The organism is Stenotrophomonas sp. 704A1, from assembly GCF_030549525.1.
GTDB lineage: Bacteria > Pseudomonadota > Gammaproteobacteria > Xanthomonadales > Xanthomonadaceae > Stenotrophomonas > Stenotrophomonas tuberculopleuritidis.
In genome coordinates this window covers 2,696,601-2,808,389 of the sequence record NZ_CP130831.1, presented here as the reverse complement: position 1 = coordinate 2,808,389, position 111,789 = coordinate 2,696,601, and the positions used below count along the sequence as shown (strand labels likewise).

The following is a 111,789-nucleotide window of genomic DNA, read 5'->3' as shown; positions in this document are numbered from 1 at the left end:
AGTGCCAGCCGTTCCTGCGCGTGCCATTGCTGGATCTTCGCCACGATGTCGCGGCCCAGTTCGGTGCGCGCGCCGGCAAAGCCATCGTCCATGGCCTTCGGCGTCTTCGGCCGCTTCTTGCCGGGATCGTGGGCGTACAGTTCGGCGAAATCCTGCAGGGACAGCACCGCGCCGAACTCACGGACCAGTTTGGCGTAGTCGGCACGGATCAGGGCGGAGTAGCACATCGATGGGCAACCGGTGCGTGGGTCGCAGCAACTGCGGCGTAGATGCGGCAGGATAGCCCGACCTTCAGGGAGATGCTGCATGAGTGATCCGGCGACGATCCAGTTCCGCGAGGCGGTACCCACGGTGGAAGACTACTGCCAGCTGCGCGCGCTGGCAGGCCTCAGCGCCAAGACCCATGAGGCTGCGACGCGCGCGTTGCCCAATACCGTGTTCGGTGTCTGCGCCTACCAGGGCAGCGAGCTGGTGGCGATGGGCCGGATCATCGGCGATGGTGGCTGCCATCTGCAGGTCTGCGATATCGCCGTGCTGCCGCGGTTGCAGGGGCAGGGCCTGGGCAAGCAGGTGATGCAGCGGCTGAGCGTCTGGATGCAGGGCAATCTGCCGCCCTCGGCGTACGTGAGTCTGCTGGCCGACGGCGAGGCACATCGGCTGTACGCGCAGTTCGGCTTCGCGCCGACCGCTCCGGCGTCGATCGGGATGTATCGGCGGTTCTGAACACCCGCGCGCGTGCAGGCAAAGAAAAACCCCGGCCGAAGCCGGGGTTTCAAGAATTGGCGTCCCCACGGGGATTCGAACCCCGGTCGCCACCGTGAAAGGGTGATGTCCTAGGCCTCTAGACGATGGGGACGCACGAAAACTTCAAGTTGTAGATCCTTCGACGGCCTAATGTCGAAGTGGTGGAGCCAAGCGGGATCGAACCGCTGACCTCCTGCATGCCATGCAGGCGCTCTCCCAGCTGAGCTATGGCCCCATGAAACATCGGATATCTGCCGGGAGCAGAGTCCGTTTGAAACTGGCGTCCCCACGGGGATTCGAACCCCGGTCGCCACCGTGAAAGGGTGATGTCCTAGGCCTCTAGACGATGGGGACGCACGAAAACTTCAAGTTGTAGAACTTTCGACGGCCTAATGTCGAAAGTGGTGGAGCCAAGCGGGATCGAACCGCTGACCTCCTGCATGCCATGCAGGCGCTCTCCCAGCTGAGCTATGGCCCCGTGTTACCGAGCCGCCTATCATACCTGCCTGTTCACATTTGTGGAAGCTTTTTTTTCAGCTTTTTTCGTTGTCGTCCTGCCCGGCCATGAAGGCGGGGAGAACCGCAACGCCACACCTGGAACGCAGGTGGCGGTGAACAAAAAAGACCCGGTTATCGGCCGGGTCCTCGTTGTTCATGATGAGTGGCGTCCCCACGGGGATTCGAACCCCGGTCGCCACCGTGAAAGGGTGATGTCCTAGGCCTCTAGACGATGGGGACGCAGATCTCATCAATGTTCTTTGCGACCTTTCGACGGCCTAATGCCGAAAGTATGGTGGAGCCAAGCGGGATCGAACCGCTGACCTCCTGCATGCCATGCAGGCGCTCTCCCAGCTGAGCTATGGCCCCACGTCGCTGAGGAGCGAAATAATAGCTGTGCCCCCAGGGGTTGGCAAGCGCTTTGTTGCACTTTTCTGCACGCCGATCGCGCAGCCGCAGCGTCGCTCAGGGCGCGTCAGCCGTGAGTGCGGCCAGGATCGGGCACTGCTCGAGGGCGCCGTGCCCGGGGCAGGCATCCACCAGCTGCGAGAGCGCGGCCTGCATGCGCTGCAGTTCCGACATCCGCAGTTCGATGTCCTGCAGGCGGAGGCGTGCCGTCTCGCGCACGCTGCCCATGTCCTGTGGCGGGTGGTCGCTGAGCGCGAGCAGTTCGCTGATCTCATCGAGACTGAAACCCAGGCTCTTGGCGCGGCGGATGAAGCGCAGGCGGCGCAGGTCTTGTTCACCGAAGATGCGGTAGCCACCCGCCGAGCGCGCGGCCCTTGGCAGCAGGCGCTGGCGCTCGTAGTAGCGGACGGTGTCGATGGGCACGCCTGCCTGGCGGGCCAACTGTCCAATGTTCACGACGGACTCCTGGGGGCCTGGACCGCATTGTGATCCCTGGAGTCTGGTCAAGAGTCAAGACTGGGGCACGTCTGCGTATTCAGCACACTTTGCAACTTTCTTCATAGCCCCGGCGGCGAAGCAGTTCCTACCCTGCGCCTGAACCGGCCGCGCGACGGCCTGAACCGAATGAGGAGGTGGGACTGTGGAGGGAATCAGCAACGAAGGATTCGTCGAGGTCGCGGTGGTCGAATATCCCGGGGGCGACCCGTCGGCGGCATCGGTCCTGGCCGAGATGGCTCACGTGGCCAACCGGCTGGCCCAGCAGCAGCGGCGCCCCTTCAAGCGGGTGCTGGTCACGCGCTGGATCCTGCCGGCCAGCAACACCGGTGTACATCGTATCGCCGGCGCCGAAATGCTCGATGCCGCCATTCCCGCGGTGATCGCGCTGCCGGGACAGGTCAGTCCCGGTGCATCGCTGCGCACCGAGGAGGTACTGCTGGACTGGCTGCGGGCGCATTACGACGGCGGCAGTCTGCTCGCGGCCGCAGGCGACGGGGTCAGTGTGCTGGCACGTGCCGGCCTGTTGGCCGGTCGCACCGTGTCGGGTCCCGAGCTCAGCCGTCACCCTGGCCTGCAGGTGCAGGCCGGCAGCTGGACGCCGAGCGAGCGGGCCCTGGTCGATGATGGCGATCTGCTTACCGTCGGCGGCGTGCAGGCCTGGCGCTTCCTCGGTCTGCGCCTGCTGTACCGGCTGCATGGCCAGGGTGTGGCCAGCACGGTGGCACAGCAACTGGGTATCGTGGTCCCGGTCACCATCCAGCAGGATCTGGAACGTTTCAGTGCCAATTTCGCCCACGGCGATCGCGATGTGCTGAAAGCCCAGCGCTGGCTGCACACCACGGCAGCGCGCGGGGCCACGCTCGGCGGGATCTGTGAAATCTCCGGTCTGGAGCCGAGGACGCTGCAGCGGCGCTTCCTGAAGGCCACCGGGCTGCGGCCCATCGAATACTGCCAGCGGCTGCGGGTGGCCAAGGCGCAGACCCTGCTGCAGCAGGGTGCCAGCATCGATGAGGTTGCCTGGGGCGTAGGGTACGCGGACCAGAGCGCGTTCCGCCGCCTGTTCCTGCGGATTGTCGGCATGACGCCGGCCAATTACCGCCGTCACGTCAGCAGCAAGCGCCGTGAACGTCCCTTGATGCCTGCCGTGGCGGGCAGCCTGCGTGGCCTGCATGCCGCGCCGGCCACGCAGCTGGGTCGAAACGCCGCTTGATGAACGCGGCCGGGACGCCGTGCTTGCATTGCGGGCACGGCGCTTCGACGATGCAACCCTGACGGGAAGAAGTGGGTGAGTGGATGTCGAGTGTGGGTCCGGTACCGATGCCGGTTGTGTTGATCCTGATCTGCCTGTTGCTGGCGATGGCTGCGGCGCGTATCGGGGGACGTGGGAAAGCGGAGCCGGGCCGTCCGTCCGCGTCTTCCCTGGTGCTGGACATGCTGCTGATCGGCCTGCTGTGTGGCCGGCTGTCTTTCATTGCGACCCATTTCGCGCTTTACCGCGATGCGCCGTGGGGTGTGCTGCAGATTGCCGATGGCGGCTATCACGTTGTGGTCGTGGTGATTGCTGCACTCGCGTGGGGTCTGTGGCGGCTGCGCGGCCACCGCCCGCTGCGGTTGCCGGTACTGGGCAGCGCGTTGGCCGGGGTGCTGCTGTGGGGACTGGGCAGCTACGGCCTGGCCAGCTGGCAGGCCCGGCAGATGCCGTTGCCGACGCTGCAGGTGGCCGACCTGCAGGGCCAGGCGGTCGATCTCCAGCGTTTCCGTGGCAAACCGCTGGTGTTGAATCTGTGGGCCAGCTGGTGCGGACCGTGCCGGAGGGAAATGCCGGTGCTGGCAACCGCACAGCAGGCGCATGCGGACGTCCAGTTCGTTTTCCTCAACCAGGGCGAGACCCTGGAAGAGGTCCAGACCTTTCTTGCAAATGAACGCCTGGTGCTGGGCAACGTGCTGCTGGATGAACCGGCAAGCGCGTCGACCACACTGGGTGTCCAGGCCTTCCCGTCCACGCTGTTCTTCGATCCACAGGGGCGGCTGCAGGAACTGCACCTGGGCGAGCTGACCCAGGCTGGCCTTGAACACAAACTGCGCCGGCTGCGGTAGCCTGCGCTGGCATCTCACTACGGAGTTTCCATGTTGTCGATTTCCCCGCGCACCGCGCACATGCTGCTGCTGCCGGCGCTGATGGCCCTGGCCGCCTGCAGCCAGGCACAGACCCCGCCGGGCAAGGCTGCGCCTGCAGCCGCCGCAACCCCCGCGGCAGCCAACAAGGGCGATCAGCCGGCCGTCCTGAAGGGCATCGAGAAGCATGGCTTCGAGGCCGTTGCCGAGTTCGACGCACCGGGCGGCCTGCGTGGCTTTGCCGGCATGGTCGGCGGCCAGCAACCGGCGGCAGCCTACGTCACCGCGGATGGCAAGCACGTGCTGGTGGGCAGCCTGTTCGATGCCGAGGGCAACGAGGTGGCGGCGGAAACGCTGGAGAAGCTGGTGGCCGCACCGATGTCGGCCAGGATGTGGAGCAAGCTGGAGGCCAGTGCATGGGTCCGTGACGGCAAGGCCGACGCACCGCGCGTGGTTTACACCTTCAGTGATGCCAACTGCCCTTACTGCCACAAGTTCTGGGAAGCGGCACGGCCCTGGGTCGATGCCGGGAAGGTGCAGCTGCGCCATGTGGTGGTCGGTGTCATCCGTGAAGACAGCCCGGCCAAGGCGGCCGCGATCCTGGCTGCACGCGATCCGAGCGCGGCGCTGCTGGAGAACGAACACCAGTTCGAGCGCGGCGGCATCAAGCCGTTGCCGAACATCAGCCGCGAGCTGGCGGCGAAGCTGGATGCCAACCAGGTGCTGATGGTCGAAATGGGCTTCCAGGGAACGCCGGGCATCCTGTTCCAGGATGCGCAGGGCAAGGTGCAGCGCCGCGCCGGGATGCCGCAGGGCAATGACCTGCAGACGGTGCTCGGACCGCGCTGAGCCGCTCCGCCCTGGCGGTGACTTCAGATTCCAGCGGGCCCGCATGGCGACATGCGGGCCCGCTGCGTTCTGCCCCGCAGAGGCCTCGCTGTGCTGCGCACCTCTGGGTCGCTGTCACGTCTGAATCGTGACTGACATCAAGCAATGCGCCTTGATCCCAATCAAGGTCAAAAACGACAGTCGAACTAGCCTTGACGCATGGAATACAGCGTCACTGCGCCAAGGACATCGCATCGGCCACGCCCGCAACCGGGCAGGGATGCAATGCCATTCACGACACTCTCACCCCGCGATTGTTACCCAGAGCGCTGCGGTCGCCACCCCTTCGGCAGCGCTGCTTCGGTGGGTATGACCCTGAGTCGTAGGGAATGGCGCCGTGGTCCGGTTGCCTGCCATGTGCAGGTGGGTGATCGCCATCACTGCAGTACCCGCATGTCCAGCAACGGCACCATGAGGCTGGGACGGCGCACGCGCGCGGCCAGGCCGTGTGGTGCCCATGTCAGTCCAGGGAGGATGCAATGCGCTTGGCGGTACTGAGTCTGGCCTGTGTGACCGCGATGGCCGCGGCGCCGGCACATGCGCAGGACGATGCGCAGGCCTTGCGCCGCGAGATCGACGCGATGCGGCAGACGCTGCAGCACCTTCAGCAGCGTCTTGACCAGCTGGAGGCGCGCGGGGAACGTGCCGCCGCACCGGCCGCCGCCGCCGCGTCGACGACCGCGATGGGGTCGTCCAGCAGTCTGCACCCCACCCAGGTGCCGGGCGTGGCGCCGCCGGTGCTGCCGCAGCGTGACTCGGTGGCCGATCCGTCGACGGCGGCCTCGCGACCGGACAGCGCCGCCGGGCCGACCGATCCCGACCTGAAGGGATTCTTCGCCATTCCCGGCACCGATACCGTCATCCGCATCGGCGGCTACGCCAAGCTGGATGCCATCGCCGATTCGCGCGGCGCCGGCGACGAGGACCAGTTCATTCCCTCATCCATCCCGGTGGGCGGCGAGCACCGGGATGTCTCCAATTTCAATCTGCACGCCAAACAGACCCGTTTCAGTTTCGAGGCGCGGCGCCCGACCACGCATGGCAACCTGCGCTTCTATCTGGAGAATGACTTCTTCGGCAGCAGCGACGGCTATCAGTTCCGCCTGCGCCACGCGTATGGCCAGCTCGGCAACACCTACGCCGGCTATGGGTATTCCAGCTTCATGGACGCGGACAGCCTGCCGGACACGCTGGACTTCGCCGGCCCCGGCGGTGCCGGCTATCTGCTGGTGGCCGGCATCCACCACAGCTTCGCGCTGGGCAAGGGCAACACGCTGACCCTGGCGGCCGAAGACCCCGATACCGAACTGGCCGGTGCCAGCGACGCCCTGGCGGCGGTCAACCGGGTGCCGGACGTGAGCGTGACCGCACGCATGGAACGCGATTGGGGGCACCTGCAGCTGGGCCTGGTGGCGCGCAATCTGGCCTACGACGGTGATGCCCAGCGCGACCGCGTTTTCGCCGGCGGCGCGCAGCTCAGTGGCTCGGCCTCGATCGGCGAGCGTGACCTGCTGCTGTTCGGCGTGCTCGGTGGCCGTGGCCTGAGCCGCTACACCGCCGACCTGACCGGTTCAGGCCTGGACGCCGTGGTGGCGGCCGATGGCCGCCTGGATGCCCTCGATCTGCAGGGTGGCTTTGTTGGCTACACCCACTACTGGTCCGATCTGTGGCGTTCGAACCTGATCTACGGCCAGCTGACCCTGGAGCGCAATGCGGCGCTTCCCGCCGATGCCTTCCGCAACAGCCGCTACGGCGTGTTCAACCTGATCTGGAGCCCGGCGCCCTCGTGGACGATGGGCATGGAGCTGCTGTACGGCCGCCTGCAGCAACAGGGCGGTGCGCGCGGCGACACGGTCCGGGTGCAGGGCAGCCTGCAATACAACTTCATCAAATAGGCGCCAGCGGCTGCACGCCAGCGCAACCCGTCCCCACGCCCGGCCTGCCGGGCTCATGCCAGTCCAGGAGAGTGTCATGGCAGAAGCAAAGAAAATCGGGGTGGTCGGAGCCACCTTCCTTGTCGCGGGCAACATGATGGGCTCGGGGGTGTTCCTGTTGCCGTCCAGCCTGGCCAAGATCGGCACCGCCTCGATCTGGGGCTGGCTGATCACCACCGCCGGCGCGCTGCTGCTGGCCTTCGTGTTCGCCAAGCTCGGCAAGCTGGCGCCCAAGGCTGGCGGCCCCTATGCCTATGCCCGCGACTGGTTCGGCCCGTACATGGGCTTTCAGACCAACACCATCTACTGGTTCGCCAACTGGATCGGCAATGTCGCCATCCCGATTGCCGCAGTCGGCTATTTCAGCTACTTCTTCCCGATCCTGTCCGAGCCGCTGGTGCGCTGCATCGCGGTGCTGGTCCTGGTGTGGGCACTGAGTTTTGCCAACATGATCGGCCCGGCCTTCGTCAGCCGGGTGCAGACGGTCACCACCAGTTTCGCACTGGTGCCGATCCTGGGGATCGCCATCTTCGGCTGGTTCTTCTTCGATGCCGACATCTTCAAGGGCGCCTACAACGTGTCCGGCGAGTCGAACTTCGGTGCGATCTCCAGTGCTGCGGCACTGACCCTGTGGGCCTTCATCGGCGTCGAGTCGGCCTCGGTGACGGCCGGCGTCGTCGAGAACCCGGAAAAGAACGTGGCCCGTGCCACCCTGGCTGGCGTATTCCTGGCGGCCATCGCCTACATCGCCAGTTCGTCGGTGATCATGGGCATGGTGCCCAATGGCGAGCTGCAGGTGTCCGATGCGCCGTTCGCGCTGGCTGCGGCCAAGGCCGTCGGCGGCTGGGGCGGGGCGCTGGTCAGCCTGTGTGCCTTCATCGGTGCCGCCGGTTCGCTGGGCGGCTGGATCCTGCTGACCGCGCAGAGTGCCAAGGCAGCGTCCGATGACGGCCTGTTCCCGAGCATCTTCAGCAAGACCAACAAGGACGACGTGCCGGTGAAGGGCGTGCTGATCGTCGCGGTGCTGATGACGCTGGCGGTGCTGGTCACCTCCACCTCGGAGACCGCGTCGGCACAGTTCGACGTGATCACTTCGGCGGCGGTGGTGCTGACCCTGCTGCCCTACATCTATTCCTGCGTGGCCTGCTACTTCGTGGTGGAGCGCTCGCACACGCTGGTGCATACCGGGGCGTTCTGGACCCTGACCAGCCTGACGGTCGTGTACTGCCTGTGGGCGATCTACGGGTCGTCCGGATCGATCGTGCAGTACGCGTTCCTGTTCGTGCTGTTCATCACCGTGTTCTATCCCTTCTTCAGCGAGGAACGGCGCCAGCAGCGCCAGCGTTCCCGCGAGGCGGCGGCGATCTCGTCCGGCGCCCGGCGTTCCTGAGTTTCGAAAAGGAGAATCAACGTGTATTTCAAGTCACTGGATTACCCGGTCATCGTCATCGATGGCGACTACGATTCGCCGCGCATCGGCGGCATCCTGATCCGTGCCCTGGTGGAGGAGCTGCGCGGCAGCAACCAGCGAGTGCTGTGCGGCCTGAACCTGGATGACGCCCGCGCCGGCGCGCGGACCTATGTGGCGGCGTCGGCCGTGCTGATCTCCATCGACGGCAGCGAGGAAGTGGATGGCGAGTTCCAGCGCCTGACCGCCTTCCTGCGCGAGCAGAGCGCGCGCCGCGCCAACCTGCCGGTGTTCCTGTACGGCGAGCGCCGCACCATCGAGAAGGTGCCGAGCAAGCTGCTCAAGTACATCCACGGCTTCATCTTCCTGTTCGAGGACACCAAGAACTTCATCGCACGGCAGGTGATGCGCGCGGCCGAAGACTACATGCAGAACCTGCTGCCGCCGTTCTTCAAGGCGCTGATCCATCATGCGGCCGAGTCGAACTACTCCTGGCATACACCGGGCCATGCCGGTGGCGTGGCCTTCACCAAGTCGCCGGTGGGGCGGGCATTCCACCAGTTCTACGGCGAGAACACCCTGCGCAGCGATCTGTCGATCTCGGTGCCGGAGCTGGGTTCGTTGCTGGACCACACCGGGCCGATCAAGGAGGCCGAGAACGAGGCCGCGCGCAATTTCGGCGCCGACCACACCTTCTTCGTCACCAACGGTACCTCCACTGCCAACAAGATCGTCTGGCATGGCACCGTGGCACGCGGCGATGTGGTGTTCGTCGACCGCAACTGCCACAAGTCGCTGCTGCACGCGCTGATCATGACCGGCGCGGTGCCGGTGTATTTCACCCCCAGCCGCAACGCGCACGGCATCATCGGCCCGATCAGCCTGGACCAGTTCACGCCGGAGTCGCTGCAGCAGCGCATCGCCGCCAATCCGCTGGCCAGCCAGGCCTACCAGGCCGGTTCCAAGCCGCGCATCGCGGTGGTCACCAACTCGACGTATGACGGGCTGTGCTACAACGCCGAGAAGATCGCCGACGAGATCGGCAGCGCGGTTGACTTCCTGCACTTCGACGAAGCCTGGTACGCCTACGCTGCGTTCCATCCGTTCTACGAGAACCACTACGGCATGGCCAAGGGCAAGCCGCGCGAGCAGGACGCGATCATCTTCACCACCCATTCCACCCACAAGCTGCTGGCCGCGTTCTCGCAGGCATCGATGATCCATGTGCGCAATTCGGCACAGCGCAACCTGGATGCCGAGCGCTTCAACGAGTCGTTCATGATGCATACCTCGACCAGTCCGCATTACGGGGTGATCGCGGCCTGCGATGTGGCCTCGAAGATGATGGAAGGCGAGGCGGGGCGCTCGCTGGTACAGGAAATGCACGACGAGGCGATCGCCTTCCGCCGCGCGATGCTGCATGTGCGCGACGACCTGGGCCGCGACGACTGGTGGTTCAGTGTGTGGCAGCCGACCAAGCTCGAGCGCAGCCTGGACAAGGGCGATACGCCGGCGCCGCTGGTGGCCAAGCGCGAGGAGTGGTACCTGCAGCCGGATGCGCATTGGCACGGCTTCGAGAACCTGGTCGACGACTACGTGCTGATCGATCCGATCAAGGTGACCCTGCTGACCCCGGGCCTGTCGATGGACGGCAGCATGGGCAGGCTGGGCATCCCGGCGGCGGTGCTGAGCAAGTTCCTGTGGGGCCGCGGCATCACCGTGGAGAAGACCAACCTGTACTCGGTGCTGTTCCTGTTCTCGATGGGCATCACCAAGGGCAAGTGGAGCACCCTGGTGACCGAGCTGATGGCGTTCAAGGACCTGTATGACCGCAATGCGCCGCTGAGCCAGGCGCTGCCGACGTTGGCCGCCGATTACCCGATCGCCTACGCGGGCTGGGGCCTGCGTGACCTGTGCGACGCATTGCATGCGTTCAACCAGGACTTCGCGGTGGCCAAGGTGATGCGCGAGATGTACGTGGACCTGCCGACACCGGTGATGACGCCGGCCGATGCCTACAACCATCTGGTGAAAGGCGAGATCGAACGGGTCGACATCGAACAGCTCAGTGGCCGTGTGGCGGCGACGATGCTGGTGCCATACCCACCGGGCATTCCGACCATCATGCCCGGCGAGCGCTTCGGTGCCAGTGACGAGCCGATCATCCAGTCGCTGCGCATCGCCCGTGAGCAGAACGCTCGCTTCCCGGGCTTCGAGTCGGACGTGCATGGCCTGATCATCGAGCACGAAGGTGACGTGACCTCGTACAAGGTGGAGGTGCTGAAGGCCTGACCGGCAACGGTCGGCTGCTCGGCGGTCGATGGATACCACGCGCGAACAACGCCTGCTGAGGTTCTCGATCGGGGTCACCGTCGCGGTGAGCGCGGTCGGCTTCATCGGTGGCCTGCTGGTGGGATCGCAGGCGATCCTGTTCGATGGCGTGTACAGCCTGGTCGACGTTGCACTGACCCTGGTGTCGCTGTCGGTGCTGCGGCTGGTGGCGCGGGAGTACAGCCCGCGCTTCCAGTATGGCTACTGGCATCTGGAACCGATGGTCGAGGCACTCGGCGGGGTGATCCTGTCGCTGGCCTGCGTGTACGCGTTGGCCAATGCGGTGATCGGGCTGACCACGGGCGGGCATGAAGTGAAGTTCGGCCCGGCGCTGTGGTGGGCCGGGGTGCTCAGTGCCAGCAACCTGGGCATGGCCGCGTTCGTGGCCCGGCGCGCGCGCCGGCTGCGGTCGGCGCTGTTGTGGCTGGATGTGCGTGGGTGGCTGCTGGGCGGCCTGATGAGCCTGGCGGTGGTGCTGGCCTTCGTGCTCGCGCTGGCCCTGCATGGGGGGCGCTGGCATCACTGGGTGCCCTATCTGGATTCGATCGTACTGGCGTTGATCAGCCTGGCCGTGCTGCCGGTGCCGGCACGCAGTGCATGGAAGGCCATGCGTGAAGTGCTGCAGGTGGCACCCGATGACCTGGACGGGCGCGTGCAGCAGGTGATGCAGGCGTTCGTGGCCGAGCGCGGCTATGCCGGTTTCACCAGCCATGTGGCGAAGATGGGACGGATGCGCTTCATCGAGATCCATGTCCTGACCACGCCCTCGACGCCGCTGGGGACGGTGGGCGAGGTGGATGCGATGCGGGACGACATCGCGATGCGGCTGGATGCCCGTGCCAGCACGTTCTGGCTGACCATCGATTTCACCGCCGATCCGGCCTGGACCTGAGGCAGGAGTGTCACGCCCTGCCGGCGCTGGCAGCGGGGCCCGCGGCATCGTTGCGCGTCGCGGGCCAGTCTGTTGCATCCGGTGGATTTGACCTCAACGCGGGTTGAGGTTGCAGACTGCGCGCTGTTCCCCAGAGAGTTGCGGCATGAACCTGTTGCACACCGCGGACTTCAGCCATGGCCTGCTGGAGCTGTTCGACCCGCCCGGCCTGCATGATCCGAGCGCGAACGGCTATTCGCACGTGGCCGTGGTGCGGCTGCCGGCCCGGGTGATCCACATCGCCGGGCAAGGGGGCGAGGACGACGACGGCAACCTGTCGCCGGGCTTCGAGGAGCAGGTTTCGCAGGCCCTGGACAATCTGCAGACCGCACTGCGGTCCGCGCATGCCGGACTGGGTGACGTGGCCCGGCTGCGGATACTGGTGGTGGACCATGATGAGGACCGCCTGGGCATCATCGCGCGGCAAGTGCGGCGGCGCTGGGCCAATCGGCCCGCGCCGACCTGCACGCTCATCCCGGTGCCACGCCTGGCACTGGACGGCATGCTGTTCGAGATCGAGGCCGAAGCCTACGCGGCGCAAGGCTGAAACGCCCCGGTCGTGGCATCGGGTGGCTTCCTCGTGGTCGCTGGCGGCGCCGACCTGGAAGCGCGTGGTGGCATGCCCGGGGCGCGCGGTGCGGCCGTGATCGATGCTGTTGCGGGACGGGCATCGGTCGCGGCCGCAGGGGCCGCTCAACCGGCCCGGCTGGCGCGTCGCATTTCCAGCAGCAGGCGGTGCGCGGGAAACGTGCGCAGCGTGGGATGCGCGTGCCGGTGATAGGCATTCCAGTAACTCGCGGCGCGCTGCATGCAGCGTTCGAAGAAGACCGGGTTCGCGCGGATCAGCGGCGCATAGGCGGCCAGTCCGATCTGCCGCGCCTGCCGGCTGACGGCCAGGGCGATTTCCTCGACATACTCGCCGAGCAGCGCCAGATGGAATGCCAGAACCCAGGGGGGCGATGCCGTTGCCAATGCCTCGATGGCGCGCTGGCGCAGATGGCCGTCCGGGTGTCGGGTGGCCAGGCACAGGCAGAGCAGGCGCGCCTCGCCCTGCAGCGAAGCGGCGAGCCGGTCCAGGCGCGTGGCATCGACGTAGATGCGGTAGGGGAAGCACAGGGTTTCACCGTCCAGCAGCAACCGGTAGTGGCTTTCGCTGGGCTGGCCTTCGCCGATGCGGTGCAGGCGTTGCTGCAGGTCCAGGGCGATGTCACGCAGGTTGGCGGGTACGTCGAGCATCGCGTGACTATCACTTGCGTGACGGCGCCAGTCCAGCATGCTGCGCGCAGGTGCAGCCAGTGCCGGCCCCCGCGCCGTCGTTGTCAGAGCGCGCCATACTGGATCTGCGCGGCCAGTACCCGCAGGCCATCGCTGCCGCTGGACAGGATGCGTTGTTCACCGATTCCCTTCTGCCGTTGCACGAGAAACCCTTCTTCGGCGGGCAGGCGTGCGGCGATCGCTTCCAGGTGCTGCAGTGCGTTGGGACCGTCGCAGTCGAAGTGTCCCCAATGGATGCCGTGGCGCTGGACGGTCAGGCGGTAATGCATGGGCGGGTCTCCGGTAGATCATGCAGCCAGTGATGGAACATCGCCGTTGCCGCTGCCGCCAGCGGTGCGCCGTAGCGCCGTGCCTGCGCACGCAGATCCGCTGGATCGATGCCGGCCTGGGCCAGTTCCAGCGTGTGGCCGATCAGCCAGCGCTCGAACTGGCGCGCATCCAGCTCCGGATGGCATTGCAGTGCGAGCGCATGGTTGCCGATGGCGAAGGCCTGGTGGCGGCAGGCCGGGGTGCTGGCCAGACGGCGGGCGCCTGCGGGCAGTTCGAAGCCCTCGCCGTGCCAGTGCAGCACCGGGATTCCCTGCAACGCCTGCAGCGGAGAACGCTGGCCTTCATCGGTGAGCAGCAGCGGCGCGAAGCCGATCTCCCTGCCACCGGTCGGGGTGACCTGCGCGCCAAGTGCGCGCGCCATCAGCTGCGCGCCCAGGCAGATGCCCAGCGTTGGGCGCTGTTGCTGCAGGCGGCGCTGCAGCAGGGCGATGCTGTCGGCCAGGAACGGGTAGGCCGCGCCATCGTTGACGCTGATCGGCCCGCCGAGCACCACCAGCAGGTCTGCCTGCTCTGCGCTGTCCAGCGTATCGACGCCGGCCTGCAGCGTCTGCAGCTGCCAGCCCTGGCCGAGCAGCAGCGGCTGCAGGGTGCCCAGGTCTTCGAAGCTGACATGCTGCAGGAGGACCGCGCGCTTCATGCCGGTGCTCCGTCGGTGGGCCAGTAGAGGCTGTCCGGCGTGGCGCGCGCGCCGAAGATCGCCTGGCCGACACGGACCACGGTGGCGCCTTCCTCGATGGCCACTTCGAAGTCGCCGGACATGCCCATCGACAGCTGCGACAGGTCGATGCCGTCCGGCGCCGTCTGCTGCAGCTGGTCGCGCAGCACTCGCAGGCGCACGAAGCAGGCGCGCACGCGCTCCACGTCCGGGGTGAACACCGCCAGGGTCATCAGGCCACGCACGCGCAGGCGGTCGAACGCCGGAAGCTGCTGCACGAATGCCGCCACCGCCTCCGGTTGCAGGCCGTACTTGCTGGGTTCGGCGGAGGTATTGACCTGCACGAACACGTCGAGCCTGCGGTCTTCCAGCTGCAGGCGCTGCTGCAGCGCCTCGGCCACACGCAGGCTGTCCAGCGCCTGGAATTCGCTGGCGAAGCGGGCCACGTCGCGGGCCTTGTTGGTCTGCAGGTGGCCGATCACCGACCAGTGCACGGCAAGGTCGGCCATGGCCAGCGCCTTGCGCTGCGCTTCCTGCACCTTGTTCTCGCCGAGTACGTTGCAGCCGGCCGCCACGGCCATGCGGATGCGGGCTTCATCGACGGTCTTGCTGACCGGCAGCAGGCGCACGCTGGCCGGATCCCGGCCGGCGCGGCTGCAGGCGCGGGCGATGCGCTGGCGCACCGTGGCCAGGTTGGTGGCGATCTGTTCGATGGACTGGGCGACGGGCCAGTCGGCAGGGGCAAGCGGCATGGTGGGGCACCTCCGATGCGGGCGGCCAGGGTGGGATACACTGGCACAGGACAAGAAATAGTTTGGCATAGGACAAAATGAAAATCACGGGGCGCAGTGCCGAAGCGATCTTCGACAGCATCCGCAGCGGCATCGGTGATGGCCGCTTGGCGGCGGGCAGTGCGTTGCCGCCGGTGCGCGATCTGGCCGAGCGGCTGGGGGTCAACCGCAATACCGTAGCGGCCGCCTACAAGCGGCTGGATGCGGCGGGCCTGGCCAGTACCGCCGGGCGCCGTGGCACGGTGGTGCGCGGGCTGCCGCCGGCGATGGCGCGGGAGGGCAGCCGGCCAGGGCTGGCCCTGCATGATCTGGCCGGCGGCAACCCCGATCCGCGGTGCCTGCCGACCCTGCGTGTGGCAGCGTCGGCGCCGCGGTTGTACGGCGCCGATACGGTGGACCGGCGCATGCAGCGGCTGGCACGGTTGTCGCTGGACGCGGACTGCCCGCCGGACTACGCGCTGGAGCTGGCCCATGGTGCGGTGGATGGCATCGAGCGCGTGCTGACGGCGTGGCTGCTGCCGGGCGACCTGATCGCCGTGGAGGATCCCTGCTTCCTGGGGAGTCTCAACGTGCTTGGTGCGGCCGGGCATGCGCCCTTGCCGGTCGCGGTGGACGCCCACGGCATGCAGGTGGAATCGCTGCGCCAGGCATTGCTGGCCGGTGCGCGTGCGGTACTGCTGACGCCGCGCGCGCACAATCCCACCGGTGCCAGCCTGGACGCGGCGCGTGCGCGTGCGCTGCGGCAGCTGCTGGCCGAGCATCCGCAGGTGGCGGTGCTGGTGGATGACCACTATGCGCTGCTGTCACAGCAGCCTTATCACTCGGTATTGCCGCAGGACGGGCGGCGCTGGGCGCTGCTGCGTTCGTTGTCCAAGTCGTTGGGCCCGGACCTGCGGCTGGCCTGGCTGGCCTGCGACGGGCACACGGCAGCGCGGCTGCGCCTGCGGCTGGCGGCAGGCACCGGCTGGGTGAGCCATCTGCTGCAGGATGCGGCCAGCAGCGTGCTGGAATCCGCTGCGCAGCGGGAGCGCATCGCTGCGGCTGGCGCGCGCTACCAGCAGCGGTTGCAGGGCTTGCAGGCCCTGCTGCAGGCGCGCGGGCTGCCGACACCGACGCCGATGGAAGGTTTGAACCTGTGGTTGCCGCTGACCGCAGACAGCACGCCACAGGTGCTGGCGCTGGCCGCACGCGGCTGGCACGTGCGCAGCGGTGAAGTCTTCGCCGTGGCGGCGGCCGCGCATGGCCTGCGCATCACCTGCGCGGCATTGGGTGCACGGCAGCAGCGGCAGCTGGCCGATGACCTGGCGGCGGTGTGCGGTTTGTAGCGTCGAGCCATGCTCGACTGCCGCGCAGATGGAACAGTCGAGCAGGGCCCGACGCTGCAGAAGCAGATCAGGGGGCGGCGTTGGCGCCCGGGCGCACGTAGTAGGACTGGCCGCTGTCATCGAGGAACACCAGTTCCGGCTTGCCCTGCCAGGAGGTCAGCATGGCCCCGGTGTTGTTCTGGTGCTTGACCATCAGGCTGGCACCGCGGTCCGGGTTGGCGACAACCTTGAACACTTCGGTGGTACCGGTGGCATCGTCCAGGGTCAGCAGCGCTTCGCCACCGCGGTCGCTGGTACCGTAGCCGCCGCGTTCGGAGCCATCCGGACCGAGCAGGATCAGGCCGGACAGGGCGGTGGCGCGCGGCCCCTGGCTGCGGCCCTGGCTGAGCGGGTCGGGAACCGGAGCGCCGAGGATCACCCGCGGTTGGCCGTTGCCATCGTGGATGACCAGGCCGCGTGCCTCGATGATGCGCTGTGGTGATTGGCTGCGATGCAGGTTCCAGGCGGTCCAGCCGGAAACAAGCAGGGCAAGGGTCGAGACCACCAGCGTGGTCAGCAGCAGCGCACGGGGCATTGGATCGTCCTTCCTTGGATGTGCCGACGATAGCGGAAGCAGGCGGACAATAGCCAGTGCGCTGTGTGACGTTGTGTATCGTCAGTGGAAATCACGGCTGTGGCTGCGCAGTCCCTGCAGCAGTTCATCCAGGCAGAGCATGCGCTGCACGATGACATGCTGCACGCCATCGACGCGTTCCAGGCGGCCATCGATCTGCATCAGCCGGGTATCGACCAGCACGCGGTGCTGGCGGTCGGCCAGGTGCCGCCAGACCACCGCGTTGACCATGCCGGTTTCATCTTCCAGGGTGAGGAAGGTGACACCACTGGCGGTCTGCGGGCGCTGGCGCATGCGTACCAGACCGGCGATGCGTACGCGGCGGCCATGCTGCTGGCGGGCCAGTTGTGCGGCATCCAGGCAGCCGCGGCTGCGCAGCTGGCTGCGCAGGAACGACATCGGGTGGCGGCCGAGGGTGGTGCCGGTGCTGCGGTAATCGGCCTGCATGTCGTCCCAGGCGCTGGGCAGCGGCAATGCCACGCGGGCTTCGGCCGTGGCACGGGCCGGGTCGAACAACGGCAGGCGGTTCTCCACGCCGGAAATGTCCCAGCGCGCACGGTGGCGGTGGCCGCTGAGCCCACGCAATGCGCCGGCATCGGCCAGCAGGCCCTGCTGGCGGCGATCCAGCGCAGTGCGCTGGCACAGGTCGCCGACATCGTCGAAGGGACGCCGCGCGCGTTCGCGCAGGATGACCTGCACGGCCGCTTCGCTGCAGCCATCGATCAGGCGCAGGCCGAGCCGGATCGCGGCCGCGCCCTTGCTGAAATCCAGCGTGCAGTCCCAGTCGCTATGGCGCACGTCCACCGGCAGCACGGTGATGCCATGCCGGCGCGCGTCCTGCAGCAGCTGGTCGGGGCTGTAGAAGCCCAGCGGCTGGCTGTTGATCAGGCTGGCGGTGAATGCGGCCGGATGATGGCACTTCAGCCAGCAGCTGGCATAGGTGAGCAGGGCGAAGCTGGCGGCATGGCTTTCCGGGAAACCGTAATCGCCGAACCCCTTGATCTGCTCGAACAGGTGCTCGCCGTACTCGCGGCTGAAGCCGTTCTTCAACATGCCCGACAGCAGCTTCTCGCGATGCGGCTCCAGCCCGCCACGACGCTTCCACGCCGCCATCGAGCGGCGCAGCGCGTCGGCTTCGCCGGGGGTGTAGCCGGCCGCATCCACCGCCAGCTGCATCACCTGCTCCTGGAACAGCGGTACGCCCAGCGTCCGCGCGAACACGCGTTCAAGCTGCGGTGGGTAGAGCGGATTGTCCGGGTCGGTCAGTGCTTCAGGGCCTTGTTCGCGCAGGATCCGCCGTCGCTCCAGGTAGGGATGCACCATGTCGCCCTGGATCGGGCCGGGGCGCACGATCGCCACTTCGATCACCAGGTCATAGAACTCGCGCGGCTGCATGCGGGGCAGCATCGCCATCTGCGCGCGCGACTCGATCTGGAACACGCCGATGGTGTCGGCGGCGCTGATCATGTCGTAGGTCGGGGTGTCGTCGTCGGGGATCGCATCCATGCGACCACCGTGCAGGCCGTGCTGCTGCAGCATCGCCAGGCATTTGCGGATGGCGGTGAGCATGCCCAGCGCCAGGCAGTCGACCTTCATCAGGCCGGTGGCATCCAGGTCGTCCTTGTCCCACTGGATGACGGTACGGTCGGCCATCGCCGCGTTCTCCACCGGTACCAGGGTCGACAGTGGGTGCTCGGAAATCACGAAACCGCCGGGATGCTGCGACAGGTGGCGCGGGAAATCGATCAGTTCGGCGGTCAGCGCCAGCAGCCGCCGCATCAGCGGGGTCTCCGGATCGAAGCCGCGCTCGCGCAGGGTTTCCGGCAGCGGGATGTTGCCACCCCAGTGGTCCATCGCCGCGCCCAGTTCGTTGACCTGGTCCATCGGCAGGCCCAGCGCACGGGCCACGTCGCGGATCGCGCTGCGGCCGCGGTAGCTGATCGCTACTGCAGTCAACGCGGCACGTTCGCGGCCGTAGCGGTTGAACACATACTGCAGCACTTCCTCGCGGCGCTCGTGCTCGAAGTCGATGTCGATGTCCGGAGGTTCGTCGCGCTCGGCGGAGATGAAGCGCTCGAACAGCAGGTTGCTGCGTGCCGGATCGATCTCGGTCACGCCCAGCACGAAGCACACCGCCGAGTTGGCCGCCGAGCCGCGCCCCTGGCAGAGGATGCCCTGGCTGCGGGCGAAGCGCACGATGTCCTGCACGGTGAGGAAGTAGGAGGCGTAGTTCTTCTGCTTGATCAGTGCCAGTTCGTGCTCGATCTGCCTGCGTTGCGCCGGCTCGATGCCGTTCTCCCACCGCCACGGGACGCCACGCTCGACCAGCACGCGCAACCAGCTGTCCGGGTCATGCCCTTCCGGCACCAGCTCGCGCGGATAGGTGTACTGCAGCTGGTCCAGGGTGAAGCGGCAGCGCTCGGCGATGCGCAGGGTCTCGGCCAGCAGTTCGGGCGGGTACAGCCGGGCCAGCGCGGTGCGCCGGCGCAGGTGGCGTTCGCCGTTGGGGAACAGGCGCCAGCCGGCTTCGGCCACGCTGCAGCGGTGGCGGATCGCGGTCAGGGTGTCCTGCAGGGCGCGGCGGCGGCGCACATGCATGTGCACATCACCACTGGCCACCAGCGGCAGCCGGTGGCGCTCGCCGAAGGCCTGCAGCTGCTGCAGGCGGCGCGCGTCGTCGTGCTCGTGGTGCAGCTCCACCGCCAGCCACAGGCGATCGTTGAATCCGTCGCGCAGCAGCTGCAGGTCGGTGGCCGCCGGTTGCCGGTCCAGCCACAGGCACAACAGGCCGTCGGGAAGACCATGCAGATCCTCGCGCAGGCAACGGTAGCTGCCCTTGGCCGCGCGCCGCCGGCAGGTGGTGATCAGCTGGCACAGCCCGGCATAGGCGGCCTGGTCGGTGCACAGCAGGGCCAGTTTCGGCCCAGCCTCGACCTGGAATTCGGCGCCGACAATCAGCGCTACGCCATGCGTCTTCGCCGCCTGCCAGGCACGCACGATGCCGGCCAGCGAGCACTCATCGGTGATCGCCAGGGCGCGATAGCCCTGGCTGGCGGCGCGCGCGAACAGCTCCTCGGCGATGGACGCGCCGCGCTGGAAACTGAAGGCCGACAGGCAGTGCAGTTCGGCATAGCCGGGCAGTTCGCTGGGCATGGCGGTTCAACCGAACCAGCCGTGCAGCATCCACGGCGCATGCGGGTCGTTGCGGGCACGGAACGCCCAGCCGCGCTGGCCATGCGCGGTTTCCACCACGTAATAGTCGCGGCGTGCGTCGGCCTGGTCCCACCAGCCGGATTCGATCCGTTCCGGCCCGGCGACGATGCGCAGGCGCGGGTCGCGCAGCGGTTGTGGCGTGTCCAGCAGCCAGCCCGGGCGCAGTGGCCAGTATGCCGGTGGCTTGGCCGGTGGCTGGCTGCCACTGGCGCGCTCGGGGCGATGGTCGGCCTGTACCGCCAGCGGTTGCACGGCGTCATCGCCGAGCCGTGCGCGCAGGCGTTCGCGCAGCTGCGGCCACGGCATCGCCTGCGCCGGGCGGGTATCGAACAGGTCGCGTGCCGCTGGCACGAACGGCGGCAACTGTTCGGCCTGCAGGCGCAGCGCACGGCTGCCGGCGGGCAGGGCGAAGGCTTCCATGCGGTTGCGGGCGATCTCGAACAGCAGCGCGGCATCGCGCTCGGGTGCCAGCAGGCCGATGGTCAGGACGCTGGCCGGCAGCAGGTCGTGTTCGAAATGCAGGTCGAAACCCTGCACGCCACCATCGCGTGAGCACAGGAACGCGGCCAGATCCTGCAGCAGGCGCCGCAACGGGAACAACAGGGCCTGGCTGGATTCGATCTCGTACTCGAATTCGATGCGGGCATCGAAGCGGTCCGGGGGCTGGTAGTAGCGCAGCGGCGCGGCAGACAGGCCGCGCAGCGCGTCCAGCTGTTGCAGCACCTCGGGCGCGAAGCGCCGGGCCAGGCTGTCGCGCGGCAGATCGAAGGCGGCGCCGAGCGTGCGCAGGCCGGAACGGGCGAGTACGGTCACCGCATCGGCGGGCAGGCCGCTGCGCGCCAGCGGCAGTGCCGCCAGTGCGGCAGGCAACCGCTGCGCGTCGATGCCGAGGCCATCATGCACGTTGGCCAGCACGCGCGCGGCGTGCGGATTGGGCGCGGCCACCAGCCGATGGCGGAAGCCGAGCTCGTGCAGGCCGGTGCGCAGGCGCTGTTCGATCTGCAGCCAGTCACCGAACAGGGCGCGGCTGGCGCCGATTTCCAGCACCAGTGCATGCGGGAAATCCAGGCTGACCTGTGAGCTGATGGCATACAGCCAGCTGGCCAGCAGCTGCCGGGTGTGCTGTTCGGCCCTGGGATCGTAGTCGTGCAGATGCAGGTCCTGCACCAGCACCTGCGCGGCCGACAGCAGCATGCCCGGGCGCAGGCCCGCTGCCCGCGCGGCCGGGCTGACCGCACGCAGCACGCGGCGCTGTGCCGGCCCCTGCAGCAGCACCAGCGGCCGCTGCGGATCCGGCAGCTGGCGCAGCACGCTGTCCAGCGCCAGCTGCGGCAACAACAGGCAGGCCCAGTGCATGCTGCGGCCTCAGTGGGCGATGGCCAGCGGCAACGGCTGCGCCGGCGGCAGCCCGCCGCGGCACTTCAGCACGCGCACCTGGCCGTGATCGAGCTGCAGGCGCAGGCTGGCCGGGGACGGGTTGCGCGCCGCGCGCGCCTCGCGGAACACGAAGCCCAGGCATTGCCCGCTGTCGGCGGCCACCTGCAGGCGGCGCAGGGAACGATCATCGGCCTGCTGCGGCCAGCACAGTACTGCCGCGCAGGCGGCCGAGCGCAGGCATTGTTCGGCTGCCCACAGCGCCTGCCTGGGCGCGGCGTGGACGATCTGCAACTGGGCCAGATCGAGCCCCGCCGCGGCCCAGGCCGGGGCATGGGGACGATACGGTGGTGCGATCAGCACGATCGGGCGATCGCGCTGGCTCAGCCTGGCCAGCGCCGGCCAGACCAGCGCCAGCTCACCCACCCCGGGCGCGCCCTGCAGCACCTCGCACAGCCCGCTGGCCGGCCAGCCGCCACCGGGCAGGCGCGCGTCCAGCGCGGGGTGGCCGCTGGCCAGATGGTCACTGGCCAGCCCCTGGCGGGCCGGGCCGCGCCATAGCTGGCGGCCGTCCAGCAGGCGGTCGAGGGCGACGACCGCACCCATCAGCCGGTCCTCCAAGGGAGGGGCCGGGCAGGCTGGAGGCGGCAGAAGTGGGCGGGAACGGCAGGCATGGAGCGAGTATCGACAGGCCGGTATCAGGGGCTGAGACCGGACATGCTACTCGCGTTGTGAGTAGAATTACTAATGAAATCGGAAGGGCGGGTTTCAGGTTGCTGAAGGGGTGACGCATCCACCGATGGCGTGGATGCGGGAAGCAAGACCGGGTAGAACCCGCCCTGTATGGATGCGGGAAAACGGTGCCGACCGTGGTCGGCACCCACCCATCGGCGCCGGTCCGAAGCGGCCGCTGCGCCCGCCGGGCATGGCCCGGCGCTACCGGGTGCGCGCCCCGGTTACGGGTGTACCGGCAGCGCGACCGGACGCAGCGGGGCGGCATCGCCGCCGCGGATCTTCAGCGGGCCGCCGATGAAGGCGAACTCATAGACCTTGTCGCGGGCCAGTTCGTCCAGCGCCACCAGCTCGATGATCGGCGCACCCTGCTGGGCGAGCAGGTAGGTGTGCAGCGGCACGTAGTCGTCGGACACCTCCGAGGGGAAGGTCTCGAAGCTGAGGTTGTCGGCGCCGACGATCATCGCGCCGCTGTCCTCGACCAGGAAGCGCGCTGCGTCCAGGCCCATGCCCGGCGGATTGGCCATGTACGCCTTGGGCTGTTCGAACAGGCGCATGCGGCCGGTGCGGATCAGCACGATGTCACCCTGCTGCAGCTTCACCTGCTGGCGTGCCAGCGCATCCTTCAGGTCCTGGCGGGTGACGCGGTAGCTGTCCGGCAGCATGTCCACGCCCTTGGCGCCGGCCACGTCGATCAGCACGCCGCGCGCGATCAGCGGCGGGAACTTCTCGATGCCGGTGACGTTCCAGCCGCGATCGCCGAGGTGCTTGTCGGCCTCGAAGCCGTTCCAGATCTTTCCATGGATGCCGAAGTGGTTCAGCGCATCGATATGGGTGCCGGTGTGGCTGTACATCGAGAACGCGGTGCCGGTGTAGCTGCGGGTGAGGTTCATGGTCTCACCCACGCCCATCGGATCGTCCATCACCGTGCCGCGCGGGGTATGGGTCATCCAGAACTGGTAGTGCGGGTCGCCGGCGTCCTGCCAGCTCGGCATGCCGACGTAGTACTCGGTGGCCAGGTCATAGGCCTTGCCGCCGCTGACCCGCGACAGGATGGCCGCACGCGAGGCGTCGGTGATCAGGTTGAGGCGGCCGATCTCGTCCTTCGGCCCCCAGGGACTGGTGCCGACCTGCTGGCCGGAAGGAACGCGTTCGTGTGCGCAGACAGCGGTGGAGGCGGCGGTGCCGGCCAGCAGCAGGGCCAGCGCGGCAGCCAGGGTACGTGGGGTCATGGGGAATCTCCTTGCGGGGTGGGGGACGGTGCGGCTCAGGCCGCGACCAGGGACGCCAGGACCTGGCGCAGTTGCGGCAGCGGCAGGGTCTGCAGGCGCAGGCCGTTGCCGCCGATCACGGTGGGAATGGAACGGATGCCGAGAGCAGCGGCTTCGGCGCGATCGGCCTGCACGCGCTGGCGCACGTCGTCGCTGCGCATCAGGTCGGCGAAGATCGCGCGTGGATGGCCCAGTGCTTCGGCGATGTCCAGCAGCACTTCGGCGTCGCCGATGTTGCGGTGCTGGTGCAGGTGCGCCCACTGCACGGCATCGAACATCAGGCCATGGGCCTCATTGCCGCCGAGCAGCCCTGCGGCCTGGCAGGCCAGTGCGCCGAGCCAGCCGGAGGGATACTCGAAGTCCCGTGCACGCATGCCTTCGATATCGATGCGCGCGGTGTCCTCATGCGCGGCGCAGTCGGCCCAGTGGCGCAGGATGGTCGCCTTGGCGCGTTCCATCGAGCCGAACACCTCGACCATCTGCGCGCGCGAGTCCTGCAGCACGAAGCTGCGGTGGCGTACCTGGATGCCGAGTTCGGCCGACACCTGCTGCAGGCGCGGGGCCAGCACGAAGCACCAGCCGCAGACCACGTCGTGGAAGAAATCGACCACCGGCGCTGCGGTGGCGGGGGAGGAAACGGAGGACATCTGCCTGCCATCGGTGAGAGGGGAGGCGGCAGAGTAGGCAGTGCGGCGCGGCCGAAACAGCGCGCCGCGGGCAGCTCAGTATTCGCTGGTGGTTACGAATCCAGGCCGGCGCAGGCCGGCAGCTCGGCGTGCAGGAAATCGATGAAGGCGCGCACCTTCGGCTGCAGGTGGCGCGAGGTGGGATAGACCGCATGCACGAAGCGTGGCGGATAGCGGTGGTCGGGCAGCACCTGCCGCAGGCTGCCGTTGGCCAGCGCCGGTGCGGCCAGGAACGAGGGCAGGGCACCGATGCCCATGCCGGCCACCAGCAGGTCACGCAGCAGCAGGCTGTTGTTGACGGTGACGCGTGCCGGCAGGGTGATCGTCACCTGGCCATCGGGGCCGAGCAGCGGCCAGCTGCCGGGCGAGTCGGACAGGCTGTAGGCCAGCACGCTGTGCGCCTGCAGATCGTCCACCGCCTGCGGTGCCGGGTGCTGCTGCAGGTAGGACGGGGCCGCGCACAGTACCTGCTGCAGCGAGGCCAGCCGGCGTGCTACCAGCCGCGAATCGTCCAGCTCGGCGCGCAGCCGCAGCGACACGTCGAAGCCTTCGCCGACCGCATCCAGCAGGCGGTCTTCCATCACCAGGTCCAGCGACAGCTGCGGATGCTGCTGCAGGAAGCGCGGCAGCAGCGGCGACAGCGTGCTCAGCGCGAACGACTGTGGCGCATTGATCCGCAGGCGCCCGGCCACCTCGCCACGCTGTTCGGCGATGCCACGTTCCAGAGCCTCCAGCTCGTCGAGCAGGCGGCAGCACTCGCGGTAATAGGCATGGCCGGTTTCGGTCAGGCTCATGCGCCGGGTGGTCCGCTGCAGCAGCACCACGCCCAGGTGCGTTTCCAGCGTGCGCAGCTGCTTGCTCAGCCCGGCCGGCGACATGCCCAGGTCTTCGGCGGCGCGGGCCAGCCCGCCACGTTCGACGATGCGGCGGAAGGCGCGCATCAGGTTGAAGGAATCCATGCCGGCCCCGGGCGCGATGAGGGCGCCATTGTAGATCCCCGCCAGGCGTGGGTGGGCGGAGGTGTGCCGGCGATGATGGGCACCGGTCAGCGGCGAGCCGGGTTGCGCCGTTTGTTCAAGCCCCGGCCCCGCATGCGGGGCCAGCATGCAGGCCCCTCACTTCCCGGGTTGCCCATGAAGCGCTGGATCCTGCGCCTGTATGCACCGTTGTTCCTGTCTGGTTTTCTCGTCACCGCCATTGTATGGGTCGGTCACCGGCACGGTGATCCGCTGTGGCTGCTGGCCTTTCTCGCGGTCGCCATTGCGTTCTCGTTCGCTGCCGAACGCGCATGGCCGTACGACCCGGCGTTCAATCACGGCCAGGGCGACGGGGTACGCGATGCGCTGCACGCGCTGGTCAATGAAGGCCTGAATCTGCTGTCGATCGCCGCGGTGCCTCTGCTGGCGGCGATCATTCCCTGGCGGGTCTGGCCGGCGCAGTGGCCGTTCGCGCTGCAGGTGCTGCTGGCCATCATCGCCGCCGACCTCGGTATCACCCTGGTGCATTACGCCAGCCATCGCATCGGCTGGTTGTGGCGGTTGCATGCCGTGCACCACAGCGTGACCCGCATGTATGGCTTCAACGGATTGATGAAACACCCGTTGCACCAGGCCGCCGAAGCGGTGGGAGGCGTACTGCCACTGCTGTTGCTGGGACTGCCGATGCCGGTGGCGGCGGTACTGGCGTTCGCCATTGCCATCCAGCTGCTGCTGCAGCATTCCAACGTGGACATGCACCCGGGCATGTTGGGCCGGGTGATGGCATGGGCACCGCTGCACCGCTTCCACCACATGCGCTACGGCACGGCTGGCGATGTCAATTTCGGTTTGTTCCTCACAGTGTGGGATCACCTGCTGGGGACCGCATTCGATGCGCCGGACTATCGCCTTGGCCAACGTGACCTGGGCATCGGCAGCCAGCCCGACTACCCGCGCGGCTATGCCGGGCAGTTGTCGGCGCCGTTCCGTGAACTGCCGCATGGCGATGTACCGGAACTGCCGGAAGGCCTGCGTCGACGATGAGCGCAGGCGTCAGGCCATGCGCAGTTGCAGGCCCTGCAGCTGCGCTGCGCCGATGCCGAACATGCGGTGCAGGTTGCGCGAGAGATGCGCCAGATCGGCAAAGCCGGCCGCATGTGCGCTGCGGGTCAGACTGTGGCCAGCCAGATGCTGCGACAGGGCCAGGCGCAGCCGTTGCCACAGCACCCAGCCGCGCAGCGTCACCGCCAGATCGGCCTGGAAACGCCGATGCAGTTGGCTGGTCGACAGGTGTGCGGCATGGGCAATATCGGCAGCCGATATCGGGCCGGGCAGATGGTGACGGATGCGCGAGATGGCCGCCTGCAGGCGGCGGTCCAGCGGCTGGGGCGTACTGAGCACGGGCAGCCAGCGCAGCAGCCCGGCCGGGGTGATGGGTAACGCATCCAGATGCTGCTGGATCTGCCCGATGTCGGCATGGCCAGGCTCAAGAAACACCGTGCAGCCTTCCTGTGGTGCCGACACGATCGCGTGCGGCTGGAAGGAGGGAAGCCACAGGCGTTGCCCCTGCTGCAGCACGCCATCGACCTTGATCTTCCAGGGTGCGTCTGCGCTCAACAGCAGCTGATGGGCGTAGTGCGCGTGCGTATCGCTGTCACCGGCGTGGCCGTGCAGCACGGCCACGTGCGCATCCAGCAGCAACGTGCCGTTCCAGGGGAGAGCGGGGTGGGGCATGCAGGCATTGTAGATCTCCCTTCTGCATGGAGGGCACGCGCAGTGGGTTCATGTGCAAGGCATTCCCCCATGCTGTGGATTCATCTGCCCTGGGAGTCCGGGCGGTGATGCACATACTCCACTACCGTGCCATCGGGATGCACCGCATTGAACGCCGCGCCGGTCGGTACCACCTGCAGCGGGACAATGATCTCGGCCCCGGCGGCGACCAACCTGTCGTGATAAGGACGCACATCATCGACCAGCAGTGTGCCGGTGGTCGAGGTGAACGGTGCCAGCGCGTCATCGCAGCCCTCGATCAGCAGGAATGCGCCGACCATGGCCAGGCGCAACCCGGCTTCGGGAAACGGGAAGCCGGCATCGGCGACCACACCCTGCAGCTGTTCGTAGAAGGCGACACTGCGCTCCAGCTCACCGGGGGCGACGAATACCCGTATCAGCACGCGCGGACTGCGTTGGCTGGAGGTATCACAGCGGTCGCGCCAGAGATGATCGAAGTCGCGGTGTACGGTCATGGGCGGAGGGAGGTGCCGGGAGACGCCCCCATTATCGGCAGCACCGGGCAGCCCGCTGATGACGGCCGGTGATGGCCTGATAACCGCGGCGCAGGCCGCGCCTGTGACTTAGGTCCTGTTGACAGCGATGAACGCCCTCGCACAATCTTCACATGATGGGCCGCTCTGCGCGGCCCGGGCGGTTCGGTTGTCACGCACGGGAGGAGGGTCCCGCGCGCAGACCGGCCTGCCCTCTGGCCTGCAAGGCGTTGCCCGGCAACGCTTGCGCGGCATGACGCTGCACCCTTCGGCGGCACTTTCCCTGGACCGATTGCCTTGGCAACGGAATTACGCCCGCTGATGAAAACGTTTACAAAGCCGCTCGCCCTGTCCCTGGCCCTGTCTGCCGTGCTGGCCGCCCCGGCCTGGGCCGACCCGGCCGCCTTCACCGTACTGACCCTGGAACAGGCACCGGCACCGGAGGCGATGCCGGCCCTGGCCGCCCAGTTGAAGACCCTGCAGGTGGACGCGGTCAGCGTGCGCCAGGTGCAGCGCGACATCGGCCAGGTCGATCCGCTGCAGCTGCTGGCCGATGGCCTGGGCTACCAGTACCGCTTCATCACCGCCGGCAAGGATGATGGGCAGACCCAGCGCGGCCAGGCCGTGCTGACCCGGCTGCCGATCGCGGCCGAATCCGGTCCGGGCCAGCCGGGCCTGAACTACCTGCGCCTGGATGATGGCCGCCATGCCGTGGCGGTCTATACCGACGCCGGTGCCGTTGCCACGCAGCTGCCGGCGCTGGTGTCGCGCTCGCGGCTGGGTGCGCCGGCCGTGCTGCTCGGCGCGGTGGCGGCCGAGTCGGCCAAGGCCGCCGGTTTCGACCCGGCACGCGTGGCGCTGGAAGCCGATGCCAGCTACTTCAGCGATGGTTTCCAGGCGGCCAGCAGTGCACCGTTCAAGGTGGAAGGCAGCACCCTGCGCGCCACTCTGCTGACCCTGGCCTATGCCGCCGACAAGGGCGGTGAACGGCCGTGGATGGACGCCACGCTCAGCGCCGATGCACGCGCAGCGCTGCTGCTGAAGGCGATGACCGAAGACGAGAAGTTCCAGATGCTGCACAGCTACTTCGGGCTGGGCAAGGATGGCGGCAAGCTGCCGGAAGGCGCGGTGGGGTCGGCCGGCTTCGTGCCGGAAGTGGCGCGCCTGGGCATTCCCTCGCAGCAGTCGGCCGATGCCGGCGTGGGCGTGACCAATCCGGGCGGCATCCGTCCGGGCGACTTCGCCACGGCCATGCCCTCGGGCCCGTCCACCGCGTCCACCTGGAACCGTGCGGTCGCCTTTGCCGGCGGCGCAACCATGGGCCGCGAGGCGTGGCAGCAGCGCTTCAACATCCTGCTGTCGGGCAGCGTCAACCTGCAGCGCGACCCGCGCAATGGCCGCAATTTCGAATATGCCGGTGAAGATCCGCTGCTGGCCGGTTCGATGGTGGGCGCGGTCATCCAGGGCGTGCAGAGCCAGCACGTGATCTCCTCGATGAAGCACTTCGCGCTGAACGACATGGAGACCCGCCGCAATTTCCACGACGTGCGCATCGGCGAACAGGCCATGCACGAATCGGATCTGCTGGCCTTCGAGATCGCACTGGAAGCCGGTCGCCCGGGCGTGGCGATGTGCTCGTACAACAAGATCAACGGCACCTACGGCTGCGAGAACGGCTACCTGATGAACCAGGTGCTGAAGCAGGAATGGAAGTTCCCCGGTTTCGTGATGTCCGACTGGGGCGGCGTGCACAGCGGTTCGAAGGCGGCGCTGGCCGGCCTGGACCAGCAGTCGGCCGGCGAAGTGTTCGACGCGGCGGTGTTCTTCGACGAGCCGCTGCGCCTGGCCGTGCACGGCGGCGTGGTGCCGATGGAGCGCCTGAACGACATGGTGGCGCGCATCCTGCGCACGATGTTCCTGCACGGCAACTTCGACAACCCGCCGCAGCACCAGAAGGTGGATGCCGAGGCTGGCTTTGCCGTGGCCCAGCGCACGGTGGAAGAGGGCAGCGTGCTGCTGCGCAATGAAGGCAACCTGCTGCCGCTGGCCGACAGCGTGAAGCGCATCGTCATCATCGGCGGCCATGCCGACAAGGGCGTGATCGGCGGCGGTGGTTCGTCGATGGTGGGCGTGACCGCCAAGGGCACCAACGCGGTGCCGGGCGTGCTGCCGACCACCTGGCCGGGCCCGGTGATCTTCCACCCGTCCTCGCCGTTGGAATCGCTGCGCGCTGCGCGCCCGGATGCGCGCATCGAGTACGTGGACGGCAGCAATGCCGCCGCTGCGGCCAAGGCCGCCGCGCAGGCCGACGTCGCCATCGTGTTCGCCACCCAGTGGGCCGCCGAATCGGTGGACCTGCCGGACATGCAGCTGCCGGACAACCAGGACGCACTGATCTCGGCGGTGGCCAAGGCCAACCCGAAGACCGTGCTGGTGCTGGAAACCAACGGCCCGGTGCGCACCCCGTGGCTGGCGCAGGTGCCGGCGCTGCTGCAGGCCTGGTACCCGGGCATCCGCGGTGGTGAGGGCATTGCCGCGCTGCTGACCGGCCAGGCCAACCCCTCCGGTCGCCTGCCGGTGACCTGGGTGGTGGACGAATCGCAGCTGCCGCGTCCGCACATCGATGGCCTCGGCTTCAAGCCGGCCAAGCCGTTCGGTGATGTGTTCGATTTCGATATCGAAGGTGCCAACGTCGGCTACAAGTGGATGGCGGCCAAGGGCCTGACCCCGACCTTCGCGTTCGGCCACGGTCTGTCCTACACCTCGTTCGCCTACGAGAACCTGAAGGTGAGCGTGGAAGGTTCGCGCCTGGTTGCCAGCGTCGACATCCGCAACACCGGCAAGCGCGCCGGTGCCGACGTGGCCCAGCTGTACCTGAAACTGCCGGCCGGCAGCACCACGCCGATCCGCTTGATCGGCTACGACAAGGTGGAGCTGCAGCCGGGCGAACAGCGCCGCATCCGCATCGAAGCCGAGCCGAAGACCCTGGCCCATTACGATGCGCAGGCCCGCCAGTGGAAGATCGACGGCGGCACCTACCAGGTGCAGCTGTCGCGCAACGCGGCCGAACCGCTGCAGAGCGTGAACGTGCAGCTGGTGGAGCAGGTGCTGCGCTGATACTGCAGGTTGTTGATGCTTTGAAGATGCGGCCCCGAACGGGGCCGTGTCTGTTTCAAGGGCGGCCGCTGCGCTCGCCGGGCATGGCCCGGCGCTACCGGGATGCTGCCGCTGTGCTCGCCGGGCATGGCCCGGCGCTACCGGGGGACATGCCTGGGTAGCGCCGGGCCATGCCCGGCGGGTGCGTCATCAGCCGGGTGTGCCGCCGAACCAGCCACGCAGGAAATCGATCAGCTGCCGCACCTTCGGTGAGGGCTGCGTGCTGTGTGGGTAGACCGCGTACACGCTCTGCTGCGGGAAGCGGTGCTGGCGCAGCACCGGGCGCAGCCGGTCCTGGGCCAGGTCGTCCTCGATCAGCCAGCGTGGCAGCACGGTGACCCCGGCACCGGCCACGGCAAAGGCACGCAGGCTGCTGGCGCCATCCACGCGCACCACCGCATTGCCCGGGTTGGTGGCGAACCGCGCATCGCTGCCATCGGGGGCGACCACCGGTACATCGGCCAGGCGCGGGTAGCCCAGGCGGGGCAGGGTGCCCAGCTGCACCGGATCATCGGCGACGTCGGCCGAGGGCAGGCGGGCCAGCAGCGAAGGGGCCGCCACCGCACACAGCGGGTGCCGTTCCAGTTCGCTGGCATGCAGCCCCGAATCGGGCAGGCGGCCGAGGCGGATCGCCAGATCGAAACGTTCCGGAATCAGGTCGGCCGGCGCCGGTGAGGTCGACAGATGCAGCTGCAGGGCCGGGTGACGTGCGCGGAAGGCCTCCAGTGCGGGAACCAGGCGCAGCTGGGCGTACTCCGGCGTGGTGGTCAGGCGCAGCACGCCCTGCAGCTGGTGCTGGTCGCGGCGCGCCGCACTGATCGCGGCCTGCGCGGCGTCCAGCGCCTGCACGCAGTGCTGCAGGAACTGCTCGCCGGCCTCGGTCAGGGCCAGATGGCGGGTACTGCGCAGCAGCAGGGTCACACCCAGTTCCTGCTCCAGCCGCTTCAGGTTGAAGCTGACCACCGCGCGGCTGAGGCCGAGGCGGTCGGCGGCGGCGGTCAGGCTGCCGGCCTCGACCACGGCGCGGAAGATGTCGAAGCGATCGAGGCTGACCATGGGACGCCAGTGTCAAAAAGTATTTGACAGTGTTGCAGCTGTCGTCGTGTTTTTCCAACAAGGTCCGGACGGCATGCTGGCCGCTTCCCTGCCGGAGCGTTGCCGATGCCATCCCCCCGCCTGCGCCATGAAGTGATCTTCCTGCTGGTGTTCGCTCTGGATCTGGTCAACATGTTCATCGCCACGGTGGCCTATCCGGCGCTGGCGGCGGAACTGCATGCCGACGTCGCTACCCTGGCCTGGGTCGGCACCGCCTACATGCTCGGCCTGAGCGTGGTGATTCCGTTGGCGCCGTGGCTGGCCGCACGCTGTGGCGAGCGCCGCCTGCTGCTGGTGGCCTTGCTGCTGTTCGCGGGCGCCGCCGCACTGGCAGGTGCCGCACCGGGCATCGGCTGGCTGCTGGGCTGGCGCCTGCTGCAGGGGTTGGCTGGCGGGCTGCTGATTCCGGTGGCGCAGGCGGCGGCCTACCGGCAGTGCACGCCCGACCAGCGTGGCGCGCTGACCCGCCGCATCCTGCTGGTGGCACTGCTGGTACCCGCCCTGGCGCCGGCACTCGGCGGGCTGCTGGTGCAATGGTTGTCCTGGCGCGGGGTGCTCTGGGCCAGCCTGCCACTGGCGGTGATGGCCATCGGGCTGGTGCTGGCCTGGATGCCGGCCGATGGCACGCGCAGTACACCGCGCCTGCAGGCCTATGCGCTGTCCACCGCGATGCTGGCGCTGGGCGCACTGCTGCTGGCGCTGACCTGGCTGGGCGAACCGGGCCGTCGGGGCGCCGGCGCCGTACTGCTGCTGATCGCAGCCTTGCTGGCGGCGGCCCACCTGCAGCACGCACGCAGGCAGGCGCAGCCACTGCTGCGCTGGTCGCTGCTGTCCCATCGCGGCCTGCGCATGGCCATGCTGGTGTACCTGGCAGTGCCGGGCGTGTTCATCGGCAGCCAGCTGGCCAGCACGCTGCAGCTGCACCAGGCCGGTTACCGCGCCGCGCACATCGGCGCGCTGATGCTGCCGTGGGCGCTGGCCTCGGCCATGGCGATCACCGCCAGCAAACGCCTGCTGGCCCGCTTCGGCCCGGCCACGGTACTGCGCGCGGGCATGATCCTGCAGGCCAGCGGCCTGCTGTTGATGGCGCTGCTGCCACAGCCAGGCTTTATCGTTGCTGCACTGCTGTTCGCACTGATGGGGGCGGGTGGAAGCCTGTGCAGCAGCACCGCGCAGACACTGGCCTTCCATGGGGTGGAAGGCGAAGCGCTGGGTGATGCCAGTGCGCTGTGGAATCTCAATCGCCAGCTCAGTTTCTGCCTGGGTACCGCTGCGATCGCCCTGCTGCTGGCGCTGGCGACGCAGGGGTTGCCCGCCCATGCCACCGGCGTGGCGCTGGGGCTGGCCGCTGTACTGACCCTGCTGCCGATGGCTCTGCTGCGCCGGCCACAACTGCTCACTCTTTCGCAACCGGAGAACACCTGATGGATACCACTGCCGAACATGAAATCCACGCTCTGCACGACAAGCTGCAGGCCTGGTTCCGCGCCGAGGTCGGTGTCGATGCACTGGATGAGCTGATGGCGCATTTCTGCGCGGACTTCAGCATGGTCGGTATCGCTGGCCGCAGGCTGGACCGTGCGGCGGTGCAGACGTTGTTCGTGGGTGGCCATGGCGCGCGGCCGGGGCTGCAGATCTCCATCGAAGCCGTGCAGGCGCTGGACGCGTCCTCATCGCTGGCGATGCTGCGCTACCGCGAAGGGCATTCGATCGACGGTGGCACGCCGGCATGGCGGGAGTCGCTGGCGGTACTGCGCCAGGAGCAGGGGCGTTGGCGATGGCTGGCGCTGCATGAGGTTCAAGCGGGTTGATGGATCCGCCGGGCATGGCCCGGCGCTACCGTGGTTGGCCGTGAACGGGCCGTGCCGGCGAGCGCAGTAATCCGGTAGCGCCGGGCCATGCCCGGCGAGCGCAGCGGCACCAAGGCGCACATGTGCCATCAGTCCTGCCTGGATCCGCCGCAGAATGCAAAGCCGGCACACACTTCGCGGGACGGGGCAGGAGTAGGCTTGGATCTTTCCTGCCGGGAGGTGATGTCCATGCGTGTGCGTGCCGTTGCTGTTGCCGTTGCCGTTGCCCTCAGCCTGTCCAGCACCGTGCTGGCCGCTGATACCCCGCCGATGACCCCGGACATCAGTGGCAAGCCCTTCGTTGCGCCGGATGTCGGCCGCGACTACGACAAGCGCGTGGTGATGGTGCCGATGCGCGATGGCACCAAGCTGTACACGGTGATCGTGGTACCCAAGGGCGCCCGCAACGCCCCCATCCTGCTGACCCGCACCCCCTACGACGCCGCCGGCCGCGCCAGCCGCAGTGATTCGCCGCGCATGCGCGATCTGCTGCCGCAGGGCGACGAAGTGTTCGTTGACGGCGGCTACATCCGCGTGTTCCAGGATATCCGTGGCAAGTACGGCTCCGAGGGCGATTACGTGATGACCCGGCCGCTGCGTGGGCCACTGAACGGCACCAGGGTCGATCATTCCACCGACGCCTGGGACACCATCGACTGGCTGGTGAAGCATGTGCCGGAAAGCAACGGCAAGGTCGGCATGCTCGGCTCATCGTATGAAGGCTTCACCGTAGTGATGGCGCTGACCGACCCACACCCGGCGCTGAAGGTGGCTGCGCCGCAGAGCCCGATGGTCGACGGCTGGATGGGCGATGACTGGTTGAACTACGGCGCGTTCCGCCAGGTCAACTTCAACTACTTCGCGATGCAGACCGAGAAGCGCGGCAAGGGCACGCCGCTGCCCAGTCTCGGCTATGACGACTACAGCACCTTCCTGCGCATCGGTTCAGCCGGCGACTACGCGCGGTTCACCGGCGTGGACCAGCTGACCTGGTGGAAGAAGCTGGTCGAGCACCCCGCATACGACGCCTTCTGGCAGGGCCAGGCGCTGGATGCGGTGATGGCGAAGACGCCGCTGAAGGTGCCGACCATGTGGCTGCAGGGCCTGTGGGACCAGGAGGACATGTGGGGTGCCAACCACGCCTACCAGGCGATGGAAGGGCGCGACAGCGGCAACAACCGCAACTTCCTGGTGATGGGCCCGTGGCGGCACAGCCAGGTGAACTACAGCGGCAGCGAGCTGGGCGCGCTGAAGTTCGATGGCGATACCGCGCTGCAGTTCCGTCGCGATGTGCTCAAGCCGTTCTTCGACCAGTACCTGGTGGACGGTGCGCCGAAGGCGGACACGCCGCCGGTGCTGATCTACAACACCGGTGAAAACCACTGGGACCGCCTGCAGGGCTGGCCGCGCAGCTGCGACAAGGGCTGTGCCGCCAGCAGCAAGCCGCTGTACCTGCGTGCCGGCGGCAAGCTGGCGTTCCAGGCGCCGGCGGCGGGCGAGAGCGACTTCGAGGAGTACGTGTCCGACCCGGCCAAGCCGGTGCCGTTCGTGCCGCGTCCGGTGCGTTTCGGTGACCGTGACATGTGGACCACCTGGCTGGTCAAGGACCAGCGTTTCGTCGATGGCCGCCCGGACGTGCTGACCTTCATCACCGAGCCGCTGACCGCGCCGCTGCGCATCGGTGGCGCGCCGGTGGTGCACCTGCAGGCCTCGACCAGCGGCACCGACAGCGACTGGGTGGTGAAGCTGATCGACGTGTCTCCGGACCAGGAAGCGTCAACGCCGGAGATGGGCGGCTACGAGCTGCCGGTGTCGCTGGCGATCTTCCGCGGCCGCTATCGCGAGAGCTTCAGCGATCCGAAGCCGCTGGCGGCCAACCAGGTGCTGCCGTACCGCTTCGACCTGCCCAACGCCAACCACACCTTCCAGAAGGGCCACCGGGTGATGGTGCAGGTGCAGTCCAGCCTGTTCCCGTTGTACGACCGCAACCCGCAGACCTACGTGCCGAACATCTACCTGGCCAAACCGGGCGACTACCAGAAGGCCACGCAGCGGGTCTGGCACAGCGCGGCGCAGGCCAGCTACATCGATCTGCCGGTGTATTGAGGTGCAAAGGGTGACGCCGGGCGTGGCCCGGCGCCATCTGGGCGCTCGCGCCCTGGCGGATGTGGCGTGCCGGCCGCTGGCCGGCATCCGCGAGGGGCCGCACGCGTGCCGCCCCGGGCCGACATCTGCACAGCAGAAGCCCTCAATCCACCTTCGACGGACCGGTGCGCCAGCGGCTGGGCACCAGCCCGAAGCGTTTGCGGAACGCCGCTGCGAAGTTGCTGGGATGCCGATAGCCGGTTTCCGCCGCCGCCTGCTCCACGCTCCAGCCGGATTCGCGCAGCCCCTGCTCGGCGTGGCGCATGCGCTGCTCATGCAGGTAATCGAACACCGAACAGCCATGCACCAGGGCGAAATGCCGGCGCAGCGCGCTGGGACTCATGCAGGCCAGCTGGGCCAGTTCGATCAGGCTGTGCGGATGTCCCGGGTCGTCCTGCAGGAAGGCACGCACCCGCTCCAGCCGCGCGCGTTGCCCGGCACGCAACGCGCGTGTGCCATGGGCCTGCAGGTCGTCGGCCTGCAGGCCGATCGACAGCAGCTGCAGCGCGATACCCTCGCGCCAGATGACATCCAGATCGTCCTGCCAGGGGCTGTCGAACAGCTGTGCCAGGGTGGGCAGCATCGCGTGCGGCACGGCCCAGTGCCGGCACCCCAGCGGCGAGCCGAGTGCCTTCTGCAGCTGCGGCTGGCGCAGCATGTCCGGGTCCAGACCGGCAGGGACGATCAGGCTGATGCCGCGCAGGCGGGTATTGCCGGGATGGACACCGACCATCGCCACGTGGTCGCGGTGGCTGGTGGTCACCGCAGTGCCGGCACGCAGGCTGAAACCGCTGCGGTTGGGCACCTGCACATCCACCTGGCCCTGCAGCATCACGCGGATGACCAGGCCGGGCCGTTCGTGGGCGGTGGCGGTATAGGCGACGCGGTTGTGCACATCCGATGCGAGCAGGCTCATGCCGCCGCGCAGGGTCTGTTCGTGCAGGTCGCCGTGGCCGACCCACTGGTCCTCGCGCAGGTGGCGCGGATCGGCGCGGTAGTCATAGCCATGGCGCTGGCCAAAGCGGCGGTAATCGGCAAACGTGAAATATCGGGACATCGCTCGGCGCTCAACCATGGGGGATGGGTGCCGGCAGCCAGTGGCCCGCACGTTCCATCGTGCACCTGCAGCGCGGATCGGTCCTGCGCTTTCAGAGGTAGAAATAGATCCCTGTCATTTTCTCCAACGCCAGCCCGAATGCGATAGCCAACGGGTCAATCGATTGGCATTTACGGCCAAGTTGCAGGTCGCGGAGCAGTGCGCGTGCGTACGGCGATCGCGCATGCAGCGTTTCGTCACGAAGAGGGGCGTAATGTCAGTGATGTCGGACGGATCTGTCCGCATCATTTTCCAACAGAAGGAGGCTCCAGATGATTGATTACCAGCTTGGTGGAAAGACGGCGATCGTGACCGGCGGCGTGTCCGGCATCGGTCTGGCCGTCGCCGAGACGCTCGCCGCCTCCGGTGCGCGGATTTCAGTGTGGGACCTGAAGCAGGCCGCGGTCGACGCAACCGTGGCAGCGCTGCGTGATCGCGGTACCGAAGCCATCGGCATCGCGTTGGATGTCACCGACGAGGCCGCGGTGGAAGCCGCAGTGCAGCGCACGGTGAAGGAGCTGGGTGGCGTGCAGATCGCAGTCAACAACGCCGGCATCGGCGGGCCGGCGGCCAGCAGCGGCGACTATCCGATCGATGGCTGGAAGCGCGTGCTCGATGTGAACCTGACCAGCGTGTTCCTGTGCCAGCGTGCGCAGATCCAGGCGATGCGCGGGGGCGGCGGCGGCAGCATCATCAACATGGCCTCGATCCTCGGCCAGGTGGGATATGCCGGATCGACCGCGTATGCGGCTGCCAAGCATGGCGTGGTGGGGCTGACCCAGACCGCTGCCTGGGAGCACGCTGCCGATGGCATCCGCATCAACGCGGTCGGCCCGGGCTTCATCAGTACGCCGCTGCTGGACAGCATGGACGCCAAGGTGCGTGCGACGCTGGAAGCACGGCACGCGCTGAAGCGGTTGGGTACCGCCCAGGAGGTGGCGGCGCTGGTGGCCTGGCTGGCCAGTGATGACGCCACGTTTGCCACGGGTGCGTACTACGCCATCGATGGTGGGTATCTGGCGCAGTGATGCGTTGATTGCCGGCGACGGCGACGCCGGGCATGGCCCGGCGCTTCCCGGTGAACGGGCTGTGGTGCGGCCTTCACCCGCATCCGACGCCCTGCGCGCAACGCTCCGGAAAACAACCGGAGACAGCAATGGAACTCACCCAGGACATGTCGATCCTGCTGCGCGTGGCCACGGCGATGCTGTTTGGCGGCGTGCTCGGCGTCGAACGCGAGATGGGCAAGCATGCCGCCGGTCTGCGTACGCACATGCTGATCGCCGGCGCGGCCGCGCTGATCGTCGGGCTCGGCGATTCGGTGGCCGAGCATTTCCAGCAGGAGCGCTACCGCGATCTGCTGCAGGTCGACCCGGTACGCCTGATCGAAGCGGTGGTGGCCTGTGTCGGCTTCGTGGCTGCCGGCACCATCCTGCGCGGCTCCCGCGAAGACCAGGTCAGCGGCCTGACCACCGCCAGTTCGCTGGTCATGGCCGCCGCCATCGGCATCGCGGTGGGCATCGGCAAGTACGTGATCGCCATCGGTGTCAGCGTGCTGTGCGTGCTGGTGCTGGCGGTGATGCGACGGCTGGAGAAGCGGATTTCGTAAGGGGAGGGCGGTTGCCGGCTGGCGGCCAGGCACGCCCTTGCGCGCCATAATGGTCGGACCAATATGACGTCTAACCCTATGGTCTAATAGGCGCTTCGCCGGAGTGGCGGTTAAATCCGCTCCGCGCAGGCTGATGACTCCTTTTATTGGTCGTACCAATAATGATCGGCCTCGGCGACCCACCGCCTGCGGTGGAGCACATCCCGCCCCAGTCGAGAGCCTTCATGCAGCCCTGGCAACACCTGTACGACCCCGCCGGCAACCTGTGGTTGTCCAGCCTGATCGCGCTGCTGCCGATCGCGTTCTTCTTCATCGCCCTGGCGGTGCTGCGCATGAAGGGCTGGCTCGCCGGCACGATCACCGTGGCCATCGCGCTGGGCGTGGCCCTGCTGTTCTACCGCATGCCACTGGCGCAGGCGTTGGGCGCGGCCGGCTATGGCTTCGTCTACGGCCTGTGGCCGATCGCCTGGATCATCATCGGCGCGGTGTTCCTGTACAAGGTCTCGGTGAAGACCGGGCAGTTCGACATCATCCGCGCCTCGATCCTGTCGATCACCGAGGACCAGCGGCTGCAGATGCTGATGGTCGGCTTCGCCTTCGGTGCGTTCCTGGAGGGCGCGGCCGGTTTCGGTGCGCCGGTGGCGATCACCGCCGCGCTGCTGGTCGGGCTGGGCTTCAAGCCGCTGTATGCGGCCGGCCTGTGCCTGATCGTCAACACCGCGCCGGTCGCGTTCGGCGCAATGGGCATTCCGATCATCGTGGCCGGGCAGGTCACCGGCCTGGATGCGTTCGAGATCGGCCAGATGGCCGGCCGCCAGCTGCCGTTCCTGACCCTCATCGTGCTGTTCTGGATCATGGCGATCATGGATGGCTGGCGCGGCATCAAGGAAACCTGGCCGGCGGTGCTGGTGGCCGGTGGCTCGTTCGCGATCGCGCAGTACCTGACCTCCAACTTCATCGGCCCGGAGCTGCCGGACATCACCGCCTCGCTGGCGTCGCTGGTCTGCCTGACCCTGTTCCTGCGCCGCTGGAAGCCGGTGCGGATCTTCCGCTTCGATACCGAGACCAGCGCCGAGGCGGCCGCACAGGCACTGGAGGCCCCGCGCTACAGCGTCGGCCAGATCGCCAAGGCGTGGTCGCCGTTCCTGATCCTCACCGCGATGGTCACGCTGTGGAGCATCACGCCGTTCAAGTCGCTGTTCGCGGCGGGCGGCCCGCTGCAAGGCTGGGTACTGAAAATTCCGGTGCCCGGGCTGGACCAGATGGTGCAGAAGATGCCGCCGATCGTGCCGGCGCCGTTGAGTTATGAAGCGGTGTACAAGTTCGACTGGTTCTCGGCCACCGGCACCTCGATCATCCTCGCTGCGCTGATCGCCATCATCGCCCTGCGCATGCCGGCCAAGGCCGCCGTGCAGACCTTCGGCGAAACCGTGCGCGAACTGCGCACGCCGATCTACTCGATCGGCATGGTGCTGGCCTTTGCCTTCATCGCCAACTATTCCGGTCTGTCGGCCACGCTGGCGCTCGCACTGGCGCACACCGGCGACGCGTTCCCGTTCTTCTCGCCGTTCCTGGGCTGGCTGGGCGTGTTCCTGACCGGTTCGGATACCTCGTCCAATGCGCTGTTCTCGGCGCTGCAGGCCACCACCGCGCAGCAGATCGGCGTGTCCGACGTGCTGCTGGTGGCGGCCAACACCACCGGCGGTGTCACCGGCAAGATGATCTCACCGCAGTCGATCGCCATTGCCTGCGCCGCGGTCGGCCTGGCCGGCAAGGAATCGGACCTGTTCCGCTTCACGGTCAAGCACAGCCTGATCTTCACCACGATGGTCGGCCTGATCACCCTGGCGCAGGCCTACTGGCTGACCTGGATGATTCCCTGAGCCATGCTGCGCTGGCTGCACCACCGCTGCGTGCTTCAGGCCACAATGGCCCCATGAGCATGCAACGTATTTCCGACAAGGTCGCCGTGCAGCTGCGCGCGCTGGTGCAGGAGCAGCGGCTGCAGCCGGGTGACCGGCTGCCGGCCGAGCGCACGCTGGCGGTGCAGCTGGGGGTTTCGCGCACCGCGCTGCGCGAGGCCATCGCGCAGCTGGCCAGCCAGGGCCTGCTGATTGCACGGGTCGGCGGCGGCACCTATGTCGCCGAACCGGCCGCACGCGCGCGGCAGGCACTGGAGGAGCCGCTGGCCCCGTACCTGCCGCTGTTCCAGGGCGATCCGGAGTACCGCTTCGACGTGCTGGAGATCCGCCATGCGCTGGAAGGCGCCACCGCCTGGCACGCGGCGCTGCGTGCCACCGACGAGGACCGCACGCGCATCGCGCAGGCCTTCCAGACCATGATGGACGCGCACGGCAAGGACGATCCGACCGGTGAGGCCGAGGCCGACGCGGCGTTCCACCTGTCCATCGCCGAAGCCTCGCACAACCTGGTGCTGCTGCAGGTGATGCGCGGCCTGTTCGAGCTGCTGCAGACCAACATCTCGCAGAGCCGCGAAAAGCTCTACACCTCGGCGCGGACCTTCTCGCCGCTGTCCGACCAGCACCGCGAGATGATGGATGCGGTGCTGGCCGGCGACCCCGAACGCGCGCGCGCCGCCGCGCATGCCCACCTCGAGTTCGTGCACACCACGCTGCGCACCCTCGATGACAACGAAGCCCGGCGTGCGCGGGCCTCGCGTCTGCCTTCCCCCCACGGTTGACCCCATGATCATCTCCGCCTCCACCGATTACCGTGCTGCAGCCGAACGCCGGCTGCCGCCGTTCCTGTTCCACTACATCGATGGCGGCGCGTATGCCGAGCACACGCTGAAGCGCAACGTTTCCGACCTGTCCGACATCGCGCTGCGCCAGCGCATCCTGCGCAACATGTCCGACCTGAGCCTGGAAACCGAGCTGTTCGGCGAGACACTGGCGATGCCGGTGGCGCTGGCCCCGGTCGGGCTGACCGGCATGTATGCCCGCCGCGGCGAGGTACAGGCGGCGCGTGCGGCCGACAGCCGTGGCATCCCGTTCACCCTGTCCACCGTATCGGTCTGCCCGATCGAGGAAGTGGCGCCGGCGATCCAGCGGCCGATGTGGTTCCAGCTGTACGTGCTGCGCGACCGTGGCTTCATGCGCAACGCGCTGGAGCGCGCGCAGGCCGCCGGTGTGACCACGCTGGTATTCACCGTGGACATGCCGGTGCCGGGCGCACGCTACCGTGATGCGCATTCCGGCATGAGCGGCCCGAACGCCCCGCTGCGCCGCATCGGCCAGGCCATCACCCATCCGCGCTGGGCGTGGGACGTGGGCCTGTTCGGCCGCCCGCACGATCTGGGCAACATCTCCACCTACCGTGGCAACCCGACCGGGCTGGAGGATTACATCGGCTGGCTGGGCAGCAATTTCGATCCCTCCATTTCGTGGAAGGACCTGGAATGGATCCGCGAATTCTGGAAGGGCCCGATGCTGATCAAGGGCATCCTCGACCCGGAGGACGCACGCGATGCGGTAGCGTTCGGCGCCGATGGCATCGTGGTCTCCAACCACGGCGGTCGCCAGCTCGATGGCGTGCTGTCCACCGCCCGTGCACTGCCGGCCATTGCCGATGCGGTGCAGGGGGACCTGAAGATCCTCGCCGATTCGGGCATCCGTACCGGCCTGGACGTGGTGCGCATGCTCGCGCTGGGTGCCGACACCGTGCTGCTGGGCCGTGCCTTCGTCTACGCGCTGGCCGCGCAGGGCGAGGCCGGCGTGGCCAACCTGCTGGACCTGATCGCCAAGGAAATGCGGGTGGCGATGACGCTGACCGGCGCGCGTCGCATCGCCGATATCGGCCGCGATTCGCTGGTCAGCCTGCCATGAGCACCCACGATGCCGTGCTGGAGCAGCTGCGCGATGCGGTCGGCCGCCGCCACGTACTGACCGGCGACAAGGCCACCCGCCGCTTCCGCCGCGGCTACCGCTTCGGCGATGGTCCGGTGCTGGCCGTGGTGCGCCCGGGCACGCTGCTGGAACTGTGGCGCGTGCTGCAGGCAGCGGTACAGGGCGGGGCAGCGATCATCCTGCAGGCGGCCAACACCGGACTGACCGGCGGTTCCACCCCGGATGGCAACGACTACGGCCGTCCGATCGTGCTGGTCAGCACGCTGCGCCTGACCGGCATCCAGCTGTTGAACGAGGGCCGCCAGGTGCTGTGCCTTCCCGGTGCGACGCTGGACCGCCTGGAGCAGACGCTGGCACCGCTGGGCCGCGAACCGCATTCGGTGATCGGCTCGTCCTGCATCGGTGCCTCGGTGCTCGGCGGCATCTGCAACAACTCCGGCGGCGCGCTGGTGCGCCGTGGCCCGGCCTACACCGAGCTGGCGCTGTACGCGCAGGTCGACGCGCAGGGCCGGTTGCAGCTGGTCAACCATCTGGGCATCGCGCTGGGCGATACGCCCGAGCAGATCCTGCAGCGCCTGCAGGCCGGTGACTACACGGCCGCCGACGTGGGCGATGGCGATGGCCGCGCTGCGTCCGATCCACGCTACGCCGACGAAGTGCGCCGGATCGATGCCGATACCCCGGCGCGCTTCAATGCCGATCCCAGCCGCCACTTCGAGGCCGCCGGGTCGGCCGGCAAGCTGGCAGTGTTCGCAGTGCGCCTGGACACCTTCCAGAAGGAGGCCGCCGAGGTCTTCTATATCGGCAGCAACCGCACCGACAGCCTCACCGCGATCCGGCGCCAGCTGCTGACCGGTTTCGAGCGCCTGCCGATCGCGGGCGAATACATTCACCGCGATGCCTATGACATCGGCGAACGCTACGGCAAGGACAGCTTCCTGCTGATCGACCGCCTCGGCACCGCCCGCGTGCCGGCCGCATTCGCATTGAAGAGCCGCGTCGATGGCTGGTTCGAACGGCTGGGCCTGCGTGGGGTGACCGACCGGGTGATGCAGGTGCTGACCGCCCTGCTGCCGTCGCACCTGCCGCCGCGCATGGGCGAGTTCCGCCAGCGCTATGAGCATCATCTGCTGCTGAAGGTGTCCGCGCAGGACGCAGCAGAGACCGAGGCCTGGCTGCGCGGCTTCTTCGCCGCGCACGAGGGCGCCTATTTCCATTGCACGGCGGAGGAAGGGCGCAAGGCCTTCCTGCATCGCTTCGCGGTGGCCGGTGCCGCAGTGCGCTACCGCGAGGTGCATCGCGACCAGGTGCAGGACATCGTGGCCCTGGACATCGCGCTGCGCCGGGATGACGCTGACTGGTTCGAGCAGCTGCCCGCCGATATCGACAACCGTCTGCTGCACAAGCTGTACTACGGCCACTTCCTCTGTCATGTGTTCCACCAGGACTACATCGCACGCAAGGGTGAAGACCCGATGGCGATCGAGCATGCGATGTGGGCATTGCTGGACCAGCGCGGTGCGGAGTACCCGGCCGAGCACAACGTCGGCCACCTGTACCCGGCCAAGCCGGCGCTGGCCGGGTTCTACAGGCAGCTGGACCCTAGCAACACCTTCAACCCCGGTATCGGTCAGACCTCGAAGGCGAAAGGGTGGGGTGGCTGCGACTGTAGTGGGCATTGACGGGCACAACGTGGCTTTGCTGTAGAGCCGCGCCTGTGCCCGGCAGACAGCAGTCGAGCATGGCTCGACTCTACAAAGGCGAAGTCGGGCATGGCTCGACTCTGCCCGGCAACGGTTACCATCGGAAGCCCAACCGCAGGAGCCATCGATGCCCACCGCTGCCGCCCGTGCCACCCTGTGCGTTGTCTTGTTGGCTGTCCCGGCGCTGGCCTTGGCCCAGGCCTCGATCCTGCCGCAGCAGCGCGATGCCGCCGGCAACGTGATGGAGCCGCTGGGGCAGCTGCTTGTCGCCGATGAGACGGGGCCGATGGGGCTGTATGACTGCACCCGGGACGGCAACTGGTGCGTGCGCGTGCAGCCGGTCGCCGAGGAGGGTGACCGGCCGACTGTGCTGGAAGTGCTTGAGAAGGTGCCGGGGCAGGGCAGGCCGCACAGCTACCACGTCAGCATCGACGTGCCGCAGGAGAGCGATCTGAAGCTGTGGCCGTGGATCGTGCGCCTGGCCCCTGGCGTGGGCAGCGATGAAACGGTGACCGACCCGCAGCAGCGGGCCCGCCAGAATGTCCTGGTGGGAGGCATCGTCTCGTTCAGCAGCATGTACTCCGGCGGCGGTGCCGATGCGTCCACGTTGCAGCTGGCACGCGTGCGCCACCTGCAGGACGACATCCAGGTGGACGACGACGTGCTGACCGTGCCGTGGCTGGGCAGTGCGATGATCCGCGCCTGTTTCAGCGAGCAGGACATCAAGCAGCGCGCCGGTGCCTGCCACGACCAATACGGCTTCTCGGCGAAGCTGGCGCTGGATACGGTGGCCGAGGGCATGCCGGTGCTGCGCTACCAGACCGTGGCGACACGGTTTCCGGCCGGTGTCTCGCGCTTCGAGGATTCGCTGGCCAAAGGGCCGCTGAAGAAGAAGGACCTGCGCACCGAGCAGGACCCGGCGTGCACCTACACGCGGCGGTTCCGCTTCGCGAAGGGAATGTTCCATCCGGATCAGGCGCTGCCCGATTGTGCGGGGTATACCGAACCCTGAAATGTAGCGTCGAGCCATGCTCGACGGGTCTTCGGATGGCGCGCGCGAACCAGTCGAGCAGGGCTCGACGCTACAACAGCCCGCCGGCGCTTACTCGCAGCGGGTGGCGGTGATGACGTTGTCCTTGTCCACGAACACGCGCAGGCGGTCCGGGCGGATGTCCTTGGTGGTGATGGTGTTGGGGCCGATCGGGTTGACCAGGCCGGCACCGCTTTCGCGCGACAGGCGGCGGATGTTGGCTTCGTTGGCGGGCTGGCCGATCGCCCAGCCGAGCTGGCTGGCGTCGCAGGTTCCGCTGCCCTTGACCTCCGGGCCGGGCGTGCTGACGCAGGCCGACAGCAACAGGGCCGAGACGGGCAGCAACAGGGTCAGGCGGATGGTCATGCGGGCGCTCCTGCGCAGGGGAATGGCGGCACGATAGCACTGACCACGCCGGATCCGGCAGCGTTGTGGTCATTGCCGGGACGGCGGCGGCACTGCATAGTGGCCGGCGTTGCCGGCACCGTGCCGGCGGGCACGCCGGGCCCTTCCGGTGCAGGTGTTGGTTCCGGTATGACGGCAGGCAGGCTCCACGGTGGACACATTCCGAAGCGCGCGTTGGCAGTGGTGTGGCTGTTCGGCATGATCGTGCCGGCGCTTGCCGCCGACCCTGCTGCGGACGCCGCCAGCGACACGCCGGTGTTCGGCGCCTGGCGCAACCTGCAGACCGAAGCCGGTTACCAGCCGGCACAGCGGGATCTGGCCTTCGCCATGCTGCCGCAGGCCGCCACCCGCGGCGATCGCTTCGTGATCCTCGATCGGGAGGGCAAGCGCGCGGTGTGCTGCCTGCAGGTGGCCAGCGAATCGCTGGGCGTGGCGGTGCTGCGCGAGCAGTACCATCTGCCGCAGGCCGGGGTGACCGACCTGAGCAACGGCCGCAGCCCGGCACGTCCGTACCTGCCGCACGTATATGCCATGCAGCGGGTGGACGAACTGGCCGACTATGTCTTCGCCGACGTAGCCGGTGCCTACAGCGATCTGGGCGGGCTGCTGTTGCCGGAGGCTGCGGCGCTGGATGCCGAGGGGGCCGGGGTACGCCTGGGCGAGGCGCACTATCGCCTGCAGTTCCATCGCCAGCCGCTGGCCGACGATGACGGCGCGCTGGACCGCTACACCCTGCAACCGGCAGCGCCGGCGCCCCCGGTGGTGGTTGAAGTGCCTTTCGGCACCTACTGATCGCCCTGCCGGACTGGATAGAATGTGCGCGCGGCGCTGCCTGTCGCGCCTGATTCCGCGAGCTGTCACCGTGTCCCTGCGCTTTCCGCTGTTGTTGTCCCTGTGGGTGCTGGCCGGTTGTGCCACGGCCCCGCCCGCACCGGCTCCGGCGCACTCCGACGCGCTGTGGCGCCTGATCCAGCGTGACTGCCGCGGTGATCCGGCCCCGCACGGGGCGTGCCTGCAGGTGGAGACCGCTGCGGACCGGCGCGACGTGCTGGTCAAGGATGCGCACGGGGACTACCAGTTCCTGCTGATGCCGCTGGACAAGGTCAGCGGCATCGAAAGCCCCACGTTGTACCGCAGTGGCGCACCCAACTATTTCGCGGCGGCCTGGCAGGCGCGCAGCCGCACCGAGCGGGCGCTGCGGCAGCCGCTGCCGCGCAGCGTGGCCAGCCTGGCCCTGAACTCACCACACGGCCGTTCGCAGCACCAGCTGCACATCCATGTGGATTGCCTGCGCGCGGACGTCATGCAGGCACTGGATGCCCATGCCGCCGCGCTGGGCACGGCATGGGCTCCGCTGCCGGTGCTGCTGCGCGGCCATCGCTACCAGGCACGGCTGCTGCCCGGGGCGGAGCTGCGCGCCAATCCCTTGAACCTGCTGGCCTACGACCTCAGCGGGGTGGACCGCGTGGGTGATTGGAGCCTGCTGGTGGCCGGACGCGAGGACGTGCACGGCGGCCCGGGTTTCATCCTGCTGGCCACGCAGCTGGACCCGGCAACCGGCAACGACGCCAGCGCCGAGGAACTGCAGGACCACGCCTGTGCGGTGCTGACCGGCGCCGACGCCACGCTGGAGCGCGTGCGCTAGCTTGCCGGGGGCCGCTGCTGCCAGCGTGGCGCGGTCAGCGCATACAGCTGGCGGTCCTGCCAGCCGTCGGCACCCAGGTACTGGTCGCGCAGCAGGCCCTCACGCTCGAAGCAGAGGCCCTGCAATGCGGCGACCAGTTGGGCGTCCGCGTCCGGCGCCAGCAGCACGAACAGCCGGCGGATGCCCACCTGTTCGAACAGGAACGCACACAGCGCCTGCAGCGAGCGGTGCAGCTGCCGCTGCTGCGGGCAGCCGTCGGCACGCAGCCAGCGCAGTTCGACGCTGCGGGTGTGCGCGCAGCGCAGGTGCAGGTTCATCTGGTCCAGCAGTTCACCCTCGGCGTCGAAGGCGCCCAGCAGCAGCTGGTCGTTGTCGTGCTGAAGCTGTGAGCGCTGTACGCCACAGAGGAAACGGGCTTCGGCATCGTGATGGGGGGGAACGCTGCAGGCATGTTCGATGCCGCGGTAGTGGCGGCGCCAGCTGGGCAGATCCGAGCGCTGCAGTGCGCGCAGCACCACAGGTCCATGCTGCAGATGCAGGAGGTGGCGGCGCAGAACCGGCCGCATCGGAGGTAGGAACGCAGGAGAGTACTGATTCATGGTGGGGGACGATGGCGCACCCCGCCGATGCCGAACAATGCAAAAAGTTGCAAAGGAGCGCGCAGCCGATCGCGCATGCCTGAGTCGGTTCAGGCATAAGGCCATCAGGCCTGGTCATTTCCACTGCAACCATCGGTTCAGGACACTTTCGTTACGGGATCGTTATGTGCGCTCGTCGCCTGCGTCCCGATACCTCCGTCCCCATCCCCAGGAAGCCCATGTCTGCCACTTCCCCGGCGCTGCGCCCGCGTCTGCTGGTGCTTGCCGTGTCGTCCCTGATGCTGGCCCCGTTGCCGGCCTTCGCGCAGGAAAGCGCGCCCACCACACTGCAGGAAGTCAAGGTCACCGGTTCGCGCATTCCGCGCGCCAGCGTTGAAGGTCCGTCGCCGGTCACGGTGATCAGCCGCGAGCAGATCGACGCGCAGGGCTACCGCAATGCCTTCGACGCGCTCAGCGCGCTCACCGAGAACACCGGCAACGTACAGGGCGAAGACTTCGGCAATACCTTCACTCCGGCCGCCAACACGATCAATCTGCGGGGCCTGGGCCCGAACCGCACGCTGGTGCTGGTCAACGGCCGGCGCCAGTCCGACTACCCGCTGGCCTACGAAGGTTCAGTGAACGTGGTCAACCTGGCCAACATCCCCAGCGCGCTGATCGAGCGCATCGAAGTACTGGCCGCAGGTGCGTCGGCGGTGTATGGCTCCGATGCCATCGCCGGCGTGGTCAACATCATCCTCAAGGACCGCTTCGACGGCGTGGACGTCAACGTGCGCGCCGGTGGTACCGGGCAGGGAGGCGGTGACAACCAGCGCGTGCAGGTGGTTGGCGGCAGCTCCGGCGACCGCTGGGACGGCCTGTTCGGCTTCGAATTCGACGTGCGCAAGGCGATCCATGCGCATCAGCGCGACTTCATGGACTCGCTGGACGATGACCCCACCGGCAAAGCGCCGCAGGCTACCGCGATCGCCTATCGCCGCAATGCCGCCACCGGGCGCAACATCGACCCGGGCGTCAATGGCTGCGGCGCTGCCTCGGCCATCTATGGCGGCAGCGTGTTCCGGGCCAACAACCCACGCCAGGGCTGGTACTGCGGCAGCAATGAAGCGGCCGCCAGCTATTGGACCGTGCAGACCGAGAAGCGCAACCTCAATGGCTATGGACTGTTGACCTTCCACGTCAACGAGAGCACCGACCTGTTCGCTGATCTGGCGGTGGGCAGTGCGAAGATCCACAACAATACCCGCGCCCCGTCGTGGACCTCGTCGCGCAACTACTTCTACAACCAGACCAGCGGCAACCTGGAGAGCTGGTACCGCCGCTTCGCACCGGAGGAAGTCGGTGGCCTGCCGCGCAATGCAAACCGCTTCCTCGAGAACTCGTGGTCGTTCAATCTCGGTGCACGTGGCCAGATCGGCGACAGCGGCTGGGACTATGAAGCCGTCTACAGCCGTTCGCGCTACGAGAACCGCACCCGCCGCCCGGTGCTGCTGGCCGGCATCAACGACTACCTGCTCGGTCCACAGCTGGGCGTGCGCAATGGCGTGGAGGTCTACGCCCCGGATCCGGCGCGCCTGTTCCGGCCGCTGACGCCGGACGAGTACGCCGGCCTGTCCGGCTACCAGGAGAGCCGCAATGCGGCCTGGCTGCAGACCTTCAGTGCCAGCGTCAACGGTCGCCTGTTCGCGCTGCCCGGCGGCGACGCCGCACTGGCAGCAGTGGTCGAGGCCGGCAGCCAGGGCTACCGCAACCGCCCGGATCCACGCCTGGGCACCGGCGAGTTCTGGAACACCAGTGCCGGCATCGGTGCCGGCGGCGAGCGTGATCGTTACGCCGCCGGCGTGGAGCTGCAGTTGCCGCTGCTGCGGTCGCTGACCACCACGCTGGCCGGTCGCTATGACCAGTACCGGGCCGGCGGCGAGCACATCGGCAAGGCGACCTGGAGCGTCGGCGTGGAGTTCCGCCCGATCGAGAGCCTGTTGATCCGGGGTTCGGCCGCAACCAGCTTCCGCGCGCCGGACATGAACTATGTGTTCGCCACCGAGACCCGCGGCTACAACCCGGGCATGACCGACTACTGGCGCTGCCGTACCGCCGGCCAGTCCTATGACAACTGCGACTACAACGGCCTGTCGATCGACTACAGCAACCGCGCCAACGCGCAGCTGCAGCCGGAAACCGCGAAGTCCTATGGGTTCGGCGTGGTCTGGTCGCCGCTGTCCGGGCTGGATTTCAGTGCCGACTACTACGACATCCGCATCGACAACGAGGTGACCAGCCTCGACACCAGCCGCATCCTGCGCGACGAAGCCGATTGCCGGCTGGGCCGTACGCTGGGCGGCGAAGCGCGCGACATCGGTTCGCCGCTGTGCCAGGACGCGCTGTCACGGGTGATCCGCAATCCGTCCAACGCCACCGTGCAGCCGGACCAGGTGACCCGGGTGCTGATCAACCCGATCAATGCGGCGTCCGAATCGGTGCGCGGGCTGGACCTGAAGGGCAACTGGCGTTTTGATGCCGGTCGCTACGGCCGCTTCACCACGCGCCTGGCCTATACCGTGGTGCTGGAGCACACCTACCGGCAATTCTCCGATGATGCGGAGCGTGACATCCGCAACTCGCTGGATGACTACCAGTGGCGCAGCAAGGCCAACGGCAGCATCACCTGGAACCAGGGCGACTGGACCACCACGCTGTACGGCAATCGCTTCGGCTCCTTGCCCAAGAGTGATGGCAGTGGCCGCATCGCGCCGTACATGACCTACAACGCCAGCGTGTTCCGCCAGTTCGGCGAGAACCTGTCGGTGGGCGTGATCGTCAACAACCTGCGTGACAGCCGACCGCCGGCGGACCGGAACGGGGGCGGCTGGCCGTTCTATCCGGTCGGCAACTACGACCCGTATGGCCGCCAGTACTGGCTGCAGCTGGATTACCGGTTCCGTTGATCCGGCAGATGAACGAAAGGCCCGGCATTGCCGGGCTTTTCTTTGTGCAGTGCACCCGTGTTGCCGCTGCACGCGTGGCATGCTGTGGCGAAACATGGAGGACGATGCGCATGGAAGCCAGGGTGTGGGGTCTGATGGCAGTGGTGGCCATTGCGGCTTGCAGTGGCAGGCAGGCGGACAACGTAGACGATGCTGCCGAGGCGGCCAACGCCGCGTCGGTGCAGTCCGATTCCGGTCCGCCAGCTGAGGTTGGATCAACGCGCGAGACAGCCGCATCGAGCGCGGCGACGGCTGCACGCGTGACTGCGAATCCGCAGGGCCACTTCCTTGAGGGGGAACGCATGCTGCTGGCCGAGGGCGCACTGTCGATGGAAAAGAGCGAGGCGATCCTCGGCTCGGACAAGGCCTTTGCACTGGCAATCAGCCAGTTCGAGCAGGATGCCGCCGGCCAGCCTGAGGTGCAGGACCTGACCCGTCTCTACAGGACGGCCGCGAGCCGGCTCATGGGCCAGGATGGCACGCTGGTGTCCTTTGCCTGCGGTTACAGCCTGTGTGTCGGCGAGATCCGCAGCCGCACCGATGAGGAGTTCAGTGCCTGGTCCGAGGCGATCGGCTTGGACAAGGCGGCCCCGGTCTACAGCCTGGCCACTGCGCCGATGACGTGGGGCAGGGACCAGCGTGGTGGGCGCTTCGTGTTCTCGGTGGATCCCGCAGCCAACGCCATCGCGGGCCCATAGCCGGCAGATGCCCGGCGCCACAGCGCGTTACGGAAGCGCCTGCTGCAGGTACGACTCGATGACGTAGCTGAAAGGCTGCTGCTGTCGGTCGCGCAGCAGCGCGCGCACCTCCAGGATCACGCCGTGGTCGCCTTCGCCGCGCGGTGGCCAGAAGGTCTGGTCGGCCAGGGTCTGGCGCTGGAAGCCGAGCGGGCCGACCACGCGTCCGAACGGCTCATCAGTGCTGTCCAGCACCTGGTTCATGGCCGGGCTGAGGTGAGCGGGCAGGTACCAGTTGTCGGCTTCGGACAGCACACGGCTACCGCAGACCAGCTGCACCCGGCGATAGCGCAGGCCGGTGCCGGGCTTTGCGCCCAGCGCCTGCAGCACGTCGGTGGGCGCCGGCTTGTCCTGGCCGTGCACGCGCACGGCGCGGACCCGGGCCTGGGCGGCCAGGCCATGTTCGGCGCACCAGTGTTCCAGGGTGGCGGTGGCGCTCTGCCCGGACAGCACGCGCTGGTGCAGGCGCTCGACCAGGGCGCCGGGGGCGATCCGCTGCTGGCCCGGCGGCGCCTGCAACGGCGCGGTGGCTGCGGCATCGGTGGCGGACAGGCTGGCGATCGGAGCGGCGGCCAGCAGCGATGCGGCCTGCCAGCGGCGGAGACGATCGTGGCGGTCGGACGGGCCCATGCGGCATCACAACGGAAACAGGGGTCTATGGTACCCGTTCAGCGGTGTGCACGGTGTCGCTGCGACCGGCTGTCGCAGGGCCATTCATCGTCCAGGTGAATGTCTGCCATGCAGATATTTCGTTGGCCGATGGCTGTATCGGGGCGCACGATGGTGCCTGTTCTGCCTTTCCGCGAGTTCCCGATGACCCTGCAGTTCATCCACGGCGGCGTTGACCGCAACGGCGCACCGCTGCATTTCCATATCCGTGATGGCCGCATCAGCGGGCTCAATGGCGATGCCAGGCCCGCCGACGGGGCGGAATGCGTCGATCTGAAGGGCTTCGCGCTGCTGCCCGGGCTGGTCGACGGCCACATCCACCTGGACAAGAGCTTCGTCGGCGACCGCTGGCACCCGCATCAGCCGGTGAACAGCCTGCGTGAGCGGCTGGCGGTGGAGAAAGCGGCAGTGGCGGCTGCGGCACCGATGGTCGACCGGGCCGAGGCGCTGATCCGCCAGTGCAGCGGCTTCGGCACGGTGGCAATGCGCTGTCATGTCGATATCGATGGCAGCACCGGCCTGCGCCACCTGCAGGCAGTGCGCGAGGCCGCGCTGCGCTGTGCCGACATCATGCGTATCCAGCTGGTGGCGTTCCCGCAGGCCGGGGTGATGTCCTGTCCCGGCACCGCTGCGGTGCTGGAGCAGGCCCTTGCCGCGGGCGTGGACGTGCTGGGCGGCATCGACCCGACCACGCTCGATGGTGATGCCGAAGGCCAGCTGGCGCTGCTGTTCGGGCTGGCGGAGCGCCATGGCGTGCAGCTGGACATCCACCTGCACGAGCCCGGCGAAACCGGCCTGGCCCAGCTGCTGCGCATCGCCGCGCGGACCCGCGCCGCCGGCCTGCAGGGGCGGGTGGCGGTCAGCCATGCCTATGCGCTGGGGGAGGTGCCACTGGCGCGTGCGCTGCAGGTCGGCGAGGCGCTGGCCACGGCCGGCGTGGCGATCATGAGCAATGCACCGGGCGACCATCCGTTCCCGCCGCTGCGGCCGCTGCATGACGCCGGCGTGCGCGTCTTCGCCGGCAACGACAACATCCGTGACTGCTGGTGGCCGTATGGCAATGGCGACCTGCTGCAGCGGGCGATGCTGCTCGGCTACCGGTCCGGCTTCTACACCGATGCCGACCTGATGCTGGCGCTGGACATGGTGACCACCCATGCCGCACAGGTGATCGGGCTGCCACAGTACGGCCTTGCCGAAGAACATCCGGCCACCTTCGTGGCGGTGCGTGCCGACCATGGCCCGGCGGCGGTGGCCGCCGTGCCGGTGGAACGACGGGTGGTGGTCGACGGCCGCTGGCTGTAGATCCACGCCGTGCGTGGCTGAACCGCTACGCGGCCCCCTCTTGTTGTGCCGGGCCCTGCCCGGCAGCGGTTCCGCCCGAGACCGGAACCGGCCGTCCTCACTCCGGCTCGCGTTGCACCTGCCGCCACAGTTCACTGGCCAGCGCACGCACCGCATCATCGGCATCGGCGCGATGCAGCAGGCCGATTTCGTAGGTGTCGATCACCGGCAGTTCGCGCTCGCCATCGATGATGCGATGGTCGCGGGTGACCGCGCGGCGCGGCAGCAGGCTGATGCCGATGCCATCGGCCACCGCCCCCTGGATGCCGCTCAGCGAGGAACTGGTGAAGGCGATGCGCCAGCGCAGGCCCAGTGCCTCCACGGCGTGGATCATCTCGTCGCGGTACAGCCCGCGGGGCGGGAAGGTCACCAGCGGCAACGGCTCGTGCATCAGGCAGCTGCTGCGCAGGCTGTCGATCCAGTGCATCGGCTCGCGCCGGCAATGCACGGCCTGCCGGGTGTTGCGTCGCTGCTTGACCAGCACCAGGTCCAGCTCGCCATGGTCGAAGCCGTGGGCCAGGTCACGGCTGAGGCCGCTGCTGATTTCCAGCTTCACCTGCGGGTGGCGGCGGCTGAAGGCGGCCAGCATGCGCGTGGTCTGCGCGTTGACGAAATCTTCCGGCACGCCGATGCGCACTGCGGTTTCTACGGTGGCGCCGGCCAGCGCCTGCGCCATTTCCTCGTTCAGGTCGAGCATGCGCCGCGCATAGCCGAGCAGGGTATGGCCGGCATCGGTGGGGTGCACGTCGCGATGACCGCGCTCGAGCAGGCGATGTCCGGCCAGTTCCTCCAGCCGGCGCACCTTCTGGCTGACCGTGGACTGGGTGGAATGCAGGCGCGTGGCGGCCGTGGTGAAGCTGCCGCAGTCGGCCACCATTACCAGCGCCCGCAGCAGGTCCAGCTCGAACAGTGTCCTATTCGATTTGGCACTGTCTTGCATTTGAACATTTCACTTCTGGATGCCAAGGTCGACTTCTACCATGCACGGCAGGGCCCGGCAACGGCCGGCACCACCGCGCAGGAGGAGAACCATGATGCAGCCACCGCGTTCCCGTTTCCGCTGTGCCAGCGCCGGCCGCGTGCTGCTGCTGTGCCTGCTGGCCATGGCGCTGCCGGCCTGTACCGCCACCGCCGGTGTGGAGGCCGATGCCCAGCTGCGCGATGCCGCCAGCCGCGGTGATGCCGGGGCAGTCCGCCAGGCGCTGGCGGCGGGCGCCGATCCTGAGGTGCGCGATGGCCAGGGGCGTACCGCGCTGCTGCTGGCCACGCACGGCAACCACGTGGATGCCGCGCGCGAGCTGATCGAAGCTGGCGCCGACGTCAATGCCAAGGATGCGTTGCAGGACAGCGCCTACCTGTACGCCGGGGCGCGCGGCCTGGATGAGATCCTGGCGCTGACCCTCTCGCACGGTGCCGACCTGCGCAGCACCAACCGCTACGGTGGGACCGCGCTGATTCCGGCCGCCGAGCGTGGCCACGTTGCCACCGTGCGCACGCTGCTGCGCGCCGGCGTGGCCGTCGATCATGTCAACCGCCTGCACTGGACCGCGTTGCTGGAAGCGATCCTGCTCGGCGATGGCGGTCCGCGCCATGTGCAGATCGTGCAGCTGCTGCTGGATGCCGGTGCCAACCCGGAGCTGGCGGATGGCGAAGGCGTGACGCCGCTGGCCCACGCGCGCCAGCGCGGCCATACCGAGATTGAAACCCTGCTGCGCCAGCACGGCGCGGCACGCTGAAGACCGTCCCCTTCCACCCTGCACGCGGGTCGTGCCCACCAGGATGCTGTCCATGTTCCGTTCCCGTCCGTTGTCCCTTGCCATCCTCCTTGCGGTCGCGCCGCTGTCGGTCTCGGCTGCCGAACGCGCCGACCTGCTGATCCGCAATGCCACCGTGGTCGATGTCGAACACGCCCGCACCCAGGCCGGGCAGAGCGTGGTGATCCGTGGCGAGGACATCGTCGCGGTCGGCCCGGACGCGCAGCTGCGCGGCCAGTGGAGCGCGGCCCGCCAGATCGACGCCAAGGGCAAGTACCTGATCCCGGGCCTGTGGGACATGCACGTGCACTTCGGCGGTGGCCCGGCGCTGATCGAAGAGAACAAGGCGCTGCTGCCGCTGTACATCGCCCATGGCATCACCACCGTGCGTGACTGTTCGGGTGACCTGCCGCAGCAGGTGCTGCAGTGGCGCGGCGAGATCGCCAACGGCACCCTGTTCGGGCCGCGCCTGCTGACCTCGGGGGCCAAGATCGAAGGGATCAAGCCGGTGTGGAAGGGCACGATCGAAGTGGGCAGCACGGCCGATGCGGACGCCGCGATCGCGCGCCTGCAGCACGACAAGGTCGATTTCGTGAAGATCACCGACAGCACGCTGAAGCCCGAGCTGTTCCTGTACTCGGCCAGTGCCGCGCGCAAGGCCGGCTTCAAGGCCTCGGGCCACATCCCGATGGCACTGACGGTGGAGCAGGCGGTCGATGCCGGCCTGGCCTCGATCGAGCACCTGGACTATGCGTTCAAGGCCGGCAGCAAGGACGAGGCGCAGATCGCCGCCGATTTCGGCGCCGGCCGCATCGATCGCGCCGAAGCCAACCGCCGCCTCGATGCCAGCTTCGACCGCGACACCGCGATGCACGCCTACCGGGATTTCGCCAAGCGTGGCGTGTTCGTGACGCCGACCCTCAACGGCGGCCGCATCCTCGACTTCCTCGACCAGGACAACCACGCCGACGACCCGTACCTGGCCTACATCGGCCCGGGCCTGCGCGCGACCTACCAGTGGCGCGTGGACCGCGCGGCCAAGGCTACGCCGGCACAGATCCAAGCGCGCCACGCGCAGTACCACCAGGTGGCCGCAGTGCTGCCGCTGCTGCAGGAAGCAGGCGTGACGATCATTGCCGGTACCGATGCCGGCTTCCTCAACTCGTTCAACTTCCCGGGCATCGCCCTGCACCAGGAACTGCAGCTGTTCGTGAAGGAAGGCCTGAGCGCACCGCAGGCGCTGTCGGCCGCAACCCGGTCCGGCCCGGCCTGGTTTGGCCAGATGGACCGCTACGGTGGTGTGGCACAGGGCAAGGCTGCGGATCTGGTACTGCTGACCGCCAATCCGCTGCAGGACATCGCGGCCACCGAGAAGATCGACAGCGTGATCCTGCGCGGCACCGTCCATGACCGTGCGGCGCTGGACCGGATGCTGGCCGATACCCGGGCCAAGGTCGCCGCGTGGGATGCCGAGGCGGCGAAGGCGAACTGACGATCGGAGGGGGGCGGATCCGACCAGCGTGTCAACGCGACGCCGGCCGCATTCCATGCAGCTGCGGCAGCGCGGCCTTCATCGCGTCGATGAAGGCGCGCAGCCGCGGTGGCTGATGGCGTGCGGCGGGAAACACCACGTGCACCGGCAGGGGTGGAGCCTGCCAGTCCGGCAGCAGCTGCACCAGCCGCCCTTGTGCCAGGTCCTCGGCGACCAGCCAGGCCGAGACCACCGCCGCTCCCAAGCCGGCACGCGCGGCCTGCTGCACGACGAACAGGTTGTCGCTGAGCAGGCGCGGACTGATCGACAGCGTATGCGCGCGCCCTTGCGCGTCATGCAGCAGCAGGCGCTCGCGGTAGTAGGTGACCAGCGAGATCCACGGCAGTGACTGCGCCTGTTCCGGCGAGCTGACCGTGCTGGCCTGCACCAGCGACGGCGCCGCCACCACGATGCGCGGCACCTCGGCCAACGGCAGTGCGACCATGCGCGGCTCGTCCACCGGGCCCACCCGCACCGCGCAGTCGATGCCTTCGGCAATGAAGTCCGGCCGGCGGTCCTCCAGGATCCATTCCAGGCTCAGCTGGGGATGCCGGTCGAGGAAGCCGAGCATGGTCGGCAGCAGCTGCGCCTGGCCGAAGGCATGCGGCACCATCACCCGCAGGCGCCCGCGCAGGGTTTCCGGTTCGCCGTGCAGTTCGGCCTGCAGCGATTCCCATTCGTCCACCACCCGTTGAGCGTGGCGCTGGCAGCGCAGGCCCTCTTCGGTCAGCTGCAGGCCATGGGTGGAGCGCTGCAGCAGGCGCAGTCCGAGCTGCCGCTCCAGCGCCTGCAGGCGCCGGCTGACCGTCGGCTGGGTGGTGCCCAGCTGCACGGCGGCGGCCGACAGGCTGCCGGCATCGACGATGCGCAGGAAGGTGCGCAGCAGATCCAGGCGATCGGCGCCGGCCGCGGAGTCGTTCATGCGTTCTAAGTATGAAGGGTATGTGGTTCAGCCTACTACAGACGCGCGGCGAATAAGGGGAGGATGCGCGCACTTCCTTCCAGGATTCCCCCATGTCGACTCCCTTGCTGTCCGCGGCCACCGTCCCGGTCACCGCACCGTCCACCCCGCTGGTGCTGGCCATGGCCGCCGGTGCAGGCTTTTCGGTGGCCTCGCTGTACTACAGCCAACCGATGCTGGGGCTGATCGCAGCCGATCTCGGCGCGGGTGAGCGCGCCGCCGGGCTGGTGCCGACCCTGACCCAGCTCGGCTACGCGCTGGGCATCCTGTTGCTGGCGCCGTTGGGCGACCGCTTCGATCGCCGTGCCCTGATCCTGGGGAAATCGGCGCTGCTGGCGGTGGCGCTGGGCGCCGCGGCAACGGTCGGGCACCTTCCCGGCCTGCTGCTGGCCAGCCTGCTGGTGGGGCTGATGGCGACCCTGGCACAGGACATCGTGCCCGCCGCCGCGGTGCTGGCCCCGGATGCGCAGCGCGGGCAGATCGTCGGCCGGGTGATGACCGGGCTGCTGCTGGGCATCCTGTTGTCGCGGGTGGTCAGCGGCCTGGTTGCCGAGGCCTGGGGCTGGCGCAGCCAGTTCATGCTGGCGGCGGTGTCGGTGGCGGTGATGGGCGCGGTGATGGCACGGGCATTGCCCCGGTTCGCACCGACCAGCACGCTGCGCTATCCCGCCCTGCTAGGATCGCTGCTGGCGCTGTGGCGCGGGCAGCCGCAGCTGCGCCGCGCGGTGGCCAGCCAGTCGCTGCTGGCGGTGGGCTTCAGTGCGTTCTGGTCGACCCTGGCGCTGATGCTGCATGCACGGCTGGGACTGGGCAGTGCGGCGGCAGGTGCGTTCGGCGTTGCGGGTGCGGCCGGTGCACTGGCCGCGCCGTTCGCTGGCCGCTTCGCCGATCGACTGGGCAGCCATGCAGTGGCGCGGCTGGCGATCGTGGTGGCGCTGCTCGGCTTCGGCCTGCTGCTGGCCGAGCCCTGGCTGCCGGCCGCCGCGCTGTTGCCGTTGCTGGTGGTGAGCGCGCTGCTGTTCGACTTTGGTTTCCAGTCGGCGCTGGTGGCGCATCAGACGCTGGTCTATGGCCTGGTGCCGCCGGCGCGCAGCCGGCTCAACGCGCTGCTGTTCACCGGCATGTTCATCGGCATGGCCGCCGGTGGTGCGCTGGGCAGCCTGGCGCTGGCGCAATGGGGGTGGCAGGGCGTGGCCTGGCTGGCGGTGGGGTGTGCGGCCGGCAGCCTGCTGCTTCGTTTGAGATGAGGGGTGTCCGGCAGGGCGGCGCGCCCTGCCGGGCCGCTCTAGTCGTGACCGGTGTCGTCCAGGCTGATGATGCCGCGCCGCAACGCCTGGGTGACCGCATGCGTGCGGTCGCCCACGCCCAGCTTGTCCATCAGGCTCTTCATGTGCGCCTTCACCGTCTGCTCGGAAATCTGCATGCGTTCACCGATGCGCTTGTTCGACAGGCCACCGGCGACGTGGCGCAGCACCTCGGTCTCGCGCGGCGACAGCCGGTCTTCCACCACGTGTGCGGCGATGCCCGCGGCCACCGCCGCGGGGATCGGTGCGCGGCGACCGCTGGCGACCATGCGGATGGTGTCCACCAGCTCGTGGCGCAGCATGTCCTTGAGCAGGTACGCACTGGCGCCGGCCTGCAGTGCACGCACCGCGCGCACATCGCCACGGTAGGTGGTCAGCACGATGATCCTGGCGCGCGGATCCAGGGCGCGGATCCGCACGATGGCTTCCACGCCGTCCATGCGCGGCATCTGCAGGTCCATCAACACCACGTCCGGCTGCAGCCGCGGGTAACAGGCCAGCGCCTCCTCGCCGTCGGCGGCTTCGCCGAGCAGCTGCAGGTCCGGATGGGCACCGAGCAGGGCGGCCAGACCGTCGCGCAGCAGGGGATGGTCGTCGACCACCAGGACGCCGATACGGGCGGGGGAATCAGTCATGGGTGGGTCTGCTCCAGGGCCAGCGCCAGTGGCCGCGACGGCGGTGATACAGGCGGCGCGCGGGAACCGCCAGTGCAACTTCGGTGCCCAGGCCGGGACGGGTCCACAACTGCAGCTGCGCGCCCAGCCGATGCGCGCGTTCGCGCATGCCCTGCATGCCCCAGTGGCCGCGGCCGGCGTCTGCGTCGGCAATGCCGACGCCATCGTCGCGCACGTGCAGCAGGAAGCAGCGCGGGCCATACGACAGTTCCACTTCGATGGCGCGGGCGTGGGCGTGCCGCAACGCATTGCGGATCGCCTCGCGGCCGATCAGGAACACTTCTTCGGCGGCCTCCGGCTGCAGCGGCGGCGGCGCACCTTCCACGGTCAGGCGCAGCGGGTTGATGCCCTGGCCGGCGTACTCGGCGTGCACGTCGGCCAGGGCCGAGGCGAGGTCGCGACCGGCGAACGGTCCATCACGCAGCGCGTTGACCCGTTCGCGGCCTTCGGCCAGGTTGCGCTCGGCCAGCAGCATCGCCTCCTCCAGCTGGTGACGCACCGGCTCGGGCGTCTGCGCTGACTGGCTGATCGCATGCAGGCGCAGGATCAGGCCCTGGCTGCCCTGCAACAGGGTGTCGTGCAGGTCGCGGGCGATGCGTTCGCGTTCACCGTTGCGCTCCTGCAGGCGCGCGCGGAACAACGCAGCAAGCTGGCCGCTGCGGATGCGTACGGCCATCACCAGCGTGGCCAGCACCAGCAGCACGCACAGCAGCTTGAACCAGATGCTCTGCAGGAAGGTCGGGGCGATGCGGAAGCTGCGGCTGGCCGGCGCGCGGCTCCAGATGCCGTCTTCGTTGGCAGCCTGGACCTCGAAGCGGTAATGGCCCGGCGCCAGGTTGGTGTAGTACGCGCGCGTGCTGCCGGCAACCTCCTGCCAGCCGTCATCGACCCCGGACAGCCGGTAGCGGTAGCGGTTGCGTTCGGGACGCGCCAGCGACAGCGCGACGTAGTCGATCTGCAGCTGGGTGGTGCCGGCCGGCAGCCGCAGGCCTTCCAGCAGGGGCGTCTGGGTGTTGCCATACAGGACATCGCCGATGCGCACGCCCGGTGCCATCGGGTTCACGTGCGACTGCGTGGTATCCAGCCAGGCCAGGCCCTGGTTGGTGGCCAGCCACAGCAGGCCATCCGCGGCCAGCACCGCCGTTGCGATCGGCCCGCTCTGCAGGGCGATGCCGGGCATGCCGTCGACCGCATCGAACAGGCGCGGAGTGACCGCATGCCCCTCGCGCAGCGCGCTGCGCAGCGCCGCGCCCTGCAGCCGGACCAGACCGCGGCTGCCATTGAGCCAGAGCTGCCCCTTGCCATCGGCGACCATGCCGGTGATGCCTTCCAGCACACCGGCCATGTCGGTGCGGACCGCCGTGAAGCGCCCGCTGCCCACCCGCGCCGCCAGGCCGGCCTCGCCGGCCACCAGCAGCAGGTCGTCATGCTGCAGCAGTGCGGTCACCGGACCCACGGACAGGCCCTGCGCGGCGTCGACGCGGTCAACGGCACCGTCGTGCAGGCGGCGCAGCGTGCCATCGGCATAGCCGAGCAGCAGGCTGCCATCGGCCGCGCGTGCCAACGAGGAGCAGGCCTGTTCGGGAAGCCGGGTTTCGCGCCGCCACTGGTTGTGCGTGTACTGCAGCACGGCGCGCTCGCCGGCGCAGACCCAGGCCTGCTCGTCGTCGGCAAACAGCAGCGCGTGCAGCGGCTGCCCGGTGAACGGGGCAGGCAGCGCAATGCGGGTGGTGTGCCCGCCGGTGGTGCGGGCCAGGTTGATCCAGTCGAACTGCCAGACCGGGGTCGGCGCCGCGCGTGCGGCGGCCTGCAGCTGCGCGGCCGTGCCGGTCAGCAGGCTGCGGCGCAGATCGAACAGGCGCAGGTCTTCACCGTAGCCGTAGACCCGGCCATCGCTGCCGCGCACCAGCGTCCGGTACGGATCGGTAGGCCCCACCGCGAGGGTCTGCACGCTGTGCGCGCGGAAGCGGTTGAGGCCCAGATTGGTGCCGACCCAGAGATTGCCCTCGCGGTCGGCAATGACCGGGACCGCCGAGGTGGCGGTCAGTCCCTGCGCTGCATCGAAGCGCTCGATGCGCACCGCCCGGGTGCCATCGAAGGTGACCCGGGCAACACCGCCGTGCGGGCTCAGCGTGGCCCACAGTGCGCCGTCGGCGGTGAACTGCAGGCGCGCGGCGACCAGCTCCGGCAACCGACGTGCTTCGCGCTCGCTGGCCGGCAGCAGGCCCCGCGCGTTGGCCAGTGGCGAGGTTCCGCGCACGCGGTCGGCCAGCCAGATCTCGCCGGCGGGGCTCTCCACCAGCGATGCCATCTGCGAAACCGCGATGCCGGTGTTCTCGAATCGGGTCTGTCCCGCTGGCCGCTTCCACACCTGCAGGTCGGCCAGCACCCAGAAGGTGCCATGGCTGTCCTGCAGCACCCACTGCACGCGCCGCTGCGGCAGCCCGTCGCTGGCGGGCGGCGCCTGCCAGTGCTGGCCGTCGAACCAGCGCAGGCCACCGTTGACGGCGGCCCACAGGCGGCCGCTGCGGTCATGTGCGAAGCGCGGCACGACGCCGACCGGCACGCCCTGCGGGCGCCCGAAACTGCGCAGCCGCGCCGGCGTGAACTGGCTGATGCCGGCCTGGAAATAGCCGATCCACAGGCCATCGCGACCGTCGCGCTCATCCAGCCCCAGGGTGACCATGTTGGTGGACGGGAAATGGTTGCCGGCGGGCGCGTCCTGTCGTTCGAAGCGGCGCCCGTCGAAGCGGTACAGGCCCGAGCCGGTCGCCAGCCACAACATGCCCTGGCGATCCTGGGCGATGTCCCAGATATCGCCGGGCGCGCCCTGGCCGACCCGCCACGCGGTGTGCTGGTAGCCGGGCAGGCCGTCGCTGACCGCCGGGTGCTGCGTGGCGGACACGGGCAGGGCAATCAACCACAGCAGCCACGCCAGCAGCGCCGGCAGGCAGCGCAGGGGGAGGAGGGGGCGGCCACGCATGGCGGTCATTCTGGCAGGTGCGGGGCATGCCGGGGTGACCCGATCGGGGTAGGCGGGCCGCGCTGCGGTCGGCTATCACGCGGTCATGGAGCAGGGAGCCCGGCAATGCAGCGCTTGTATGTGATGTTTCCCGACCGCGGTCCGGGCCTCGGACTGCTGTGGCTGCGGCTGTGCGTGGCGGCGGCGCTGTGGGTGCCGGCTACGCCTGCCGGCAGGGGCGGGCTGGTGTGCCTGCTGGCGATGGGGCTGCTGCTGTCGGGCCTGTTCACGCCGCTGGCGGTGGCGCTGGCGGCGATCACGCTGCACGGGCAGGGGGTGGCGCTGCCGTGGTCGCTGCTGCCGCTGGCGCTGCTGCTGCTCGGGCCGGGCGCCTATTCGCTGGATGCGCGCCTGTTCGGACGACGCCTGCTGGGGCGCGGGCCTCCCCCGTTCGGGTGAGTGGCCGCTGCGACCGTCGGGGGTAGGGCCGGGCTGCGCGCCATCGCACCATGGGCCACCCCCGTCACGGCGCCCCCGCATGGCTACCGTTTCCTCTTCCGTCCCGCCGATGCCCGCGCTGGCGCCCCGGCAGTCGGCGGCCCTGCAGCGGGCCCTGCGCTATATCGATGCGCATCTTTCGCAGCCGTTGCGGGTCACCGAACTGGCCGAAGTGGCCTGCGTGAGCCGTTTCCATCTGGTGCGGCTGTTCCGCAGCGGTACCGGTGCCAGCCCGCTGCGCTACGTGCGCCGCCGTCGCATCGAGCGGGCGCGGCAGCTGCTGCCCGGCAGCGCGCAGTCGATGACCTGCCTGGCCCAGCATCTGGGCTTCTTCGACCAGAGTCATTTCGTGCGCAGTTTCCGTGCCGAGACCGGCTGCAGTCCTGGCCAGTACCTGGCCGGCGATGCCGCACTCGCGCTTCCTCCTGCTGTTTCCTCCACCGGAGTCCATCCATGAGCCCCGCTACTGCTGTTCCCGCCAAGGCGCTGCTGTCGCCGACCGATCACGCCCTGGTGCTGATCGACTACCAATCGCAGATGGCCTTTGCCACCCATACCATCGACATCTCCGCGCTGCGCAACAACGTTTCGCTGATCAGCAAGGCCGCCAAGGGCTTCAATGTCCCGGTGCTGCTGACCACCGTGGCGGAGAAATCGTTCTCCGGCCCGATGTTCCCGGAGCTGCCGGCGATCTTCCCGGACCAGCCGGTGTTCGACCGCACCTCGATGAACACCTGGGAGGACCCGCAGGTGATCGATGAGATCAACCGCATCGGCAAGCGCCGACTGGTGCTGGCCGGGCTGTGGACCAGCGTGTGCATCGTCGGCCCGACGCTGTCGGCGCTGGAGCAGGGGTTCGAGGTGTATGTGATCACCGATGCCTGCGGCGACGTCAGCGATGAGGCCCACGAGCGTGCGATCAGCCGCATGGTGCAGGCCGGCGCCGTGCCGGTCACCAGCGTGCAGTATCTGCTGGAGCTGCAGCGCGACTGGGCGCGTGGCGAAACCTACGCGCTGACCACCGGCATCGCCCGGGACCACGCCGGCGGCTACGGCGTGGGCATCCAGTACGCCAAGAGCATGTTCGGTGCGCAGGAAGGCGGACACTGAGCATGAGCAACGGCCATGGCCTTGACCTGGCCCTGCTGATGCTGCGGGCGGTGGCGGGGGGATTCCTGCTGCCGCACGCGCTGGGCAAGCTGCTGGGCTGGTTCAACGGGCCCGGCCTGGCGGGCTTCGCCGCCGAGCTGCGCGGTTTCGGCCTGCCCGCCGCCGCGCCGCTGCCACTGCTGCTGGCACTGCTGCAGGTGCTGTCCGGCCTGGCCGTGCTGGTGGGTTGGCAGACCCGGTTCGCGGCGCTTGCAGCCGCGGCCTTCATTGGGTTCACCGCGCTGCTGGCGCTGCCACGCGGCTGGTTCTGGATGCGTGGCGGTGCCGAGTACCCGCTGCTGTGGACCGCGGCATTGCTGGCCGTCGCCCTGGCCGGCCCCGGCACCTGGGCGGTGGACAGCCTGCTGCCTTCTGGAGACATCGCATGAGCAACCCTCCCTTCGATCCGCGCCGCCGTGATGTCGTGCTGGCGACCGGTGCTGCGCTGACGCTCGGCCTGGCCGGTGGCACCGCCTCGGCACTCGAATCCCCTCCCAAGGAGCGCCGCATGAACACGCTGGTCATCCGCAATGCCCGCATCACCACCCTCGATCCGCAGCTGCCGCATGCACAGGCACTGGCCGTGCGCGATGGCCGCATCCTCGCCGTCGGCAGCGATCAGGACATCATGCGCGGCTGGGGCAATGAAGCGACGATCATCGATGCACAGGGACGGCGCCTGCTGCCGGGCCTCAACGACAGCCACACCCATCTGATCCGCGGTGGCCTGAACTACAACCTGGAGCTGCGCTGGGATGGCCTGCGTTCGCTGGGCGATGCGCTGGACATGCTCAAGGCCCAGGTCGACCGTACACCGGCCCCGCAATGGGTGCGGGTGGTCGGTGGCTTCACCGCCACCCAGTTCAACGAAAAGCGCCTGCCGACCCTGCAGGAGCTCAACGAGATCGCGCCGGACACCCCCGTGTTCCTGCTGCACCTGTACGACCGCGCGCTGCTCAACCGTGCCGCGCTGCGGGCCTGCGGCTACAGCAAGGACACCCCGGATCCGCCGGGTGGCCAGATCGTGCGCGATTCGCTGGGCAATCCCACCGGCCTGCTGCTGGCCAAGCCCAATGCGCTGATCCTGTATGCCACCCTGGCCAAGGGACCGAAGCTGCCGATCGAGTACCAGGCCAATTCCACCCGGCATTTCATGCGCGAACTGAACCGGCTTGGCATCACCTCGGTGATCGACGCCGGCGGTGGCTTCCAGAACTATCCCGAGGACTACCAGGTCATCGAGCAGCTGCACCGCGACGACCAGTTGACCGTGCGCATCGCCTACAACCTGTTCACCCAGAACAAGGGCAACGAGGTCAACGACTTCCGCGGCTGGAGCGAGATGCTGCAGCCACGCCAGGGCGATGACCTGCTGCGCCACAATGGTGCCGGCGAGATGCTGGTGTTCTCCGCCGCCGATTTCGAACTGTTCAACGAGCCGCGCCCGGAACTGCCACCGGAACTGGAACCGGAACTGCACGAGGTGGTCAGGCTGCTGGTGGAGAAGCGCTGGCCGTTCCGCATCCACGCCACCTACGACGAGAGCATCACCCGCATCCTCGATGTCTACGAGCAGGTCAACCGTGAGGTGCCGTTCGATGGCCTGCACTGGTTCATCGACCACGCCGAGACCATCACCCCGCGCAACATCGAACGCATCCGCGCGCTGGGCGGCGGCATCGCGGTACAGCACCGCATGGCCTACCAGGGCGAAGCGTTCGTGGAACGGTATGGCGTGCAGGCCGCGCGCCATACCCCGCCGGTCAAGCGCATGCTGGCCGAAGGCGTGCCGGTGGGGGCGGGCACCGATGCCACCCGCGTCGCCAGCTACAACCCCTGGGTGGCACTGTCGTGGCTGGTGACCGGGCGCACCGTGGGCGGGCTGGCCCTGTATGGCGACGAGAACCTGCTGGAGCGTGAGCAGGCGCTGCGCCTGTGGACCCAGGGCAGTGCCTGGTTCTCCGGCGATGAAGCGGTGAAGGGCACGCTGAAGGCCGGCCAGCTGGCCGACTTCATCCTGCTCTCGGCCGACTTCTTCCGCGTCGACGAGGCGCAGATCGCCGACATCACCAGCGTGCTGACCGTGGTCGGGGGGCGCATTGTGCATGCCGACGGCGACTACGCCGGGCTGGCGCCGCAGCTGCCGCCGGCAATGCCGGACTGGTCGCCGGTGAACCGGTTCGGTGGCTACCACGTCGGCGGTGCCGCAACCGGACTGGCGGCGGCGCACCGGCATCACCATGGCGTGGCCTGCAGCACCCACGGTGCCCATGGCCATGCCGCACGGCATGCCGCGCCGACAGACGACCTGAGTGCCTTCTGGGGTGCGATGGGATGTTCGTGCTTCGCGTTCTGACGCTCGCGCTGCTGGCCGCGCCAACGCTGGCGCAGGCCTGCAGCGCAGGGCACTGCACGGCGTTGGGCGATGGCCAGCTGCAGTGGGAGGGGGCGCTGCGCGTGCGCGGCATGTACTACGACCCGACCCGGTTCGGCATCGGCGGCAGCGAGGACGGCTATGGCCTGCTGCGCGCGCTGGGCTCGGCCACCTATGCCGAGGACGACTGGCAGGCGAAACTGCAGCTGGGCGTGCACGGCGAGCGCGGCAAGGCCGGCGGCCCGGGCAGGACCGACCGCAGCGCGCTGGATGTGCAGCAGGCGTACTGGCGCTGGCAGCACGGCAGCTTCCATCTGCAGCTGGGCCGGCAGGAAGCGGGCTATGGCAGTTCGCGGCTGTTGTCGGTCCGCGATGGCCCCAACATCCGCCTGGCCTTCGATGGCGCGCGCGCAGGCTGGCAGGGCCGCCTCGGCGCGCTCGAGCTGATGGCGTTGCGGCCGGTGCAGAACCGGCCGGGTGCGTTCGATGACCGCGGCGAAGCCGGTGCCCACCTGTGGGGCGCCTATGCCACCACCGCGCGCGGCCAGGGCCCCGGCCAATGGGACCTGTACCTGCTGGACTATCGCCGTGAAGGCGCACGCTTCGCCGCCGGCAGCGGCATCGAGCGCCGGCAAACCCTGGGCACCCGCTGGTTCGGCCAGTCCGGTGCGCTGGACTGGAACACCGAGCTGGTGGTGCAGGGCGGCCAGCTGCGCACCGCCGGTGCCAGTCTGGACATCCGCGCATGGACCCTGGCCACCGATACCGGCTGGCGATGGAGCGAGCGGCCACTGCAGCCACGGCTGGGCCTGAAGGCCGACATCGCCAGCGGCGACGGTGACCGCCAGGACCACCGGCTCGGCACCTTCAACGCGCTGTTCCCGAAGTCCGCCTACTTCAGCGAGGCCAGCCTGCTGGCACCGGCCAACCTGATGGACGTGCAGCCGACGCTGGGGTTGCGCCTGCACGACACGCTGAGCACCGAACTCGGTGTACAGGTGGCCTGGAAGCAGCGCCGCGCCGATGCCGTCTACACCACACCGGCGCCGCTGGTGGCACTGCCCGGCAGCGCCGGCGGTGCGCGCCGGATCGGCACCCAATACAAATCCGAAACCCGCTGGCAGGTCAGTGACCGCTGGCAATGGCAGCTGCAGCTGGCCTGGATCGACGCGGGGCCTGCGCTGAAGCAGGCCGGCGGCCAGGACACGCTGTTCGCCTCACTTGTTGGAGCATGGCAATGGTGAACGCATCCGCGTCGCAGCACTCCCCGCAGGCCACCGGGGCCTGGTCGCCGCTGAAGATCGGCATGTTCCGCTCGCTGTGGCTGGCGATCCTGGCCAGCAACATCGGTACCTGGGTCAACGACGTCGCCGCCGCCTGGGTGATGGCCGAGCGTACCGGGTCACCGCTGATGGTGGCCCTGGTGCAGTCGGCCACCACCGTGCCGATCGTCCTGCTGGCGCTGGTGGCCGGCACCCTGGCCGACATCGTCGACCGCCGCAGATACCTGCTGGCCACCCAGGGCTGGATGCTGCTGGTGGCGGCAGTGATGGCCACGCTGACAGCGATGGACCTGCTGACACCGCAGCTGCTGGTGCTGCTGACCTTCTGCATGGGCTGTGGGGCAGCGATGGCGATGCCCGCACAGGCAGCGATCGTGTCCGAGCTGGTGCCGCAGCCGATGCTGGCGTCGGCGGTGGCGCTGAACTCGATCGGCATCAACATCGCCCGTTCGATCGGGCCGGCCATCGGCGGCGTGATCGTGGCCCAGCTCGGTGCGGTCTGGGCGTTCGGCTTCAACGCCATCACCTTCGCGGCGATGCTGTTCGTGGTGTGGGGCTGGAAACGCGACCCGAAGGCGTCCAGCCTGCCGCCGGAGGGCTTCGGCGCGGGGCTCAAGGCAGGCCTGCGTTATGCCAGCCGTGCCGGACGCCTGCAGGCGGTGCTGATCAAGTCGGTCGGTTTCTTCTTCTTCGCCGCGGCCATGAACGCGATGCTGCCGGTGGTGGTGCGCGGTCAGATGCACGGCGGGGCGGGGCAGTACGGCGTGCTGCTGGGCTGCATCGGCATCGGTGCAGTGGGTGGCGCGCTGCTGCTGCCGAAGCTGCGCGCGCGGCTGGACCGTGACCTGCTGGTGCTGCTGGCCACGCTGTCGCTGGCGCTGAGCCTGGTCGGGCTGGCGCTGACCCGAAGCTGGTACGTGCTGCCGCTGGTGATGCTGGTCAACGGTTTTGCCTGGATCACCGTGCTGTCGTCGCTGCAGATCGCCGCGCAGACCGCCGTCCCGGCATGGGTGCGCGCGCGTGCGCTGGCGCTGTACATCATGGTGTTCTCCGCGGGCATGGCGGCCGGCGGCCTGAGCTGGGGCGCGCTGGCACAACGCACCTCGCCGGAGCTGGCACTGCTGCTGGCGGCCGCCGGCGCGGTGGTCGGCGGGCTGCTGGTATGGCGCGTGCGCATCGCCGGCACCGAAGACCTGGACCTGCGCCCGGCCGGTCACTGGCCCGCCCCGGAACTGTCGGTGCCGGTGTCGCAGGACCGTGGCCCGGTGCTGGTCACCATCGAGTACCGCATCGATGCCGCCGACCGCGCTGCGTTCCAGGCCCAGATGCGGGCCCTGGGTGCCATCCGTCGCCGCGACGGCGCCGTGGTCTGGGGCGTGGTCGAGGATGTGGCGAGTCCGGGGATCCACCTGGAGTATTTCGTGGCGGTGTCCTGGCTGGAGCACCTGCGCCAGCACGAGCGCATCACCGCCGATGACAAGGCGATACAGGAAGTGCTGCGGGCGCTGCACCGGGGCGAACGTGCGCCGGTGGTACGGCATTTCGTAGGCGGTCACGATCCGCTGCCGTCCGCAGTGCCGCACCATCACCACGACATCTGAGGGGTAGCGCCGGGCCATGCCCGGCGGAACACGCACCGGCGGTGCGTCAGGGCACGACAGCGGATTCCGGACGGTAGCGCCGGGCCATGCCCGGCGGCTCGGTAGACATGCGGCGGCGCCATGAGGCGCCGCCGCGGCAGGTCATCGGCGAGCGAACGCCAGCAGGTCGGCGTTGAACTGGTCGGCGTGGGTCACGGTCAGGCCATGCGGAGCACCGGCGTACACCTTCAACTCGGCGTCCTTGATGATCTGCGAGGAGAGCTTGGCCGACGCATCGAACGGCACGATCTGGTCGTCATCGCCATGCACCACCAGCGCCGGCACATCGATCTTGTTCAGATCCCCGGTGTAATCCACTTCCGAGAACTCGTGGATGCAGTCGTACTGGCCCTTGACGCCGCCCAGCATGCCCTGCAGCCAGAACGAATCGCGCATGCCCTGGGTGACGCTGTTGCCTTCGCGGTTCGCACCGAAGAACGGCGTGCTGAGGTCCTTGAAGAACTGCGAGCGGTCACCGCCGGTGCCCTTGCGGATGCCATCGAACACTTCCAGCGGGGTACCCGCCGGGTTGGCGTCGGTCTTCAGCATCAGCGGCGGTACGGCGCCGACCAGGACCACCTTGGCCACGCGCGCGCTGCCATGGCGGCCGATGTAGTGCGCCACTTCGCCACCGCCGGTGGAGTGGCCGACCAGGATCGCGTCCTTCAGGTCCAGCGCCTCGATCACCGCCGCCAGGTCATCGGCGTAGGTATCCATGTTGTTGCCGTCCCAGGTCTGGCTGGAACGGCCGTGGCTGCGGCGGTCATGGGCGATCACGCGGTAGCCGTTCTGGCCCATGAACAGCATCTGCGGGTCCCAGGCATCGGACGACAGCGGCCAGCCATGGGCGAACACGACAGGCTGGCCGGTGCCCCAGTCCTTGTAGAAGATGCGGGCGCCGTCGTTGACGGTGACGAAGTTGCTCATTGCAGGTTCCTTGGCGGAAGGGAGGGAAGGCACCGGCATCGGTGGCCGGGCCTCCGGCAGTACAGCGCACGCGCCGGCGCCGGTCTTGCACGGCTGTGTCCGATTGCAGCGCGGTGTTGACGCGACCCGCTCTGGCGGCCGGTGGCACCCCTGGCGATCATGCGCGTCGGTGGCGGTGCAGGGAGTGGGGGATGTCGAAAGGGAGGTGGCACGTGGTGCCGGGCCTGCTGCTGGCGCTGCCTGCGATGGCACAGACCAATGTCTACAAGTGCAGCGAGGGCGCGCACCCGGTCTACCAGCAGACGCCCTGCCAGGGCCGCGCGGAATGGCGATGGGAGGTGCCGGCCGAGGACGCCGCGGCGCGTGCCGCGCCTTCCGCAGCGGCAGCTCCTGCACCACCACGCACGCCGCGACGGCCTGCACGCGGGCATGCGCAGGGGGCCATGATCCCGCTCGCGGCCGACCCGGCCGGCTGCGAACGCGCGCGGCGGCGGCAGGTCACGGCGCTGGCCGGCGCACGCCGGCTGGACTACCTGCAGCGGCGCCAGCTGGACGACGCGGTGCGCGCGGCCTGCCGCTGAGCGCAACGAAAAACGGCACCCGAAGGTGCCGTTGCCGGGCGCGTGCCAGACCGTCTCAGCGACCGTCGCTGGCCGCGGCCGGTACGGCCGGAGCGTCCGGCGTGGGCAGGCTCAGTTCCGGGTTGCCCTGTTCGGCCTGCAGGATCTGGATACGGCGCTGCAGCGCGTCGAGCTGGCTGTTGGTGCTCTGCACGTCGGTGCTCAGGCTCACGGCCTGCTGCTGCGCCTGCTGCAGGGCGGCACTGACCTGCGCCGACTGCGCCTGCTGCTGTTCCATTTCCTGCTGCAGGGTGCGCAGGCGTTCTTCGTTGTAGGCCACCAGGCGCTCGGTATAGCGCTTGCCGGCTTCCAGCCGGGTGGTGTCGATGTAGACCTGGGCGAGCTGCTCGGTCTGCTGCACGAAGGTGCGGTAGACACGTTCGGCGTTGTCGACCGCATCGGTCTTGATCACCCGCCAGAAATTCTTTTCCTGGAACAGGGCGACGTAGTAGGTCAGGGTGTTTGCGTTGAACAGCAGGCTGGCGCCGTAGTTGCCGTTGTAGGTGGTGCGCAGTTCGGTCAACTGCTGCGCATCCATCAGCTGCTTCAGCTCGTCGACGGTATTGCGTACCACCGGCGCCGGCCGGGCGGGCTCGGCCGGGGCAGTGCGCTCACTCCGCGCGGCCAGCGCCGACGGCGCAACCAGGATCATGGCCACGGCCAGCAGTGCTGCGCCGCGCGGATACCGGGCGAAGGCGGTGCCCCCTGAAGTTTCTCGCATGTCTAGACCGTCCACGGATGTAGTGTGGGTTGAGATGAAAAGTGGTTCCCCGCAGCGAGTCTAGCATGCGCATGGGCGCCGCCAAGCGGGGCCGGCGTGCTCAGAACACCAGCTGTGCCGAGCTGCACTGGATCGACTGCACGCTGACATCGGTACGCCCCAGTTCCAGGCCCAGCAGGCTGGCCAGGGTGTTGGTCAGCAGCGCGCCGACACTGTTGAGCACCGGCTTGAGCGCGGCCAGCACCGGGTTCAGCACCGCGCACAGCAGGCCGCTGCAGGTCACGTTGTTGCCCGGCGTGGTTACCCCGCTGCCGCCGGCGCCATCGAGGAAGCCGGCGGGGGCGGTCTGGATGTACGAGGCCAGGTTGGTGCGTACGCAGCCGTTGTAGTCGATGAGGTTGCCGAGCAGGCTGTCGCAGCGGTTGATCAGCAGGCCGCCGACCAGGGAGCCGAGCAGGCCGTCGAGCAGGCCCAGGCCTTGGCCGGTGACGGTGGTGCGGAAGCCGGTCCACACCGAGCCGTTTTCCCAGCAGGTGGTGAGGCCGATCAGGCAGGGCTTGGGCACGCCCTTGGTGACCGTCCAGTTGCCCAGCGGCGCCAGGTTGCGCGCGGGGTCGCCATCGCGCAGCAACGGAATCACCTGGTCGACGTTGTAGCGGCCGCCTGTCGGAAAGGCCGCCTGCAGGTAGCGGTCGGCCAGGGCCTTGGCAGTATCGTTGGCGGTCATGCCCTGGCTGGGCGAGCTGAGCATGCCCGACAGCACCCGCAACAGCTCGTTGACCAGGTCGGACACCGCCGTGCCGACCGCCAGCGGGTTGATCCGGGTCGACCCGGTCTGGCCCGCGGCCAGGGTGAGCGACTGGCTGCCGGTCAGCGCGGGCAGGGTGATCCGGTTGTTGATCAGCGGCTGCCCCAGCAGCTTCAGCAGCTGCTCGTTCTGCAGGGTGGCATCGCAGACATTGCTCTTGGAGAAGCGATCGGCGGCGTCGACCCTGCCCACGCAGGCGCGCAGCACCGAGGAATCCACCTGGATGGTGGCGGTAGGGGGCACGGCGCCGCACTGGATGCTGCTCAGCGTTCCCATCGCGTTGGCGACATCCACGTGCAGGGGCAGGTGCAGGCGCGTACCCAGCAGCGACAGCAGCGGCCCGATCGCGAACAGGCGATCGCTGTCGACATCCACCATCAAGCGCACCTGCGCGTTGTAGGCACGCGTGCCGACACCGCCGATGCCGATCGAGGGCGGTTCGACCACGCCGGCCTTCACCTCGATGCCGAGCAGGTTGAGGCCCTGCACGGTGACCCCGTTGCCGTCGTTGGCGATGGAGATCGCGGCGTTGACCAGGTCCAGCACGTTGATCTTCGATTCCAGCGCGCTGCCGACCGTGCCATCGGGCGAGATCACTTCGGCGAACAGGCCACCACCGCCCGAGGGGCTGCCCAGCAGGATGTTGAGCTGGTTGATGTCCAGCCGGGTGCCGACCAGATTGGACAGGGCCTGCAACTGCACCCCCACGGTGGTATCACGGCCGACCACGGTGGCGGTGGCGTTGACCAGCTGCGCCAGCGATACGCGGTTGAGCGAGAGCAGGCGGTTGAAGTCGGCGACGCTGAGGTCGGCCGTGACCGGAATGCCCAGCGCGGCCAGCAGCCCGGACGGGGTGATGCTGGCCTGGGCCAGCCCGTCGTAGGACAGCACCGTGGCATTGGTGACGTCCAGCCCGACCAGGCGCAGCGTGGTCATCAGCGGCGAGTTGCCATTGGTGCGCAGCAGCTGCGAACCCACCGCGAACACCGCCGACGGCTCCGAGCGCTTGGCCACCGCGCGCACGCGCAGCGTCGGCAGCGAACGGTTCTGGGCGAAGAACGGCAGCACGCCGCGCTCGGCCACCACCCGCACCGCGTTGCGCGGGTTGCTGGCATCCACGCTCGGACTGAAGTGGTCGACGGCGTTGCGGCCAGCGTTCCAGTTGCCGCATTCGATCTGCAGCTCCCCGCGGAACCCGTTCTGGACCAGCGCGCTCTGCCGCGCAGCACTGTTGTCGGCATTGTTGGCGGCACACAGGTCCAGCCGTTGCGCGCCGGCCAGCGCAGCCAGGTCGACCACCTTCTGCGCATCGCGCTTGGCCCAGTACAGGAAGCCGATCTCGATCAGGCCGAGCATCGCCACCAGCGCGATCATCACCAGCATCAGCGTGACCGACATGCCACCCCGCGGGCGGCTGAAGGTGATCGGGCGGGCACGGTTCATGGCGGGCCTCAGCGTCCGGTGCGCGAGCTGTTCATGGGTTTGCCGACATCGGTGTCGAAGAACTGCGGGATGTCGTACTGGAAGCTCTTCAGGTAGCGCGCGTAGCTGGCCGTGGCCTGGTCACCGAGGATCGGCAGGCGCGGGCCGGCCTGCTGGCCCGAGGCCTGCAGGCGCAGCAGGTAGCGCGTGCTGTCCCCGACCTCGGTGCGGGGCGGCGGCAACGGCGCCGGCGGCGCTGCGGCAACGCGTGACGGTTCACGCGGCGCGGCGCTGGCGGCAGCCGGCACCACATCCACGCGGGGCAGCACCTCGGCCTCCTGCGGCGACGGCGCGGTCTGGGTCGGGGCCGCCAGCATCTGGCCGGTCAACGGTGGCTGCGGCGTCTGCGCGCGTGCGCCGGTGGCCAGCAGCAGGCAGGTGGCCAGGGGCAGCAGGCGGTGGATCAGCGGCGTCGCGTTCATGGCGTGTTCCCGGTGGGGTGGTCGGAGCTGCTGAAGCGTTCCAGCATCGATGGCGGCAGCCGTGCGGGATCGCGCGGATCGGTGCCTTCGCGGCGTGCTTCGGACGCCAGCCGCGGGCCGTCGCTGGCGCTCGCCGCCGGCCGCCGGCCGGGCGGGCGCGGCGTGGCAGGGCTGGCCGCTGCCTGGCGGTGCTGCAGGCGTGCGCGGATCTGCTGGGCCTGCTGTTCCACACTGCGGCGGGTGTCGTCGCTGAAGCTGGCCTGCTGCGCCAGGCGCTCGGCGGTGGCGGTGTCGCCGCGCAGCACGGCCCACAATGCGAGATTGGCGGTTGCCTTGGCGTTGCCCGGCGACAGTTCCAGGGCTTTGGCCAGCGGCTCGCGTGCCTGTTCGAAGCGGCCGGCCCGCAGCCGCGCGTAGCCCAGGTCGCCCAGGTAATCGGTGTTCAGGGGCTGCAGCTGGGTGGCCCGCGCCAGCGCCTGCTCGCTGCCGTCGTCGTCATCGCGCAGCGCCGCGATCAGGCCCAGGCCATGCGCGGCCGCCGCCGCCTGCGGGCCATTGGCAAGTTCGCGGTACAACGCCAGCGCGGCGTCGGTCTGCCCGGTCTGCCGCAACGCATCGGCCTGCAGCAGGCGCAACGCGGGTGAATCGCCGTAGCGCTGACGGAACGCGTCCACGTGCGCCAGCGAGGCGTACCACGCGTCCTGCTGCTGCATGCGCTGGATCAGCTCCAGGTAGGCATTGCGGCTGTCCTGCGGCGCCGGCGTCGGCTCGGCCAGGCTCGGCGCCCGCAGGTAGGTGGGCGAGGTCGAACGGCAACCGGCCGTGGCGATGAGCACGGTGATCAGCAGGCAGGCGGGGCGCAGGACAGGCATGACGGTCATCCCATTTTCGACAAGGTTGTAGCCAGCGCGACCAGGGCAGGTCCGGCCAGCACCAGCATCAATGCAGGCAGCAGGGTCAGCATCATCACCACGGTCATCTTCACCGAGAGCTTGCCGACCTTTTCCTTCAGCGCGTTGCGGCGCTGCTCGCGCAGGCGGATGCTGAACTGGCGCAGCGGCTCCTGCACGGCACCGCCGTGTGCATGGACCTGCAGGATGAGCTGCACAAGGCTGGACAGATCGTCGTCGCCGTAGACATCGCTGAGGCGGCGCAGTGACTGCGCGCGGGTGCGGCCGTGGGTGTAGGCCACGTTCGCCTCCTGGATCTCCCGGCCCAGCACCGGCAGTGCATCGCGCAGCTTGTCGCCCAGCGTCTGCAGGCTCTGGTCCATGCTGAAGCCCACGCCCTGCAGCAGGCGCAGCAGGTCGATCAGCAGCGGGAGTTCGTTGTTCACCGCGCGGCGGCGGCGCTTGACCCAGGCGCTCAGTGCGAACTTGGGCAGCAGCAGGCCGGCGGCCAGTGCGCCCACCACCACCATGATCCGTGACAGTCCGGTGGCGTCGCTGATCGCCAGGGTGACGATCAGCACCAGCACCGCCAGCAGCAGGCGCAGGCCCAGGTAGATGGCGGTGCCGCGCCGCGTGTTCCAGCCGGCCAGGTCCAGCAGCAGGCGATCCTCGCCGGCCAGCAGCGCCGCTTCCAGGCGGCCGCCGCTGAGGCCGCGGCCGAGTCGTTCCAGCCAGCCCAGCGAGTCCTTGCGCGCTTCGGTGCCAACATCGTCGTTGTCGCGCGGGCGCAGCGCCGATTTCAGCGTTGCCGCGCTGCGGTCTTCGCGATGGCTGCGCACCCAGCCGCCCAGCCCGAGCAGGCCCAGGCCGGCAGCCAGCAGCAGCAGCGCGGCCATGAACCAGGCGCCGGCGTTCATCGCACACCTCGCGGGAGCGGGGTAGGGGTCATAGCGACTTGGCCAGGCGATACAGCAGGAAGCCACCGACCAGCTCCAGCCCCAGTGCGATCAGCAGGATCCGGTGGCCGAGCGGATCGTGCAGCACCGGCTGGAAGAATTCCGGGCTGGAAATGGCCATCAGCACCGCACAGGCCGGCGGCAGCAGGCCCAGCACCCAGGCCGACATGCGGGTTTCCGAGGTGGTGGCAGCCAGTTCCTGCTGGGCCTGTTCCAGGTCGCGCATGAAATCGCCCATGCGCTGCAGGATCTGATCGGCACGGCCACCGATGCGCACGCTCACACCCATCACCACGGCCAGTACCTTGAGCACATCCATGCGATAGGGCTGCGCGGCCAGGTTGAGCGCACGGTCCAGGTCCATGCCGCCGCGGGCATAGCGCACGGTGGTGTCGAGCAGGCCGCGCAATGGCGCATTGGTCTGCATGGACGCAACCTGGAAGGCCGCCTGCAGGCTGTTGCCCAGCGCGGTCAGGCGCACCAGGTTGTCGAGGAAATCCGGCAGCTGGTGCAGCAGCTGCGCCTGCAGGCGGGTCGTGCGGCGCATCAGCCACAGCCAGCAGCCCAGCAGGTACAGCAGCAGGGTCAGCGGAAACATCCAGCCGGTGCCCAGCCGCCACATGCCGAACAGGGACAGCGCGACGCCGGGCAGCACCATCAGCAACGGCAGCTTCCAGCCGGTGGCCAGGCCGGCGCGTTGCAGCAGCCCGTCCCAGGGCAGCACGCGGCGCCCGCTGGCCGGCAGCGGCGGCGGCAGGCGGGCCGCGTCGGCGGCGGTGGCCGCGCCGGTACCGCGGGCCAGCTGCTGCTCGGCATGCTGCAGCGAGGCCTGGCGCTGTTCATGGCTGCTGGCCGTGCCCCACAGCCAGACCGCCAGCGCCAGCAGCACCGACACGATGCTCAACACTCCCAGCAGCAGGCCGGTACCCATGCTCAGAAGTCCCCGTACAGCGATTCGCGGAGCAGCTGCCGGAACGGTTCCAGCTTGTGCGAATGCGGCTGGAAGCCCAGCCCGATCCAGCGGTCGACCTCCTTGCCGTTGCCATCGATCTGGACTTCGTGACGGAACATCTCCTGGGTGGTGATCAGGTTGTCGCTGACTCCGGTGATTTCGGTGATCGACACCAGCACGCGACGCCCGCTGCCCAGGCGCGAGATCTGCACGATGAAATCAATCGCGCTGGCGATCTGCCGGCGCAGGCTGTCTTCGCTGCCCTGGAAACCGGCGAAGCCGGCCAGCATCTCGATGCGGTACAGGCAGTCACGCGGCGAGTTGGCATGGATGGTGGCCATCGAGCCGTCGTGGCCGGTGTTCATCGCCTGCAGCATTTCCAGCACCTCGGCGCCACGGACCTCGCCGACCACGATGCGGTCCGGACGCATGCGCAGGCTGTTGCGCACCAGGTCGCGGATGCTGACCGCACCTTGCCCCTCGGCGCCACCGATGCGGCTTTCCAGCCGCACCACATGCGGATGGTTCAGCGACAGCTCGGCGGTGTCTTCCACCGTGATCACGCGCTCGTTCGGCGGCACGTAGCTGGCCAATGCATTGAGCAGCGAGGTCTTGCCCGAGCTGGTGCCACCGGACACCAGGATGTTGCAGCGGCCCAGCACCATCGCCTTCAGCAGCGCCTGCATCGGTGCATCGAAGGTGCCCTTGGCCAGCAGCTCGTCGGGGGTGAACGGATCCTTGCGGAACTTGCGGATGGAGACCATCGGGCCGTCCACCGCCAGCGGCGAGATGATCGCGTTGAGGCGGCCGCCGTTGGGCAGGCGCGCGTCGACCATCGGGTTGGAATCGTCCAGGCGGCGGCCGAGCGGGGCCAGGATGCGGCGCAGGATGCGCATCAGATGGGTGTCATCGGTGAAGCGCTGCGGCGCGCGCTTCAGCTGCCCGCCCTGTGAGACATGCACATCCTTGAAGCCATTGATGAGGATGTCTTCGATGGTGGGATCGTGCAGCAGGTCATCGAGCGGACCGAATCCGGTCAGCTCCTTGACCAGCCCTTCGGCCACCACCTGCATTTCTTCCTCGTTGATGGGAATGCGCCATTCCTGGATGAAGCTCACCGTCTGCACCTCCACCCAGCGTGCGATGGTGTCCGGGGCCCAGGAGTCGATGTCGATGCGCTCGTCTTCGATGCTGTTGAGCAGGTGCTCGTGCGCGGCCGACAGGACCTTCTGGTACTGCTCGGTCTGCGCGAACGGCAACGTGCCCGGTGCATTCTCCGGCGCCAGGTTGCGGCCGACAACGTGCGGAAACGGAGTCACTTTGTCTTCCATTGCGATCCACCCAGGGCAAGGGCAAGTCTTTCCCGCAGGCCGTGCGCCTGGACCGGGCACGCAGCCGGATCCAGGCGTTGCACCAGCGGGGCGAGGGCACGCAGGTACGGGTCGCGCGGTGCATCCTGCAGCAGCAGATGGCCTTGGCTGGCGGCGCTGCGCACGCGCGGACGTTCGGGCAGGGTGGCCAGCAGCGGCAGTTCGAAGCGGCGTGCGATCTGCTCCGGGCTCATGCCACTGCTGTCGTCATGGCGGTTGATCAGCAGCTGCAGCCGCTTCTCGCGATCGCGCTGGCCGGCGAGGTGCTTCAATGCATGATCGAGCGACACCAGGGTCGCGATCGACGCGTCGGCGACCAGCCAGATCTCGTCGGCCTGGTCCAGCAGCAGCGGCGGCACTTGCCGCAGCGGGCAGCCACCGGCATCGCACAGCACGCTGGCGAACACCCCGCGCAGGCGTTGCAGCAGGGCGCCCGGATCAGAGGGCGGCAACGCGTCGCTGCCACTGGCGCGGTCCAGCAGCACCAGGCCACTGGCGTGCCGGGCCATCGCGGTGCGCGCCAGCGTGGCATCGATGCGGCTGGCGTTGCGCAGCGCATCCTCGTAATGGAAGCGGCTGTCCAGGTTGAGGTACAGCGCCAGATCGCCGGCAGGCTGCGCCAACTCCATCAGCAGGCCGTCCTGTACGGCGGCCTCGCCCTGGGCCAGGGTGCGGGTCTGCTGCGCCAGTACCGACAGGTGGGCCGCGAGGGTGCTGGTGCCGACGCCGGCGCGGACCCCGAGCAGCACGATCAGGCGTGCCTTGTGCACCTGCTGCGCGCTGGCAGCAGGGCGCGGCGACAGCGCGCGGCGCAGCGCCGCCTCGATGCCGGTGTTGTCGCTGTCCAGATCCAGCACGTCACGCAGGCCGGCGCGCAGCGCCATCACCACGCCCTCGACCTGACCGGTGCTGGTGGCGCCCACTGCGACCAGGGTCAGCTCCGGCTGGGTCTGCTGCAGCTGCTGCGCCAGCACCGTGGAGGCCGACGCATGTTCGGGCCGGAAGTCGAGCAGGACCAGATTCTGCGGGCCGCGCTGAAGGTCCTGCGCCGAGGTCGGCTCGCCGCTGTCCTGCCAGTGCAGCACCGTGGCCGGCGGCAGCTTCGCCGCCAGGCGCGGCAGCAGTTCACGGTCGATACCGTACAGGACCAGGTTCATCGGCGGTCCTTGCGGGTGCAGTGGCAGGGCGGTGGCGTAGGGCATGGGCGTGGTACCGGAAGCATCGTGTGGGTCAGCGCGAGAAACCAGGCACCGGATCGCGGCTGACCGGGCCCAGCAGCCATGCACCCCATTCGGGCAGGTGCGGTTTGGATTCGCGATCACCGGGCAGCGGCAGTTCGGTGTTGCGGGCCAGCGGTTGCACCAGCCGCGGTGTAACGATGATCACCAGTTCCTTGTCCTGGCGCTTGTAGTCGAAGTTGCGGAAGAACGAGCCGATGATCGGCAGGTCGCCCAGCAGCGGAATCTTGTTGACGGTGGAGGCCACGCTGGAGCTGACCAGGCCGCCGATGACGAAGCTCTCGCCATCGCCCAGTTCCACGGTGGTGTCGGCGCGGCGGGTGGTGATGGAGGGGATCTGCACGCCGTTCAGCGCGATGGCGTTGGTGTAGTCCAGATCGCTGGCCTCCGGCGCGACCTTCAGCGCGATGCGGCCAGGCGCCAGCACGGTCGGGGTCACCGTCAGGCCGATGCCGAACGGCTTGTAGGTGACGGTGGTGGTGCCCAGGCCCTGCGGCTCCAGGATCGGCAGCTCGCCACCGGCCAGGAAGCTGGCGCTCTGCCCGGACAAGGCCACCAGCGTCGGCTCGGCCAGCACGCGCGCCATGCCGTTGGCCTGCAGCAGGTCGACGTCGGCGTTCCACAGGCCCTTGCGCGAGCCGAACACCAGGCGGAATGCCGAGGAGATCGGCGATTCGGTCTCGTTGCTGGAATTGCCTTCCTGCATGCCGGGCAGGATGCCGGTGTTGCCCGGCAGGATGCCGCCGGGGCGGGCGATGCCATAGGCGAAGTCGCCGTTGCGGTTCTGGAAGCTGATGCCGATCTGCTTCAGCGCGGTCTTGTTGAACTCGACCACCTTGACCTCGACCTGCACCACGCCGCCACTGGCAACGGTGGACGCATCGGCCAGGCTGCCGTCCTTGCCCAGCGCCATCACCGCGGTCTTCTGTTCCTGCATGTGCGCCAGCACGCTGTCACTGCTGCCCTGCAGGAGACCCTGCTGGTCCTGCTGGGTGAACACCAGGCCGGTGCCGCCGGCATCGGCCGCGCCCTGCACCGCACTCTGCACCCGCACCTGCACGCGTTGCGGCTCGGCCTGCCGGCGGTGCCACAGCAGCAGGGTGGTGGTGCCGGGCGCCTTGCCCACCAGCAGCGCCTGGCGCTGGCCGCGCAGCATCACGATGTCGGCCACGCCGGGGTCGGCGATGGCGACCCGCTCCAGGTCGGCCGGCAGGGTCCAGGGGCGCTGCTCACGGGTCTGCAGCAGCAGGTCGTCAGCGGCCACACTCGCGCCAGGGGCCAGCAGCACCAGCAGCAGGGCCAGCCAGCGCTGGCGGACAGTGGGGCGGAGGCGGGAACGAGGTTCAGTCATGGACGCTCTCGATACGGGTCAAAGGGAGCCACGGGGGGCCGCGTTGTCACCGCGGATGATCTCGATGCCGGCGGGGCGCGGTGCGGTCCGGCGCGGTGCCGCCGCACGCGCCGGCGCCTCGCTGCGGGCGGTCGCTGTGCTGCCGCGGTGGCCGGCCAGCGCGTCGCCGTCGATACCGGCATAGGCATGGTTCTCCGGGCGTTCCAGCGCCTTCTGCTGTTCGCTGTCCAGTCCGCGCAGCGGGTCCAGGACGCCGCGTGCCTGCGGGAACAGCGCCAGGTCCGGCAGGCCGGTATCGGCGGGATTGCGCAGGGCCAGGAACAGCTTGCCCTGCTGCGCGCCCAACAGCAGGCGGTTGGCGTCGGCGACCGGCACCGCCAGCACCGCAGTGCGTGCCGGCTGGGTGGCGTCGCCGCCGCTGCGGCTCCCGCCAGCGGCGCCCGCACTGCCGGTGATGTCTGCCGCGCGTGCATCGCTGCGCGGTTCGGTGGCCGCCTCGCTCCCGGCCGGGCCGGGCGCTGCGGCAATATCCTGCTGGCCGTAGCTGAGCACGCGCAGGCGCGACAGCAGCAGGCGGGTCTGCGCGACGTCCGGCTGGCCATTGAAGCTGTTGGGGGCACTGCGCAGGTTGAGGAACACGTCGACGAAATCGCCCGGCAGGATCCGGTTGCCGGCGGCCACCAGCTCGTCGACCGGTACCGCCAGCGCACGCTCACCCGGCCGCAGCTGCAGCGAGAACCCCTGGGCGAGCAGGCTGGCGCCGATCGCGCTGCCCTCGCTGATGTCCTGCACCGGCACCTTGCCGACCACGGCGGCCAGCTCGGCGGCGGCGCCGGGGACTTCGGCGGTGCGCCGCGCCAGCCGCACGCCATTGGCGCTGATCGGCTCACCGGCTGGCAGGCGGGCGACCGCTTCGACAACACTGAAGGTCTGCGCATCGGCCTGCACCACGGTCGACGGCGTGTCGGCCGACGCGGCGGGCTTGCGACCGATCACCAGGGCGACCACAGCCAGCAGGACAGCCAGTGCGATCAGGGCGATGGCGGCGATGCGGGTCAACTTGAGCATGAAACCGTCTCCTGTAGCGATCGTCAGTTGCTGCCGAGGTCCAGCTGGGCGACCGCGACGCTGCGGATGGGGCCCTGCATCACCCAGCCATAGAGCGTGGCGGTGCCGGGAAGAAAGGGATTCCGTGCGTAGTCGTAGCTGACCGTCACGGTCATGCACTGCACCGTGGCCAGGCCGGCGCAGGGGGCCTGCGGCGACACCACGATGGCGCCGCTGCCGCCGCTGCTGCAGTCCGGGTTCTGCCCGGAAAACTCCAGCAGCCACTGCATGGAGCGGCGTGCGGCCAGGCAGGCAGCGGTGCGTCGCTCGCCCGCGCCGGCGTACCGCAGCGACGCCCGCGCACCTTCGGCCGAGGCGGTGGCCAGGGTCTGCTGTGCAGCCATGATCAGCACACCGGAGAAGGTGAACAGCAACAGGGGGACCAGGCCAAGCAGCAGCATCAGCGCGAATTCGATGCTGGCGACACCGGTCTGGCGGCGTCGGGTGGATGTGTTCATGCCACACCTCCGTAGGTGGTGGCGACGACCCAGCCCATCGCGGCAAGCGCGAGATAGGCGGCGTAGGGGATGCCCTGCCGTCCCTGGCGCGCAGCCTGCAGCTCGCGTACGGCGGGGTGCGATTGCCACTGCGTGCTGGCACGGCTGACCTGCAGCTGCAGGCGCAGCGGCAGGTGCGCGCGCAGCTGCCGGCCGATCAGCACCGCCACCGCATGTGCTCCGGCCGCCAGGCTGGCCAGCACCCACACCGGCAGCAATGCCTGCCACCCCAGCAGCAGGCCCAGCACGGCGAAGAACTTCACATCGCCGGCGCCCATCCAGCGCAGCGCATAGAACGGCAGCAGCGCCACCAGCCCGATCACCGCGCCGAGCACGTGCGCGGTCCAGTCCGGGCCGGCTGCGCTGAACTGGGCGACCACGATCAGCGGCGCACCGATCGCGCACGCGGCCAGCAGCCAGGCGTTGGGCACCCGACGGGCATACAGGTCGCTGATCGCGATCCGCAGGCACAGCCCGATGGCCAACAATCCCAGCAGTGTCATCGCACACGCTCTCCGTCCTTCACTGGACCCATGCTGCAGCGCTGTCCCGGCGCGGCCACCGCGGTCGCCGCTGCGACCGCCGGTGGAACCTGCGCAGCGCACTCAGGTGGTCGCTTCGGTCGCGATCGCCGACAGACGGGTGAACAGCGTGGTGAAGAACTCGGTGATCTGGGTTCTGCCCACGGCGATCAGGATGCCGGCGATCACGGCGGCCAGCAGCCCGTATTCGAGCGCGGTAACGCCATCTTCTTCTTTCAGGAACCTGCGGATCGATGCGTTCATGACGGTTGTCTCCCTCTACCTGTCAGTTGCTGCGGTACACCTGCGTGGCCGGTCGCCCGGCTCCGCCGGGACCGTCCCTGGGCCCCCTCCTTCCTGGAAGGGGAGGTGCGGCGGACCTTCCGCCACACTCAAACAGGGTGATCGTTCCCGGGCAGGGCAGCAGCCGCGCAGCTGCGACCGCGCGGCACCCGGCCGGTGGTCGAAGCAGTTTGTGGTGCGCGCCTGGTCATGCTGGTTCCCCCGGGTGTCGCCGCTTTCCACGCGGCCGGATCACCGTGATATCGACTTTGCCTGAATGGCGGTTCCCTGCAACCGGAACCTATATGCAAATTCGGCAGATTCGTTTTATTCCTGAAAGTTTCAGGCCGGTTCTGTGACGTAAATCCATTCCTCCGCAAAACGATTCATTGTCGTGCAGATAATGTGAGTGCGCGCCACGCGCATGCGAAAAGCGTGCCATTGTCCACGGGTTTGTCCGGGACATTGCTTCACGCGGCGGATAATGCCGGCGCGTTGAAACGCCCTGTTTACGGCTGCCGATTATCGGGCATACTCGCATTCAAGGTTTTGCACTTTCAGGCATGGTCGCGCGCACTCGGCAGCGGCCATCGCAGCAACGGACGATGCTCTTGGAAACGGCGTACGCCCTGTCAGGCAGTGGGGGCGGGGCCGTGCAGCAGACCAACGGGGGACGACACTGTCATGGTCGATGGTGGGGTGGAAGGCGGCGGCGACAGCGATCTCAGGTCGATCGACCTGGCGACACTGAGCGGCGTGCTTCGCGTGTGCGATGTGGAACTGTTGCTGCTTGACGGCAATGGTCCGCGTGCCGCGTTCGCGTCACGCGTGCATGAGGAAGCGCTGTTCTGCAGCATCAGCTGTGGTTTCCATTGTCGTGGCCGCTTCATGCTGCCGCCGGACTGGGCCATGCTCGGTTACCTGCACACCACCGACGATGCCCTGAGCTGGTGCCACGGCGTGCCGCTGACCCCGGGCATGGCGTTGACGGTGATGCCCGAGGGCATCAGTGAGTTCACCCTGAGCCCCGGCACCCAGATGACCCTGATGCTGGTGCCGGTGGCACGTGTGCAGCGCAAACTGACCGAACTGAGCCTGCGCAATACGCCGCCGGCCGGGCAGGCGCTGTCGCTGTTCAATCTGAGCAGCGAGGCGGTGCCGCTGGCCCGCCATTATCAGCAGCTTCACGTGCAGCTGGGGCAGGGCAGTGGCCTGCCACCGGAAGAGACCGAGCACCTGCTGCACGAACATATCCAGGCGCTGCTGGGCGCGGGCCCGGCGGACCGGCCCGGCTGCAGCCGGGCGCGGCGTACGCATTACCTGATTGCCCAGCGCGCCGAGAATTTCATGCGCCTCAACCTGCGCCGCAACATCTACATGAATGAGATCTGCGACGCCGCCGGGGTCAGCGAACGCGGTCTGCGCTATGCCTTCGAGGATCTGTTCGGGACCTCGCCGAACCGTTATCTGTCAATGCTGCGGCTGTGTGCAGCGTGCCGCAGCCTGTCGATGGCCGATTCCAGCCGGCGCTCGGTCAAGGCGATCGCGCTGAGCTGCGGGCTGTGGGACCTGTCGCGCTTCGCGGACAATTACCGGAAGGTATTCGGCGAACTGCCGCGGGATACCCTGATGCGGGCGCCGGCGCAGCTCGGGCAGCCGGCCTGAGGGGTAGCGGCCGGGCGTTCGGGCGCAGGCAAAGCGCCCTTACCCTGAAACTGCCCCGGCAACCGGACCCACCCCGCGTTCGACCGTTTTCAGCGCGCTTTATCGGATGAAGCGCCGGCCATGCCCGGCGGCTGGAAAGTCGGATCACGGATTTCGATTTAGATCGAAATAATCACCTGGAATCAAAGATCGATCCTGTCGACATAACCAGGGCGGCGGTTGCGCTGGCGTCTGCCTGGCCTCGGCGGTGCCGGAGGCAGCCCGGCCAGCGCTCCTGCCGGTTTTGCATATTCGGCTGCCGAATCCGGCCGTGGATTTGCCGGAATGCGCGATTGCCCTGCCGGAATGAAGTGCTCGGCCCTCGTTGAAAGGCGCGAAATGTCAGTCACCTGCCTCACGGCAAGTCCACTGACACTCAAGTTGTTCGCCTACGGGGGAAATGCTCATGAACCGCATCTACCGGCGTGTATGGAACCGCCAGCTCAATGCTCTGGTCGTGGCTTCGGAACTGGCCACCGGCGATAGCGGTGGCACCGCACCGCGCGATCCGCGCACCGCGCTGCTGATGCCCAGCACCCTGGCCCTGGCACTGCTGTGCATCCTGGCCAGCGGCGCGGCATCGGCAACCGAATCGAACCAGTCGCTGCGCGACCTGCAGGCGCTGGCAGCGAAGTACACCCAGCCGATGCCGGTGAAGGTCGACGCCGAAGTGGCGCTGGCCGCAGCCGCGCGGCAGGCACAGGCCAGCCCGGCAATCAACGCCGATGCGCGGGTCGGCCTGCAGCTGAGCACAACCGCGTTGCCCGTCGTGCGCGATGTGCTGCCGGCCACGGTCCAGGTGAGGCTGGGCGCCGGCACCTCGCCGCAGCAGGTGGCGGCGCCCACGCTGGCCGCCGATGTCCAAGCCCGCCTCGGTGCCGGCAGCAGCGCTGCCCGGATCGACGCCGGGCTTGCCGCCAAGGTCGCGCCGACCGCACCGGCGCCGCTGGCGCTGGCGGCCGATGCACAGGCCAAGGCCAACGTCGGCCTCGCCGGTACGCCGGTGGCCTCGGTCGATACCGGCACCGCCGTGGCGGCTGCCGTCACCCGTGCACCGGCCGGCCCGCTGTCGGGATTGAAGGCCGCCGTCGATGCCAAGGCCGACGCCCACCTGGCCGTGGCCGGGCATCCCATCGAGGGGCAGGGCCAGGCCTCGGCGACTGCAGCGGTGGTGTTGCCGGCCAAGGAAGAGGTCCCCGGCGAGACCGATGATCGCGCGATCAGCGCCGCGTTCGATGCCGGCGTGGCCGGCAAGGTACGCGTGCAGGGACCGGACGGGCAGGAGGTGGTGGCCGATCGCAACCTGAAGCTGGCAGGTACCGCCACGGTCGGGGCACAGACCAGCGCACTGGGGCTGGGGGGCCTGTTGAACGGCGTCGGCACCGCGTTGAATGGCGTGGGCAGCGCGGTGGGCAGCCTGCTCGACGGCGATCTCAACGGCACCGTCGGCAACCTGGGCGGTGCGGTGGGTGGCCTGGTCGGCAGCACCCTGGGCGGGCTGGGGCTGACCAAGCCCTCGGCGATCCCGCCGACCAGCCCGAAGGCGCCGGCGGCAGCAGATCCGAATGCCGGCCTGCTGATCGGCACCGGTGGCCTGGTGGGCGGTGTCGGCCAGCTGATCGGGCCGACCACCGCGAGCCTGTTCGGCGGTGACGGCTATCTGTCCAATGGCAACCTGAAGCTCAGCACCGCCAACGTCATGCAGACCTACTCCACGGTCAACGTGCTGGGCCTGCCGGTGGTCAACGCCACTCCGGTGGGGACCACGCTCAATGGCCTGGGCGGTGCGGTCACCGGTGGCAGCTCGCACCTGACCCTGATCGGTGGCGTCACCTCCGACAGCTACATCTACAACATCAACAACGGCAACCCGGGCGGCCTGCTCGGCCTGCTGCTGCCGCAGGATTCCCCGGCGTGGGCCGCCAAGTGCCTGGACATCGCACTGGCCGACATCTCCTGCTGGGCGGTCAATGCCGCGCAGGACTACCAGGTACTGATGGGCGATGGCGCCTATGCCAACGGTTCCAAGGAAGTGGTGATCGGCGCCAACGCCCGCCACGAGCTGCCGAAGGTCGATGCCAACGTGGCGTTCCCGGGCGCCGGTGCCAACGATCCCAGCGATCCGACCGGCGTCCCCACTGCGGACTATGCCGCGCGCATGGGGCATTCGGTGGTGGTCGGTGACAGTGCCAGCGGTACCGCCAATGGCCAGACCCTGCTGGGTGCGGAAAGCACCTCCAACCAGGCCAACTCGGTGGCACTGGGCTATCGTTCCGCCGCACTGCGCGGGGCCCAGGCCAGCTACAGCGCGTATGGCCTGACCGCGCCACAGGTGTCGGCCGGTGAAGTGTCGGTGGGCACCGCCGGCGGCGGCGAGCGCCAGATCACCAACCTGGCCGCCGGCAGCGCCAACACCGATGCGGTCAACGTGGCCCAGCTGAAGGGCGCGATCAGCCAGATCGATGCGGTCGGTGCTGCTGCGGTCACCTACGACCTGGACGGTGCGGGCGATCCCGACTACCGCCGGGTCACCCTCGGCAATGGCACCGGCACCACCACCATCGGCAACCTGGCCGGCGGCGCGGTGACGGCCACCAGCAGCGAAGCGGTCAACGGCAGCCAGCTGTTCTCCAGCAACACCGCGATGGCGCAGTTCTTCGGGGGCCGCGCCGCGTTCGATCCGCTCACCAGCACCTTCACCGCTCCGCTGTTCGAGATCAGCACCATCTCCACCGGCGGCGCCGTGGCACAGGGCCTGTACGACAACGTCACCGACGCCTTCGATGCGGTGGATGGCTCGCTGGTCAACCTCAATACGCAGATCACCGACATCCGCAACGGCGGCACCAAGTACCTGCGGGTGAACTCGACCGGCGCCGAAGCCATCGCCAGCGGCACCGAATCGATCGCTGTCGGCGCCGGCGCCAGTGCCAGCGCCGCCAACAGCATTGCCGTGGGTGCCGGCAGCGTGGCCGACCGGGCCAACAGCGTATCCATCGGTGCCGTCGGTGCCGAGCGCCAGGTCACCAACGTCGCCGCCGCCACCGCCGCCACCGACGCGGTCAACCTGGGCCAGCTGCAGGCCTCCGAACAGGGCGCGCTGCGCTACGACCTCAACGGCGACGGCAGCGTCAACTACGCCAGTGCCACCCTAGGCCAGAGCGGTACCGCCACCACCCTGCGCAATCTCGGTCCGGGCCAGATCAGCGCCGCCAGCAGCGAGGCGATCAACGGCGCGCAGCTGTTCGCCGCCAACCAGACCGTGGCCACCCACCTGGGCGGTGGCGCGGCGGTCGACGCCGCGGGTGTGGTCACCGCGCCGACCTACACGCTCAACAACATCGCCGCCAACGGTACCGTCAGCCAGGGCAGCTACAACGACGTGGGCACCGCTTTCGATGCGGTCAGCACCTCGCTGGCCAATGTCGCCGACCAGACCGACGAGCTGGACGCGCGCGCCGTGAAGTACGACGTGGACGGGAGTGGCAACGTGGTCGATACGGTAACGCTGAGTGGCACCGGCGGCGCGCCGGTGAAGGTGACCAACGTGGCCGCCGGCAGCATCCTGGCCGGCAGCAGCGATGCCATCACCGGGGACCAGCTGTTCAGCACCAACAGCAGCGTGTCCACCTACTTCGGTGGCACCACCAGCTTCGACGGTGGCAGCAACCAGTGGACGGCGCCGACCTTCAACATCTCCAGCATCGCCACCGACGGCAGCATCACCGCCAACGACTACAGCAATGTCACCGCCGCGTTCACTGCGGTGGATGGCTCGCTGAGGATCCTCAACCAGCGCATCACCAACGGCGGCGGTGGCAGTGCCTACCTGGCAGTGAACTCGACGGCGGCCGCCGCCAGTGCTGCCGGTGCCGAAGCGGTCGCGGTCGGCCCCCAGGCCAGCGCTGCCGGTGCCAATGGTGTCGCCCTGGGCAACGGTGCCAGTGCCAGTGCCGACAACAGCGTCGCGCTGGGTGCCGGTTCGGTGGCCAGCGTCGGTGCACAGAGCGGCTACACCGGCGCCTACGGGCAGGCCGGCGCCAGCAACTCGGTGGGCGAAGTGGCGGTCGGCAGCAGTGGCAGTGAGCGCAAGATCACCCATGTCGCCGACGGTTCCGATGACCATGACGCCACCAATGTCGGCCAGCTGAAGAACGGCGTGAACTACGCCATCGACCAGTCCAAGGCCTACACCGACCAGAAGATCCAGAACATCACCAACGTGGCCGGCAGCTTCCGCGCCAACAACAGCAACAACCTGGCCGATCCGGCGGCGACCGGGGCCAACTCGGCCGCCGGTGGTGCCGGCGCCACCGCCGCCGGTGCCAACGCCACCGCGCTGGGCAACGGCTCGCAGGCGCAGGCCGACAATTCGGTGGCGCTGGGGGCCGGCTCGGTCGCCAACCGGGCCAACACGGTGTCGGTCGGTGCCGCCGGGGCCGAACGCCAGGTGGTCAACGTGGCCGACGGTTCGCAGGCCACCGACGCGGTCAACGTGCGCCAGCTGCAGGCCTCGCAGCAGGGCACGATCCGCTACGACACCACCACCAACGGCGCCACCAACTACAACAGCGTCACCCTGGGCAGCACCGGCAGTGGCCCGACCACGGTCCGCAACGTGGCCGCCGGCACCGCCGGGACCGACGCGGTCAACGTCGACCAGCTGAAGTCGGGCATGGCGCAGACGCTGGACTGGTCCAAGGCCTACACCGACGAACGCATGGGCGGCTTCGAGCGCGACCTGCGCAAGACCGACAACCGCGCCTCGGCAGGTATCGCGTCGGCGATGGCGACCGCCGCGCTGCCGCAGCCCAGCGAGGCCGGCCGCAGCATGGCCTCGATCGCGGCCGGCAGCTACAACGGCGAATCCGGCGTGGCGCTGGGCATCTCGGGCGTCTCCGAGGGCGGACGCTGGATCTACAAGTTCAGTGGTTCCACCAACAGCCGTGGCGAGGCCGGTGTGGCCGTCGGCGCCGGCATCCAGTGGTGATCGCCCGCGCCGGGTCGCAACCGCGGCCCGGCGCCGAGGGCAACGTCTACAGGGGGAATGACATGAAACTGCATCGCATCGCCGACCGCGGCCGCTTCGTCGCCCTGCTGGGCCTGGTGCTGGGCGCAGGGCTGCTGGCGGCCTGCCGCAGCCACGCGCCGGCTGCCGAGGGCCCTGCCGCCGCCAGCGCGGTCGCCTTCCCCGACGCGGGCAAGGCGTCGCTGAAGGAGGGCATCTACCCGGACATCGCCGACCTGCGCCGGTTCGCGCCGGGCATGAGCAAGCGCCAGCTGTACAGCCTGCTGGGCACGCCGCACTTCAACGAAGGCATGTGGGGCGTGCGCGAATGGAACTACCTGTTCAACTTCCGCACCGCACAGGGCGCGGAGTACTTCACCTGCCAGTTCCAGGTGCGTTTCGACAGCAAGGGCATCGCCCAGGGCGGCTACTGGAAGCCCGAATCGTGTGCCGCCGTCCTCGATCCGCCGCGGCCGCCGGCACCGCCGCCGCCCGCGCCGCTGCCGGAGCAGCCGTTGCGGCTGGCCGCCGATGCGCTGTTCGGGTTCGACAGCGCAGTGCTCAGCGCGAGCGGGCAGCAGGCGGTGCAGGGCGTGCTGGCGCAGGTGCGCGAGGCCAGCCAGGTGCAGTCGATCCAGGTGGTCGGGTACACCGACCGCATCGGCAGTGCCGCCTACAACCAGACCCTGTCGCAGCGCCGCGCCGAAGCGGTGCGCATGGCACTGGTGCAGGGCGGTGTGCCGGCCGCCAGCATCAGCGCCGAGGGCCGCGGCGCGGCCGAGCCGCTGGTGCAGTGCGACCAGCGCAACCGCCGCGAACTGATTGCCTGCCTGGCACCCAACCGCCGGGTGCAGATCGCCGGTGTCGCCCAGCCCCGTTGATTCCGCCTGCCGGGCAGGTGCCCGGTGTCCCGAGTCCCCCCTGATCTGCCGGCAGGACGTGGAAACGTCTCCCCCGTTTTCCACGCCTGCCGGTAGGCCAGGTTTCTTCCATGGTGCACCTGATGAACGCCCAGTTCCTGCCCCTGTCCATGAAGACGGAAACCACTCTCAGCGTGTACGGCCAGCTCGGCAACCATGCGGTGGTACGCATCCCCGGCAGGCGCCTGCCGGGCCTGATCCTGCAGGCCGATACGGTGGCCGGCTTCCTCACCCAGCTGCAGGAGGCACAGGCCTGCCTGCGCAGCGGCCGCGCCCAGCGTGCCGACGCCGAACTGGACATGCTGGTGGACATGCTGCAGCAGTGGTACGCGCTGATCGAATCGCGCCTGGCCGACGCCGGCGAGGCGTTGTAGCGCGCCGGCGTGGACGGCGCGGCTCAGGCGCAGGCGCGCAGCAGCCAGCACGCCGCATCCACCCGCACCCGGTCGCCCTCGATGAAGGGTGCAAATGCCGCCAGCGCCTGTGCGTGCAGGGCATCGGCGCGGTCGGCCGGCAGACTGCGCAGGGCCAGGCCGATCGGCCCGAGCTGACGTACGTAGGCCGGCAGGTCGTCGCGGGCCAGCGAGCATGCCAGGTCCAGCGGCTGCACCTGCACGTCGCGCCAGCCGGCGTCCTGCAGCTGCCGGCGTACCTGCCCGGCATCGGCAAAGGCGAACTGCCCCGGTGCACCGGGTCGCCGCTCCGGCAGCGCCAGCTGGTCGCCCACGGTGCGCTCGGCGGTGGTCATGAAGGGGTTTTCCTCTGCGCCGCGCCAGGCGATGGCGCGCAGGCCGGCGCCGCTGCGGGCAGCACGGTGCAGGTTGGCGAACGCGCCCTGCGTATCGTCGAAGAACATCACGCCCAGCCGCGACTGCATCCAGTCGTAGCGTGCGCTGTCGAACCGATGGCGTTGGGCGTCGGCAACGATGAAGTCGATGTCCAGCCCGAGGCCGGCGGCACGCTGCCGGGCAAGCGCGAGCATCGGTGCGGAGATGTCCACGCCGGTGCAGCGCGCACCTGGCCGCGCCTGGGCCGCCGCCAGCACGCTGGCCCCGGTGCCGCAGCCGATATCCAGCAATTCGGTGACGGTCGCGGGCAGCTCGCTGCGCAGGGCGTCGGCCAGCGGCTGGAACAGGCCATCGAGCAGGGCCTGCTGGGCAACCCAGGTCTGGCCACCCGGGCCGTTCCAGAGCGTGTTCTGATCGAGTGGGGCAGGGGTGTGCATGGGCTTGCCTGGCGAAGGGACTGCGTCCATGGTGGCGCTTCAAGTCGACTTGAGGTCAAGCCCCGTGCGGGAACTGGATATCGGTGAAGTGGTCAAGCGCAGCGGGGTGCCGGCCTCGACCCTGCGCTATTACGAGCAACTGGGCCTGGTGCAGGTGCTGGGCCGTCGCGGTCTGCGCCGGCAGTACAGTGAACAGGTGCTGGAGCGGCTCGCGCTGATCGGGCTGGGGCAGTCGGCGGGGCTGTCGCTGCAGCAGATCGGCGCCTCGTTGCCGCAGCAGGGCCGGATCGTCCTGGACCGCGGCGCGCTGCTGGCGCAGGCCGAGGTGCTGCAGCAGCAGATCACCCGCCTGCAGCGGGTCCGCCGCCACCTCCAGCGTGCGGCGGCCTGCCCGCAGGCGCAGGACGCGCGCCGCTGCGGTTCATTCCGCAAGCTGCTGCGCACGCAGCAGCGCGTCAGCGGTGGCTGAAGGCGGAGCCATCCGCGCCGGGCGCCGGCCCACGGTTCCTCCGCTTGCCACGGCACCGGTCAATCGCGGGTGCTGATTTCCCAGGTGGCGTGCAGCACGCCGGGGACGTCTTCCATCCGCGCCAGCACCACGTCCAGTTCATCGGCGCTGACGGCGGTGCTGACCAGCACCGCGATCACATCGGTCGGGGCGTCGGCATGCTCCACCAGCTGGATGTCGCCCACCGGGTACTGCGCTGCTTCCAGCGCATCCACCAACCGCTCGCGCACGCGCGGGACCGCTTCGGCATCCACGCTCAGGCGCACTTCGTAGGTCGCCTCGGTGGCGGCCTCATTGATCGGGATACGGTTGATCGCATTCACCAGCGGCCGCAGCAGGGTGTTGCCGGCAATGATCAGGACCGTCAGCAGCACGCCCTCGGCCAGCATGTCCGCGCCGGTACAGCTGCCCACCGCCGCCGAGCACCAGAGCGTAGCGGCGGTGTTGAGCCCGCGCACGTTCATGCCTTCCTTCATGATCACACCGGCGCCGAGAAAGCCGACGCCGGACACCACGTAGGAGATCACCCGCACCGCTTCGGCACTGCCGGCGATGCGCATGCCCAGGTCGACGAAGGCGGCCGCGCCCACCGCCACCAGCACGTTGGTGCGCAGGCCGGCGGTGCGCTGCCGGTACTGGCGTTCGGCGCCGATCAGGGTGCCCAGCACGAAGGCGGCCAGCAGGCTGACCACGGTGTCGGCGAAGGGACCGGGCTGGAAGGTCTCGATGAAGCGCATGGCCGGAGTCTACTCCCACCAGGTGACAGGAGATCCACACCACGCGGGGACGGCGATCAGTCGGTGTCCTCGACCCGCTCGCCCATCAGTTCACGCTGGCGCTTGTCCAGTTCCTCGGCATAGCGCTTGCGCACGAACGCCTCCGATACCACCCCCAGCACCTGGCCGTCACCGGCCACCACGGCCAGCTCATCGGCCTGGGTCTGGTCGAAGCGCTGCATCACGCTGACCACGTCCGCGCCGGCGCAAAGCGCCACATCGCGGCTCTCGGCGAAGCTGCCGACCACGGCGTCGGGCTTCACCCCGTCGCCGAACAGGCGCGGGATCTGCACGATGCCAGCGTAGTGGCCTTCACTGTCGATCAGGATGACCCGGCTGCCGGAGCCGAGCGGGAAGCGCTGGCGGAACGCGGCGGCATCCAGGTCGGCCGGCGCGGTGGCCACGCCCTTGCGCATCATCCGCCCGGCACTGAGGTTGTGAACCCAGCCGACATCGCGTGCGCTGCGGATGGTTTCACCGCGCAGGTGCATGCGCCAGGTCGAGAACGAATAGCCGAACCACTGCCGCACCAGCGTGCTGGAGACCAGTACCGCGCTCATCACCACGCTGGTCAGCAGGAAGTCGTGGGTTCCTTCCAGCACCAGCATGGCCATGGTCATCGGCGCACCCACCACCGCGGCCGCCAGGGCCGCCATGCCCGCCAGCGCGGCCGAGGTGGCATCGACCACCGGCACCCCGGTGGCCATCGCCAGCAGCCCGGCGAACAGCGCGCCGACCAGGGTGCCCATGAACAGCGACGCGAAGAACAGCCCGCCACGGAAACCGAAGCCCAGCGATATGCCCGATGCCAGGCATTTGAGCGTGAGCAGGCCCCCGATCCAGATCAGCGGCAGGTGCGTGGTCAGGTCCAGGTGCAGCGCGCCATGGCCCGAGGACAGCACCTGCGGGCTGGCCAGTGCCAACGGAATCAGCAGCAGACCGCCCACCACCGGGCGCCCCCACAGCGGCAGCGGGCTGCGCTTGACCGTGCCTTCGATGGAGGCGATCAGGCGCATCACCCCGATCCCGACCATCGCGCAGCAACAGCCGAGCAGGCCGTAGATCGCGTAGTCGGCGGCGCGCACGTCGATGGTGGCCGCGGCCGGCAGCAGATAGGCTTCGACGCCGGCCTGGTCGGCGACGAAGGCGCCGGCCAGTGCGGCCACGGCCACCGGCGCCAGCGCGGCCGGCGTGTACGCGCCGATGACGATCTCGAAGGCGTAGAAGGCGCCGGCCAGAGGCGCGCCGAACGCAGCGGCGATGGCACCGGCAGCGCCGGCTCCGACCAGGATGCGCACATCGTTGCGACGCAGGCGCATCACCCGGCCCAGCTGCGAACCGCTGCCGGCACCCATCTGCGTATACGAGGCTTCCAGCCCGACCGATGCGCCGCAGCCGTTGGAGACCAGGGTCTGGGTCAGCACGATCAGGTTGTCGCGCATCGACATGCGGCCGCCATGCAGCGCGTTGGCTTCCACCGCATCCAGCAGCGGACGCTTCAGGCGGGAGGCGGCAAGGCTGACCAGGCCGACCAGCAGCCCGCCCAGCGGCAGTACCAGCAGCGCGGTCCAGGCCAGCGAGGGCAGGGAGCTCAGCCGCATGCCTTCGTCCAGGCCATACAGGGCGCGTTGCAGGCCGCGCGCCAGGCCGGCCTGCAGCAGGGTCAGGCCGCCCGCGATCAGGCCCACCACCAGGGCCAGCGCGATGAACCACAGGTCGCTGCCACGCAGGCGCAGGCGCAGGCCCTGGAAGGCCAGATGCAGGCGCGATGGCGAAACGGTGGGGGACATGGTGGCGGCATGATACGCCGCCACCGTGAGCGCTACCGTCACCGGATCAGGTGGCGGCGCGGATCAGAAGCGGTAGCGGCCCTGCACGTAGAACGTACGGGGTGCAGCCACCATGCGTCCGGCATTGCCGTCCACATTGCGGGTGTACCAGCGCTTGTCGGCCAGGTTGTTCACGCCCAGCGCGATCTCGCTGTCGCCCAGCCCCGGCACCTGCCAGGCCACCTGTGCATTCCACAGGCGCACGCCCGGCACGCGGCCCACGCGTGCATCGGCGCTTTCGTCCCAGGTGTTGGCGGCATCGGAGAACTGTCCGCTCTGGTGGGTGCTGGAGACGTTGAAGGTCCAGCCGGCCAGTGCGTAGCGGGCGCCGACGCTGTCGGTGTCACGCGCGTAGAACGGCACGTCCAGGCCGCGGTTGTCGCCGGACTGCTGGATCGCCTTGGTCCAGGTGTAGTTGGCGTACAGCTCCAGCCCGGCCAGTGCGCTGTCCTCGGCGAAGCGGTATTCCACGGCGCTTTCCACGCCCTTGTGGTCGGTGGCGCCGATGTTCTGGAAGGTCGGCGGAGTGATCCCCGGCACCTGCAGGATCTGGTTGTCGAAGCGCATCTTGAACACCGTCACTTCCGCGCGCAGGGCACCGTCCTGCCAGCGCGCACCCAGCTCGGTGGTCTTGGCCACTTCCGGGTTCAGCGGGTTGCTGGCCGTCTGCGAATTGAGCTGGATGTTCTGCACCGGCCCGAACGAGGTGGTGTAGTTGCCGAACACGGTCAGCTGCGGGGTCAGCAGGTAGGCGATGTTGATCGAGGGCAGCGCCTTGTCGTTGCGGCTGCTGAAGGTGGCCGCCGTACCGGCCTGGCGGCGGTCCATGTCGATCCATTCCATGCGCACGCCGGGGGTGATCCGCCACTGGCCGATCGCGATGCGGTCATCGATGTAGAAGGCATGCGCATCGGTGGCATTGTCGAAGCGGGTGGTGGCGCCGGCCGCGCCGGTGCGGCGGGTGACCGTATAGCTGCGATCGTTGCCGCGCTCGCGCAGGAAACGGTAGCCAGCGGTGATGTCGTGCACGCTGCTGCCCCAGTGCAGGCGCTGGGTGTAGCGCGGCTCGATGCCGAGCACCCGGTAGTCGCGCGGCTGCACGGTGATCTGCGTGCTGGCGGCATTGATCAGTGCGCTGGCCCGGGTGCTTTCGTTGTAATAGGCCTGCACCTCGAACTCGCTGTTGTCAGAGAGCGTGTTGGTATAGCCCAGGTCGATGCCGCTGCGATGGCCCTTCCAGAAATCGGTGGGGCGGGTGTTCTGGAACGGATCGGCCTGGTACTGCGCACGGGTCAGGCCGCCCGGGGTCAACGAGCGCACATCGTAGTAGGACAGCTTGGCGCGCAGTTCCTGCCGGTCATCGAGGGCGTAGGCGAATTTCAGCGCCAGGTCGTTGAAGCGGTCGTCGCTGCCCTGGCGCCAGCCGCGGCCATCCTGGCCGGAGTAGAGCAGGGCGGCACCCAGGCCGTTGTCGGCGGTGCCGCCGAGGAAGACGTTGTACTGGGTGCTGTCACCGCCACCGTGGTCGTAGGCGGTGTAGCGCGCGCCGACCTCGCCGTGCAGGCCGGCTTCGGTGGGGATGGCGCGGGTGCTGAAATTGATGATGCCGCCCACGTTCTGCGGCCCGTAGCGCACCGCGCCGCCGCCGCGCACCACGTCGATCGACTCGATGTTGGCCAGGCTGGCCGGCGCGAACGACAGCTGCGGTTGGCCGTAGGGGGCCACCGCCAGCGGCACGCCATCCAGCAGTACGGTCGAGCGCGGCGAGTAGCGCCCGGTCAGGCCGCGCACGCCGATGTTCAGCGAGACCGAGCTGCCGGCCGTGCCCGAGTTGTCGGTGACCTGCACGCCGGGAATGCGGCGCATCGCGTCGCCCAGGCTGGCCGCGCCGCTGGCCTCGATGCGCTGGCGATCGACCACGGTGCGCGCGCCGGCAAAGCGCTTGACGCTGTCATGCAGGCCGGTACCCAGCCAGCTGCCGGACACCTGGATGCTGTCGAGCGTGGTGGCGCTGTCCTGGGCGAAGGCGGCGGCGGGGCACAGACACAGGGCAAGTGCGGCGGCCAGCGGCAGGCGGGCCGGTTTCAGGGCGTAGATGGGCATCGAAGTCGGAAGTGGAAGGTCGTAAATGAGAATTATTGCTGATTCCATTTGCCAATGGAATGCACCTCCGGTTCATGCCGATGCCCCGGTGGTAAAGTTGGCGATTGCTTCCTGACTCGCTGAGATCCGCCATGTCCCAAGCCGCTTTCTACCCCGTCGGAACCCCTGGCCAGCCGTGGGGAGCGGCGGAACGGGAGGCGTGGCGTGGCCGCCAGCAGCGCCTGCGCCGCTACGACGAGGAGGTGCTGCCGCGCATCGAGGCGCTGGCCTCGCGCTTCGACAAGGTGGCCTATGGCCAGCTCGATTACGCCGGCGAAACCTACACCCTGTTCGCGCTGCGCAGCCGCGACTGGAACCCGGCGCTGCCCGCCGCGCTGGTCACCGGTGGCGTGCACGGCTATGAGACCAGCGGCGTGATGGGCGCGCTGGAGTTCCTCGAAAAGCACGCCGCCGACTATGCCGGCCAGGTCAACCTGCTGGTGGCGCCGTGCGTGAATCCGTGGGGGTTTGAGCGCATCAACCGCTGGAATTTCGATGCGATCGATCCGAACCGCAACTTCCGCGCCGACGGCCCGGCCCGCGAATCGACCGCGCTGATCGAGCTGATCGCACCGGTCAAGGGCCAGTTCGTGCTGCACATCGACCTGCACGAGACCACCGACAGCGACGAGAGCGAGTTCCGGCCGGCGCTGGCCGCGCGCGACGGCAAGCCGTTCGAGCCGGGGCTGATCCCCGATGGTTTCTATCTGGTCGACGACAGCGAGCATCCGCAGCCGGCCTTCCAGCAGGCAGTGATCGCCGCGGTGGAGAAGGTGACCCACATCGCCCCCGCCGACGACAAGGGCGAGATCATCGGTTCACCGGTGGTGGCCCACGGTGTGATCGAGTATCCGCTGGTGAAGCTGGGCCTGTGCGCGGGCATTACCGGTGCGAAGTACACCACCACCACCGAGGTCTACCCGGACAGTCCGCGCGCCACGCCACAGCAGTGCAATGACGCCCAGGCGGTGGCGGTGTGTTCGGCACTGGATTACGCGCTCGCCCATCGCTGACCGGGTGGGCGGCATCCCCTCCACGCCCTGCGTGGAGGGCGCGGTGACGGTGTGTCACCCCAACGCGTCGGCCCACCACAGCGCCGCCGGTCCCGGCGGCGTATCACGGCGCCACAACAGGTCGCTGTGGATGCGCCGCGGCCAGCCGGGCAGCACCAGTTCCACCAGCCGGCCCCGGTCGTAGCGCTGCACCAGCGCCCGCGGCAGTTCGGCCCAGCCGATGCCGTCCTCGGCCATCTCCATCACCATCAGGTAATCGCTGGCAGTCCAGGCCAGGCCGGTGACCACGCGTGCGTGATCGGTCTCGGCGCTCAGCCGCACCTGCCGATGCCGCGCCAGCTGCGCGGCGGTGCGACGGCCGGCGCTGGCCAGCGGATGTTCGCGCGCCACGTAGACCGCCAGTTCGCTGTGGTGGGCCAGTGGTCGGGCCACCAGTTCATCGGGATAGCGCGCCTGCCTGGGCAGCAGGCCCAGCCCGGCACGCCCCCTGCCAACCAGCTCCAGCACGTCCTCGCCTTCGGCATCCAGCCATTCCAGTTCGATCTCCGGGAACACCTCGACGAAGCGCTGCAGGATCCGCTGCGCCGGATCGAGCTGGTACACGTCGGAAAACACCACGGTGAGGCGCGGCTCGACCGGTGCGGCCAGGCGCACGCTCAGCTGCTGCAGGCGGGCATCGGCGGCAAGAATCTCCTGCGCATGGCCCAGTACCTGGCGGCCAGCCTCGGTCAGCTGCGGGTAGCGCCCGCTGCGGTCGAACAGGCGCACGCCCAGGTCGGCCTCCAGGTGGGCGATGGCGGTGCTGACCGTCGACTGGGTCTTGCGCAGGCGTCGCGCCGCCGCCGAGAACGAGCCCAGCGCCGCGGCTTCCACGAAGGCCTGCAGGGATTCAGGGGAGTAGGGCATTTATCCATCGCTCCTGTCGATGGAATCCATTTTGATACCACCGTAAAAGGCGATGATACTGGCTTCCGTCGCCCCCGTCTGCGGGGCGTTCCGGATCCTCCACGCACGGCGTGGATCTATGAAAAGGCGGCGCGGTCCCCGCCCTGCAAGGAGTTTCACATGTCCCGTACTGTTCCCGCCCGTGGCGCGCTGGTCGCCTGGGCCTGCCTGACCGTGGCGATCGTCGCCGAAGTGGTCGGCACCTCGTTCATGGCCCATGCCGCCCGCGATGGCGGCTGGACCGGTTACCTGATCATGGCCGGCGCGCTGGCGCTGTCCTACTTCTTCCTGGCGCAGTCGGTGCGCCGCATCGCCGTGGGCGTGGCCTACGCAGTGTGGGAAGGCCTGGGCCTGACCCTGCTGACCGTGGTCGGCATCACCGTCTTCGGTGAAAGCCTGTCGCTGCAGCAGCTGGCCGGCCTGGTGCTGGCGGTGGCCGGCATCGTCTGCGTCACCCTCGGGGAGGCGCACTGATGAATACCTTGGCATTGTTTTTCGTGATCTGTTCGGCCTTGATCGACGTCGCCGCCAACATGATGGTGGCCAAGTCGGAAGGTTTCCGCCGCTGGCGATGGGGCGTCGGCGCGATCATCCTGGTCTGGATCGCCTTCGCCCTGCTGGGCCAGGCGGTGCGTTACATGGATCTGGCCACGGCCTATGCGATGTGGGGTGCGATCGGCGTGATCGGTACCGCCACCTGCGGCCGCCTGTTGTTCGGCAACCGCCTGCGCCCGATCGGCTGGGTCGGCATCGGTCTGGTGACCGCTGCAGTGCTGCTGCTCAGCACCGCCTGAGCCGCGGCGATTGCAGATGCCGCTGCGCTGGCCGACACTCGGCCTTTCCGCAACGGAGTGCCCTCATGTTCAGTCATGTCACCGTCGGTTCGAACGATCTTGCCATTGCACGCCGCTTCTACGATGCCCTGTTCGTCGCCATCGGCGGGCGCCCGGGGATGACCGACGAAGACGGCAAGCTGGTCTACATCAAGGATGGGCGGATGTTCATCGTCACCCCGCCGATCGATGGCCAGGCGGCCTGCCATGCCAATGGCGGCACGATCGGATTCGCGCTGGACAGCCCGCAGGCCGTGCATGCCTGGCAGGAGGCTGGAACCGCGCACGGCGGTACTGCGGTGGAAGACCCGGCCGGGGTCCGCCACAAGGCCGGCCGCCAGCTGTACCTGGCGTACCTGCGCGATCCGGACGGCAACAAGCTGTGCGCGGTGCACGTGCTGGGCTGAGCGGCGGTACGGGTCCGGTGTGTCGTAACGGGACCGGAGTGAGCCGGCCGGCGCGCGCACCCGCACGGCTGCGGACGCGCGCGTAGCACGGAACGCCGGCCGATCAGGGCTGCGCGGTGCCTGCACTTCATGCTTTGTCCACTGCGGTTCATCCAGAATCGGTCGGCTTACCTTCTGATCGACCCGGAGATGGCTGCCCATGGAAGCACTGGAGCCTCAACATCAGCCGGTGCGCACCCTTCGGCCCGTCTTCGCCTTCGCGGCGATCATCGTCGTTGCGTTCGCACTGTTCGTCAGCCTGTTTCCCATCGGCGCCGGCCGCCTGCTGGTCACGGCGCAGGACTGGGCCGCGCTCAACGTGGGCTGGTATTACCTGCTGGCCATGACCCTGTACCTGGTGTTCGTGGTGGGCGTGGCGCTGTCCAAGTACGGCGGCATCAAGCTGGGTGCCGACCATGACGAGCCGGAGTTCAGCTACCTCTCCTGGGCCGGCATGCTGTTCGCCGCCGGTATCAGCATCACGCTGTTCTTCTTCTGTGTTTCCGAGCCGCTGACCCATTACCTGCAACCGCCACAGGGCGCGCCGGCCGCCGGCGAGGCCGGTGCGCGCCAGGCCATGCAGCTGCTGTTCCTGCACTGGGGCCTGCATGGCTGGGGCGTGTTCGCGCTGGCCGCGATGGCGATGGCCTACTTCGCCTACCGCCACAACCTGCCGCTGGCGCTGCGCTCGGCGCTGTACCCGCTGATCGGCAAGCGCATCAATGGACCGATCGGCTACACCGTGGACGCGCTGGGCATCGTCGCCACCGTGTTCGGCATCGGCGCGGACATGGGCTTTGGCGTGCTGCACCTCAACGCAGGCCTGTCGCACCTGTTCGACGTCCCGCATTCGAACTTCGTGCAGATCGTGCTGGTGGTCAGCATGATGGGCGCGGCGGTGGCCGTGGCGGTGTCCGGCGTGGAGAAGGGCGTGCGCTGGATGGCCAACATCAACATGCTGCTGGCCATCGCGCTGGTGCTGTTCATGCTCTGCGCCGGTCCCACCCAGTACCTGCTGAGCACGCTGATGCAGAACCTGGGCGACTACCTGGGCAGCGTGGTCGGCAAGAGTTTCGATGTCTATGCCTATGGCGGCCGCCCGGAATGGCTGGGCGGCTGGACGGTGTTCTACTGGGCCTGGTGGATCGGCTGGGCGCCGTTCGTCGGTCTGTTCATCGCGCGCATTTCGCGCGGCCGCACCATCCGCGAATTCGTGTTCGGCGTACTGCTGATCCCGCTCGGCTTCACCCTGGCCTGGCTGTCCATCTTCGGCAACAGCGCGCTGGACCAGGTACTGCACCATGGCCAGCAGCAGCTCGCGCAGCTGGCCGTGGATGACCCGCCCACGGTGCTGTACGCGCTGCTGGACGGCTATCCGTGGAGCAAGGTGGTGATCGCGGTGACCGTGCTGGTCAGCTTCATCTTCTTCGTCACCTCGGCCGATTCCGGTGCGGTGGTGCTGTCGACCTTGTCCTCGCACGGCGGCGCGCCGGAAGACGATGGCCCGCGGTGGCTGCGGGTGTTCTGGGGCGCGGTGATCGCGGTGCTGACCGCCGGCCTGCTGCTGGCCGGCAACATCGATGCGCTGAAATCGGCGGTGGTGCTTGCCTCGCTGCCGTTCTCGGCGGTACTGCTGCTGATGATGTGGGGCCTGACCCGGGCCTTCAGCGACGAATCGCACCGCAAGCGCGCGCAGCAGTACCGCCCGTCACCGCTGATCGGCGATGACCGCCACCACCAGGGCTGGCGCCAGCGGCTGAGCCAGGCCATGCACTTCCCGGTGCGCGACCAGGTCTACCGTTTCATGGACGACACGGTGAAGCCGGCGATGGAAGCGGTGGCCGAGCAGCTTCGCGGGCAGGGCTGGGAGGTGCATACGCGGTTCGATGCCGGTGACATGGAACTGTCGGTCAACCATGGCGAGCAGCAGGACTTCCAGTACCGGGTGATCCTCAGCGGCTACCTGACCCCGTCCTTCGCCGCCCAGCAGCTGCGCAACCAGCGCTATTACCGCGCCGAGGTGCACCTGTACGAAGGCAGCCAGGACTACGACCTGGTCGGCTACAGCCGCAAGCAGATCATCAACGACATCATCAGCCAGTACGAACGGCACCTGCAGTTCCTGCATCTGAGCCGGTGATGCGCGGGCGCCGGGCATGGCCCGGCGCTACCGTGGTGTCGATGGCGCTGCTTCAGACGCGCAGCAGCACCTTGCCGCCACGCCCCGGCTGCGCGCTGGCGGTCGCCGCGGCCTGGATATCGTCCAGCGCGAAGATGGCGTCCACCGGCAGGGTCAGTTCGCCGCTGGCGGCGCGCTGCAGCAGTTCGCCCACCAGCCGGCGCTTGTCTTCCACCGCCATCGCCTGGCTGACCTTGCTGCCCCAGAAGCCCTTCACCGTGGCTTCCTTGTAGATCAGGCCACCGGCAGGAATGCGCATCGGCTCGCCGCTCATCACCCCGAACGACACCAGGGTGCCGTGGTGGCCCAGCAGGTCGACCAGATCGGCGCTGGCGTCGCCGCCGATGGAGTCCACCGCCGCCGCGGCCTGCGCTTCGCCGGTGGCTTCGCGGACGCGGTCCTTCCAGCCGTCCACCGAGGTATCGAACACGTGGTCGATGCCCAGCGCCTGCAGCTGCGCCGCCGCCTTCGCATTGCGCACCAGGTTGGCCACGTTGACACCGCGAGCGCGTGCCAGCATCGCCAGTGACTTGCCCACCGCGCCATTGGCGGTGTTCTGCACGATCCACTGGCCGGTCTCCACCTTCAGGAACTCCAGCAGCATCAGCGCGCTCAGCGGCATCGCGATCAGCTGTGCGGCCATTTCGTCGGGGATCGCTTCCGGCATCGGAATCACCATGCGTGCCGGTGCGATGAACGCTTCGGCCCAGGTGCCGTGCACCGAGGCGGCGGCAACCCGCTGGCCGATCTGCAGGCCGTCGACACCGTCGCCGAGCGCATCGACCACGCCCAGTGCTTCACTGCCACCGATCGCCGGCAGCGTCGGCTTGTAGCCGTACAGGCCACGCACGGTCAGCAGGTCGTGGTTGTGGATCGACGCCAGCACGGTGCGGATGCGCACCTCGCCGGGGCCGGGCTCGGGCAGGGCGGCATCGGCAATGGCAAGGACGTCGGCCGGGTCGCCGAAGGAGGGGTACTGGGCAGCGCGCATGGGCGGTGTTCCGGGGAAAGTTGATGTTGTACCGAACTGGGGACGCAGGCGTTGTCGACAAGGCGGCGCAGGTGCAACACGGCATCCTGCGACCGATGGTCGCGACCTGTGCTGATTACCGCATCTTGTGTTGACGAGTCCGGATATCCCCACTATGTTGTGGCCGTCACTCCCGGTCAGCCGCCGCCGCCGGACATGCAGCAAACGTCCCGCGGCCCGCCCCTGAAGGCTTGCCGTGTCGACGCGGCCGCCATCGTGCGGACGCAGGTCGCCCCCACGGCCCGGATACCGGCCGCAGGCGCAGGCAGATGCCGACGACCTCCGTTCCCGTGCGCTGGCACATCCACCCGTTCGCCCCGTGCGCCGGTATCGCGTGCTGGGCCGCCATGGCATCGAACGCCACCCCGCGCGCGAGCCTGGAGCAGCACGACAATGACCGACAGTACCTTCCGCGTGGCCGATCTGGCCGGCGCCGGCGACGCCCTGCGCGTGGGCGGCGAGCAGGTGCCCACCTGGATCACCAAGGAGGCGGGCAACCGCCGCCTGCCATTCGACGCGCAGCGCCTGCAGCGCAGCATCGATGCCATCCATGCCGAACTGCCGCAGCTGGATGTGGCCGACTACCGCCGCGTGGTGCAGGCGATGGTCGAACGCAAACCGAGCATCAGTGCCGACGATCTGGTCGACCTGCTGATCCGCGAAGCGGAATCGCGCGTGGACCTGGTCGCACCCGACTGGGAACAGTTCGCCGCACGCCTGTACCTGCGACGGCTGTACAAGCGCGCCAGCCGCAACCGCTTCTACGATGTCAGCCTGAAGTACGGCTCCTACGTAGGCCTGCAGGAAAGCCTGGCCGACCGCGGCATCTACAGCAACGACATCCTGCGCTGCTATTCGAAGGAAGAGCTGCAGCGGGCCGGTGACATGATCGACCCCGATCGTGACCGCCTGTTCGCCTACAACGGCCTGTACCTGCTGGCCACCCGTTACCTGGCCAGCGACCGCAGCCGTGACGTCTATGAACTGCCGCAGGAGCGCTGGCTGACCATCGCGCTGTACCTGATGCAGGACGAGGGCGGACCTGGTGAAAGCGGGCGCGAGCGGCGCATGCAGCTTGTCGGCGAGGCGTACTGGGCGCTGTCCAACCTGTACATGACGGTGGCCACACCGACCCTGGCCAACGCCGGCAAGGTCGGTGGCCAGCTGTCCAGCTGCTTCATCGACACGGTGGACGACAGCCTGCAGGGGATCTACGACTCCAATACCGATATCGCGCGCGTGTCCAAGCACGGTGGCGGTGTCGGCGCCTACCTGGGCTATGTGCGCAGCAGCGGTGCGCCGATCCGCGGCGTACCCAATTCCTCCGGCGGCGTGGTGCCGTGGATCAAGCAGCTTAACAACACGGCCGTGTCGGTCGATCAGCTGGGCCAGCGCAAGGGCGCGGTGGCGGTGTACCTGGACGTCTGGCACCGCGACATCGAAGCGTTCATGGACCTGCGCCTGAACAACGGTGATCAGCGCCTGCGCGCGCACGATGTGTTCACCGCCATCTGCGTGCCGGACCTGTTCATGGAAGCCGTGGAGCGGCGCGCCGACTGGTACCTGTTCGATCCGCACGAAGTGAAGCAGGCCAAGGGCTGGTACCTGCAGGACTTCTACGACGAGTCCCGCGGTGCGGGCAGCTTCCGCGACCGCTATGCCGAACTGGTGGCCGACGAGCGCATCAGCCGCCGTACGGTGAAGGCGATCGACCTGTTCAAGCGGATCATGCTCAGCCAGCTGGAAACCGGCAACCCGTTCCTGTTCTACCGTGACGAAGTCAACCGGAAGAACCCGAACAAGCACGCGGGGATGGTCTATTCCAGCAACCTGTGCACCGAGATCCTGCAGAACATGAGCCCGACACGGATGATCCAGGAGATCGTCAGTGGCGACCAGATCGTCACCACGCGGCGCGCCGGCGACTTCGTGGTCTGCAACCTGTCCTCGATCAACCTCGGCCGTGCGATCAGCGCGCCGGACGACCTGCTGGCCACCGACGTGCTGGAGCGCCTGATCCCGATCCAGGTGCGGATGCTCGACAACGTCATCGACCTCAACGCATTGCCGGTACCGCAGGCCACCATCACCAACCGCAAGTACCGCGCGATCGGCCTGGGCACGTTCGGTTGGCACCACCTGCTGGCGCAGCAGGCCATCCAGTGGGAGTCACCCGAAGCCGAAGCGCTCTCCGACCGCCTGTTCGAACGCATCAACTTCCTGACCATCCAGGCCAGCGCGCAGCTGGCCAAGGAGAAGGGCAGCTACCCGATGTTCGTTGGCAGCGACTGGCACAACGGGCGCTACTTCCGTGACCGCGACTACCGCGGCGCCGCGTGGGACAGCCTGGCCCGCGAGGTCGCCACGCACGGCCTGCGCAATGGCTGGCTGCTGGCCGTCGCGCCGAACATGAGCACCGCGCAGATCGCCGGTTCCACCGCCTCCATCGACCCGATCTACAGCGCGTTCTACTACGAGGAAAAGAAGGACTTCCGCCGGCCGGTGGCGGCGCCGGGCCTGTCGCTGGAGACCTGGCCGTACTACGAGAAGGGCGCCTACAAGGTGGACCAGTTCGCCAGCGTGCGCCAGAACGCGCGTCGCCAGCGCCACGTGGACCAGTCGATCAGCTTCAACCTGTACGTGCCCAGCACCATCCGCGCCAGCACTCTGCTGGAGCTGCACCTGAGCGCCTGGCGCGAAGGCCTGAAGACCACCTACTACGTGCGCTCCAACGACATCGACATCAGCGAATGCGAGTGGTGTTCGAGCTGACCACCGGCAGCGCCGGGCCGGGCCCGGCGAGCGCACCGCGCGGCATACGCACCTTCCGCCGGGCACGGCCCGGCGCTACCCCTGCAGGCAGGACCATGGCAACCCCCCTCGACCGCATCAAGATCCTCGAACCGCGCCACCCCAACCGCAGCACCGGCATCATCAACGGCCGCACCAGCGGCATCCTGAACTGGAACGACATTCCGTACCCGTCGTTCTATCGGGCCTACAAGGAACTGTCGACCAACTTCTGGATTCCCGACGAGGTCGACATGAAGCTGGACGCCCGCCAGTACGGCGAGCTGTCCGGGCGCGAGAAGAACGCCTATGACTCGATCATCGGGCTGCTGGCGACGCTGGATTCGCCGCAGACCCGCTTCATCTACAACGTCGCCGAGTACATCACCGACCCGGCCGCGCATGCCAATGCGGCGATCATCGGCCAGCAGGAAGTGATCCACAACGAAAGCTACAGCTACGTGCTGGCCTCGATCACCGACCTGCCCAACCAGAACCGGGTATTCGAGCTGGCCCGCACCCATCCGACCATCATCAAGCGCAACGCACCGATCATGGGAGCGTATGACGACTTCATGCGCGAGAAGACTGCCGAAACCCTGCTCAGGTCGCTGATCCAGTCCTCGACCCTGGAAGGCATCAACTTCTATTCCGGCTTCGCCTACTTCTACAACCTGGTGCGGCAGAACCGCATGACCGGCACCGGCAAGATCATCAGCTTCATCAACCGCGACGAGCTGGCCCACACCAAGTTCATCAGCGAGGTGATCCGCGCCATCGTCGGCGAGAACCCGGAACTGCAGACCAACGAACTCACTGCCTATGTGCACGGTGCCTTCGAGCACGCCATCGAGCTGGAGACGCAGTGGTCGGCGGAGGTGCTGGACGGCATCGATGGCATCGACGTGGACGAGATGGTGCGTTACGTGAAGTACCGCGCCAACAAGATGGCCGGCATGCTCGGCATCGAGCGCCTGTACAGCGATACCACTGACAACGTGATGCCGTGGATCAAGGCCTACGCCGACAACTTCACCGAAACCAAGACCGACTTCTTCGAGATGCGCAATGCAAGTTACAAGAAGACCAACGTCGACAACGGCTTCGACGACCTCTGAGCACGGCCCCGCGCTCAGCATCCTGATCGTGGTCGCCTCGCTGAGCGGCAATACCCGCGAGCTGGCGCGGCACATCGCCGCGCGCTGCCGCGGCGCCGGCCATGCGGTGCACTGGCAGGAGGCCGACGACCTGCGCCAGGCGCCGCCGCTGGCGGCCGATGAGGCCGACCTGGTGCTGCTGGGCTGCTGGACCGACAACGCCGGCCGCACCCCGGCGGAAATGAAGGCGTGGGTGGCCGGCATCGCCGAACGCGGCGAGCGGCCGCGGCAGCTGGCGGTGTTCGGTACCGGCGAGACGCAGTGGGGGCAGGAATACTACTGCGGCGCCGTGCATCGGCTGCGGCGCTATTTCCGCAGCGACTACCCGCCACTGGAAATCGAACAGATGCCGCACGGCGAACGCCACGCCGCTGCCATCGATGCCTGGACCGACGCGGTCCTGGCCCATTACCGGAGCACGCACGATGCAGATCATCGACGCCACCACGCCTGAACAGTTCCAGCAGCTGCTGGCCGAACACCCACGGGTGCTGGTGGACTTCCACAAGGACCAGTGCCCCGGCTGCCGCATGCTGGAGATGTCGCTGCATCGCGTGGCCAACAGCCTGGCGGGGCAGGGCACCACGCTGCTGCGCGTACAGCTGGAAGTGGTGGGCGAGGCGTTCTTCAGGGAGCTGGGGTTGCGGCAGACGCCGACGCTGTCCTTGTTCCGTGACGGCGACGAACGTACGCGCCTGGCCGGGTTCCAGTCGCCGCAACAGATCGAGGCCGCGATCGCGTTGCATCTGTAAGGTTGGGATAACCAGGGTCGCATTGGTAGCGCCGGGCCATGCCCGGCGGCCTTTCGCGCCGCCTTTCATTTCCGTAGCGCCGGGCCATGCCCGGCGGCCTTTCGCGCGATGCGCGATGCGCGATGAATCGAGCAGGGCTCGACTCCACAACGGCGTCCCTGGCATGTCGCGCTATGCGCCGCTGAAGGTATCCACCAGCAGCTTCACGTTCAACACCACGATCACCAGCGCGATCACCCAGGCGATCGCGCCCAGCCAGCGCGGTGCCACCAGCGCGCCCATCGTCACCTTGTCGGTCACGATCCGCACCAGCGGGATGATCGCGAACGGCAGCTGCATCGACAGCACCACCTGGCTCAGGACCAGCAGCTTCACCGCGCCCTGGTCGCCGAACAGCATGATCACCACCACCACCGGAATGATCGCCAGTGCGCGGGTGATCAGCCGCCGCAGCCAGGGCGGCAGGCGCAGGCGCAGGAAGCCTTCCATCACGATCTGCCCGGCCAGCGTGGCGGTCACCGTGGAATTCAGCCCGGAGGCCAGCAGCGCGACCGCGAACAGCGTGGAGGCCAGGCCTACGCCGAGCATCGGCGCCAGCAGCTGGTGCGCCTGCTCGATGTCTTCCACATCGAAGCGGCCGTTGGCATGGAACACCGCCGCGGCCAGGATCAGGATGCTGGCGTTGATGAACAGCGCCAGGGTCAGGGCGATGGTGCTGTCGGTCACCGCCCAGCGCAGCGCGCTGCGGCGCCCCTGCTCGGTACGCGGGTAGGCGCGGGTCTGCACGATGGAGGAGTGCAGGTACAGGTTGTGGGGCATCACCGTGGCGCCGATGATACCGATGGCGATGTACAGCGCATGCGGGTCGGTGACCACCTGCGCGCGCGGAATGAAACCGCCGAGCACCGCCATCACCGGCGGCGCGGCGAGCGCGATCTGCACCAGGAAGCAGCCGAAGATCACCACCAGCAGTGCAATCACGAACGCTTCCAGGGCGCGGAAACCGCGGTTCATCAGCAGCAGCACCAGCAGGGTGTCCAGTGCGGTGATCACCGCGCCCCACAGCAGCGGCAGGTCGAACAGCAGTTTCAGGGCGATGGCGGTACCGATCACCTCGGCAAGATCGCAGGCGATGATCGCCGCCTCGCACAGTGCCCACAGCGCCAGATTGACCGGCTTCGGGTAGCGCGCGCGGCAGGCCTGGGCCAGGTCCATGCCGGTGGCGATGCCCAGCCGTGCCGACAGCGCCTGCAGGATCACCGCCATCAGGTTGGAAATGAGGATGACCGACAGCAGCAGGTAGCCGAAGCGGGAGCCGCCGGCAAGATCGGTGGCCCAGTTGCCCGGATCCATGTAGCCCACCGAGACCATGTAGCCCGGGCCGAGGAAGGCGAGCAGGCGGAACCCCCAGTGGCCCTTGTCGGGCACGGCGACCGAGGCGTTGAGCGCACCCAGGCTGGCCGCAGTGGAGGCCGTGGAGTCGGTCGATGCGACGGTGTTCATGGATTCAATATAGCCACTGCTATATCCGATAGCAATGTGAAACAATCGTCTTTATCGCGTCACTGGTCCAGAATTCAGGTTCACCCCCCGAATCAGCTGCAGGACAGACACCCGCGTGGGCAGTACGGACGATCCGACATCGCCAAAAGGCACCCCCCTGATCGAGGCCGAGCGCCAGGTCGAGAGTTTCCGCCAGGTGCGTGAAGCGCATCGGATGGAGCTGGTGGAGGACTATGTCGAGCTGATCTCCGACCTGCTGGCCGACGGCGGCGAGGCCCGCCAGGTCGACATCGCCACCCGCCTGGGCGTGGCCCAGCCTACGGTGGCGAAGATGCTGCGCCGGCTGGCCCGCGACGGCTGGGTGGTGCAGCGCCCGTACCGCGGCGTGTTCCTGACCCCGGAAGGCGAAGCGCTGGCGCATGCCAGCCGCCAGCGCCACCAGACCGTGGAGCGGTTCCTGCTGGCGTTGGGCGTGGACCCGGATACGGCACGGCGCGACGCGGAAGGCATCGAGCACCATGTGAGCGAACAGACGCTGGCGCTGTTCGAGGCGTTCGTGCGCAGGGCCGAGGGCGGGGCGCCGTAGCGGTAGCGCCGGGCCATGCCCGGCGGGCGTAATGTTGCGTCACGCATTTCGCCGGGCATGGCCCGACGCTACCGTGAAGGGATGTCGCCGTCGGCGCATCGCGCCTGTTGCTGCGCGCATGCCCGTTCCGTCCATGCCTTCAGCACCGGTTGCAGGCCTTCGTAGCGGTGACCCTGCCAGCCATTGGCCAGTACCCTGCCATCGGCATCGATCAGCACCAGGTTCGGCGGCGCCGGCCCGGCCAGCGCCTGCAGTGCCGGCATGCGCTGCGCCCGGCGTGGGTCCAGCACCGGCCACGGCATGTCCTGCAGCTGCATGTAGCGCCGCAGAGCGGCCTCGCTCTCATCCAGGCTGACGTACACCACCTCGGTATCGGCACCGGCCTGGCGCAGGGCGTCACGCACGCTGCGCAGGGTCGGCACGAAGGCATGGCACGGCCCGCACCAGTCGGCGCCGAAGTACAGCGCCACCAGCCTGGGTGGCGGCGACCACTGCACCGGCCGCAGCGAGCGCTGCTCGGGCCGCATCAGCGAGGCGGAGACTTGCGTGTGCAGGTCTGTCGCCATTGCCGGTGCGGCCAGCAGCACGGCACAGGCCAGCAGCAACGCGCGTAGTGGCTCAGAACGCATAGCGCAGGTTGACGTACCACGAGCGCGCGAAACGCGGCCCGTAGACGTAGTCGCTGTCACGCAGCGCGCCCACTTCCAGGTCTTTCTGGCGCTGGTCGAACACGTTCTTGACCCCTGCGGCCACCGACACTTCCTGCTGCGCCTGCGCGCCCAGGTGGCGGTGCCAGCGCGCGCCCAGGTCGGTGACCAGGAAGGCACGGGTACGGCGCAGTTCGCCCAGCCGGTTGTTCAGCACCGGCATCGGGCCGGTGTGGCGCAGCGCGACGAAGGTTTCCCATGGCTCGGTCGGCATCCAGCTGAGCTGGGCCACGCCGGTCCAGCGTGGCGTCTTCAGGTAGTCGCG

The 111,789-nt window shown here is 68.6% G+C and carries 101 protein-coding genes and 6 tRNA genes (2 of these 107 running past the window's edge); 53 read left to right on the top strand and 54 right to left on the bottom strand.

Features of this window, described 5'->3' with window-relative positions; all coding sequences use genetic code 11:
• On the bottom strand, window positions 1-227 hold the 5' portion of the coding sequence (locus tag Q5Z10_RS13130; protein WP_303635868.1) for an SOS response-associated peptidase family protein. The gene continues 730 nt to the left of window position 1, outside the view; only the first 227 of its 957 coding nucleotides appear in the window; its start codon is at window positions 225-227; its stop codon lies beyond the left edge, outside the window.
• Window positions 228-306: 79 nt separating this feature from the next.
• Here Q5Z10_RS13130 and Q5Z10_RS13125 point away from each other — a divergent pair, with 79 nt between their 5' ends.
• Window positions 307-723 (top strand): GNAT family N-acetyltransferase, encoded by a 417-nt coding sequence (locus Q5Z10_RS13125; RefSeq protein WP_303635867.1) that lies wholly within the window; start codon window positions 307-309, stop codon window positions 721-723.
• 57 nt (window positions 724-780) lie between these two features.
• Here Q5Z10_RS13125 and Q5Z10_RS13120 read toward each other — a convergent pair.
• From Q5Z10_RS13120 to Q5Z10_RS13085, 8 genes are all read right to left on the bottom strand, one after another.
• Window positions 781-856: transfer RNA gene (locus Q5Z10_RS13120), tRNA-Glu, on the bottom strand.
• Between the two features lie 47 nt (window positions 857-903).
• Window positions 904-979, bottom strand: a tRNA-Ala gene (locus tag Q5Z10_RS13115).
• Between the two features lie 43 nt (window positions 980-1,022).
• Window positions 1,023-1,098 (bottom strand) — tRNA-Glu (locus Q5Z10_RS13110).
• Window positions 1,099-1,146: 48 nt separating this feature from the next.
• Window positions 1,147-1,222 (bottom strand) — tRNA-Ala (locus tag Q5Z10_RS13105).
• Window positions 1,223-1,277: 55 nt separating this feature from the next.
• The gene (locus Q5Z10_RS13100; RefSeq protein ID WP_303635866.1) at window positions 1,278-1,400 is read right to left on the bottom strand and encodes a hypothetical protein; all 123 of its coding nucleotides are present in this window, start codon (window positions 1,398-1,400) and stop codon (window positions 1,278-1,280) included.
• A gap of 6 nt (window positions 1,401-1,406) precedes the next feature.
• Window positions 1,407-1,482 (bottom strand) — tRNA-Glu (locus Q5Z10_RS13095).
• A 53-nt stretch (window positions 1,483-1,535) separates the two neighbouring features.
• Window positions 1,536-1,611: transfer RNA gene (locus Q5Z10_RS13090), tRNA-Ala, on the bottom strand.
• A gap of 96 nt (window positions 1,612-1,707) precedes the next feature.
• The gene (locus Q5Z10_RS13085; RefSeq protein WP_303635865.1) at window positions 1,708-2,106 is read right to left on the bottom strand and encodes a MerR family transcriptional regulator; all 399 of its coding nucleotides are present in this window, start codon (window positions 2,104-2,106) and stop codon (window positions 1,708-1,710) included.
• Between the two features lie 184 nt (window positions 2,107-2,290).
• Between Q5Z10_RS13085 and Q5Z10_RS13080 the strand changes: the two genes are divergently transcribed.
• The 8 genes from Q5Z10_RS13080 (at window position 2,291) to Q5Z10_RS13045 (ending at window position 12,302) form a co-directional block, all read left to right on the top strand.
• The gene (locus Q5Z10_RS13080) at window positions 2,291-3,358 is read left to right on the top strand and encodes a GlxA family transcriptional regulator (protein ID WP_303635864.1); all 1,068 of its coding nucleotides are present in this window, start codon (window positions 2,291-2,293) and stop codon (window positions 3,356-3,358) included.
• Window positions 3,359-3,441: 83 nt separating this feature from the next.
• Window positions 3,442-4,245, top strand: a complete 804-nt coding sequence (locus tag Q5Z10_RS13075; RefSeq protein ID WP_303635863.1) for a TlpA family protein disulfide reductase — start codon at window positions 3,442-3,444, stop codon at window positions 4,243-4,245.
• A gap of 30 nt (window positions 4,246-4,275) precedes the next feature.
• Window positions 4,276-5,112, top strand: coding sequence for a thiol:disulfide interchange protein DsbG (gene dsbG / locus Q5Z10_RS13070; RefSeq protein WP_303635862.1), 837 nt, complete (start codon window positions 4,276-4,278; stop codon window positions 5,110-5,112).
• Window positions 5,113-5,630: 518 nt separating this feature from the next.
• Window positions 5,631-7,046 (top strand): DcaP family trimeric outer membrane transporter, encoded by a 1,416-nt coding sequence (locus Q5Z10_RS13065; RefSeq protein ID WP_303635861.1) that lies wholly within the window; start codon window positions 5,631-5,633, stop codon window positions 7,044-7,046.
• 76 nt (window positions 7,047-7,122) lie between these two features.
• Complete coding sequence (gene adiC, locus Q5Z10_RS13060; protein WP_303635860.1) at window positions 7,123-8,475, top strand: arginine/agmatine antiporter; 1,353 nt, start codon at window positions 7,123-7,125, stop codon at window positions 8,473-8,475.
• Window positions 8,476-8,496: 21 nt separating this feature from the next.
• The gene (locus tag Q5Z10_RS13055; RefSeq protein ID WP_303635859.1) at window positions 8,497-10,785 is read left to right on the top strand and encodes an Orn/Lys/Arg family decarboxylase; all 2,289 of its coding nucleotides are present in this window, start codon (window positions 8,497-8,499) and stop codon (window positions 10,783-10,785) included.
• A gap of 28 nt (window positions 10,786-10,813) precedes the next feature.
• Window positions 10,814-11,716, top strand: coding sequence for a cation diffusion facilitator family transporter (locus tag Q5Z10_RS13050; RefSeq protein ID WP_303635858.1), 903 nt, complete (start codon window positions 10,814-10,816; stop codon window positions 11,714-11,716).
• Window positions 11,717-11,861: 145 nt separating this feature from the next.
• A complete protein-coding gene (locus Q5Z10_RS13045) occupies window positions 11,862-12,302 on the top strand; it encodes a RidA family protein (protein WP_303635857.1) in 441 nt (146 codons plus the stop codon).
• 146 nt (window positions 12,303-12,448) lie between these two features.
• Here Q5Z10_RS13045 and Q5Z10_RS13040 read toward each other — a convergent pair whose 3' ends face one another.
• The 4 genes from Q5Z10_RS13040 to Q5Z10_RS13025 form a co-directional block, all read right to left on the bottom strand.
• Complete coding sequence (locus Q5Z10_RS13040; protein WP_303635856.1) at window positions 12,449-12,991, bottom strand: hypothetical protein; 543 nt, start codon at window positions 12,989-12,991, stop codon at window positions 12,449-12,451.
• A gap of 83 nt (window positions 12,992-13,074) precedes the next feature.
• Complete coding sequence (locus tag Q5Z10_RS13035) at window positions 13,075-13,299, bottom strand: hypothetical protein (RefSeq protein WP_303635855.1); 225 nt, start codon at window positions 13,297-13,299, stop codon at window positions 13,075-13,077.
• Window positions 13,284-13,997, bottom strand: a complete 714-nt coding sequence (locus tag Q5Z10_RS13030; RefSeq protein WP_303635854.1) for a glutamine amidotransferase — start codon at window positions 13,995-13,997, stop codon at window positions 13,284-13,286. Before Q5Z10_RS13030 ends, Q5Z10_RS13035 begins: the two co-directional genes overlap by 16 nt.
• On the bottom strand, window positions 13,994-14,767 hold the full coding sequence (locus tag Q5Z10_RS13025; RefSeq protein ID WP_303635853.1) for a YggS family pyridoxal phosphate-dependent enzyme: 774 nt from the start codon (window positions 14,765-14,767) through the stop codon (window positions 13,994-13,996). The genes Q5Z10_RS13030 and Q5Z10_RS13025 overlap by 4 nt, the downstream gene beginning before the upstream one ends.
• Window positions 14,768-14,844: 77 nt before the next feature.
• Between Q5Z10_RS13025 and ptsJ the strand changes: the two genes are divergently transcribed.
• Window positions 14,845-16,131, top strand: coding sequence for a MocR-like B6 salvage transcription factor PtsJ (gene ptsJ, locus Q5Z10_RS13020; protein WP_303635852.1), 1,287 nt, complete (start codon window positions 14,845-14,847; stop codon window positions 16,129-16,131).
• A 67-nt stretch (window positions 16,132-16,198) separates the two neighbouring features.
• Here ptsJ and Q5Z10_RS13015 read toward each other — a convergent pair whose 3' ends face one another.
• The 7 genes from Q5Z10_RS13015 to Q5Z10_RS12985 all read right to left on the bottom strand — a co-directional run bounded on the left by Q5Z10_RS13015 (window position 16,199) and on the right by Q5Z10_RS12985 (window position 24,979).
• Entirely contained in the window at window positions 16,199-16,705 is a 507-nt protein-coding gene (locus tag Q5Z10_RS13015; RefSeq protein WP_303635851.1) for a hypothetical protein, read from the bottom strand.
• 81 nt (window positions 16,706-16,786) lie between these two features.
• On the bottom strand, window positions 16,787-19,897 hold the full coding sequence (locus Q5Z10_RS13010; RefSeq protein ID WP_303635850.1) for an error-prone DNA polymerase: 3,111 nt from the start codon (window positions 19,895-19,897) through the stop codon (window positions 16,787-16,789).
• Between the two features lie 6 nt (window positions 19,898-19,903).
• On the bottom strand, window positions 19,904-21,313 hold the full coding sequence (locus tag Q5Z10_RS13005) for a Y-family DNA polymerase (protein WP_303635849.1): 1,410 nt from the start codon (window positions 21,311-21,313) through the stop codon (window positions 19,904-19,906).
• A gap of 9 nt (window positions 21,314-21,322) precedes the next feature.
• Window positions 21,323-21,937 (bottom strand): translesion DNA synthesis-associated protein ImuA, encoded by a 615-nt coding sequence (imuA, locus tag Q5Z10_RS13000; protein ID WP_303635848.1) that lies wholly within the window; start codon window positions 21,935-21,937, stop codon window positions 21,323-21,325.
• Window positions 21,938-22,287: 350 nt separating this feature from the next.
• Entirely contained in the window at window positions 22,288-23,295 is a 1,008-nt protein-coding gene (locus Q5Z10_RS12995) for a cyclase family protein (RefSeq protein ID WP_303635847.1), read from the bottom strand.
• A 35-nt stretch (window positions 23,296-23,330) separates the two neighbouring features.
• Complete coding sequence (locus tag Q5Z10_RS12990) at window positions 23,331-23,981, bottom strand: DsbA family oxidoreductase (RefSeq protein ID WP_303635846.1); 651 nt, start codon at window positions 23,979-23,981, stop codon at window positions 23,331-23,333.
• A gap of 92 nt (window positions 23,982-24,073) precedes the next feature.
• Window positions 24,074-24,979, bottom strand: a complete 906-nt coding sequence (locus tag Q5Z10_RS12985; RefSeq protein ID WP_303635845.1) for a LysR family transcriptional regulator — start codon at window positions 24,977-24,979, stop codon at window positions 24,074-24,076.
• Between the two features lie 174 nt (window positions 24,980-25,153).
• On the opposite strand from Q5Z10_RS12985, the gene Q5Z10_RS12980 reads away from it, so the two are divergent.
• Complete coding sequence (locus Q5Z10_RS12980; RefSeq protein WP_303635844.1) at window positions 25,154-26,041, top strand: sterol desaturase family protein; 888 nt, start codon at window positions 25,154-25,156, stop codon at window positions 26,039-26,041.
• A gap of 9 nt (window positions 26,042-26,050) precedes the next feature.
• Here Q5Z10_RS12980 and Q5Z10_RS12975 read toward each other — a convergent pair whose 3' ends face one another.
• Together Q5Z10_RS12975 and Q5Z10_RS12970 are read right to left on the bottom strand one after the other, a co-directional pair.
• A complete protein-coding gene (locus Q5Z10_RS12975) occupies window positions 26,051-26,731 on the bottom strand; it encodes an AraC family transcriptional regulator (protein ID WP_303635843.1) in 681 nt (226 codons plus the stop codon).
• Between the two features lie 80 nt (window positions 26,732-26,811).
• Entirely contained in the window at window positions 26,812-27,246 is a 435-nt protein-coding gene (locus Q5Z10_RS12970; RefSeq protein WP_303635842.1) for a VOC family protein, read from the bottom strand.
• A 339-nt stretch (window positions 27,247-27,585) separates the two neighbouring features.
• Here Q5Z10_RS12970 and Q5Z10_RS12965 point away from each other — a divergent pair, with 339 nt between their 5' ends.
• On the top strand, window positions 27,586-30,381 hold the full coding sequence (locus Q5Z10_RS12965) for a beta-glucosidase family protein (protein WP_303635841.1): 2,796 nt from the start codon (window positions 27,586-27,588) through the stop codon (window positions 30,379-30,381).
• A gap of 189 nt (window positions 30,382-30,570) precedes the next feature.
• Here Q5Z10_RS12965 and Q5Z10_RS12960 read toward each other — a convergent pair whose 3' ends face one another.
• Window positions 30,571-31,476, bottom strand: coding sequence for a LysR family transcriptional regulator (locus Q5Z10_RS12960; protein ID WP_303635840.1), 906 nt, complete (start codon window positions 31,474-31,476; stop codon window positions 30,571-30,573).
• Window positions 31,477-31,581: 105 nt separating this feature from the next.
• Between Q5Z10_RS12960 and Q5Z10_RS12955 the strand changes: the two genes are divergently transcribed.
• The 3 genes from Q5Z10_RS12955 to Q5Z10_RS12945 all read left to right on the top strand — a co-directional run bounded on the left by Q5Z10_RS12955 (window position 31,582) and on the right by Q5Z10_RS12945 (window position 35,471).
• Window positions 31,582-32,940 (top strand): MFS transporter, encoded by a 1,359-nt coding sequence (locus tag Q5Z10_RS12955; RefSeq protein WP_303635839.1) that lies wholly within the window; start codon window positions 31,582-31,584, stop codon window positions 32,938-32,940.
• A complete protein-coding gene (locus Q5Z10_RS12950; protein WP_303635838.1) occupies window positions 32,940-33,326 on the top strand; it encodes a DUF4440 domain-containing protein in 387 nt (128 codons plus the stop codon). The genes Q5Z10_RS12955 and Q5Z10_RS12950 overlap by 1 nt, the downstream gene beginning before the upstream one ends.
• 228 nt (window positions 33,327-33,554) lie before the next feature.
• Window positions 33,555-35,471 (top strand): CocE/NonD family hydrolase, encoded by a 1,917-nt coding sequence (locus tag Q5Z10_RS12945; protein ID WP_303635837.1) that lies wholly within the window; start codon window positions 33,555-33,557, stop codon window positions 35,469-35,471.
• A 142-nt stretch (window positions 35,472-35,613) separates the two neighbouring features.
• Here the strand turns inward: Q5Z10_RS12945 and Q5Z10_RS12940 are convergent, their stop codons facing one another.
• On the bottom strand, window positions 35,614-36,567 hold the full coding sequence (locus Q5Z10_RS12940; protein ID WP_303635836.1) for a helix-turn-helix transcriptional regulator: 954 nt from the start codon (window positions 36,565-36,567) through the stop codon (window positions 35,614-35,616).
• Between the two features lie 311 nt (window positions 36,568-36,878).
• Here Q5Z10_RS12940 and Q5Z10_RS12935 point away from each other — a divergent pair, with 311 nt between their 5' ends.
• The 7 genes from Q5Z10_RS12935 to Q5Z10_RS12905 all read left to right on the top strand — a co-directional run bounded on the left by Q5Z10_RS12935 (window position 36,879) and on the right by Q5Z10_RS12905 (window position 44,796).
• On the top strand, window positions 36,879-37,634 hold the full coding sequence (locus Q5Z10_RS12935; RefSeq protein ID WP_303635835.1) for an SDR family NAD(P)-dependent oxidoreductase: 756 nt from the start codon (window positions 36,879-36,881) through the stop codon (window positions 37,632-37,634).
• Between the two features lie 128 nt (window positions 37,635-37,762).
• Window positions 37,763-38,215, top strand: a complete 453-nt coding sequence (locus Q5Z10_RS12930; RefSeq protein WP_303635834.1) for an MgtC/SapB family protein — start codon at window positions 37,763-37,765, stop codon at window positions 38,213-38,215.
• 224 nt (window positions 38,216-38,439) lie between these two features.
• Complete coding sequence (gene lldP, locus Q5Z10_RS12925; RefSeq protein ID WP_303635833.1) at window positions 38,440-40,098, top strand: L-lactate permease; 1,659 nt, start codon at window positions 38,440-38,442, stop codon at window positions 40,096-40,098.
• Window positions 40,099-40,151: 53 nt separating this feature from the next.
• Entirely contained in the window at window positions 40,152-40,916 is a 765-nt protein-coding gene (gene lldR, locus Q5Z10_RS12920; RefSeq protein ID WP_303635832.1) for a transcriptional regulator LldR, read from the top strand.
• Between the two features lie 4 nt (window positions 40,917-40,920).
• Window positions 40,921-42,060, top strand: a complete 1,140-nt coding sequence (lldD, locus tag Q5Z10_RS12915; protein ID WP_303635831.1) for an FMN-dependent L-lactate dehydrogenase LldD — start codon at window positions 40,921-40,923, stop codon at window positions 42,058-42,060.
• Window positions 42,057-43,763: a D-lactate dehydrogenase gene (dld, locus tag Q5Z10_RS12910; protein ID WP_303635830.1), complete on the top strand. Its 1,707-nt coding sequence runs from the start codon at window positions 42,057-42,059 to the stop codon at window positions 43,761-43,763. Before lldD ends, dld begins: the two co-directional genes overlap by 4 nt.
• A gap of 148 nt (window positions 43,764-43,911) precedes the next feature.
• Entirely contained in the window at window positions 43,912-44,796 is an 885-nt protein-coding gene (locus tag Q5Z10_RS12905; RefSeq protein ID WP_303635829.1) for a hypothetical protein, read from the top strand.
• 90 nt (window positions 44,797-44,886) lie between these two features.
• Here the strand turns inward: Q5Z10_RS12905 and Q5Z10_RS12900 are convergent, their stop codons facing one another.
• A complete protein-coding gene (locus Q5Z10_RS12900) occupies window positions 44,887-45,180 on the bottom strand; it encodes an I78 family peptidase inhibitor (protein ID WP_303635828.1) in 294 nt (97 codons plus the stop codon).
• Between the two features lie 168 nt (window positions 45,181-45,348).
• On the opposite strand from Q5Z10_RS12900, the gene Q5Z10_RS12895 reads away from it, so the two are divergent.
• Together Q5Z10_RS12895 and Q5Z10_RS12890 are read left to right on the top strand one after the other, a co-directional pair.
• Window positions 45,349-46,011 (top strand): decarboxylase, encoded by a 663-nt coding sequence (locus Q5Z10_RS12895; protein ID WP_303635827.1) that lies wholly within the window; start codon window positions 45,349-45,351, stop codon window positions 46,009-46,011.
• A gap of 70 nt (window positions 46,012-46,081) precedes the next feature.
• Window positions 46,082-46,864, top strand: a complete 783-nt coding sequence (locus Q5Z10_RS12890; RefSeq protein ID WP_303635826.1) for a CDP-diacylglycerol diphosphatase — start codon at window positions 46,082-46,084, stop codon at window positions 46,862-46,864.
• On the opposite strand, the gene Q5Z10_RS12885 is transcribed toward Q5Z10_RS12890, so the two are convergent.
• Window positions 46,861-47,379 (bottom strand): GNAT family N-acetyltransferase, encoded by a 519-nt coding sequence (locus Q5Z10_RS12885; protein ID WP_303635825.1) that lies wholly within the window; start codon window positions 47,377-47,379, stop codon window positions 46,861-46,863. The genes Q5Z10_RS12890 and Q5Z10_RS12885 overlap by 4 nt on opposite strands.
• 302 nt (window positions 47,380-47,681) lie before the next feature.
• On the opposite strand from Q5Z10_RS12885, the gene Q5Z10_RS12880 reads away from it, so the two are divergent.
• Entirely contained in the window at window positions 47,682-50,408 is a 2,727-nt protein-coding gene (locus Q5Z10_RS12880) for a TonB-dependent receptor plug domain-containing protein (protein ID WP_303635824.1), read from the top strand.
• 104 nt (window positions 50,409-50,512) lie between these two features.
• Entirely contained in the window at window positions 50,513-51,145 is a 633-nt protein-coding gene (locus Q5Z10_RS12875; protein WP_303635823.1) for a hypothetical protein, read from the top strand.
• 27 nt (window positions 51,146-51,172) lie between these two features.
• Here the strand turns inward: Q5Z10_RS12875 and Q5Z10_RS12870 are convergent, their stop codons facing one another.
• On the bottom strand, window positions 51,173-51,814 hold the full coding sequence (locus Q5Z10_RS12870; RefSeq protein WP_262230235.1) for a hypothetical protein: 642 nt from the start codon (window positions 51,812-51,814) through the stop codon (window positions 51,173-51,175).
• Between the two features lie 183 nt (window positions 51,815-51,997).
• On the opposite strand from Q5Z10_RS12870, the gene Q5Z10_RS12865 reads away from it, so the two are divergent.
• The gene (locus Q5Z10_RS12865; RefSeq protein ID WP_303635822.1) at window positions 51,998-53,158 is read left to right on the top strand and encodes an amidohydrolase family protein; all 1,161 of its coding nucleotides are present in this window, start codon (window positions 51,998-52,000) and stop codon (window positions 53,156-53,158) included.
• Window positions 53,159-53,255: 97 nt separating this feature from the next.
• On the opposite strand, the gene Q5Z10_RS12860 is transcribed toward Q5Z10_RS12865, so the two are convergent.
• A complete protein-coding gene (locus tag Q5Z10_RS12860) occupies window positions 53,256-54,137 on the bottom strand; it encodes a LysR substrate-binding domain-containing protein (RefSeq protein ID WP_303635821.1) in 882 nt (293 codons plus the stop codon).
• 94 nt (window positions 54,138-54,231) lie between these two features.
• Here Q5Z10_RS12860 and Q5Z10_RS12855 point away from each other — a divergent pair, with 94 nt between their 5' ends.
• Together Q5Z10_RS12855 and Q5Z10_RS12850 are read left to right on the top strand one after the other, a co-directional pair.
• Window positions 54,232-54,933 carry an ankyrin repeat domain-containing protein gene (locus Q5Z10_RS12855; RefSeq protein WP_345783994.1) on the top strand — a complete coding sequence of 234 codons (702 nt, stop codon included), beginning with the start codon at window positions 54,232-54,234 and terminating at the stop codon, window positions 54,931-54,933.
• A gap of 52 nt (window positions 54,934-54,985) precedes the next feature.
• Window positions 54,986-56,443, top strand: coding sequence for an amidohydrolase family protein (locus Q5Z10_RS12850; RefSeq protein ID WP_303635819.1), 1,458 nt, complete (start codon window positions 54,986-54,988; stop codon window positions 56,441-56,443).
• Window positions 56,444-56,474: 31 nt separating this feature from the next.
• On the opposite strand, the gene Q5Z10_RS12845 is transcribed toward Q5Z10_RS12850, so the two are convergent.
• A complete protein-coding gene (locus Q5Z10_RS12845; protein WP_303635818.1) occupies window positions 56,475-57,404 on the bottom strand; it encodes a LysR family transcriptional regulator in 930 nt (309 codons plus the stop codon).
• 92 nt (window positions 57,405-57,496) lie between these two features.
• Between Q5Z10_RS12845 and Q5Z10_RS12840 the strand changes: the two genes are divergently transcribed.
• A complete protein-coding gene (locus Q5Z10_RS12840) occupies window positions 57,497-58,690 on the top strand; it encodes an MFS transporter (protein ID WP_303635817.1) in 1,194 nt (397 codons plus the stop codon).
• 38 nt (window positions 58,691-58,728) lie between these two features.
• Here the strand turns inward: Q5Z10_RS12840 and Q5Z10_RS12835 are convergent, their stop codons facing one another.
• The gene (locus Q5Z10_RS12835; RefSeq protein ID WP_303635816.1) at window positions 58,729-59,382 is read right to left on the bottom strand and encodes a response regulator; all 654 of its coding nucleotides are present in this window, start codon (window positions 59,380-59,382) and stop codon (window positions 58,729-58,731) included.
• Window positions 59,375-62,413: a sensor histidine kinase gene (locus tag Q5Z10_RS12830; RefSeq protein WP_303635815.1), complete on the bottom strand. Its 3,039-nt coding sequence runs from the start codon at window positions 62,411-62,413 to the stop codon at window positions 59,375-59,377. The genes Q5Z10_RS12835 and Q5Z10_RS12830 overlap by 8 nt, the downstream gene beginning before the upstream one ends.
• Before the next feature lie 96 nt (window positions 62,414-62,509).
• Between Q5Z10_RS12830 and Q5Z10_RS12825 the strand changes: the two genes are divergently transcribed.
• The 7 genes from Q5Z10_RS12825 to Q5Z10_RS12795 all read left to right on the top strand — a co-directional run bounded on the left by Q5Z10_RS12825 (window position 62,510) and on the right by Q5Z10_RS12795 (window position 69,288).
• Window positions 62,510-62,842: a hypothetical protein gene (locus Q5Z10_RS12825; protein WP_303635814.1), complete on the top strand. Its 333-nt coding sequence runs from the start codon at window positions 62,510-62,512 to the stop codon at window positions 62,840-62,842.
• Between the two features lie 79 nt (window positions 62,843-62,921).
• On the top strand, window positions 62,922-63,338 hold the full coding sequence (locus tag Q5Z10_RS12820) for a helix-turn-helix domain-containing protein (protein WP_303635813.1): 417 nt from the start codon (window positions 62,922-62,924) through the stop codon (window positions 63,336-63,338).
• Window positions 63,335-63,991: a hydrolase gene (locus Q5Z10_RS12815; RefSeq protein ID WP_303635812.1), complete on the top strand. Its 657-nt coding sequence runs from the start codon at window positions 63,335-63,337 to the stop codon at window positions 63,989-63,991. The genes Q5Z10_RS12820 and Q5Z10_RS12815 overlap by 4 nt, the downstream gene beginning before the upstream one ends.
• Window positions 63,992-63,993: 2 nt before the next feature.
• A complete protein-coding gene (locus Q5Z10_RS12810; RefSeq protein WP_303635811.1) occupies window positions 63,994-64,419 on the top strand; it encodes a DoxX family protein in 426 nt (141 codons plus the stop codon).
• A gap of 119 nt (window positions 64,420-64,538) precedes the next feature.
• The gene (locus Q5Z10_RS12805; protein ID WP_303639184.1) at window positions 64,539-66,386 is read left to right on the top strand and encodes an amidohydrolase; all 1,848 of its coding nucleotides are present in this window, start codon (window positions 64,539-64,541) and stop codon (window positions 66,384-66,386) included.
• Window positions 66,365-67,648, top strand: a complete 1,284-nt coding sequence (locus Q5Z10_RS12800) for an alginate export family protein (RefSeq protein ID WP_303635810.1) — start codon at window positions 66,365-66,367, stop codon at window positions 67,646-67,648. Before Q5Z10_RS12805 ends, Q5Z10_RS12800 begins: the two co-directional genes overlap by 22 nt.
• A complete protein-coding gene (locus tag Q5Z10_RS12795; protein WP_303635809.1) occupies window positions 67,642-69,288 on the top strand; it encodes an MFS transporter in 1,647 nt (548 codons plus the stop codon). Before Q5Z10_RS12800 ends, Q5Z10_RS12795 begins: the two co-directional genes overlap by 7 nt.
• A gap of 141 nt (window positions 69,289-69,429) precedes the next feature.
• On the opposite strand, the gene Q5Z10_RS12790 is transcribed toward Q5Z10_RS12795, so the two are convergent.
• Window positions 69,430-70,254, bottom strand: coding sequence for an alpha/beta fold hydrolase (locus Q5Z10_RS12790; protein WP_303635808.1), 825 nt, complete (start codon window positions 70,252-70,254; stop codon window positions 69,430-69,432).
• Window positions 70,255-70,445: 191 nt separating this feature from the next.
• Here Q5Z10_RS12790 and Q5Z10_RS12785 point away from each other — a divergent pair, with 191 nt between their 5' ends.
• Complete coding sequence (locus Q5Z10_RS12785; protein WP_303635807.1) at window positions 70,446-70,835, top strand: hypothetical protein; 390 nt, start codon at window positions 70,446-70,448, stop codon at window positions 70,833-70,835.
• A gap of 55 nt (window positions 70,836-70,890) precedes the next feature.
• Here the strand turns inward: Q5Z10_RS12785 and Q5Z10_RS12780 are convergent, their stop codons facing one another.
• The 13 genes from Q5Z10_RS12780 to Q5Z10_RS12720 all read right to left on the bottom strand — a co-directional run bounded on the left by Q5Z10_RS12780 (window position 70,891) and on the right by Q5Z10_RS12720 (window position 83,453).
• A complete protein-coding gene (locus Q5Z10_RS12780; RefSeq protein WP_303635806.1) occupies window positions 70,891-71,595 on the bottom strand; it encodes a DUF2968 domain-containing protein in 705 nt (234 codons plus the stop codon).
• A 100-nt stretch (window positions 71,596-71,695) separates the two neighbouring features.
• Complete coding sequence (locus tag Q5Z10_RS12775) at window positions 71,696-73,846, bottom strand: TadG family pilus assembly protein (protein WP_303635805.1); 2,151 nt, start codon at window positions 73,844-73,846, stop codon at window positions 71,696-71,698.
• An 8-nt stretch (window positions 73,847-73,854) separates the two neighbouring features.
• Window positions 73,855-74,307, bottom strand: a complete 453-nt coding sequence (locus Q5Z10_RS12770; protein WP_303635804.1) for a DUF3613 domain-containing protein — start codon at window positions 74,305-74,307, stop codon at window positions 73,855-73,857.
• Window positions 74,304-75,179 carry a tetratricopeptide repeat protein gene (locus tag Q5Z10_RS12765; RefSeq protein WP_303635803.1) on the bottom strand — a complete coding sequence of 292 codons (876 nt, stop codon included), beginning with the start codon at window positions 75,177-75,179 and terminating at the stop codon, window positions 74,304-74,306. Before Q5Z10_RS12765 ends, Q5Z10_RS12770 begins: the two co-directional genes overlap by 4 nt.
• A 5-nt stretch (window positions 75,180-75,184) precedes the next feature.
• On the bottom strand, window positions 75,185-76,114 hold the full coding sequence (locus tag Q5Z10_RS12760) for a type II secretion system F family protein (RefSeq protein ID WP_303635802.1): 930 nt from the start codon (window positions 76,112-76,114) through the stop codon (window positions 75,185-75,187).
• Window positions 76,115-76,142: 28 nt separating this feature from the next.
• Complete coding sequence (locus Q5Z10_RS12755; protein ID WP_303635801.1) at window positions 76,143-77,084, bottom strand: type II secretion system F family protein; 942 nt, start codon at window positions 77,082-77,084, stop codon at window positions 76,143-76,145.
• A gap of 2 nt (window positions 77,085-77,086) precedes the next feature.
• Complete coding sequence (locus Q5Z10_RS12750; RefSeq protein ID WP_303635800.1) at window positions 77,087-78,436, bottom strand: TadA family conjugal transfer-associated ATPase; 1,350 nt, start codon at window positions 78,434-78,436, stop codon at window positions 77,087-77,089.
• Window positions 78,421-79,677 (bottom strand): CpaE/TadZ family protein, encoded by a 1,257-nt coding sequence (locus tag Q5Z10_RS12745; RefSeq protein ID WP_345783965.1) that lies wholly within the window; start codon window positions 79,675-79,677, stop codon window positions 78,421-78,423. The genes Q5Z10_RS12750 and Q5Z10_RS12745 overlap by 16 nt, the downstream gene beginning before the upstream one ends.
• Before the next feature lie 28 nt (window positions 79,678-79,705).
• A complete protein-coding gene (locus Q5Z10_RS12740) occupies window positions 79,706-81,064 on the bottom strand; it encodes a type II and III secretion system protein family protein (protein ID WP_303635798.1) in 1,359 nt (452 codons plus the stop codon).
• An 18-nt stretch (window positions 81,065-81,082) separates the two neighbouring features.
• Window positions 81,083-82,132 carry a Flp pilus assembly protein CpaB gene (gene cpaB / locus Q5Z10_RS12735; RefSeq protein WP_303635797.1) on the bottom strand — a complete coding sequence of 350 codons (1,050 nt, stop codon included), beginning with the start codon at window positions 82,130-82,132 and terminating at the stop codon, window positions 81,083-81,085.
• A gap of 23 nt (window positions 82,133-82,155) precedes the next feature.
• On the bottom strand, window positions 82,156-82,629 hold the full coding sequence (locus Q5Z10_RS12730) for a TadE/TadG family type IV pilus assembly protein (protein ID WP_303635796.1): 474 nt from the start codon (window positions 82,627-82,629) through the stop codon (window positions 82,156-82,158).
• Complete coding sequence (locus tag Q5Z10_RS12725; protein ID WP_303635795.1) at window positions 82,626-83,171, bottom strand: A24 family peptidase; 546 nt, start codon at window positions 83,169-83,171, stop codon at window positions 82,626-82,628. Before Q5Z10_RS12725 ends, Q5Z10_RS12730 begins: the two co-directional genes overlap by 4 nt.
• A 102-nt stretch (window positions 83,172-83,273) precedes the next feature.
• The gene (locus Q5Z10_RS12720) at window positions 83,274-83,453 is read right to left on the bottom strand and encodes a Flp family type IVb pilin (RefSeq protein WP_303635794.1); all 180 of its coding nucleotides are present in this window, start codon (window positions 83,451-83,453) and stop codon (window positions 83,274-83,276) included.
• 702 nt (window positions 83,454-84,155) lie between these two features.
• Between Q5Z10_RS12720 and Q5Z10_RS12715 the strand changes: the two genes are divergently transcribed.
• From Q5Z10_RS12715 to Q5Z10_RS12700, 4 genes are all read left to right on the top strand, one after another.
• Window positions 84,156-85,136 (top strand): helix-turn-helix domain-containing protein, encoded by a 981-nt coding sequence (locus Q5Z10_RS12715; RefSeq protein ID WP_303635793.1) that lies wholly within the window; start codon window positions 84,156-84,158, stop codon window positions 85,134-85,136.
• Window positions 85,137-85,581: 445 nt separating this feature from the next.
• Window positions 85,582-90,165, top strand: coding sequence for a YadA-like family protein (locus tag Q5Z10_RS12710; RefSeq protein ID WP_303635792.1), 4,584 nt, complete (start codon window positions 85,582-85,584; stop codon window positions 90,163-90,165).
• A gap of 62 nt (window positions 90,166-90,227) precedes the next feature.
• On the top strand, window positions 90,228-91,064 hold the full coding sequence (locus Q5Z10_RS12705) for an OmpA family protein (protein ID WP_303635791.1): 837 nt from the start codon (window positions 90,228-90,230) through the stop codon (window positions 91,062-91,064).
• A gap of 122 nt (window positions 91,065-91,186) precedes the next feature.
• On the top strand, window positions 91,187-91,477 hold the full coding sequence (locus tag Q5Z10_RS12700; RefSeq protein ID WP_303635790.1) for a DUF6959 family protein: 291 nt from the start codon (window positions 91,187-91,189) through the stop codon (window positions 91,475-91,477).
• Between the two features lie 23 nt (window positions 91,478-91,500).
• Here the strand turns inward: Q5Z10_RS12700 and Q5Z10_RS12695 are convergent, their stop codons facing one another.
• Window positions 91,501-92,328 carry a class I SAM-dependent methyltransferase gene (locus Q5Z10_RS12695; protein WP_303635789.1) on the bottom strand — a complete coding sequence of 276 codons (828 nt, stop codon included), beginning with the start codon at window positions 92,326-92,328 and terminating at the stop codon, window positions 91,501-91,503.
• A gap of 64 nt (window positions 92,329-92,392) precedes the next feature.
• Between Q5Z10_RS12695 and Q5Z10_RS12690 the strand changes: the two genes are divergently transcribed.
• Window positions 92,393-92,797, top strand: a complete 405-nt coding sequence (locus Q5Z10_RS12690; protein WP_303635788.1) for a MerR family transcriptional regulator — start codon at window positions 92,393-92,395, stop codon at window positions 92,795-92,797.
• A gap of 59 nt (window positions 92,798-92,856) precedes the next feature.
• Here Q5Z10_RS12690 and Q5Z10_RS12685 read toward each other — a convergent pair whose 3' ends face one another.
• From Q5Z10_RS12685 to Q5Z10_RS12675, 3 genes are all read right to left on the bottom strand, one after another.
• Window positions 92,857-93,573 (bottom strand): MgtC/SapB family protein, encoded by a 717-nt coding sequence (locus Q5Z10_RS12685; protein ID WP_303635787.1) that lies wholly within the window; start codon window positions 93,571-93,573, stop codon window positions 92,857-92,859.
• Between the two features lie 56 nt (window positions 93,574-93,629).
• Window positions 93,630-95,402 (bottom strand): chloride channel protein, encoded by a 1,773-nt coding sequence (locus Q5Z10_RS12680; RefSeq protein ID WP_303635786.1) that lies wholly within the window; start codon window positions 95,400-95,402, stop codon window positions 93,630-93,632.
• Window positions 95,403-95,465: 63 nt separating this feature from the next.
• Window positions 95,466-97,544, bottom strand: coding sequence for a TonB-dependent receptor family protein (locus Q5Z10_RS12675; protein ID WP_303635785.1), 2,079 nt, complete (start codon window positions 97,542-97,544; stop codon window positions 95,466-95,468).
• Window positions 97,545-97,675: 131 nt separating this feature from the next.
• Here Q5Z10_RS12675 and Q5Z10_RS12670 point away from each other — a divergent pair, with 131 nt between their 5' ends.
• On the top strand, window positions 97,676-98,596 hold the full coding sequence (locus Q5Z10_RS12670; protein ID WP_303635784.1) for a M14 family metallopeptidase: 921 nt from the start codon (window positions 97,676-97,678) through the stop codon (window positions 98,594-98,596).
• Between the two features lie 54 nt (window positions 98,597-98,650).
• Here the strand turns inward: Q5Z10_RS12670 and Q5Z10_RS12665 are convergent, their stop codons facing one another.
• Window positions 98,651-99,502 (bottom strand): LysR family transcriptional regulator, encoded by an 852-nt coding sequence (locus tag Q5Z10_RS12665; protein ID WP_303635783.1) that lies wholly within the window; start codon window positions 99,500-99,502, stop codon window positions 98,651-98,653.
• A 159-nt stretch (window positions 99,503-99,661) separates the two neighbouring features.
• Between Q5Z10_RS12665 and Q5Z10_RS12660 the strand changes: the two genes are divergently transcribed.
• From Q5Z10_RS12660 to betT, 4 genes are all read left to right on the top strand, one after another.
• A complete protein-coding gene (locus tag Q5Z10_RS12660; RefSeq protein WP_303635782.1) occupies window positions 99,662-100,015 on the top strand; it encodes an SMR family transporter in 354 nt (117 codons plus the stop codon).
• Window positions 100,015-100,335 carry a DMT family transporter gene (locus Q5Z10_RS12655; RefSeq protein ID WP_303635781.1) on the top strand — a complete coding sequence of 107 codons (321 nt, stop codon included), beginning with the start codon at window positions 100,015-100,017 and terminating at the stop codon, window positions 100,333-100,335. The genes Q5Z10_RS12660 and Q5Z10_RS12655 overlap by 1 nt, the downstream gene beginning before the upstream one ends.
• Window positions 100,336-100,400: 65 nt before the next feature.
• Window positions 100,401-100,781, top strand: a complete 381-nt coding sequence (locus Q5Z10_RS12650) for a VOC family protein (RefSeq protein WP_303635780.1) — start codon at window positions 100,401-100,403, stop codon at window positions 100,779-100,781.
• A 199-nt stretch (window positions 100,782-100,980) separates the two neighbouring features.
• On the top strand, window positions 100,981-102,960 hold the full coding sequence (gene betT / locus Q5Z10_RS12645) for a choline BCCT transporter BetT (RefSeq protein WP_303635779.1): 1,980 nt from the start codon (window positions 100,981-100,983) through the stop codon (window positions 102,958-102,960).
• Between the two features lie 52 nt (window positions 102,961-103,012).
• On the opposite strand, the gene Q5Z10_RS12640 is transcribed toward betT, so the two are convergent.
• Entirely contained in the window at window positions 103,013-103,990 is a 978-nt protein-coding gene (locus Q5Z10_RS12640; protein WP_303635778.1) for a zinc-binding dehydrogenase, read from the bottom strand.
• A gap of 432 nt (window positions 103,991-104,422) precedes the next feature.
• Here Q5Z10_RS12640 and Q5Z10_RS12635 point away from each other — a divergent pair, with 432 nt between their 5' ends.
• The 4 genes from Q5Z10_RS12635 (at window position 104,423) to Q5Z10_RS12620 (ending at window position 108,728) form a co-directional block, all read left to right on the top strand.
• Window positions 104,423-106,801: a ribonucleoside-diphosphate reductase subunit alpha gene (locus tag Q5Z10_RS12635; RefSeq protein WP_303635777.1), complete on the top strand. Its 2,379-nt coding sequence runs from the start codon at window positions 104,423-104,425 to the stop codon at window positions 106,799-106,801.
• Between the two features lie 95 nt (window positions 106,802-106,896).
• On the top strand, window positions 106,897-107,937 hold the full coding sequence (locus Q5Z10_RS12630) for a ribonucleotide-diphosphate reductase subunit beta (RefSeq protein WP_303635776.1): 1,041 nt from the start codon (window positions 106,897-106,899) through the stop codon (window positions 107,935-107,937).
• 25 nt (window positions 107,938-107,962) lie between these two features.
• Window positions 107,963-108,430 carry a flavodoxin gene (locus tag Q5Z10_RS12625; protein ID WP_303639183.1) on the top strand — a complete coding sequence of 156 codons (468 nt, stop codon included), beginning with the start codon at window positions 107,963-107,965 and terminating at the stop codon, window positions 108,428-108,430.
• A complete protein-coding gene (locus tag Q5Z10_RS12620) occupies window positions 108,402-108,728 on the top strand; it encodes a thioredoxin family protein (protein WP_303635775.1) in 327 nt (108 codons plus the stop codon). The genes Q5Z10_RS12625 and Q5Z10_RS12620 overlap by 29 nt, the downstream gene beginning before the upstream one ends.
• Before the next feature lie 171 nt (window positions 108,729-108,899).
• On the opposite strand, the gene Q5Z10_RS12615 is transcribed toward Q5Z10_RS12620, so the two are convergent.
• Window positions 108,900-110,231 carry an Nramp family divalent metal transporter gene (locus Q5Z10_RS12615; RefSeq protein WP_303635774.1) on the bottom strand — a complete coding sequence of 444 codons (1,332 nt, stop codon included), beginning with the start codon at window positions 110,229-110,231 and terminating at the stop codon, window positions 108,900-108,902.
• 115 nt (window positions 110,232-110,346) lie between these two features.
• Here Q5Z10_RS12615 and mntR point away from each other — a divergent pair, with 115 nt between their 5' ends.
• Entirely contained in the window at window positions 110,347-110,817 is a 471-nt protein-coding gene (gene mntR / locus Q5Z10_RS12610) for a manganese-binding transcriptional regulator MntR (RefSeq protein WP_303635773.1), read from the top strand.
• 68 nt (window positions 110,818-110,885) lie between these two features.
• On the opposite strand, the gene Q5Z10_RS12605 is transcribed toward mntR, so the two are convergent.
• Both Q5Z10_RS12605 and Q5Z10_RS12600 read right to left on the bottom strand, forming a co-directional pair.
• Window positions 110,886-111,446 carry a thioredoxin-like domain-containing protein gene (locus Q5Z10_RS12605; RefSeq protein ID WP_303635772.1) on the bottom strand — a complete coding sequence of 187 codons (561 nt, stop codon included), beginning with the start codon at window positions 111,444-111,446 and terminating at the stop codon, window positions 110,886-110,888.
• Window positions 111,436-111,789 carry the 3' portion of a TonB-dependent receptor plug domain-containing protein gene (locus Q5Z10_RS12600; protein WP_303635771.1) on the bottom strand. Its footprint extends 1,806 nt past the window's final position, so only the last 354 of its 2,160 coding nucleotides appear in the window; its start codon lies beyond the right edge, outside the window; its stop codon occupies window positions 111,436-111,438. The genes Q5Z10_RS12605 and Q5Z10_RS12600 overlap by 11 nt, the downstream gene beginning before the upstream one ends.

Bases quoted from the DNA above. Each gene is read 5' to 3' on its own strand.
- Q5Z10_RS12750 (WP_303635800.1), bottom strand. From the start codon at position 78,436: ATGGAAGACAAAGTGACTCCGTTTCCGCACGTTGTCGGCCGCAACCTG.
- Q5Z10_RS12810 (WP_303635811.1), top strand. From the start codon at position 63,994: ATGAGCAACGGCCATGGCCTTGACCTGGCCCTGCTGATGCTGCGGGCG.
- Q5Z10_RS12980 (WP_303635844.1), top strand. From the start codon at position 25,154: ATGAAGCGCTGGATCCTGCGCCTGTATGCACCGTTGTTCCTGTCTGGT.
- Q5Z10_RS12675 (WP_303635785.1), bottom strand. From the start codon at position 97,544: ATGCCCATCTACGCCCTGAAACCGGCCCGCCTGCCGCTGGCCGCCGCA.
- Q5Z10_RS12740 (WP_303635798.1), bottom strand. From the start codon at position 81,064: ATGACTGAACCTCGTTCCCGCCTCCGCCCCACTGTCCGCCAGCGCTGG.
- Q5Z10_RS12945 (WP_303635837.1), top strand. From the start codon at position 33,555: ATGCGTGTGCGTGCCGTTGCTGTTGCCGTTGCCGTTGCCCTCAGCCTG.
- Q5Z10_RS13035 (WP_303635855.1), bottom strand. From the start codon at position 13,299: ATGCATTACCGCCTGACCGTCCAGCGCCACGGCATCCATTGGGGACAC.
- Q5Z10_RS13030 (WP_303635854.1), bottom strand. From the start codon at position 13,997: ATGAAGCGCGCGGTCCTCCTGCAGCATGTCAGCTTCGAAGACCTGGGC.
- Q5Z10_RS12650 (WP_303635780.1), top strand. From the start codon at position 100,401: ATGTTCAGTCATGTCACCGTCGGTTCGAACGATCTTGCCATTGCACGC.
- Q5Z10_RS12895 (WP_303635827.1), top strand. From the start codon at position 45,349: ATGACGGCAGGCAGGCTCCACGGTGGACACATTCCGAAGCGCGCGTTG.
- Q5Z10_RS12760 (WP_303635802.1), bottom strand. From the start codon at position 76,114: ATGAACGCCGGCGCCTGGTTCATGGCCGCGCTGCTGCTGCTGGCTGCC.
- Q5Z10_RS12785 (WP_303635807.1), top strand. From the start codon at position 70,446: ATGTCGAAAGGGAGGTGGCACGTGGTGCCGGGCCTGCTGCTGGCGCTG.
- Q5Z10_RS12970 (WP_303635842.1), bottom strand. From the start codon at position 27,246: ATGACCGTACACCGCGACTTCGATCATCTCTGGCGCGACCGCTGTGAT.
- Q5Z10_RS12615 (WP_303635774.1), bottom strand. From the start codon at position 110,231: ATGAACACCGTCGCATCGACCGACTCCACGGCCTCCACTGCGGCCAGC.
- Q5Z10_RS12865 (WP_303635822.1), top strand. From the start codon at position 51,998: ATGACCCTGCAGTTCATCCACGGCGGCGTTGACCGCAACGGCGCACCG.
- Q5Z10_RS12775 (WP_303635805.1), bottom strand. From the start codon at position 73,846: ATGAACCGTGCCCGCCCGATCACCTTCAGCCGCCCGCGGGGTGGCATG.
- Q5Z10_RS12940 (WP_303635836.1), bottom strand. From the start codon at position 36,567: ATGTCCCGATATTTCACGTTTGCCGATTACCGCCGCTTTGGCCAGCGC.
- Q5Z10_RS12835 (WP_303635816.1), bottom strand. From the start codon at position 59,382: ATGACTGATTCCCCCGCCCGTATCGGCGTCCTGGTGGTCGACGACCAT.
- Q5Z10_RS12685 (WP_303635787.1), bottom strand. From the start codon at position 93,573: ATGCGCTTCATCGAGACCTTCCAGCCCGGTCCCTTCGCCGACACCGTG.
- Q5Z10_RS12855 (WP_345783994.1), top strand. From the start codon at position 54,232: ATGCAGCCACCGCGTTCCCGTTTCCGCTGTGCCAGCGCCGGCCGCGTG.
- Q5Z10_RS12955 (WP_303635839.1), top strand. From the start codon at position 31,582: ATGCCATCCCCCCGCCTGCGCCATGAAGTGATCTTCCTGCTGGTGTTC.
- Q5Z10_RS12765 (WP_303635803.1), bottom strand. From the start codon at position 75,179: ATGCCTGTCCTGCGCCCCGCCTGCCTGCTGATCACCGTGCTCATCGCC.
- Q5Z10_RS12800 (WP_303635810.1), top strand. From the start codon at position 66,365: ATGTTCGTGCTTCGCGTTCTGACGCTCGCGCTGCTGGCCGCGCCAACG.
- Q5Z10_RS12820 (WP_303635813.1), top strand. From the start codon at position 62,922: ATGGCTACCGTTTCCTCTTCCGTCCCGCCGATGCCCGCGCTGGCGCCC.
- Q5Z10_RS12965 (WP_303635841.1), top strand. From the start codon at position 27,586: ATGAAAACGTTTACAAAGCCGCTCGCCCTGTCCCTGGCCCTGTCTGCC.
- Q5Z10_RS12935 (WP_303635835.1), top strand. From the start codon at position 36,879: ATGATTGATTACCAGCTTGGTGGAAAGACGGCGATCGTGACCGGCGGC.
- Q5Z10_RS12850 (WP_303635819.1), top strand. From the start codon at position 54,986: ATGTTCCGTTCCCGTCCGTTGTCCCTTGCCATCCTCCTTGCGGTCGCG.
- Q5Z10_RS13025 (WP_303635853.1), bottom strand. From the start codon at position 14,767: ATGCCGCTTGCCCCTGCCGACTGGCCCGTCGCCCAGTCCATCGAACAG.
- Q5Z10_RS12660 (WP_303635782.1), top strand. From the start codon at position 99,662: ATGTCCCGTACTGTTCCCGCCCGTGGCGCGCTGGTCGCCTGGGCCTGC.
- ptsJ (WP_303635852.1), top strand. From the start codon at position 14,845: ATGAAAATCACGGGGCGCAGTGCCGAAGCGATCTTCGACAGCATCCGC.
- Q5Z10_RS12975 (WP_303635843.1), bottom strand. From the start codon at position 26,731: ATGCCCCACCCCGCTCTCCCCTGGAACGGCACGTTGCTGCTGGATGCG.
- Q5Z10_RS12770 (WP_303635804.1), bottom strand. From the start codon at position 74,307: ATGAACGCGACGCCGCTGATCCACCGCCTGCTGCCCCTGGCCACCTGC.
- Q5Z10_RS12725 (WP_303635795.1), bottom strand. From the start codon at position 83,171: ATGACACTGCTGGGATTGTTGGCCATCGGGCTGTGCCTGCGGATCGCG.
- Q5Z10_RS12950 (WP_303635838.1), top strand. From the start codon at position 32,940: ATGGATACCACTGCCGAACATGAAATCCACGCTCTGCACGACAAGCTG.
- cpaB (WP_303635797.1), bottom strand. From the start codon at position 82,132: ATGCTCAAGTTGACCCGCATCGCCGCCATCGCCCTGATCGCACTGGCT.
- Q5Z10_RS12995 (WP_303635847.1), bottom strand. From the start codon at position 23,295: ATGACCCCACGTACCCTGGCTGCCGCGCTGGCCCTGCTGCTGGCCGGC.
- Q5Z10_RS12665 (WP_303635783.1), bottom strand. From the start codon at position 99,502: ATGCCCTACTCCCCTGAATCCCTGCAGGCCTTCGTGGAAGCCGCGGCG.
- Q5Z10_RS12705 (WP_303635791.1), top strand. From the start codon at position 90,228: ATGAAACTGCATCGCATCGCCGACCGCGGCCGCTTCGTCGCCCTGCTG.
- Q5Z10_RS12815 (WP_303635812.1), top strand. From the start codon at position 63,335: ATGAGCCCCGCTACTGCTGTTCCCGCCAAGGCGCTGCTGTCGCCGACC.
- Q5Z10_RS12870 (WP_262230235.1), bottom strand. From the start codon at position 51,814: ATGGGCCCGTCCGACCGCCACGATCGTCTCCGCCGCTGGCAGGCCGCA.
- Q5Z10_RS12780 (WP_303635806.1), bottom strand. From the start codon at position 71,595: ATGCGAGAAACTTCAGGGGGCACCGCCTTCGCCCGGTATCCGCGCGGC.
- Q5Z10_RS12985 (WP_303635845.1), bottom strand. From the start codon at position 24,979: ATGGATTCCTTCAACCTGATGCGCGCCTTCCGCCGCATCGTCGAACGT.
- Q5Z10_RS13015 (WP_303635851.1), bottom strand. From the start codon at position 16,705: ATGCCCCGTGCGCTGCTGCTGACCACGCTGGTGGTCTCGACCCTTGCC.
- lldP (WP_303635833.1), top strand. From the start codon at position 38,440: ATGCAGCCCTGGCAACACCTGTACGACCCCGCCGGCAACCTGTGGTTG.
- Q5Z10_RS12900 (WP_303635828.1), bottom strand. From the start codon at position 45,180: ATGACCATCCGCCTGACCCTGTTGCTGCCCGTCTCGGCCCTGTTGCTG.
- Q5Z10_RS12700 (WP_303635790.1), top strand. From the start codon at position 91,187: ATGAACGCCCAGTTCCTGCCCCTGTCCATGAAGACGGAAACCACTCTC.
- Q5Z10_RS12960 (WP_303635840.1), bottom strand. From the start codon at position 31,476: ATGGTCAGCCTCGATCGCTTCGACATCTTCCGCGCCGTGGTCGAGGCC.
- lldD (WP_303635831.1), top strand. From the start codon at position 40,921: ATGATCATCTCCGCCTCCACCGATTACCGTGCTGCAGCCGAACGCCGG.
- Q5Z10_RS12670 (WP_303635784.1), top strand. From the start codon at position 97,676: ATGTCCCAAGCCGCTTTCTACCCCGTCGGAACCCCTGGCCAGCCGTGG.
- Q5Z10_RS13050 (WP_303635858.1), top strand. From the start codon at position 10,814: ATGGATACCACGCGCGAACAACGCCTGCTGAGGTTCTCGATCGGGGTC.
- Q5Z10_RS12790 (WP_303635808.1), bottom strand. From the start codon at position 70,254: ATGAGCAACTTCGTCACCGTCAACGACGGCGCCCGCATCTTCTACAAG.
- Q5Z10_RS13075 (WP_303635863.1), top strand. From the start codon at position 3,442: ATGTCGAGTGTGGGTCCGGTACCGATGCCGGTTGTGTTGATCCTGATC.
- Q5Z10_RS12710 (WP_303635792.1), top strand. From the start codon at position 85,582: ATGAACCGCATCTACCGGCGTGTATGGAACCGCCAGCTCAATGCTCTG.
- Q5Z10_RS13010 (WP_303635850.1), bottom strand. From the start codon at position 19,897: ATGCCCAGCGAACTGCCCGGCTATGCCGAACTGCACTGCCTGTCGGCC.
- Q5Z10_RS12640 (WP_303635778.1), bottom strand. From the start codon at position 103,990: ATGCGCGCTGCCCAGTACCCCTCCTTCGGCGACCCGGCCGACGTCCTT.
- Q5Z10_RS12875 (WP_303635823.1), top strand. From the start codon at position 50,513: ATGCGCATGGAAGCCAGGGTGTGGGGTCTGATGGCAGTGGTGGCCATT.
- Q5Z10_RS12715 (WP_303635793.1), top strand. From the start codon at position 84,156: ATGGTCGATGGTGGGGTGGAAGGCGGCGGCGACAGCGATCTCAGGTCG.
- Q5Z10_RS13005 (WP_303635849.1), bottom strand. From the start codon at position 21,313: ATGCACTGGGCCTGCCTGTTGTTGCCGCAGCTGGCGCTGGACAGCGTG.
- Q5Z10_RS12605 (WP_303635772.1), bottom strand. From the start codon at position 111,446: ATGCGTTCTGAGCCACTACGCGCGTTGCTGCTGGCCTGTGCCGTGCTG.
- imuA (WP_303635848.1), bottom strand. From the start codon at position 21,937: ATGGGTGCGGTCGTCGCCCTCGACCGCCTGCTGGACGGCCGCCAGCTA.
- dsbG (WP_303635862.1), top strand. From the start codon at position 4,276: ATGTTGTCGATTTCCCCGCGCACCGCGCACATGCTGCTGCTGCCGGCG.
- adiC (WP_303635860.1), top strand. From the start codon at position 7,123: ATGGCAGAAGCAAAGAAAATCGGGGTGGTCGGAGCCACCTTCCTTGTC.
- Q5Z10_RS12880 (WP_303635824.1), top strand. From the start codon at position 47,682: ATGTCTGCCACTTCCCCGGCGCTGCGCCCGCGTCTGCTGGTGCTTGCC.
- Q5Z10_RS12635 (WP_303635777.1), top strand. From the start codon at position 104,423: ATGACCGACAGTACCTTCCGCGTGGCCGATCTGGCCGGCGCCGGCGAC.
- Q5Z10_RS12695 (WP_303635789.1), bottom strand. From the start codon at position 92,328: ATGCACACCCCTGCCCCACTCGATCAGAACACGCTCTGGAACGGCCCG.
- Q5Z10_RS12840 (WP_303635817.1), top strand. From the start codon at position 57,497: ATGTCGACTCCCTTGCTGTCCGCGGCCACCGTCCCGGTCACCGCACCG.
- Q5Z10_RS12805 (WP_303639184.1), top strand. From the start codon at position 64,539: ATGAACACGCTGGTCATCCGCAATGCCCGCATCACCACCCTCGATCCG.
- Q5Z10_RS13040 (WP_303635856.1), bottom strand. From the start codon at position 12,991: ATGCTCGACGTACCCGCCAACCTGCGTGACATCGCCCTGGACCTGCAG.
- Q5Z10_RS12745 (WP_345783965.1), bottom strand. From the start codon at position 79,677: ATGCCCTACGCCACCGCCCTGCCACTGCACCCGCAAGGACCGCCGATG.
- Q5Z10_RS13100 (WP_303635866.1), bottom strand. From the start codon at position 1,400: ATGAACAACGAGGACCCGGCCGATAACCGGGTCTTTTTTGTTCACCGC.
- Q5Z10_RS12755 (WP_303635801.1), bottom strand. From the start codon at position 77,084: ATGGGTACCGGCCTGCTGCTGGGAGTGTTGAGCATCGTGTCGGTGCTG.
- betT (WP_303635779.1), top strand. From the start codon at position 100,981: ATGGAAGCACTGGAGCCTCAACATCAGCCGGTGCGCACCCTTCGGCCC.
- Q5Z10_RS12630 (WP_303635776.1), top strand. From the start codon at position 106,897: ATGGCAACCCCCCTCGACCGCATCAAGATCCTCGAACCGCGCCACCCC.
- Q5Z10_RS13045 (WP_303635857.1), top strand. From the start codon at position 11,862: ATGAACCTGTTGCACACCGCGGACTTCAGCCATGGCCTGCTGGAGCTG.
- Q5Z10_RS12830 (WP_303635815.1), bottom strand. From the start codon at position 62,413: ATGACCGCCATGCGTGGCCGCCCCCTCCTCCCCCTGCGCTGCCTGCCG.
- Q5Z10_RS12620 (WP_303635775.1), top strand. From the start codon at position 108,402: ATGCAGATCATCGACGCCACCACGCCTGAACAGTTCCAGCAGCTGCTG.
- Q5Z10_RS12720 (WP_303635794.1), bottom strand. From the start codon at position 83,453: ATGAACGCATCGATCCGCAGGTTCCTGAAAGAAGAAGATGGCGTTACC.
- dld (WP_303635830.1), top strand. From the start codon at position 42,057: ATGAGCACCCACGATGCCGTGCTGGAGCAGCTGCGCGATGCGGTCGGC.
- Q5Z10_RS12730 (WP_303635796.1), bottom strand. From the start codon at position 82,629: ATGAACACATCCACCCGACGCCGCCAGACCGGTGTCGCCAGCATCGAA.
- Q5Z10_RS12655 (WP_303635781.1), top strand. From the start codon at position 100,015: ATGAATACCTTGGCATTGTTTTTCGTGATCTGTTCGGCCTTGATCGAC.
- Q5Z10_RS12795 (WP_303635809.1), top strand. From the start codon at position 67,642: ATGGTGAACGCATCCGCGTCGCAGCACTCCCCGCAGGCCACCGGGGCC.
- Q5Z10_RS13065 (WP_303635861.1), top strand. From the start codon at position 5,631: ATGCGCTTGGCGGTACTGAGTCTGGCCTGTGTGACCGCGATGGCCGCG.
- Q5Z10_RS12825 (WP_303635814.1), top strand. From the start codon at position 62,510: ATGCAGCGCTTGTATGTGATGTTTCCCGACCGCGGTCCGGGCCTCGGA.
- Q5Z10_RS12990 (WP_303635846.1), bottom strand. From the start codon at position 23,981: ATGTCCTCCGTTTCCTCCCCCGCCACCGCAGCGCCGGTGGTCGATTTC.
- Q5Z10_RS12845 (WP_303635818.1), bottom strand. From the start codon at position 57,404: ATGAACGACTCCGCGGCCGGCGCCGATCGCCTGGATCTGCTGCGCACC.
- Q5Z10_RS13125 (WP_303635867.1), top strand. From the start codon at position 307: ATGAGTGATCCGGCGACGATCCAGTTCCGCGAGGCGGTACCCACGGTG.
- lldR (WP_303635832.1), top strand. From the start codon at position 40,152: ATGAGCATGCAACGTATTTCCGACAAGGTCGCCGTGCAGCTGCGCGCG.
- Q5Z10_RS12905 (WP_303635829.1), top strand. From the start codon at position 43,912: ATGCCCACCGCTGCCGCCCGTGCCACCCTGTGCGTTGTCTTGTTGGCT.
- Q5Z10_RS12680 (WP_303635786.1), bottom strand. From the start codon at position 95,402: ATGTCCCCCACCGTTTCGCCATCGCGCCTGCATCTGGCCTTCCAGGGC.
- Q5Z10_RS12930 (WP_303635834.1), top strand. From the start codon at position 37,763: ATGGAACTCACCCAGGACATGTCGATCCTGCTGCGCGTGGCCACGGCG.
- Q5Z10_RS12860 (WP_303635821.1), bottom strand. From the start codon at position 54,137: ATGCAAGACAGTGCCAAATCGAATAGGACACTGTTCGAGCTGGACCTG.